This is a genomic window from Caballeronia sordidicola, assembly GCF_002220365.1.
Taxonomy (GTDB): Bacteria; Pseudomonadota; Gammaproteobacteria; order Burkholderiales; family Burkholderiaceae; genus Caballeronia; species Caballeronia sordidicola_C.
The window spans coordinates 1-115,343 of sequence record NZ_MTHB01000109.1 but is presented as its reverse complement, the minus strand read 5'-3'; the positions used below and the strand labels follow the sequence as shown (position 1 = coordinate 115,343).

Sequence of the window (115,343 nt, the reverse complement as noted above, 5' to 3'; positions counted from 1 at the left end):
CGCCGACGCTCGCAAATTTGCCGTTGCCGCCCATCGTCATGGTGCCGAGTGTGATGGTCGACACCTTGAGGCCGGACCGGCCGAGTTGACGATATTCCATGATGAAGCAATGTCCTATGAAGGTTGCACAGGGTTCAGGACCGGCGAGCGGTCATTTGTCATCCGCCTGCGCGGGAAAATCATGCCCAATGCGAATATCTGCTTAGATTAAGCGTTTTTCGTGGTTAACGGTTTTTCAAGGCACGAAAGCGGCGGCGGATGTCTGAGGCAGTTGGAACGCTTTGTAGCGGTCGCACCGGCAAACGCGGTACGGAACGTGTGCTCGACAAGCCCTCGTTTCATTCATGAGTATTCCTCTTGATACTGCAATTGAGTGACTTGATAGCACTCTTTATAAATCGCCATGTGAACGTCCATTTGTTCGGCTTTGTGAATGACTCAAACGGGTCACACAAGGAGTAAACAAGGAGTAAAAAACTCAAGACAGCGCTAGCGCATCGACTGTTGCGCGCCAAGCAGCGCGTGTTGGGTGCAGATCGAGAGCCCGCGGGGTCAAAGCCCCAGACAAACCGCCCCGGCCGCGACGACCACGCACGCGAGCCAGCGCTTTGCACTGACCGCTTCCCGCAGAAACACCCGCCCGATTAGCACCGCGAACACCACGCTGGTCTCGCGCAACGCCGACACCGCGCCCATCGCGCCCGACTGCAACGCCCAGATCACGATCCCATACGCCGCGATGGACACCAGGCCGCCGACGAGCGACGAGCCGAGCGCCATGGGCGCCGTCCGTGCCGGTGTCCACAGCGCCGCAAGCCCCCGCTTCGCGACGAACAGCACCGGCATGAGCCGGTAGAACAGGAACATCCACGCGGTATAGGCGAGCGCCTGGCCGCCGGATAACCGCACGCCGATGCCGTCGATCACGGTATAGAGCGCGATCGTTGCGCCGGTCGTGAGTGCGGCCAGCACACTCGCGCGCGACACGTGACGCCCCTGCAGCGCGATTGCGATGATGCCGCCCGATATCATCGTGATACCAAGAGCGTGCAAGGGCCCGATCGCCTCATGCGCGAAGAACGCCGCGCCAAGCGTGACGAGCAGCGGCGACGAGCCGCGCGCGATTGGATACGCCTGCGCCAGATCGCTGCGGCGATACGACCGCACGAGGGTCACGTTGTAGACAATATGCACGAGGCCCGATGTGACGATGTACGGCCAGGCCTTGCTGACCGGCCACGGTGTGAAGAGAATCACGACCGTGGAGACCGCCGCGATGGCGACGCTCATCCACGTCATCGACAGCAAGCGGTCGTGGTTGCCGTGCAGCATCGCGTTCCAGCTTGCGTGGAGCAGGGCGGCAAAGAGGACGAGACCGCCAGTAAAGCTGATCATGCGTTTCGGGGCCGGAAAGGGTGTGTGAGATTGGACATCGCGCCGAGAAGCGCCATTAATCAGCAGGAGGTGTAAGCAAACATCGAAGATGTCATTGAGTCCGCTAGCCCATTGGATGACTGCCAACGCTGGAATTGGAGCTGCTCCAGGCAGCATATCTACCTTATGATTGGCTAACAAACCATATAAATTAGGTAATCGCGTTAGATAAACTCTCTTGAATGAAACGGGTATTGCAGTCAGCTTCCCGGCCTTGCGCTCGGCCGGTCACCCGTTGCCGCGATGCCGCCATGACCGTTTCCGACCAGGCTCGATTTTCTTGACGTCTCCATGGGCAGTCGCGCCGCATTGAACGCACTAAATCACTTAGGAGGCTCCGCGCCGGGAATTCCCGTTGCGGAGCATCATGACGAATGAAAGGTTGCTATGTTGCATCTATAGGGGGAGACTCAGACCGGGGCCGTTCCTTACAAAAGAGAATAAGAAGCAAGCCCCCATTTCACCGCACCCCGCCATCGCACCGCTACGCAAGTGGCGTTTGCACAACCGCTCCCATCCCATTCCCACGCGAGGCCGCACGGCTCTGCCATGCAATCAACGATTGAAAACTGCGATGCCGAGCCCATTCATGCGCTCGGCCTGATCCAGGCGCATGGCGCATTGGTGGCATTCGATCGAGCGGGACTGACCGTCGCCCGCTCTGCAAACGCAACGTCTTTACTTGGACACGTGCCAGGCCTCGGCATGAAGATGACCGATGCACATTTTGATCAAAGCGCGAGAGATGCAATTGCCCGTGGACTGGAAAATCCCGCGTTACTCGAGGAGGGTGTGCAATGTTTCGGAGCGGGTCACCGTCGTTTCGACCTTGTCATGCATTGGTCCGATGGTGTGCTGCTTGCCGAGTGGGAAGAGAAACCGTTAAACGCCCCGCCGATCACGCATTACGCCAACCTGGTGCAGCAAAGCATCCGGCAACTGCAGCGCAGTGCAAGCTCCTCTTCAGGGCAACTGCTGCAAGTGGCGACTGACGCCATACGGACGCTTACCGGGTTTGATCGTGTCATGGCGTATCAATTCCTGCCCGATGGCAGTGGCAGCGTGAGCGCAGAGTCCAGGCGTGCCCCGTTAGCCCCCTACCTTCATCTGCGTTATCCGGCGGGAGATATTCCTGCACAGGCGCGACGCCTCTACGTCCTCAATGCCATTCGGCACATTGCAAATGTCCAGGAGGCGCCGGTTCCAATCGAACCCGCTATCGTGCCGGCAAACGGTAAGCCGCTCGACCTGACCTATTCGACTTTGCGCAGCGTCTCGCCCATTCACATTGAATACTTGAAGAACATGGGCGTCGCGGCCTCAATGAGCGTTTCCATCGTGGTCGATGGCAACCTGTGGGGCCTGATTGCGTGTCATCACATGGAACCGTTGTCGGTTCCTCATGCGGTTCGCGTGTCCTGTACCGTCCTGGCCCAAGTGCTGTCCATCACCGTCGAGCGCAACGAACTGTCGCAACGAGCAATGGCCGAGCGTCGCATTGAAGATCTGCGTGGTCAGGTTGCCAACGCGCTGGCCGCATCGGAAGACGCAACGGCGGGACTACTGGCCGCGAACGACGCAATGCGTAAGCTGATCGGGTGCGACGCGCTGTCGGTCCTGATGGACCAGCGGGTGGGATCGTTTCCGGCCAACCTCGATCGCGCGGCCGCCATCAAGGTGGCCGACTACATGAGCGATCACCATCAGGACTTGCTGGTGACCGACTCCATTTCGCGAGACGTGCCGGAACTCGACGGGTTACTCACGGAGATCAACCACGCCTCGGGCATTCTCGCGATCCAATTGAGCGGCACGCCCGCGATCACGATCATCTGGTGGCGCGCCGAACTCGTTGAAACGGTCCATTGGGCGGGACAGCCAGACAAGATCACGGCAACCGGCCCGAATGGTCAGCACCTGAGGCCACGAAAATCGTTTGAGGTCTGGAAAGAGACCGTGCGCGGCAGCAGTAGGGCTTGGGACGCGACCGACCGGTTTGCAGCTCGGGAACTGAAAGCGATCTTGCAGGAGGTGGCGCTTGATCACATCCGGGTAGCCGAGCACGAACGAGCTGCTTTACTGGCCATCATGGGGCACGACTTGCGCGATCCCCTTCAGGCCATCGATATGGTTGTCACGCTGATGGGGCGGGGGCTTGTTTCAAACGCGGATGGCGTCAAACGCATTGAATACTCGTCTCAGCGCATGCAGTCATTGATCGCCTACATCCTGGACGTAAGCCGCTTGCGTACGGGTGTGGGCCTGGCCATGGAGATTCGCAGGATATCGCTCGCGCCGCTCTTGTATGCGACATTCGAACGGGCGCAACAAGCCCACCCTGGGGTCGAGATGACCGTGGAGATCGGCGATCTAGGGGAGTGCCTGGTGGATGGAGACCGTCTTGTACAGGCTGTCTCGAACTTGCTGAGCAATGCCCGGCATCACGGCGATATGCGCTTTCCGATCCACGTAAGCGCGAGCCGCCCCGGCGCTCAATGGCGTATCGCGATAACGAATCGAATCCCGGCAGGCGCTTCGTTCACGCCCGGGCCTATGACCAGTCCCTTCAATGTGTCGTCGTCGAGGAACCCTCGGAACAAAACGGGACTTGGTCTCGGGCTATATATCGCAAACGCGATCGCCGTCGGCCTCGGCGGAGCGCTGGAAGTTGATCGCGTCATTGACTATGCCCGCTTCACGATCGTGCTCAACAACAACCCTTCGTCTTACTTGGGAGGGTGCTGAATCTAGTTGCTTTCCCACTGTGTCGCCAAGCGCTCGAGCGTCCACCGCTCTCCTTGGTCGAGCATGCATTACTAGGATGCGCCTCCGCAAAAACATCACACCCGCCGACACTCCTCGAAGGCGATCGTATAAGTCCAAATTTCGATTGAGAAGAACGTTCCAGGTGATCGGTATCGAGTTAGCCGATCACCCGGGAAATCATCTATGGACAACGGTTCGCGCGCGCACCGGGCGTTGCCCGTCGCGCCAGGCACACACGCGCTGTCTGCGAAATGATGATCTTCAATATCGATCGTGATCTTGAAAACTGGTCTTACGTAGCAAAAATTGCGCACTTACGATCCTTCGCAATCCTGCTTATAGGACCTGGTTTTCACGGTGTTTTATCTATTTCACGATATCTTTGGGGTGGGGCGATGAAGAAACAAATCCTGGGAATTGCCGCGTGCATGTCGGTGTACGGCGTTGCACACGCTCAAAGTTCGGTGACTCTCTACGGGCTCCTCGACAATGGCTTCGTGTTCAATTCGAATTCAAAGGGTAGCCGCCAGTACGAATTGGGTTCCGGCAACCTGCAGGGCGATCGTTGGGGCTTGATCGGCTCGGAGGACCTGGGCGGCGGGTTGAAGGCCATCTTCCGCCTGGAAGGCGGCTTCAACATCGACAACGGCACGCTCGGCCAGGGCGGTGCGGAGTTCGGCCGCAAGGCTTACGTGGGGCTGGCGAGTTCCATGGGCACGGTGACGCTCGGGCGCCAATACGACTTGCTCGGCGACTATGTCGGCAGCTTCGAGTCGGGCAACGCCGAAAAGCTGGTGACGCTGAAAGAGTGGGGCAGCATATACGGCTCGCATCCGGGCGACATGGACAACCTCGACAACACCAACCGGATCAACAACTCGATCAAGTACGCCAGCCCCAACTATGGCGGCCTGAGCTTCGGCGGCTTCTACAGCTTCGGCGGCAAGGCGGGTGAATTCACGCAGGACCAGATATATGCCGTTGGCGCGGGCTACGACAATGGTCCGCTGGCGCTCGGCGTGTCATATGAAAACGCGCGCGACCCGAACTTCTCGGTCTTTGGTACGAATCCCAGCGCGAACTCGCCGACGTCGACCTCGGCGCTTAATATGTCCAGCCCGGTGTATAGCGGGTTCGCGTCGGCGCATACATGGCAAGTCGTCTCGGCGGGCGCCGCGTACAAGGTCGGCAATGCGACCATTGGCGGCGTGTACAGCAACGTCCAGTTCAAGGACATCGGCGCTGAAGCAGGCGCGGGCCTCAATCCGCAGAAGCTCACGGGCACCGCGACCTTCAACATCGGTGAAATCAACCTGGCTTATCTGGTGACGCCGGCCTTGCAGGTCGGCACCGCCTACACCTACACACGCGGCAGCTCGATCGGCAGCATTTCCGGTGCCATCTACAGCCAAGTCAATCTCGCGGCAAACTATGCGCTCTCCGTGCGTACGGACCTGTATCTGGTCGGCATCTACCAGCACGCGAGCGGAAAAGATTCGACCGGGAAAACGGCGGTCGCGGCAATCAGCAACCTGAGCAACTCGTCGACCAACGTGCAGACGGCGTTGATCGTCGGTATCCGTCACAAGTTCTGATTGAGCGGCAAATGTGCGCGACACGCCGCGTACCGTCATGCGGTACGCGGCTCAAGGAACCGCACTATCAGTGCACGTAGGAGGCCGCGTTCAGGTCGATGGTCGAGCCGGTGGCGTGGTCGGCAAGACCGCTGAGCAGGAATGCGACGGTCGGCGCAATATCGCCGGGCTCGGTCAGGCGATCAAGAGCGATGTCACTGGTGGCGTAATCTTCGCCATATTGATCGATGAATGCCTGCGCCATCTCGGTGCGCGTGAATCCGGGCGCGAGCGTGAAAGCCTTGATGCCGGCCTTGCCGAAACCGCGCGCAATAGAGCGGGTCAGCGCGACCACGCCGGCTTTGGAGGCTGCGTACGCGAGGTAGTCGGGCTGGTCGCCGCGAAATGCGGCTCTCGAGGCGATGTTGACGATCCGGCCGCCGCCTCGGGTCTGAAAATGTGCGATGGCGGCGCGGCTCAACAGTCCGGTCGCCGTGAGATTGACCGCCATGGTCTGGTTCCAGTGAGCGAGCCAGTCGCCGGTTGCCAAAGCGAGCGGCGATTCGATCGCGATGCCCGCATTGTTCACCAGCGCGTCGAGCTTGCCAAACTCGGCCTGCACGTCTGTCCAGAGGTTTGCGACGGCAGCGGAGGACGTGAGGTCGGCGCCAAACGTCGCCGCGCCGTGGCCGATTTCCGTGGCGAGCGCTTCGGCGGCGTCCCTGTTCCCGCGATAATGCACGGCAACCCGTGCGCCCGACGCGCCGAGCCTACGGGCGATGGCCGCGCCGATACCGCGGCTTGCGCCGGTCACCAGTACGTGCGTTCCTGATAGATCCACTAGCATGGCAAGAATTCCTTTCCGGTCTTGTGTACAGTAACAATGAATGGAGCGGTGCCAATGTCGCCGCGCCCACGCCATGATCGTGTCACGTCTTCGATCATTCGGGCATCCCCCTCGGGAGGGGCTGCCGACAGTCAGTTCAATTTTGCCGCAGCCACAATGGGATTCCCAAATGCAAGCGCAGACCGCTATCCTTGCGCGCGTCATCGGCGCGATCGGCAACCCCGATTTCGCCGCGGTAACGGCACGGTCCGTTCTCGACTGGCTCGGCTTCGAGCTGGCGGCGGTCGTCGTTCACCGGCGGGACGACAACCCAGGCGTCATGTTCGATAACTTCGACGCGGCGCACAGCACACAGGGAATCCGGAACTACGTCGTCGTGACGCATCACCTGAATCCGGTGCTCCAGTCCTTCACCCATTCTGGCGCATTTCGTGCGCGCGACTATGCGATCGGAGCGCAAGGCATCGGTGAAAACGTGCGGCCGTATCTCATCAGGAGCGAGGATGAGGAACTCGGCTACCGCACGGTGGGATGGCCTGCGCGAATGGAGGAAATCGGGCTTTACTTCGGGGCGTATGGCGGCGTGGTCGAGCTCAGTTTCTACCGCGAACGCGGGACGCGCAGGTTGTCCGCCGCCAAGCTGCACGATCTGGCGGCCCTCGGTGCGCCGATGGCGGCGGCGTTCGGCCGGCAGTCCGAGCTGAGCGGGCCGTCGGCGCACGCTGCGACGGCGCTGATGGCGCTGTTATCGCGGCGGGAGGCAGAAATTGCAGGGATGCTGCTGATCGGTTGCAGCTCTGAGGCGATCGCGCTTCGTCTTGGCATCAGTCGTTATACGGTGAAGGATCATCGCAAGCAGATCTTTCGCAAGCTCGGCGTCGGTTCGCTTGCCGAGTTGTTCGCCCTGAACAGGCAGCTCGGCTGAACGGCTCGCACGCGCCAAGCCGATCCCTCCCTGGAGGGATGGCGGCGCGCTTGACCGGCTGTCACGATAAGCCCTTCATTTACGTGGAGAGAGGCTTATGAAATACGTCCGGATGCCCATCGAAGTCGAGTCTCCCGAGGAGTTCGGGTATGGGCGCATTCAATACAACCTGTCGGAGAGCTCGATTGCCGACCAGACTCTTTCTGGCCTGAATCTGCAGGTGCCCGACCTGAAGCTGCTCTACGGTGAGCATCGGGGCAGCCCGGCCTTGCGTTCGCTGATCGCCGGCGAAAGCTCGGGGCTCGGCGTCAACGATGTCCTGATCACAACGGGCGCGGCAGGGGCGCTCTTTATCATCACCACGGCGCTCCTCGGCGCGGGCGACCATCTGGTCGTGGTCCGCCCAAACTATGCGACGAATCTGGAAACGCCGAAGGCGATCGGCTGCGACATCACGCATATCGATCTTCTTTTCGAGGAGTCCTTCGCAATCGATTTCGACAAGCTCGCCGCGGCGATCACGCCCCGCACGAAGGTGATCAGCGTCACCTGCCCGCACAATCCCACGGGCGTCGTGGTTTCCGAGGCCGAGTTGCACGCACTCGTGGACCTTGCGCGGAGAAGCGGCTGCTACCTGCTGGTGGACGAGACCTATCGCGATCTTTCGTACGGCAAATTATTGCCGCTCGCGGCATCGCTGGGTTCGCACGTCATCAGCGTGTCCTCGTTGTCGAAGGCGTATGGAGCCCCGGGCCTGCGGCTTGGATGGATCGTCGCGAAGGATGCGCGGCTGCTGGAGCTCTTTCTTGCGGCGAAGGAGCAGATCAGCATTTGCGGCAGCGTTATCGACGAATGGGTGGGCGAGCAGATTCTGTCGAACAGGCCGGCCATTCTGGTACCGACGCTCACCGAAATGCGCAAGCGTCTCCAAATCGTGAGCGACTGGATCGCAGGCGAGGATCTGCTTGAATGGGTCGAGCCCGCGGGCGGTGTGGTTTGCTTTCCGCGCATGCGATCCGAACCCATAGGCGGGACCGACGCGTTTTATCGCCGGCTGATCGAAGAGCAGGGGACCTACGTGGGTCCGGGTCACTGGTTCGAGATGTCCGACCGGTACTTCAGGCTTGGGTATGGCTGGCCGGCCCGCGCGGAGCTGGAAGCGGGGCTCAAGGGCATCTCCACGGCTTTGCGGGGCTGAGCGGGCGTGAATGTTCACTCGCCTTCAATGTTGATAGTCGTCTTGTCTATTCGACAAATTCTTCCGACCGCACGCTTGCGCGGTCGGAATGCCTTTGCACGGACTGGGAGCCGCTTGATCGTCCAACGTGGACGTAGCTGGCGGCCTATTGAGGAACCTGCTCCCTCCACCGATAGTTCTGCTGCCAGCCGAGCAGCCTCTTCAGTTTCTCGTTGCTCAACAGGGTCTCGAATTCTCCAAGCTGCTTCTTGACGGGCACATTGGGATAAAACTGTTTCAACAGTTCTGCCGTCGGCTGGTCAGAAGATACGTCGTCAGCTGCGACATTCATGACTTCAAAGCCAAGCCCGTCCTTTTCGATGCCGAGCCGGCACGCTGTCGCCAGATCGCGTCCGTCGATATAACTCCACGCAATCCGCTTACGCAGTCCCGGGTCCTTGAACCACGCCGGAAATTTCTGATAGTCGATGGGATCAAGTACGTTACCAATTCGCAAGCAATAAATATCTGCGCCTGTGCGCGCATGAAACGCCTTGGCGGTGACCTCGTTGATCACTTTCGACATGGCATAGCTGTCCATCGGATCGACTGGATATTGCTCGTCCAGCGGAAAGTATTCAGGGTCTCGGTGCCGGTGGGCAAACACAACACCATAGGTTGTCTCGCTCGAAGCAACGATAACCTTCTTGATACCCAGCTTCGATGCGGCGTCGAGCACGTTGTACGTCGCCATCACGTTGATCCGGAACACCTCGTTGTCGGTGGTGATGAGTATCCTTGGGATGGCCGCAAAATGGACGATCGCGTCAATGGGCTTGGGCTCGAGATCGTCGTCGAACTCTTTTAGCACGGTACTCGATGCCAGCGCGTTGAAAACCTGGCCTGCGTCGGTAAGGTCGGTGATCAAGGTACGAGCTATGGGCTTTGCCATGGGTACGCGGTCGAGATTCAACACTTCATAACCATGCGCGACGAGATCTTCGACTACCCACTTTCCAGCAAGCCCGCTGCCGCCGGTCACTATTACTCTCTTCGTCATACGTTGTACTCCTGGTCTGATTGTCGGGGCTCGACTTTAGAACCTGATGTTACCTCCGGGTAGCCGCTGCATCTGTGACGAACTTCATAGTCATGCATCGACACTCGTCAGGGACAACCCCGACACCAATGTATGACGTTCGTCACAGACACGATGGAGGACGACCACCTACGATCTTCCTCAACGAGAAATAAATCAAGGAGACATCGGTGGCTGCAATATCGTCCAAAGAGGATCCGCAACCCATCCAGACGCGTCTTTCCGACACGCTGCGTGGCTGGCTCAAGATCCGCGAGTTGAATATTTTTTCGGTATTGCTGTTGGTCGGAATCCTGATCAGCGTTTTCTCTCCCTATTTCCTGACGACGAACAACCTGATGGGCGTGTTCAGGTCATTTTCGCTGATTGCCATCATGTCCATAGGCATGATGCTCGTCATCATCACGGGCGGTATCGATCTGTCGGTGGGTTCCGTGATGGGCCTGTCATCGCTCGTGACGGCGCTTGCTTTTCAGCACGGGTCAGGCCCTGTCCCGGCGGTGTTTGCGGGACTATTCGTGGGACTCGCAGTCGGCTGTTTCAATGGATTTCTGGTCACCTGGATCCAGCTGCCGCCCTTCATTGCCACGCTGGGCACTTTGAGCATTGGACGGGGCTTGATGTACATGATCACCAAAGGCGTTCCGGTCACGCCCGACGTACCCGATAGCTTCACGTTCATCGGCCAGGGGTATCTCGGGTTCGTGCCTTTTCCAGTGGTCATCATGATTTTTATGACGATATGTTTTTCCGTATTGATGCGTCAGACCCGTTTTGGCCGGCATGTGTATGCAACCGGAGGCAACGAGATGGCAGCGCGTCTGAGTGGCGTGCGCACCTTTCGCGTCAAATTCATTGTCTATGCACTTTCAGGGCTCATTGCTTCTATCGCCGGCATTGTCAGTTTCTCGCGCTTTGTCTCGGCTGAGCCGGCATCAGGTTTCGGGGCTGAACTCGATGTTATCGCGGCGGCGGCAATTGGCGGCGCAAGTCTTTCCGGAGGAGCCGGCAGCGTGGAGGGCGCGATTATTGGCGCAGCGTTGGCGGGGATCATCGCGAACGGCGTCGTGCTGCTGAACATTGATACCTACGCACAGCAAGCCATCACCGGCTGCGTCATTCTGATTGCGGTCAGTATCGACATCTGGCGTGTCCGCCGAAAGGGACGTTAGGACTCTTATCATCCTGATCTTGTAACACCCACTAAAACAAAACTGGAGACAAAAATGGATATGACATTTCGCACTGCAATGAGCGTCGGCTTGGCCGCTACGGCCCTATGTCTGTGTGCGTCGACACAGGCTAAGGACGTGAAAGATATTTCCGTCGCTGTCATTCCGAAGGTGGCTGTGCCGTTCTTCGACGACTGCAACAAGGGCGCCCAGCAGTCCGCCGACAAGACGGGTGTCAAGTATCAATGGGTGGTACCGCAAAACACGCAGGGTTCGACGCAGGTAAAGATCATTGAAGACCTGATATCGAAGCATGTCGACGGCATTGCTATCTCGGTCAACGAGCCGAAGTCAGTTGAGAGCGTGATGAAGCGCGCTGAACAGAGTGGCATAAAGGTACTGACGTTCGACTCGGACTCGCCCAAGAGCGGCCGGTCGATGTACATCGGTACGAACAACGAGTCGGCCGGCGCGACCATGGCCGAGACGATGGGCAAGGCACTGGGCGGATCCGGTGAAGTCGCGATAGTGACCGGGCAGCTCGGTGCGGTGAATCTCAATGAACGTATCGCCGGTATCAAGAAGGGGCTGTCGAAATATCCGGGTATCAAGATTGTGGAAACACAGGGTACGGACGATGACCTCGCCAGAGGCGTTTCGGTAGTCGAGACAACCTTGCGGGCCCATCCGCAGCTGAAGGGTATTTTCGGGGTGAGTCAGGTCGGCGGGCCTGCCGTGTCAAAGGTGCTCAACACGAAGGAGTTCGGCGCGATGAAAGGCAAGCTCGAGGTGCTCGCGTTTGACGATCTCCCCGACACGCTAAAGGCACTTAAGGATGGCTCGATTCAAGGGATCATGGTTCAGCGTCCGGTCACCATGGGTTCGCTTGCGGTGACAAATTTGGTGGCGCAGATCCAGGGGACGGGAGAGCCTCCTAAAGATATCGATACGGGTGTGACGGTTGTGACTAAAGATAATCTTGGAAGCTACACCAAGTAAGCTCGGTTCGAGCAAGGGAGAGCCATGACAGCGCCATTCCTGGAGATGAGGAACATTTCCAAAACGTTCCCCGGCGTCAAGGCGCTCGACGGCGTCAATCTTCAGATCCGGCAAGGTGAGGTGCTGGCGCTCGCCGGGGAGAATGGGGCTGGCAAGAGCACGCTGATGAAGATATTGACGGGTGTCTATAGCCCGGACCCAGGCGGAAGCATCCTCATCGAGGGCAAGGAAATCGCGCTGCGCGATAGTAATCATGCGCGTGCGTTGGGAATTGGCATCATTTACCAGGAGTTGTCGGTAGTCGAAAATCTTAGCGTGGCGGAAAACTTGTTCCTCGCCAGGGAGCCACGCAATCGCCTTGGTTTGCTCGATCGGGCACGGATGAGCCGCGAGGCTACACAGATGCTTGAAACGATCGAACTTGATCTAGACCCATCCGCGCGGGTGAGCGAGTTGAGTGTCGGACAGAAGCAGATGATCGAGATCGCCAAGGCGCTTGCGTACCAGTCAAAAGTCATCATCATGGATGAACCGACTGCTTCGCTCAGCCATCATGAAACGCGCACGCTGCTGCGATTGATCAAGCGCTTGCGCGAGCGCAACATCGCGGTGGTCTACATCTCGCACAGGCTCGAGGAAATTTTCGAGCTTGCCGACCAGGTGAGCGTGCTTCGCGATGGCCGTACCGTCAATACCTCTGCGATTGCACACGTGACCCGCGACTCGCTGGTTCGCATGATGGTCGATCGTGAGTTAAGCGATCTATATCCCGGATCCACTGTGTCGCATGCAAGCAAGGAGCCCGTACTGGAAGTACGCGACTTGTCGTTGCGTGCGGTGAAGGGGGCGCAAGCGAGGATACGGGACATCAACTTCACGTTGCATCGCGGCGAAATCCTGGGCGTTGCGGGACTGGTCGGTTCAGGGCGCACGGAGATCATGGAGATGATTTTCGGCATGCGCCCCTGCACGGGAAGTATCGCCATCGACGGCAAGCCTGTGACGATCCGCAGTCCCTACGATGCGATTGAACAGGGCATTGGGTTCGTGACCGAAGACCGCAAGGCGCAGGGGCTGGTGCTCGGAATGAGCGTGCGGGAAAACTTCAGCCTGACCCACTTGAAGCGCTATTCACCCTTCCAGTTCCTGCAACGCGCCAAAGAAGAGAATAGCTGTAAGCAATTCGTGCGCAGTCTGGGCATCAAGACGCCTGACAATGAACAGAAGGTCGTCAATCTTAGCGGTGGCAATCAGCAGAAGATCGTAATCGCCAAATGGGTTGCGCGGAATCCAAAGGTCCTGATTGTTGACGAGCCAACACGCGGCATTGACATAGGCGCGAAGGCGGAGGTGCACGCACTGCTGGCGCGGCTCGCTTCGCAAGGCATTGGGATCATTGTCATTTCGTCGGATTTGCTGGAAGTGCTGGCCGTCAGCGACAGGATCCTGATTGTTCGTGAAGGACAGTTGAATGGCGAGATGACGCGTGAGCAAGCGACCCAGGAGCGCGTGATGGCCGCAGCGACCGCTTGATTTTTTGATTTTACAAACTGAATGGAAAACCATGACTACGATAGCTGTGATTCATACCGGACCCGTGACGGTTCTGCCAATCAAGGAACAACTCAGCGAGTTGATCGCGCACGCGCGCGTGATCAACATCATGGATGACAGCTTGCTGAACGATGTCCGTGCGGCGGGGCATCTGACGCCGGAAGTCGCTAGCCGCATATATAGCTACATGTCAAATGCGCAAGCAATGGGCGCCGACATCATCCTCAATGCGTGCTCTTCGGTGGGCGAGGCGACCGACTCGTTAAAAGAATTTATCCGCACGCCTATCGTAAAGATCGATGAATCGATGGCGGAAGAGGCCAGCGCGATTGGCCCGCGCATCGGCGTGGTCGCAACCGTGTCCACTACGCTGGACCCGACCGTGCGGCTGATCCGGCGCAAGGCCGCCGAGTTCGGCCGCACGGTCGAGGTGACCGAACGGATCGCTGAGGGGGCGTTCGAAGCGCTGCTACGCGGCGACGGTGTGCTGCACGACGAGATTCTTAAGCAGACAATTGTCGCGCTCGCCGATCAAGTCGACGTAGTCGTGCTCGCACAAGTGTCGATGGCGCGTCTCATCCCCACGCTTGGCAAGCTGCGCGTGCCGGTCCTGTCCAGCCCGCGTAGCGGCGTAGAGGCGGTTAGACGCGCGCTAGCGGCGCTTTGACGGCCTGAACGTTCAAGGGGGGCGCAGTGAACGGTGCCGGCAACATGATCTGTTTTGGCGGCATTTTGTTGCGCAGGAATTTCGCAACAAAGAGGGGTGTCAGCACGATCTTGCGTTCGTGCATGGATGTCAGCCCTTCAGCCTTCAGGTCGTTGAAGTGCCGGTTAACGGATTCGCGCGATGTACCAATGAATTCGGCGAGCTTGTCTTGAGGAATAGGCAGATCGATAAGGACTGCATCTGCTCGACTCAGGCAGTCGAATTCGACACCTATCTGACCGGCGAACATCACGAGGATGTTGGTCAGGCGTTTGCGCACGTCGTGCAGAGACAGGTTTTCGATTAGCTGCTGAGCTTCCTGCCATCGGAGGTAGTGGCTTCTCAGGACGAATTCGTTGATTACGTCGTAGCGTGCGAGCAGTTGTTTGAAATCCGCCTTGCGAATGTAGCAAATCATGCTGGGAGCAAGCGTCTGCGCATGATGCGAATAATTGGCCTCGTTCAATACATCGCCGTCGCCGAACAACATCCCGGCCTTGATAAACGACAGCGTGATCTCTTGTCCGTCTTCGGTCAGCCTGAAGAGCCGAACGCTGCCGCTTTTGAGCAAATAGACATGATTGCTCAGGTCTTCGGGTCGGTAGATTGTTGTATTTTTTCGAACCGTGCGGTGATCGCTGAATGCCGGCATGACCTCATCGAGGCAGTGACGTTCGATTAGCGAGAGAAGCTCGCTTTTTCCGACAAACCACATTGGAAGTCTCCTTGAACTTTGGCCCATGACCCGGGAAGGGCTAAGAGCGGTTTCTGTGCAGGCGTTCGCCATGATTTGCTGTACCCGTGAAGTCGACACATTGCTTACAAAATTGCGTACAACGGGCGAACCTTCTGACGACCCGGGTTCAGGCGACCTGCGGCGCTTGTGCTGAATGCGCCGCAAGAAATGCGCAGACTGCATCGGTCACTTGCCGGGTCGTTGCCGTGCCGCCAAGGTCACCTGTATGCGTTGCGGGATTGCCTGTCACGTGCTCAATGGCCTCCATCACTGCCCGCGCGGCGTCCGTTTCGCCAAGATGCTCGAGCATCATGACGACTGACCAGAACGTACCAATAGGATTCGCGAGTCCCATGCCCATGATGTCGAACGCTGAACCATGGATTGGCTCGAACATGGAAGGATAGCGGCGCTCAGGATCGAGATTGGCAGTCGGCGCAATGCCGAGACTTCCGGCCAGCGCAGCAGCCAGGTCGCTCAGGATATCTGCATGAAGGTTGGTCGCGACAATGGTGTCGAGCGTTGCAGGACGGTTCACCATGCGCGCAGTGGCGGCATCAACAAGTTCCCTGTCCCATCTGACATCTGGAAATTCCTTCGAAATCTCGAGGGCAATTTCGTCCCACATCACCATTGCGTGACGCTGCGCATTGCTCTTGGTGATAACGGTCAGCAGTCTGCGTGGACGCGACGCTGCCAGGCGAAAAGCGAAGCGCAGGATTCGTTCAACGCCTGCTCGCGTCATGATCGAAACGTCGGTCGCGACTTCAATCGGATGGCCTTGATGCGCGCGTCCGCCTACCCCTGAATATTCGCCCTCTGAATTTTCCCGGACAATTACCCAGTCGAGATCAGTCGGACCACAGCGTTTAAGCGGGCCATCGATGCCCGGCAGGATTCTCGTCGGACGCACGTTGGCGTACTGGTCGAAGCCCTGACAGATCTTGAGACGAAGTCCCCAAAGAGTGATGTGATCAGGGATCGCCGGATCACCGGCTGAGCCGAACAGAATGGCGTCCTTGTGCCGAATCGCATCAAGGCCGTCAGCCGGCATCATCACTCCATGCTCACGGTAGTAGTCACCACCCCAGGCGAAATTTTCGAACTCGAACGTAAAGCGACCGGTTTGCGCGGCCAGCGCTTCCAGCACTTCCTGTCCTGCCGGCACCACCTCTTTGCCGATTCCGTCTCCGGGGATGGTCGCGATCCGATAACTCTTCATCTCTCGTCTCTGAAATTGGAAAACATCTGGGCATGCTAAAGCGCAAATGCCCTTCCAAACGCTGCCGGAGTTAAACTGTCTTTAACTTTGAGTTAACAATGAAGCTGCCAACGACCTCTCAATGACCTCTCCAATACAGGCAGAAGACTTGAGTTTTTTCTCCATCCTGGCGGGCAGCGGCAGCCTGACAGCCGCTGCCCGCGAGTTGGGATTGAGCACGGCGGCGGTCAGCAAGCACCTCTCGCAGATGGAGGCGCGCACCGGCGTCGCGCTGGTGAGCCGGACGACCCGCCGGATGAGCCTTACGCCCGAGGGCGAACTCTATGCGACCCGTGCGCGGAGAATCCTGACTGAAATGGACGAGCTCGCGCAGCTTCTTGGCGGAGCGGCGGCAGCGCCGAGCGGGCTGTTGCGCGTCAACGCCACGCTGGGTTTCGGGCGCAGTCACATTGCGCCCGCCATCTCGCGCTTTGTGAAGCTGTATCCTGAGGTCGACGTGCAGTTGCAGCTATCGGTCGATCCTCCACCCCTTAGCGAAAATTCTTTCGATGTATGCGTGCGTTTCGGCGAGGCGCCGGACTCGCGCGTCATTGCCCGGCTGGTAGCGCCGAACCGGCGCCTGCTTTGCGCCGCACCGGCTTACTTCGCTGATCATCCACTTCCCCGGCATCCTCAGGATCTCGTGCAGCACAATTGCATTGGCATACGCCAGGGCGACGATGGCTACGGCATCTGGCGGCTGATAACGGGGCGGGGCGCGGCGGAGAAAGCTGAGGTTATACGGGTTCGAGGCAACCTCACTACGAACGACGGCGAGATCGCAGTCAAATGGGCACTCGACGGTCACGGCATTCTGATGCGTGCAGAGTGGGACATCGCAGAGTACTTGCGCGACGGCCGATTGATACACGTACTACCGGCCTACCGCACACCCGATGCCGATATTTATGCGGTCGTTCCGCAGCATCTGCAAACGACCTCGCGCGTTAAGTCGTTCGTTGATTTCCTCATTCTTGCTTTGCGAACTGAAGCTTAAACAGCGTTAGGTCCGATCAAATCTTATTCGCGTGTCGCCAAGACCAAAATGAATATACATGTGGCCTTCTTTCGTAACTTGAATCTCGGACGGCCGAATTGTCCCACCAAGGTCCAGTTCGAAGAAGCGTTCGGTGCCGCAGCCGCCGTGTCGGCGTCTTCGTTCCTGACAAATGGAACACTGGTTTTCACAACAGGCGCAAGCAGCGAATCGAAAAGGGTGTTCAATGGCGCTTGCGAGATTGTTCGTAGTACGTGCCTAAGCAGTTGCAACGAGCAGTTGCAACGAGCAGTCGTATCGTTGTCGGGCTCATGCTCATGCTGCCCAGAGCAATGGATGCTGGATCCGGGTCTGAACAAGCTCGCCCACGCGGTGCTATGGGCAGTGCATTTTCCAGTGTAAAGTTGGGCACCTTCGACTTGAGTTTCGCCCATGTCCGAACCTACGCCCGATCAAGCCAGCCAGGAGACCGCTCGTCTCGTGCTCAGGATGGATGCAGCCATTTCCGCATTCAGGGCAGGGCTGAGGTCCGGGGTGCAAGCACTCGATGCAGCAAGCCCGATTGTCACCCGTGTCCTGCCTTCTAGCAGCATGCCAGTCAGCGGGACGCGCCCGACGGAGCGCCGTGTGCCTCGTCGACCGAACAAGGTGGAACTCGCCATCCTCACAGCGCTTGCCGATACATATGGCGCCGAAATGCTGACCAATTCCTCTCTTGGCTACGTTTTGCGCCTCTTTGCGAGCGTCGGTGGCGTCGTGCTCGTGCAGCGACTGCTGTTCGGTGAGTCGGCATCAGATCAACAACTTTCGATGATGCTCACGGCAGCCCGCATCGCGCTTACCCAGGTCTCGACAATCTTCCCGGATATGTTCTTCGCGGATGCAAACGCTGTGATTGCGGGCTTTCGACCGCGTCCGCCGGCGGGATTTTCGGCGTAGAGCAGAATTGAAATGAGCGAGCGCATGCCCGTATGGCCCTGGCGTTAGCAACAGGGCCAACCAACTCAAACGTTTGCGCCACTGGCGGGCGCGATCACACAGGCAGTGAAGCCGCGCAGTCGGCGCTAAAATAACCGCCTTCGAAATGCGTAGCCTCTCCAACGCTAAACCATACGATTTGGCCGTGCATATTGCATCGCGGCCAAGGCGTCTCTCATTCTCACGGCGGCCCAAATTAATCTCACTGACGGCGTTCTAGGCGCTAGCCTTCATGCGCTCAATATGCCCGAAATACTCGGGATCGTTGTCGCACTCGTGCTCGGCGGCATGGTCAAAGGGATTGTCAGCATCGGCGTGCCGCTTGTCGCAATGCCAATATTGAGTCAATTCTTGCCGATCAAGCAGGCAGTGCTTCTCCTTTCGATGCCGATCATTCTCGGCAATATCCCGCAAGCGCTGGAGGGCGGCGAGATGCTGCCAACGGTTCGCCGTATTGCGGCTCCGCTCATTGGCACTGTCCTGGGGAATATCGTGGGCGTGACGGTTTTGATCTTACTCGCGCCGCATCGCGCGCAAGCCGCGGCCGGTAGCCTGTTGATGCTTGCTGCGCTTTTGTTGCTCGCGGCGCCGAAGCTCACGCTGTCGCCTCGGTTGGCCAAGCCCGCTGGTTTTGTGTTCGGGTTTGGCGCGGCCGTGATGGAAAGCATTGCGTCGGTTCCCGGCCCTTTGCTTGCAATGTATCTGATCGCGACAGGGGCAACAGGCAAGGCTTTTACGAAACAGATCGCGATCATCCTCGTTGTGTCGATCCTTACCCTGATCCTCACCTTTAGCGGAGGCGCTCATACGAGCCTGAGCGACATCGCTATTTCGACCGCGGCAAGTGTTCCTGTCATTATCGGCATCATGCTTGTGAGACCGCTTCGCGACAAACTGCCGCCTGGTTCATTCCGAATCCTGGTGCTGCTTTTTGTGCTCGCCGCTGCGTTTCAAATGATCTGGAAATCAGGCATCTTGTAAGCATGCATGCGACTGACCACCTTATTTCAGAGCGGCACCCTTTGCCGGCATACGGTGAGCACCCGTTGCCGGAGCCAACGATGAACAGGATCAACCTCTAAACGAGGATGCCACATCTGAGAAACCGTAATTTTTTCGGTCGTAACAGGCAGCTCGAAAGCGTGGGTCGTTCTGGATAGCGCCGATTCCTCATGTTCAGGTTGATTGCCCAGAAAAGACGCAGTCACCAGGGCGATCAAGTCGGAGGCTCGAGCCACGGCGAGTGCGGCGGGGAAGCTCGGAACCATGGCGACGATCGTTCTTTCCAACCCTAAAACAGCCAACGCCTCATCTACCGGTCCGCTCGTGCGCCCGCGGCGCGAAGCAACGACGTGGCCGAAGGAGACGTACCGTTCTGCCGTTACCTCGCCCTCCAATTCGAGCGGATGGCCCTTTCTGACAACACCGAGAAAGCGATCCCGGAACAGGGCTTGCACGCGGACTTCCGGCCCCATTTCGCCCAACACACCGATCTCAAGGTCGGCTGAACCCTCTCGCAAATACGCTGCCGTCTTCTCTGGCTTGGGCGCGAAGCGCAAACGTACGAGCGGCGCGATCGCCGTCACCGCAGCGATAAGCGGAGCAGCAAAGGCCTCCACAAAACCGTCGTTGGCGCGAATGGTAAAAGTCCGCTGCAACGCCGGGAAATCCGGCTCTGTCGTTGAGGGGCGGAGTACGGCACGTGCCTCATGAACCGCATGTTGAGTGCGTTGACGAAGCGCCTCTGCATGGGGCGTCAACACCATGCGGCGCCCCGCGCGAACCAATAATGGGTCGCCGGTCGCCTCGCGAAGCCGAGCCAACGTTCGACTCATTGCTGAGGCACTCAAGCCCAGTCGGCGCGCAGCGCCAACCACGCTGCCGTCGGCAAGCAATTCGTCGAGCGCAATGATCAGGTTCAAATCGGGTTCGGGCATGCCCGATCGTAGCATTAGCAGTCCAGGCATGGCGTTTGATGCATGTCATAAGTGCAATCAGTGCGTCTTTCGCCATGTCTGCCGCATCGATATATTCCCTGCACTGACCCGCGACCAAACGCGTGGTTCGTCAATGCCACGCTCAGTCAGGGTTCACTTACAGGGAGCTATCAATGCAAGATTTATCACCCCGGAAAACCGTCCTCCTCATCGGCGCATCGCGCGGCCTTGGATTCGCCATGGTCGAGGAATACCTCAAGCGCGGCTGGCGAGTGATCGCCAGCGGGCGGGAGGGATCCACGGAAAAGCTTTTTCAACTCGCGAAAGCTTCGCCTGGAGCACTCGAAGTTGAAATGGTCGACATCACGATTGCGGAGCAGGTCGCCGCGCTCAGGGGCCGTCTTCAAGGTCGGCAGGTGGATGTGCTTTTCGTGAATGCCGGTGTCAAAAATGACGATCGTGAAACGATTGCCGATGTCTCGACCGAGGAATTTGTGCGCGTAATGGTGACAAACTCGTTAAGTCCGATGAGAGTGATCGAGGCGTTTCAGGACCTCGTGCAGCCAAGAGGAACGATTGGCGTCATGTCGTCCGGGCAGGGCAGCCTCACAAACAACGAGAACGGAAATTATGAGGTCTACCGGGGCAGCAAGGCCGCACTCAACATGTTCATGCGTAGCTTTGCTGCGCGCCACCGAAACGATGCGAAAACCTTGTTATTGATGGCGCCCGGATGGGTACGGACGGACATGGGCGGTCCCGAAGGGCGTCTTAGTATTGGAGAAAGCATCCCGAACTTGCTGAGCACGATCGAGGCTTACGAAGGGCGTTCTGGATTGCATTACCTGGACTACCTCGGAAGAGTCGTTCCTTGGTGAACGGCGGCGTGATCCTCGAAGTCGCAAACTCCTGTACCAATCTCCTTGAGCCTGGACGCCCGTAGCGACACTTGCAAACTCACTTTTTCACGCCAGTGCACGCCCGTGCATTCGACACTCTTGCTGCGCCGATCCCTATCTTCCAGGGCGGCGCTCAGCGCTGCGTTTGCGTGACGCTCGCAGGCGTCGCCCATTGAGCCCCCGCGCCTTTTTCGGCGCGGCCATGAATGGCGTCCGCAAGCCCACACACGCACATCAACGTCATATCCGGCGCACTGGTGCGAGCCGCTCGTCAAGCTGCTGCGTTGCACAAAAGTTAACTCTTGATGCCCTACGGACTTACCCGAATGCAAATTAGTATCAGTTTTCGGTTTCAATTTCAGTGGTGAAATATGCCCGACAGGGCTAACTTGCATACATGGCGAGGCGCAATGCGGTTTATGCGAGTCGCCCAAAAACAAAAGCGGGTCAGGAGGAAGACAGATGGACACCATGGCGAGCGCGACGGCGTGTCAATGCGGAACGTGCGGTTATTGCCGCGCGGCGCGCACGGACGCGCGGCGCGCCAACATCGTCCAGCCTGACCTGGAACTGGTCGCCGTCCCGCGCGATGAGTCGTTCAAGGTCTGGTCGCACGGCTATCCGTATCGCACGGTGCGCTGGCACTTCCATCCTGAATACGAAATCCAGGTCATCACGTCGACAACGGGCAAATACTTTGTAGGCGATTACATCGGCAACTTCGCGCCGGGCAATCTCGTGATGACGGGAACGAATCTGCCGCATAACTGGGTCAGCAGTGTGTCGCCGGGCGAGCGTGTGGATGAGCGCTGTCTGATCCTGCAATTCGACGCCGAGGTCGTGGCTAACGCCATCAAGGTGTTCCCGGAGCTGAAATGCGTGGAGTCCTTACTCGATGCATCGCGTTGGGGTGTGCTGTTCACGCCGAAGACCGGGGCGGCCGCCGAACCGATCATGCGCGAGATGCTGGGCGCGCAAGGCATGCGGCGCATCACGCTCTTTCTTGAGTTGCTTGACCTGCTCGTGCATAGCGCAGAACAAGTCAAGCTCGCGAGCGCCGCTTATCGCGCGGACCCGACGCGTTATGCCGAGACGCGTATCAATCATTTGCTTTCTTATATTGGCAAGAACCTGTCGCAAGAGTTGCGCGAAACGGAGTTGGCCGAACTCGCGGGACAAAGCGCCAGCGCTTTTTCGCGATATTTCCGCCGGCATACGGGCGTGCCCTTTGTACAGTATGTGAACCGGCTGCGCATTAACCTCGCATGCCAATTGCTGATGTCGGGCGAGCTGACTATCACCGATATCTGCTATCAGGTCGGCTTTAATAATCTCTCGAATTTTAATCGCCAGTTCTTGTTGCTCAAGGAGATGTCGCCGTCGCGATGGCGCGCGTATCAGCAGCTCAACGCTGCCAGCGCGTCGGAATCGTCGGATGCCGCGCCCGCCTTGGAAGCGTTCGGCTAGCGCGTGTTTGCACCGTTACCGCTGAACGCGGGGTTGGCGCTTGACCTCGCGCGACGCGAACTCGTTTTTGCGGTTCAGGAAGGGTTTGCCAGGTTTTCCCACGACGCAGCCAACGTTTCTGCGAGGTCTGAACGAATGTATTGTGTACTACAGAGTATATGGATTACGACGCATCGAGCAGCCCGTATCCGCGCTACCGCAATTGAAGCGCATGCGCACGATTAGCACTTGAAGCTCAAGCAAGGCCCAACCACGGCAGTATCTGCGCCGGTATTTTTCTAAAAAACGGAGACATTCGATGACCAGACTTTCGAACCAACTGATCGGCGCCAGCGTGCTGGGCCTGAGCCTTAGCCTGATAAGCAGCACGGCGGCACTGGCCGCACCCAGCGGCACGGTCGCCTTTCTGATGCCCGACCAGGCATCGACACGCTACGAACAGCATGACTTCCCCGGCTTCAAGGCCGAAATGACGAAGCTCTGCCCCGACTGCAAGGTGCTCTACCAGAACGCCAACGCCGACGTCTCGACGCAGCAGCAGCAGTTCAACTCGGTGATCGCGCAAGGCGCGAAAGTGATCGTCCTCGATCCGGTGGACTCTACTGCTGCCGCGTCTCTGGTCCATATGGCGCAGGGCCAGGGTATCAAGGTTATCGCCTATGACCGGCCCGTGCCTTCGACACCGGCCAACTACTACGTGTCGTTCGACAACGAAGGCATTGGCAAGTCCATCGCGCAGTCGCTCGTCCAGCACCTGAAAGACACGGGCGTGTCGGCGGCCAAGGGCGGCGTGCTCGAGGTCAACGGTTCGCCGACCGACGCGGCAGCGGGACTGATCAAGAAGGGCGTCCATGCCGGCTTGGCGGGCAGTGGCTACAAGACGCTGGCCGAGTACGACACGCCGGACTGGGCGCCCCCGAAGGCCCAGCAGTGGGTCAGCGGGCAGATCACGCGCTTCGGGTCGCAGATTGTCGGTGTCGTGGCCGCCAACGACGGCACGGGCGGCGGGGCCGTCGCGGCCTTCAAGGCAGCCGGTGTCAACCCGGTGCCGCCGGTGACCGGCAATGACGCGACGCTCGCAGGACTCCAGTTGATCATCGCGGGTGACGAGTACAACACGATCCTGAAGCCGAGCGAGATCGTTGCGGCCGCGGCGGCGAAGGTGGCTGTCGGCTTCCTGTCCGGCCAGACCCCGAAGGGCGAAACGACGCTCTTCAACACGCCGTCCCAGCTCTTCAAGCCTGCAGTCATCACGGCGCAGAACATCAAGGCGGAAGTCGTCGACAAGGGCTTCGCGAGCGCCAAGGACCTGTGTACGGATCGCTACGCAGACGGCTGCAAGAAACTGGGCATCACGAACTGAACCGTGACGAACTGATCCAGCAGCGATGCTGGATGGGATCCGGCTCATGCCGGGTCCCTCTACATTCAATGAGGTATCCGTCGCATGACTGACAACTCCACAACCCGGTCCACGCGCGGCGAACTGGTGCTGAGCCTGCGCGGCGTCTCGAAGCACTTCGGAGCGGTCTCTGCCCTGACGGACATCGAGCTCGACGTGCATGCCGGCGAGGTGGTCGCCCTGGTGGGCGACAACGGGGCCGGGAAATCGACGCTGGTGAAGGTTCTAGCCGGCGTCCACCAACCGAGCACCGGCACGATCACCTTCGGCGGCAAGGAAGTCACGCTGTCCAATCCGGGCGCGGCGCTCGATCTCGGCATCGCCACGGTATTCCAGGACCTCGCGCTGTGCGAAAACCTCGATGTCGTCGCGAACATCTACCTTGGGCGCGAGATGAATCCGCTGCGCCTCGACGAGGTCGCAATGGAGGTGAAGGCGTGGACGCTGCTAAACGAGCTGTCGGCCCGCATTCCTAGCGTGCGCGACGTGGTCGCGTCGCTGTCGGGCGGGCAGCGCCAGACCGTGGCGATTGCACGCTCGCTGCTGCTGGATCCGAAGCTGATCATGCTCGACGAGCCGACGGCGGCGCTGGGCGTGGCCCAGACCGCCGAGGTGCTGAACCTGATCGAGCGGGTGCGCGACCGCGGCCACGCGGTCATCATGATCAGCCACAACATGGAGGACGTGCGCGCCGTGGCCGACCGGATCGTGGTGCTGCGGCTCGGCCGCAACAACGGCATTTTCTATCCCGACTCCTCGAATCAAGAGCTGGTCGCCGCGATTACCGGCGCCACCGAGAACGCCGTGTCGCGCCGCGCCGGCCGTCGTCAGGCCGAACAGAGCGTCTAGACAAAGGAACGATCATGAGCAATGAAATGCAAGGTGCTCCCCAGCGTGAAACGCAAGACGCACCGAAGCCGTCCACGCTGCTTGACCGCAGCGATATCCGCGTCAAGCACGCGACAGGGATCAGCGGTGCCGTTGGTGCCTTCGTCGAACGGGTGCGCTCGGGCGATCTGGGGTCTCTCCCGGTCATCGCGGGCCTGGTCATTATCTGGACCGTGTTCACCAGCCTGAACCCGGTATTCCTCTCCGCCAACAACCTGGTGAACTTGCTGTTCGACTGCTCGACGGTCGGCGTGATTTCGCTGGGCATAGTCTGCGTGCTGATGGTGGGCCAGATCGACCTGTCAGTGGGTTCCATGAGCGGCTTTGCTTCGGCCATGGTAGGCATGCTCTGGGTCAATCATGGCTGGCCGGTGCTGCTCGCCATCTTGGCTGCCATCGTGGTTGGCGCGCTGGTCGGCGCCATCTACGCGCTGTTGCTCACCCGGCTCGGCATGCCGAGCTTCGTCGCGACGCTGGCAGGGCTGCTCGCAATCCTCGGGATGCAGTTATACGTCCTGGGCGCTACCGGTTCGATTAACCTGCCCTACGACACGGCGCTGGTGAACCTCGGGCAGCTCATCATCATCCCAGCCGCCGTTTCGTACCTCCTCGCGCTGGCGCCAGGCGCCGTGATGATGCTGCTCGGGATGCGCACCCGTGAGCGCCGCCGCGCGTCCAATCTGTCTGCACCCTCGGTGGGCAGCCTGCTTGTGCGCAGCCTCGCCATTACCGTACTGTTGGAGGTCGTGGTTGCCTACCTGAACCAGGGACGAGGCGTGCCGCTGATGTTCGGCGTCTTCCTCGGCCTCGCGGTTGCGATGGACTACGCGCTCAAGAGGACCCGTTGGGGCCGGTCGATGAATGCGGTCGGCGGGAATCACGAGGCCGCGAGGCGGGCTGGTATCAATGTCAGCGCCATCTACACCAGTGCCTTCGTGCTGTGCGCCAGTTTTGCTGCGCTCGGCGGCGTGCTGACTGCGGCACGGCTCGCGTCTGCCAGCCAGCAGGCCGGCAGCGGCGATGTGAACCTGAACGCCATTGCAGCGGCGGTGATAGGTGGTACGAGCTTGTTCGGCGGCCGTGGCAGCGCGTATTCGGCAGTGCTGGGCATCATCGTGATCCAGTCGATCGCGAGCGGCCTGACCCTGCTGAACCTGTCGTCCTCGCTGCGCTTCATGATCACCGGCGCGGTGCTGGCGATCGCGGTGATTGTTGACTCGCTCGCCCGGCAGTCCCGCGTCTCGCACGGCCGCGCGTAATTTACAGCCACTTAGGATTACACAATGACTGACAAAATGAAAGGAAAGGTTGCCGCCATCACGGGTGCAGCATCGGGTATCGGCCTCGAGTGCGCGCGCACACTGATCGAGGAAGGCGCGAAGGTCGTTCTGGTCGACCGGGCAAAGGACAGGCTCGAAAAACTGTGCGCGGAACTAGGGCCGAACGCGTTTCCGCTGGTCGTGGATCTGCTGCAGCCGGCGGAAGTTTCTGCGCTGCTGCCGAAGATTCTCGACCTCGCTGGCGGCCTCGACATCTTCCATGCGAACGCCGGCGCCTACGTTGGCGGCGACGTGCTGGACGGAAATCCGGATGAGTGGGACCGCATGCTGAACCTCAACATCAACGCCGCGTTTCGATCAGTCCACGCCGTGCTGCCGCACCTCGTCGCGCAGAAATCGGGCGACATCATCTTCACCAGTTCCATCGCGGGCATCGTCCCGGTCGTATGGGAGCCGATCTATACCGCCTCCAAATTCGCGGTGCAGGCGTTCGTTCACACGATCCGGCGCCAGCTCTCCAAACATGGTGTGCGAGTGGGCGCAGTGCTTCCGGGCCCGGTCGTCACGGCGTTGCTCGATGACTGGCCAAAGGCGAAGATGGACGAAGCGCTGGCCTCGGGCAGCCTGATGCAGCCCAAGGAGGTTGCCGACGCGGTACTCTTCATGTTGACGCGGCCGCGCAACGTGACCATCCGCGATCTCGTGATCCTTCCAAACAGCGTCGATCTCTGAAACGCGTCCTATAACAAGCATTGAGCAGGCATTGAGCAGGCAGTGAGCTATGACCTCAGAAAACCCGACCTCCGGGATGACAGGCAGCACGCGCGATGGGCGCTATGTCGTCGGCGTGGACGTGGGCACGGGCAGCGCCCGAGCCGGAATCTTCGACCTTGCCGGCCAGATGATGGCCTCGGCCAAGCGTGACATCACCCTGTTCCATGCGAGCGGTTCCATCGTCGAGCAGTCGAGCAGCGAGATCTGGAACGCCGTCTGCCAATCCGTGAAGGACGTGCTGGCGCAGGCCGCGGTGTCCCCCGATCAGGTCGCGGGCATCGGGTTCGACGCCACCTGTTCGCTCGTCGTGCTGGGCGAGGGTGGGCAGAGCTTGCCGGTGGGGCCCTCGGAGCAAGCCGAACGCGACATCATTGTCTGGATGGACCACCGCGCCGTGGGGCAGGCGGAGCGCATCAACGCTACCGGCCACGAGGTGCTGAAATTTGTCGGCGGCAAGATCTCGCCGGAGATGGAGACACCCAAGCTGCTGTGGCTCCTCGAGAACAGGCCGAGCGTCTTCGCGTCGGCATGGCAGTTCTTTGATCTGACCGACTTCCTGACCTGGCGCGCGACCGGGGATCTGTCCCGCTCCACCTGCACGCTCACCTGCAAATGGACGTATCTGGCGCACGAACGGCGCTGGGACGAGAGTTACTTTCGCAGCGTCGGTCTCGGCGTGCTGGCGGACGAGGCGTTTGCGCGCATCGGCCAGACCGTCGTCGACCCGGGCACGCCGTTGGGGAACGGGCTAACAGCGAATGCGGCTGCGGAACTCGGCTTGCGAGCCGGAACGCCGGTTGCGACGGGTGTGATCGATGCCCATGCCGGTGGAATCGGCACGGTTGGCGCCGATGGTGAAGCCGAGTCCAACCTCGCTTACGTCTTCGGCACTTCATCGTGCACGATGACCACGACCCGCAGCCCGGTCTTCGTACCCGGCGTGTGGGGGCCTTATTTTTCGGCGATGGTGCCCGATGCATGGCTCAACGAGGGCGGGCAATCGGTGGCCGGCGCCGCGATCGAACAATTGCTTTCGATGCACCCCGCGACGCCCGATGCTCGACAGCAAGCGGAGCAATCGGGGCAGTCCTTGCCCGTGCTGCTGGCTGGTCTCGCGGCGCAGGCGGCGGACAGTTTGTCGGAGACCGTGTTGCTGGCCAAGGGCTTGCATGTCGTTCCGGAGTTCCTCGGAAACCGTGCGCCGCTGGCCGATCCCCACGCACGAGCCGTGATAGCAGGCCTTGGAATGGAGAATGACCTGGACAGTCTGGTCGCCCTTTATATTGCCGGGATTTGCAGTATCGGTTACGGTCTTCGCCAGATCATCGAAGCGCAGACAATAGCCGGCGCCCCGATCGAGCGAGTGGTCATCAGCGGCGGCGCGGGGCGACTTGATCTCGTTCGGCAACTGCTCGCCGATGCGACGGGCAAGCCCGTGCTTGCCACGCAGGCGGAAGAGCCGGTGCTGCTGGGTGCCGCGATGCTGGGAGCCGTGGCAGGCGGCCTGTTTGAGGATGTGCGCTCGGCGATGACCAGCATGTCGCACATCAGCAAGGCCTACGAGCCGGATGCAGGCGACATCTCGGCACTGCACGAGGCGCGGTTTCGCGCGTTCAAGCAGTTGCAGAGCGTGGCGAGGGAAATTCGCTAGACCCACGCGTTAGACCCACGCGTTAGACCCACGCGTTAGACCCACGACGGGCCGGGAAAGAGCGCGGATGCAAACGAATGAACCATCTCCGGCAACGCGCGAAGTGGAAGCTCTAGTTCGGGGAAGTCGGGCCTCAGACCGGATTCAAGGCGGCCCGCTCATTCAGCACGGCGGCTACATTGTCTAGCGCCGTCAACCCCATCTGGTCGCGGGTCTCGATCGTGGCGCTGGCCATATGGGGCGTCAGGAACACGTTGTCGAGTTCCGCGAAGCGCTTGTCGACATGGGGCTCGTTCCGGTACACGTCCAGGCCAGCGCTGAACAGATGTCCCGAAGTCAGGGCTTCGTAGAGCGCGTCTTCGTCCACCAGGCCGCCACGCGCCGCGTTGACAAAAACTGCGCCCGTGGGCAGGAGTCCGAACTCATTTTTTGCCATCAGCGGAACGCTCCCTCCCGGCACGTGCAGCGTGAGCACCTGGCAGTGCGGCAGCATTTCGTCGAGGCTGGCATGAAATGTCGCGCCATTCTCAAGCGACGGCGCCGCACGGCGGATGTCCGTGTAGATCACGCGCATGCCGAAAGCCTGCGCACGCTTCGCGACCGCCCGGCCGATACGCCCGAATCCGACGATGCCGATCGTCTTGCCATTCACTCGCGTGCCCAGCATGTCGGTCATGCCGAACGATTTACCCCATCCGTGGCGCATGATTCGTTCGTACTCCGACGCGCGGCGGCAGGCCGCCAGCACGAGCAGCATGGAGAAATCGGCGGTGCATTCGGTCAACGCATCGGGTGCGTTCGTGACGACGATTCCCTTCTCGCGGGCGGCAGTCACGTCCATGTGATCGAAGCCCGCACTCGCGTTCGCAATGATCTTGACCGTCGAGGGCAGCGCGGCAATGTGCTCCGCTTGCAAACCGGACTTCTTTCCGATCAATATGGCCGGCACGTCGTGCTTCTTGCAGAACTCGACGACAGACCACGAGTCCATGTCGGACTCGGTCACGAAGGCACGGAATTCGGCCTCGGCGCGATTCGCCACGGCTCCTGGAACCTTTCGCGCGATCAACAGCCTGGTGCGTTTATTTTCCGACATGGTTTCCCCCTGATAGGTAGACGTTGAGAGACTACGAAACCGCAGATCGGACCGTCAATATTGATTAAGTAAATCAACTCATTAAAAAATGATTCGCCCCTTATTCGTCACGGCATACCTTGCGCGTTGTGATTCATTCTTTTCCATGCCCCGTGTCCATCTTGCCGCCTGGAACACGGGCATCAGGAAAACCCTTGGTTGCCCCTTATCGGCGGGGCTTCCGGATATTGATTCAATGAATCAATCTTGCTCAACGCATCGCGTGAATGCAACTCTCGTCCCGTGTTCAATTAAATGTCGAGAGGAATTGAAATGCCAGCATCGAAGAAGTTCGCAGCCGTCACGGGCGCCGGCTCCGGCATCGGCCGCAGCGCCGCCGTAGCCCTCGCCAACGCTGGATTCGCGCTCGCGCTGATCGGGCGTAGAGCCGAGCCGCTCCTGGAAACGAAAGAAGCAATAGGCCTTGCGGGCGGAGACGCGCATGTATTCCAGGCCGACGTTGCTGACGCCGCATCGGTCGAGCACGCGTTTTCGCAGATCGCCAAGGCATTCGGCCGGCTCGACGTGCTCTTTAACAACGCGGGCCGCAACGCGGGGGCCGTCCGCCTGGAAGACTATGAGGTCGACTTCTGGAACGATGTCGTGGCAACGAATCTGACTGGCGTCTTCCTGTGCGCCCGTGCCGCTTATCGCTTGATGAAAGCACAGTCCCCTCAAGGCGGACGAATCATCAACAACGGATCGATCTCGGCCCACTCGCCCAGGCCGCATACCATCGCCTATACGGCAACGAAACATGCCGTCACCGGCATCACCAAATCGATCGCGCTGGACGGACGCGCATTCAACATCGCTTGCAGCCAGATCGATATCGGCAACGCGGCCACATCGCTCACGGAACGCATGAACCGCGGCGTGCTGCAAGCAGATGGAAGCATGGCGCCCGAAGCAAGAATGGATGTGACGCACGTGGCGAATGCGGTTGTGCACATGGCCATGCTTCCGCTCGAGGCCAATATTCTCAACATGACCATCATGGCGAGCGCCATGCCGTTTGTCGGCCGCGGATAAATCGCCCTTTTGCCAAATACAAAAATAACAGGCCAATGTTCAGGAGACACCGATGAAAGTCGTAGAGGAACAAACATTGCCGGTGCTAAACCCGGCTTACGTGGATACCACGAAACGCTCCAGGGTCCGGTACGCCGTGCTCTCGATGTTGCTCGTGGCAACCATCCTCAACTATGTGGACCGCTCGGCGCTGGGCATCGTTGCGCCTGGCCTATCGAAGAGCCTGGCGCTCGACAGGATGCAGATGGGCGAGCTGTTCGCGGCATTCGGCCTTGCCTATTCCATTGCCCTGGTGCCCGGGGGCGTGCTGACCGACATTCTTGGATCGCGTCTTGCCTATGCCCTGTCCCTCGTCGGATGGTCATTCGCCACGCTGACGCAGGGTCTCGCCAGCGGCTATCACATGCTGCTCGGATCGCGGCTCGCAATCGGCGCAATGGAGGCGCCAGCCTTCCCTTCCAACGCGCGCGCAGTGACGTTGTGGTTTCCCGCCGGGGAACGCGGCTTTGCGACCAGCGTCTATGTGATGGGGCAATACATCGGGACACCCTTGTTCACCGGCTTGTTGCTGTGGATCTCCGCCGCGTATGGTTGGCGCACGGTCTTTTTCGTGACGGGCGGCTTCGGCATTCTGTTCAGTCTTCTCTGGTACCGGGTTTATCGCGATCCGCATCAGCACGCGGGCGTGAATGCTGCCGAGCTGCAATACATCAATGAAGGCGCTACGGACGCACGCAAACCCCGCGAGAAGTTCGATTGGCGCATGGCGCTCAAGCTGCTCAGCTACCGGCAGATTCTTGCCATCTGCCTCGGCAAGTTCTGCAACAACACACTACTGGTCTTCTTCACCACGTGGTTCATGACCTATCTGATCGAAGCGCGTCATATGTCGATGATCAAGGTCGGGATCTTCCAGGCACTCCCTTTTATGGGTGCGACGATCGGCATTCTCGTGGCCGGCTACCTCTCGGACTTTTTCATCCGGCGCGGCGTGTCGATTTCCACTGCGCGCAAAGCACCGCTTATCATCGGCACGTTGCTCGGCGCGTCTATCGTACTCGTCAATTTCGTCGCGTCGAATGAGGGGGTAATCGCCATCCTGACTATCGCGTTCTTCGCGCAGGGCGTCGGGTCGATGTCATGGGCCGCCGTCTCTGAAATCGCCCCTCGACAGTATGTGGGACTGACCAGCAGCATCACGAGCCTCGCGGCCAACATCGCGGCGGTCACGACGCCACTCATGATCGGCTATATCACCCACCACACCGGCCACTTCTACTGGGCTCTCAACCTGATGGGCGCGATATGCCTGCTCGGGACGCTCTCTTACTCCGTGCTGCTGGGGAAGCTTTCCCGCATCGAACTGTGACGCTTTCGACTATCTGGTGAAAAACGAATGATTGAATTCAAGTGGGATCATCTGCAACTGTGCTCGGCGGACGCCGAAGCCACCGCTGCATGGTTTGCGCGCTGCCTGAACGCCGAGATCGTGCGTCGCCCGGGGCGAGTGGATTTGCGCATTGGCAGCATCAACCTTTTCATCACATCGCTGGCGAGCGCCCAAACCGTCCGCCCTCATGAAGAGCAAAGGCAGGGCATCGATCATTTCGGCGTGGTCGTGGACGATCTCGACGCCGCGTTCGAGCATCTGTTGCGCTGTGATGCGGAGATCGTCGAGCCGGTCAAGCGGGTTCGCCCCGGCGTCAGAGCCTGCTTCGTGCGATCGCCGGGTGACATTCTCGTCGAGATCCTGGAGCGGCGCCCCGCCGAGATGACTTTTACCTGAAAAAACGTCACTATTGACGCTGGATCGGTCGCGCTCGTATGCAATGCGATTCACATCGTAACTTCCTGCTCCCCGTTGCGCTGCATCACCTTACCTGCCATCCCATGCGAAACTGGATCACTCTGACTGAAGCGGCTCGACAACTCGGAGTGCAAGCGCAGACTGTCTATGCGTACGTCAGTCGAGGCAACATCGCTGTCATGGCGGATCCGCATGACCCCCGCAAGAGCCTCTATCGTGCGGAGGACGTTGCCGGTCTGTGCCGCAAAAAACAGATGGGACGCAAGCGCGAGGCACTCGCCGCCGGAACTATATTCGGTGCGGAGCCCTGCATTTACAGCAGCATTACCACGTTCTCAAAAGGTCGGCCGTATTACCGGGGACTCGATAGCATCCGGCTTTCGGACACGGCGACGCTCGAGGACGTGGCGGCCATTCTCTGGAATGCGCCTGCATCTGTTTCATTCGAAACCGGTGACGTGCCACTACTGGGCAACGAGCGAGGCAGGCAATGCGCGTTCACATCACTGGCGGCCCTCGCGGCCTGCGGACACTCGACCCTCGGACGCACGGACAGCGCACTGCATGTCGAGGCTGGCCGGCTCGTGGCGCTCATCGCGCAAGCGTTCGGTGCGCGATGTGACGCGAATGCACCAAGGACGCATGAACGGCTCGCGCTGGGTTGGGGCCAGGACCGCAATGGCGCCGAACTCATCCGCCGTGCCATGGTCCTCGTGGCCGACCACGAGATTACGAGTTCGGCGTTCGCCGCCAGAATTACCGCCTCCACCGGCGCATCGCTTCCGGGATGCCTGCTCACGGGGCTCACGACTCTCTCCGGCCCGCTGCATGGCGATGCGTCGGGCCGCGTACGGGCCGTGTTCGACGACGTCCGAAGACTCGGTGCGGAGGATGTCGTTGCCCATCACTTGCAGTCGGCCATTCCGATCCCGGGGTTCGGACATCATCTGTATCCGGACGGCGATGCGCGGGCGGGCGCATTGCTAGACGTGCTGAATCTGCCTCAAGAGCTCGTGTCGTTCATCAACAAGGTAGTTGAGCTGACCGGACTCAAGCCGAATATCGACGTTGCGCTTGCTGCCTTGGCAGCGCAGCTGGCGTTGCCGCGCGATGCGTCGTTCGCGTTGTTTGCAACAGCCCGAAGCGTGGGGCTGCTCGCGCATTGTATCGAGCAGCTCCGGGTGGGCAAGGTCATACGGCCAAGAGGCCGCTATACCGGGCGCGCGTTGGAGGACGCCAGCCCCGCGCTGCCCGTGGAAGGCGGCGAGATGACGCTCGATGCGGCCACGCTCGACAAGAATCGAGTGTTCAAGCCCGTTGAGGGTTGAGAAGGCGTAAAACCGGATTTCCGCTGAAACAAAAAACCTTTGAAGCCAATCGACTTTCGCCGAAAGGACCAACCTGTGCCTTCGGACGTACAGACGGTTTGAGCGAAGTGGCGTCAGTACATCGAGCTAACGCCGTCCGTGAGAACCTCAGTCGAGGAGAGGCTAGACAATCCGCGCAGTGCGTATGTCTCATTGCGCGACACGTACGGTAGCCGTCGTTCGATCAAGCGTCCGATTCTGCGACAGTGGGTCGAATTCCCAACCTCGCCGGGTTGCTTACCACTCCAGTCAATTCCTTTTGTCTGTCAGGCACTCAGGCCCTGTTGGGCGAAACCCAGGAACCTGGCACCCCGGCATTGACCCCGCCCACTACCTCCAACAACCGAGCATCGCGCCTCGACCATATCGATCATCTTCTTGACAGATTGTATGACAGACATATAATAAGTTAAAAACCCGTACCCAAAAAAGCGGACTGCTCAGCTGCGCATAAGCAGCTAACCCAGGAGACAGATGTCGATGCTAGCCGAAGCAAGTATTGGATATCGTCTCGACCGGTTGCCGCTCTCGCGCTTTCACTGGCGGCTGCTCGGCCTGGTTGCTGCGGGCATGTTCTTCGATTCGTTCGACATTTATATTGCCGGTGCCGTACTCGCCGCAATGATCCACAGCGGCGAATCAACACTACGACTCAACGCGGGTTTTGTCTCCGCGACCTTCATTGGCATGATGGCCGGCGCATGGCTGTCGGGCTTGCTCGGCGACCGTTTCGGGCGGCGCTTCTCGTACCAGTTCAACCTCGGCGTGTATGGATTTGCATCGCTTGCCGCTGCTTTGTCGCCCAATGTCTACTGGCTGATCTTCTTCAGGCTGGTAATGGGCCTTGGCATGGGCGCGGAGATCGTGGTCGGCTATGGCACGCTCAGCGAATTCATCCCAGCGACATGGCGTGGACGCTTCGGCACGATCCTGAACCTGATCATCAACACGTCGCTGTTCTTCTCCACGTTTATCGGCTGGCTGATCATTCCCCATTACGGCTGGCGGTGCATGTTCGCTATTGCAGGCGTGGGCGCACTGATCGTCTGGTTCCTGCGCAAGTCGATGATGGAGTCGCCGCGCTGGCTGGCATCGCGTGGGCGTACCACTGAAGCCGAGGAGATCGTGACTCGGATCGAGACGGCTTGCGGGGTGAGCGCCGGCTCTCCCGACTATCCGCACGTGTCCGTGGACCGTCTTTCGCGTGACACTGCGCCCGAGACACCTGCGCGCCTGGCCGACCTCTTTTCGCCCCGGCTCATCAAACGCACCATCACCGGCATCACCGTGCTGATCGGGCTGTTCACGGTTAATTACGCATTCGTCAGCTGGATTCCGACCTTCCTGGTGAAACAGGGACATAGCGTCTCCAACTCGTTGGGCCTCACTACATTGATGTTCGCAGGTGGCCCGCTGGGCTCGCTGATTGCCTTCGGACTCGCCGAACGTCTGGGCAGGAAGTGGGGCATTGTCGCGTTCTCCCTCGTCGGCATTGCGTTTGCGGTTGCGTATCCATTCGCGCAATCGCAGGTCATGATTACGGCATGCGGTTTTGCGATAACCGCGTGCATCTACGTGCTCTCTTCATTCAGTGTGGCCAGCTATGTTCCAGAACTCTTCCCCACGGAAGTTCGCTTGCGCGGCTCGGGTCTGTGCAACACGGTCGGCCGCGGCTTCAACATCCTGGTTCCGTATCTCGTCGCCATGGCGTTTGCATCGTTCGGCATAGTCGGCGTGGTGTCCTTGATTGCCGGCACCTTGCTGCTGCAAGCGCTGATCGTGGCGGCCATTGGTCCGGAAACCAAGAATCGTTCGCTCGAGGAGATTGCTGGGGCAGCGACAGCCGAAACCCCACCCGAAGCGGACACGAGCCCGGCGAGCGCACTCAAATAGACTCCGTTCCAAAGCAACCCGCAACGAAAGGAATCCCTGGTCATGCCAACGCCTGAAAACTATCGCATCTTCGCAGTGAAGTACGCGCATCACGCGCGCCGTTCGACCGAGAACTTCATTGGCGGCGATCCGCACGACGTCCCCATGCCACTCGATTATTTCGTGTGGGCGGTCGTTGGCGAGTCCCGCGCATTCATCGTGGATACGGGGTTCGACAACAGCATGGCGCAACAGCGCGGACGCACCATTACCAACCCCGTTGAAGCCGGCCTGAAGCGGATCGGCATCCGGCCGGAGTCAGTGGACGACGTCATCCTCACGCACATGCATTACGACCATGCGGGTAACCGCGCGCTTTTTCCGAAGGCGCGTTATCACGTGCAGGACAAGGAGATGGCCTATTGCACGGGTCGCTGCATGTGTCATCACGCATTGAGTCATCCATTCGAGCCGGAAGACGTCAAGGCGATGGTCGGCCGGGTGTTCGAGGGTCGCGTGGCGTTTCACGACGGTGATTCGCAGCTCACACCCGGCTTGAGCGTGCACTGGGTCGGTGGCCATTCGAATGGCCTGCAGGTCGTGCGGGTTCACACGGAGCGCGGCTGGGTCGTGCTCGCTTCCGACGCCTCTCATTTCTACGCGAACATACGCGAGAACCGGCCGTACCCGATCGTCTACAACGTCGGCGACATGCTGGAGGGCTTCAAGACTGTCATGCACCTGGCTGACTCGCCCGATCATGTCGTGCCCGGTCACGATCCCGAAGTACTCAAGGTCTACGCGCCGCATGACCGCGAAACCGAAGGCTGGATTGCGCGCCTGGACATGGCGCCGCGTTGAACCGTCCTCATTCTGATTCTTCCCTTACGGAGAGCAAGGCCATGATTGTAGAAATGCGCGTTTATCACTGCCTGCCGGGCCGCCTGCAGGCGCTTCAGGAACGATTCAGCGCCACGACGCTGGTTTTTTTTGAAAAATATGGCATCGAACAGATCGGCTTCTGGACCACGCTGATCGGGCCCAGCAATCACGCGCTTACCTACCTGCTGAAGTGGCAAAGCCTCGCAGAACGCGAGACCAAGTGGAACGCGTTCCAGGCCGATGCCGAGTGGATCGCCAAGCGCGCGGCGAGTGAGGCCGAGAAGATGATCGTCGAGCGGATCGAGAACGTGTTTCTCACGCCGACCGCTTTTTCGCTGCTGAAGTAAGGCAGGGGAAACCCGTAGTAATTGTCTATCGACTGATTGTCATACAATCGTATAGACTTATCGAATGGATGCGGCGAGTGATTGCCGCCAGTCAATTTTGGGTTCTATCACGAAGGCTGGACAGATGACGCGACCGCAACGAATTGGCTTTATCGGGCTGGGAATGATGGGCACGCCCATGGCGCAGTGCCTGGCGAAGGCGGGCTTTGAACTCTTTCTCGCCGATGCCGATACATCCCGAGTCGATGCGCTGGCGAAGGAAATTGGCGCAGCGCGACTGGATGCCGACAACGCCGCATCGCTCGATGCACTGATCACCATGCTGCCGAATTCGGCGATCGTGGAGAGTGTGCTGCTTGATGGCGACGAGAAGGCGTGGGCGCGTCTCCTGCCCAAGGGAGCGGTTGTGATCGACATGAGTTCATCGGAGCCGGAGCGCTCGCGCAATCTCGGTGCGACGCTCGCGAAGATGGAACTCGACTATCTTGACGCGCCCGTTTCCGGCGGCGTGAAGAAGGCGAAGGAAGGCACGCTCGCCATCCTCGCCGGTGGCGACGCAGCCGTGCTGAACACCTGCAAGCCAGTGCTGGAAGCCATGGGAAAGAGCGTCCTGCATATCGGCGCGGCGGGGTCGGGACACGCAGCGAAGGCGCTGAACAATTATGTCTCGGCTGCCGGGTTGATGGCAACGGTTGAGGCGCTGCATATTGCGGAGCGTTTCGGGATTGACCCGGCTTCAATGACGGATGTGCTCAATGCATCGACAGGACGCAGCAATACCTCGGAGAACAAGGTCAAGCAGTTCATGTTGTCGGGCTCCTATGCATCCGGCTTCGCATTGCAGTTGATGAACAAGGACCTGAAGATCGCACGCGCATTGTCCGAATCAGTGGGCTATCCGATGAAACTCGGCATGACATGCACATCGGTCTGGGACGAGGTGTCGCAACGCTCGACGCCCTCCACAGATCACACCGAGATGTACCGGCTGCTTATCAGCGACGAATAAACCCGCAAACGAAAAGGACGAACATGTCTCGTGCGGCTCAGTTTTACATCGATGGACAATGGACTGATCCGGTCTCGCCGGCCTGGTTCGACCTGATCGACCCGGCAACTGAAAGCAAGATCGATCGGCTGGCGTTGGGCAATGCGACCGATGTGGATCGCGCGGTGGCCGCCGCTCGCAAGGCATTTGCCGCTTACTCGGCGACATCGGTGCAAGAGCGCATCGACTTGCTGCGGCGAATCGTTCAGGTCTATGAGCGGCGATACGATGAATTCGCCGAAGCGATGCGCATCGAGATGGGCGCGCCGATCGCGTTTGCGCGCAAGGGGCAGGCAGCCCGCGGTCCGGCCCACCTGAATGCGTTGATCGGCGTGCTCGAGAATTTCGAGTTTGAGGAACAGCGCGGCACCACATGCGTGCGTTTGGAGCCCGTAGGGGTGTGCGGACTCATCACGCCCTGGAACTGGCCGATCAACCAGATCGTGGTGAAGATCGCGCCCGCACTGGCCGCGGGTTGCACGATGGTGCTCAAGCCGAGCGAGTACTCGGCGCTGAGCGCGCTGTTGTTTGCCGAGGTAGCGCACGAAGCCGGCGTTCCTCCGGGCGTGCTGAACGTGGTGAATGGCGACGGACCGGGCGTGGGCGCGGCGATTGCGTCGCATCCGGATATCGACATGGTGTCGTTCACCGGCTCGACGCGCGCGGGCATTCTGGTCGCGAAGATGGCGGCGGAAACAGTCAAGCGTGTCGCACAGGAGCTTGGCGGCAAGTCCGCGAACATCCTGCTCGACGATGTGAACCTCGACGACGCCGTCACGCGCGGCGTGGCCGCATGCTTCACCAATTCCGGGCAATCCTGTTCGATCCCCACTCGCATGCTCGTGCCGCGTCACTTGATGAACGATGCAGCGCAGATCGCGAAGGCGGCGGCATCGAGCTATAGCGTGGGTGCAACGGACAGCGAGACTACGCAGCTAGGGCCGCTTGTCAACAGCAACCAGTTCGAGCGCGTGCAGATGCTGATCCAGAAGGGGATTGACGAAGGCGCACGGCTCGTTACCGGAGGAACGGGGCGGCCTGAGGGGCTATCGAAGGGGTACTACGTCAAACCGACGGTCTTCGCGGATGTCACGCGCGACATGACCATCGCCCGCGAAGAGATCTTTGGGCCGGTGCTGTCCATCATGGGTTATCAAAGCGAGGACGAATCTATCAGTATTGCTAATGGAACCGAATATGGTTTGGCGGCATACGTACAGTCCGGCGATATAGAGCGTGCCCGAAAAATCGGCCGCCAGCTTCGCGCGGGCGGCGTCCACCTGAACTATCCCGCGCCCGATTTCAACGCGCCCTTTGGTGGCTACAAGCGCTCGGGAAACGGCCGCGAATGGGGCGAAGCGGGCCTGCGCGAATACCTCGAGATCAAGGCGATGGTCGGCTACGGCCACGCCTGATGCTCACCCGAAATAACGTAACACAAGAGAGAGGGCCACAAGCAATGGAAGATAACTCACGTTTTGACAAGGGCTTCGAGAACCGCAAGGAAGTGCTCGGCGCGTCGCATGTCGAGAAGTCCTGGGCGAACGCGGACGACTTCAACCGGCCGATACAGAAGCTCATCACTGAATATGCATGGGGCGAGATCTGGGGCGATCCGACCTTGACGTTCAAGACCCGGAGCATGCTCAACATCGGCATGCTGACCGCCATGAGCCAGCATCACGAACTGTCCGTGCATGTCAAAGGCGCGCTCAAGAACGGCGTCACGAAGGAGGAGATTCGCGCGGTGCTGATGCAGGCCGCCGTGTACTGCGGTGCACCACTCGCGCTGGCGGCCTTCCGGGTCGCGACCGACGCGATCAAGGCCTATGAAGCCGACGCCGCCAAGGGCTGAGGTCCGACATTCCCTGGGGCCATCAATCAATAAGCATCCGCAAGCGATGTAGGACGACATCAATGGAGACGAGCATGGAAGCAGTCACGACACACGGCGCCGCAAGAGCGGCCACCGAGCAGTCCGTCGATGAGAAACGCCGCAACGCGATCAAGGGCGCGTTCTTCTCCGAATTCATCGACATGTTCGATATTTACCTGCCGGTCGTCGTGCTTGCTCCGGTGCTGTTCTTCTTTCAGCCCCCGCATCTCGCGCCCGGCATGGAAGCGATCCTCGCTTCCCTCGTTTTCATCACCACCTTGTTAGGCCGCCCGATCGGCGCGCTGCTGTTCGGCATGGTCGCGGACCGGGTGGGGCGTCGCCGGGCGTCAATTCTTTCGGTATCCGGATTTGGCGTTGTCACCCTGTTGATCGCGCTGCTGCCCGGCTACGAAACGCTGGGAATCGGTTCCTACTGGCTGCTCGTGATCCTGCGGTTTATCGATGGTATTTTCCTCGGCGGTGGCTACACGGGCGCGATGCCGCTTGCCATCGAATATTCGAAGAAGGAGCAACGCGGCTTCGTCGGCGGACTGATCATTGCCGGTTTCCCGGCGGCCTACGTGACGATCAACCTGGTTGCCATGCTGATGTTCGCCGTGTTTCCCCTCAACGGCCTGCACTCGCCGTATGTGCAGTGGGGCTGGCGCATTCCGTTCGTGATTGGCTCGCTACTGGCGGGCGTTCTCGCGCTGTACTACGTTCACAAAGTTTCCGAATCGGAGATCTGGGAGAGCGAGACCGGTGAAAAGAAGCCGGAGAAACTGCCGCTTTCCGATCTGCTTCGCGGCAAGAGCGGACGCAACCTGCTGCAGGTCCTGCTGATGATGTCGGGCTTCTGGCTCACGCAGAACATCATCACGATCTTCATGCCGACGGGCCTGCTTGTGCACACTTTGCACCTGTCCGGTTTCCAGATGTCGCTTACTCTGCTGCTCTCCTATTTCGTGCTTTTTTTCAGCTATATCGGCTCGGGCATGCTCGGCCAGAAAATCGGGCGGCGCACGTTTTTCGTGGTCGTGGGGCCACTGATTGCAACGGTGGGCGCCATCATTCTCTATGTGCTTTCCAACGTGGACGACCTGTCCTTGCCGGTCATCATGCTGCTGGTCATGCTGCTCTCAGTGCTGGTGACATCACCGTGGGGCGTGATCGTGACTTACATCAACGAGCGCTTCGTGACGGATGTTCGCGCCACCGGTTTTGGCGTGGGCTTCAGCCTCTCGGTGATCATCCCGTCGTTTTATGCGTTTTATATGAACTGGCTAGGGGCCTTCATGCCGTTGCGGCTCACGCCGGTGGTCCTGCTGTGCATCGGTGGCGTGATTGGTACGGTCGGCGCGCTGATGGGACCGGAAACGAAGCACGTCGACTTTTGAACTTACGGTAGACACTCATGAACACGCAACGCATTGGCTTCATCGGTTTGGGCAACATGGGCGGTCGCATGACTCGCCGTCTGGTCGGGGCGGGCATTGAAGTGCTGGGCTTCGATGCCGCGCCCGAACGGGCGTTGGCAGCTGGCGCACGGGCGGCGATATCGATCTCGGAAGTGATCCAGTTTGCAGACGTGGTGCTGCTGTCGCTGCCGGACAGCAAGGTGGTTGAAGCAGTAGTGGAGGGGGCGGACGGCATTCTCGCCTCGTGCCGTAAAGGACAGACCGTGATCGACTTGAGCACGGCCGCAGCGAGTTCCACTATCAGGCTCAACGCGCTGTTCAAGCAACGCGGCGTGCAGTACATCGATGCCGGCATCTCGGGGGGCGCCGCAGCAGCGGAAAAGGGCACGCTCACGCTGATGGTGGGCGGCGACGCCGCCGCGATTCAAGCAATCCAGTGGGTCTTCAAGCCGATCGCCACGAAGGCGATCACCATGGGCGAGAGCGGCGCGGGTCATACGACCAAGCTGCTCAACAACTTCCTGAACGCAGTGAGCCTGTCGGCGACCGCCGAGGTGATGGTCGCGGGCAAGAAGGCCGGGCTCGATCTCCACAGGCTGCTCGACGTCCTCAATAGCAGCAGCGGCGTGAATTTCGCCACGCAGAACCGTTTTCCGAAGATTGTCGATGGCGACTACCTGGAGGGCGGCCTGACCGGCAAGCTGATGACGAAGGACGTCGTGCTTTATATCGACCGCGTGCGCGAGCTGGGCGTGTCCTCGCTAAATTCATCGGGCCCTCTTGCGAGCTTCGGACTGGCTACCGCGCTGGGTTACGGCGACCAGATCAGCAACCGCGTGGTGGACGCGATAGGTGATGTGTCGGGTGGCGTGCGTCTCAAGGATGCCAAACATTCTTCAACGGGAGAGCAGCAATGAAAGTGTTTCGCGGCAGGGCCGAAGGTGCGGTATCAGAGCAGCGTTCGGCTACGTTCAGCGGTGTCGTGTGGGCAGACTCGATCATGCCGACAACCGACAAAGTCACCATCGCGAACGTGTTCTTCTCGCCGGGCGCGCGTACCTTCTGGCATACCCATGAGCAGGGGCAGATCCTGCAGGTGACATCGGGCAGCGGTTTCGTGTGCGTAGATGGCGGCGAGCCGCAGGCGATTCGCACAGGCGATGTGGTGTGGATACCCGCTAATGAGCGGCATTGGCACGGCGCAGGACGTAACAGCTACATGGTCCATACGGCCACGTCGCTCGGAAAGACCATGTGGGAAGAAGAGGTCGCCGAAGCGGTGTACCAGAACGCGGTGGGCTGAAGTCATGACTGTTCCCCTGACGCAGCGGCAGCAGCAGGCGAAGGACGAATTCACGCGTGTGCACGGCACATGGAGCGATGGTTGGGACAGCCTGTTACGCCTGGACGCCAGCTTCTTCGAGGCGTACGTGGCGTTTTCGGCGGTGCCGTCGAAGAAGAATCATCTCGATGACAAGGTAAAGGCGTTCGTCGCGATCACCGCCTGCGCGGCCGCAACTCATCTTTACGCGCCGGGCGTGGCGCAGCACATTCGCGCCGCGCTTCGCGCGGGTGCGACGCGTGCGGAAGTGGTCGAAGTGATCCAACTCGTGAGTACCGTGGGCATTCATGCTGCGAACGTTGGCGTGCCTGTATTGATCGAAGTGCTTGAAGAAGAGGGCAAGCGCCCGCGTCCAATACCGCTCGATGCCCGCCGTGCCGCGCTGAAGGAAAGCTTTATCGAGAATCGCGGGTATTGGCATTCGTCATGGGAAGGTTTCCTCGAACTCGATCCTGATCTGTTTGAAACCTACGTGGCGTTTTCTTCCGTGCCGTGGCGCGAGGGCGTCCTGGAACCCAAGGTCAAGGAGTTCATGTACTGCGCGTTCGATGCGGCCGCAACACACCTCTACGTGCCGGGCCTGAAACTGCACATGCGCAATGCACTTCGTTATGGTGCGACGGCCGAGGAAATCATGGAAGTGCTGGAAATTGTAAGCACTATCGGCATACACGGCGCCGTACTCGCCGCGCCGATTCTTGAAGCTGCCCTGGATGAGTTCGAAATCAACAACGCCTAGGTAGCGTCCGGCCGTGCAAAGGCTTGCGCAATGGCGGTTTCAGCGGGAACTTCGAGTATCATGGCTCACTGATAAATCGTCCGACGGGAATACAATCATGGCAGCCGAAATGGATTTGATACGACCGGAAACATTGCGGCATCAGGTCGAGACCGTCCTTCGCCAGGCCATCATGTCCGGGCGGTTTGCACCGGGCGCGCGCCTGGTGGAACGCGAGTTGTGCGAGACACTCGGGGTGAGCCGAACATCGATCAGGGAAGCCTTGCGCCGGCTCGAAGCTGAGAAGCTGGTCTGCAGTGTGCCGCACAAAGGACCTATGGTCGCGGTCATTTCGAAGAGCGAAGCGTCGGAGTTGTATGCGATACGCGGTTTGCTCGAGGGCTTTGCAGCGGGCGAGTTTGCGCGGATAGCGAGCGACGCTGCCGTCGTGCAGTTTGGTGAAGCCGTGAAGGCGCTGAAGGCGAAAGCCATGACGGGTGACCAGGCCGGCGTGCTGGCGGCGAAGACCGATCTGTATGACGTGTTGCTCGACAACTGCGGAAACGGGTTGGTGAAAGAAATCCTGACCAGTCTTTATTCCCGGGTGAATTTGCTCCGCGCGACATCTCTGATGCACCCAGACCGGTTGCCGTCGAGTCTCAAGGAAATCGACAAACTGTTCAAGGCTCTGAAGGCACGAGATGCGCAGACGGCCGAGGCTGCCGCGCGCTTGCATGTGGCGAATGCGGAGAAGGCGGCCATGCGGATGCTGGACGAAACCGCCAGCGAATAGGCGTTCACCCCGGGCGTTCACCCCGGGCGTTCACCCCGGGCGTTCACCCCGGGCGTTCGCGCCCGGGTTGCCGTGGCAAAGTTCAAGCGGAAAGCTTGTCATTTGATTAGGATTACTTTTCATGAAAGGAAAGTCTGCACTGGTCACCGGCTCGTCGAATGGCCTCGGGTTTGCGATGGCTGAAGGCCTCGCCCGTTCGGGATGTAACGTCGTGTTCCATGGACTCGAAGCGGCAGAGAGCATGAGCGATTCCTTGGCCCGCATCGAGCAGGATTACGGCGTCAAGGCCGCCTATGTTGAAGCGGACCTGACCGACCCTGGCGCGGTGTCGACGCTGATGAACACGGCGCGCGAACGCATGGGGGGTATCGATATCTTGATCAACAACGCGGTCGTGAGGCACTTTGCGTCAATTGAGGATTTTCCCGCCGACCGATGGAACCAGGCGCTGGCAGTCAACCTGACGGCTGCGTTTCACGCCATCCAGTGGGTCCTGCCCGACATGCGCGCGCGTGGCTGGGGTCGCATTTTCAACATGACGTCGGTGTATGGTTCACGCGCCACGCCGAACCGCGTGGACTATGTGACGACCAAGACGGCGCTGCTCGGGCTGACGCGCGCGGTTGCAGTCGAGACGGTTCATCAAGGTATTACGTGCAATGCGATCTGCCCGGGGACGGTGAAGACGCCGAATATTGAAAGGCGGATCGAGAAGTTGATGGAGGAGAAAGGCCTGGGTCACAGTGACGCCGTCAGGCACTTCCTCACCGGCAAGCAACCTACCGGCGAATTCATCAGTGCATCACATGTTGCGGATCTTGTCGTGTTCCTTTGCTCGGACGCGGGCAGCCAGATAACCGGGGCCATGATGCCAATGGAAGGCGGCTGGCTCGCTGGTTGAACGCATCGTCGTTGTACCGGAGGGAGGACATTCATGAAAGACATCACGCGTAGGCTGGCCTCGTTCGTCGCGCAGACGCAGTGGGAAGACATTCCGCAGAAGGTGCGTCACGAGGCGAAGCGCGCGCTGGTGAATTACTTCGCAGTGGCGCTCGCGGGTTGCTCTGATCCGGGCATCAGTAAAGCCGTAAGCGTGTACGGCCGCTTCAGTTCAGGGCATGAAGCGGGGCTCATTGGACGTGGCGAGAAGACCGACATCCTGAATGCGGCCGCGCTGAACGCGATGAGCGCGAACGTCTTCGATTTCGACGATACCCACCTGCCAACCATCATTCACCCTACCGCATCGGTGGCCGCGCCCTTGTTCGCGCTCGCCCAGACGTTGCCGTTGGACGGCAAGCAGTGGCTGCTGGCGTTTGTACTCGGCGTAGAAATGGAGTGCCGGCTGGGCAATGCGGTGTCGCCGGGGCACTATCAACGAGGCTGGCATATCACCTCTACCTGTGGCGTGTTCGGCGCGGCGGCGGCTAGTGCGAAGGCCCTGGATCTGGACACCGCCAACATTGGCTGGGCATTTGGAAATGCATCGGCGCAATCGTCCGGGCTGGTTGAAACGCTGGGCAGCATGTCGAAGAGCATCAGCGTAGGCAACGCGGCCCGTAATGGCCTGCTTTCCGCGTTGCTGGCGCAAGACGGTTTCGCTGGACCCGAGCGGCCCATCGAAGGCGAGCGCGGCTTCCTGCGCGTGATGAGCGAGGCCACCGACGCCGATGTCGACGCTGCATTCACCACGCTCGGCAGCGAATGGGCGTTGTTGTCGAATACGTACAAACCTTACCCGTGCGGCGTCGTGCTCAATCCTGTTATCGAGGCGTGCCTTGGACTATCCGCGACACCGGGCTTTTCTTTCGCGGATGTCGAGCGGGTCACGCTCCGGGGTCACCCGCTGCTGCGCGCACGAACCGACCGGCCGAACATCACGCTTGGCCGCGAAGCGCAGGTCAGCGCGCAACATAGCGTCGCTGTCGCGCTGGCCAGAGGCCGAGCGGGCCTCGCTGAATTCACCGATGCAGAGGTGGCTGATCCTTTATTGCGGGCCTTTGCAAGCCGTCTGGATTTCGTCGATGACTCCGCGTATTCAGTCGAAGCCGCACAGGTGACGATCACGTTGCGCTCGGGCGAAACGATGTCACGTCGTATCGATGCAGCGCGCGGCAGCCTGCAAGCGCCGCTAGCGGACTCTGACCTCGAAAACAAGCTCAGGGAATTGGCCGAATACGGCGGATCCTCTCGCAAACCCGCCCCATTGATCGACGCGCTATGGGCGCTGGAAAGCGCGCCTGATGCGTCCCTGCCCATGCAACTCGCCTGTCTGTAAGTCCATAAGCGCACGCATGGACGGTGGCCGCTTGGCACGCATACCATTCATTACTGTCGAGGAAGCATCATGCCGGAAAAAATGAAGTTGGGCTTTGTGGGTGTCGGCGTCATGGGGCGTCCCATGGCGCGTCGCCTGATCGAGCATGGTCATTGCCTGGTGATCTACGATCGCGACGAGCATGCCCTGGCGGAGCTATCGGCAATTGGCGCGCAGGTGGCGAGCAGTGCGCGCGAAGTCGCCGATAGCGCGCAGGTCGTCTTCACGAGCTTGCCCACACCCGCGATCTTCAAGGAAGTCGCCTTGGGTGCGCACGGATTGGTATACGGCAAGGCGATCAAGATCCTGGTCGACCTCTCCACCGTCGGCTCGCGCACGGAACAGGAAGTGGCGGCGGGACTGCTTGAAAAAGGCATCGAAACCGTCGACGCCCCCATCAGCGGCGGGGCGGCCGGCGCGCAAAAAGGCGCGCTCGCGGTCATGGCCGCGGGCAAGCCGGAAGCCATTGCTCAGGTAAGCGAACTATTCGATATCTTCGGGAAGGTATTTATCGTAGGGGAGAAGCCAGGTCAGGCGCAATTGCTCAAGCTGCTGAACAACATGCTTTCGTCGACGGCGTTTGCGATTACGTCGGAAGCTTTCGTGGCCGGGGTGAAGGGCGGGCTCGACCCGGAAGTGATGATGTCGGTGTTCAACGCGGGCAGCGGCAAGAACGGCGCGACGCTCGATAAATTCCCGAAGCAGGTGTTGCCGCGCACGTTCGATTTCGGCTTCCCGATCGGCAGTGTCTGCAAGGACATCGGACTCGCGGTGGAAGAGTGCCAGGCGCTTGGCGTGCCGATGTGGTTAGGCAGCACTGCACGTCAGGTATGGAACTACGCGGCAATGCAGGACGGCAAGTCTCGCGACATGACTGAACTCGTCAAGTATGTCGAGAGTTGGTCGGACGGCAAGGGTATCGCTGGTTAGAAGGTTCCGTGGATCCCGTGGCGTGCATTCAGTATTGAGTGAGCCGTCTGCGCCTTCGCGACGCAGGGTCGTTGCTTGGTCAGGGACTGTGGGGAAGCTCGGTATGCCGGCCAATGGGCCGACCGGGTTAAATGGATACTCAGGTCACAGAAGTCATATGCGGCACGATGACAGCGCCCTGCGGACCACCACCGCCTGGCCCGCCACCTGGGCCGCCGTGTCCGGGGCCGCCCCAACCGCCACCGCCCGGTGGCGGTCCCCACCAGCATCCTCCAAGTAACGATGTTGCGGCTGCGAGGGCCGCCATAGCTGCTATCTTTTTCATATTTCTCCTTCGTTTTCCGGTGAGCTTCAATCGTTCACGCGCTCGTTCATGCGCTGGACATTTCGCATGAGTTGCATGACCGGTCCGAACTTAACAGCTTCTACTGAAGCCATCTGCTACGGCGAGTAACCAAACGATAACGACAGCTTTCTCAGCAAGACCGCTCCGGGCCCTTGCCACAGACGTGGGGTCAACGCGCCACGGATGCTTGCGCCACGCATCGTGCCGCCAGCGCGCTAACCGGACGATACAAAATGCAATATGGGGTAAGCCGTTGGCGATGGTTCGTAAGCAGTTCGGCCGTTGAGGCGGCAGGGTGAATCGAACGCGCCGGGATCGAGAGGCAGCGCCATTTTGTTGTCGCCGGTGCCGCACACGCTGCGGGGCTTCATGCCGGGTCGAAGCGAATCCGATCTGTTTACGCCCTTTGACATCGTAGTAAAACTATCAATTGTAATCAGGCCAAGAATTTCTAAATATTCGTGTATTAAATTAAAAGTATCATTTAAATATATGACGTAATTGCGTATTAATGGATTGCAGGGTCACACGGAGTACAAACCCTAAGTTGTCGGCAGCCGGGAAGAGTCCTACATTGGCGTTGTAATACTACGAATAAAAACAAGTTTACTACCGGCTTGGATCTACCAACCCATCCAGCGTCGGTCCTCTTTATTGGTGATTGAGGAGACAACATGGAAGACGCTTCAAAAGGTGTATCGCGCAGAAAATTCCTGGCGAACCTGGCTGCCACCGCTGGCGCGCTGTCCTTGCCAACACTGGGAGCCGCGCAGCAAAAACCGTTTGTGCCGTACAGCAACAAGAGCCTCGACTACTACTTCTTCGCCACCCAGCAGGAAGCCGTCAAGCGCGCTGTCGAGGCAAAGGGCTGGACGTTCCAGGCCGTCAACGCCAACTTCAGCACCACCACGCAACTCGAACAATGGCAGAGCCTTCTGCTCAAGAACCCATCCGCCATCATCTCCGACCCGATCGATAGCCAAGCCATCGTCAGCGCCATCAAGAAGTACAACTTCAAGAAAATTCCAGTCGGCATCATCGATACCCCCGCGCTCGGTGGCGACGTTGCCGTGACCGTCGACTTTGATAATTATGCGGGCGGCGTCATGGCGGCCGAAGCCATTGCCGATGCGTTGAAGAAGAAGCATGGGTCGCCCAAAGGAACGGTGCTTAACTGCTACGGCGCGTTGCAATCGGTCGCCTGGCGCCTGCGCAAGGAGGGCATGGAAGCGACCTTCAAGAAGTATCCGGATATCAAGCTGATCAGCCGGCCGACGGAAGGGCTGCTGAAAAACATGCTGTCGGTGACGCTCGCGACGCTGTCCGAATACCCCGACCTCGATGCCGTGCATGCCCCCAGCGATTCACCGGCGCGCGGCATTGTCACGGCGTTGCAGCAAAAGGGAAAATGGAAGAAAGTGGGCGAACAGGGCCACGTGATCTTCGTGAATATCGACGGCGAGCCGGCCGCGCTGCAATGGATCGCCGATGGTTACATGGACGCCGTGGTGTCGCAGGACCCCATAGCGTACGCGCAGATCACGGTCGAGATGCTCGACAAATATTCGCTCAAAGGCCAGCCTGTGCCGCTGGGCCCTTACCAAAACAGCCAGTATTTCTGGGAAAAAGCGCCGATCAACAAATCCGATACAGGTCCGAGTCTCGTGATCCAGCCGTTTGTCGTCGATGCCAGTTCGGTCAAGGACAAGCGTCAGTGGGGCAATATCGCGTACAACGAATGGGGCCTGCGGTATAGCTGAAGCGAGGCTAAAGAAAGGCTGACGCGAGGTTATCCAAGCACCCGCACTCGCAGCAGTTCCATGTGAACGGCGCCGCGGCGTTCGCGCGGCGCCGATCCTCCAAACAGGGCTTCCGATCATGGCAGACAGCAGCACCGAGTACATATTGAGGACGCACAACCTCGTCAAGCGCTACAAGAACGTGGCGGCGCTCGATCATGTCTCGATCAACATCCGGCGCAGCACGATCCATGGACTGCTCGGCGAAAACGGCGCGGGCAAGTCGACGCTCGTCAGCCTGATCTCGGGACTCACCGCGCCGACCGAGGGCACCATCACGTTCGCCGGCGAGCAAGTGCAGGGTTTCGACGTCAAGCAGATGGAAGCATTGGGCGTATTCCTGGTGACACAGGAGCCGATGATTGTCGAATCGATGTCGGTGGCGGACAACCTCATGCTCGGGCGCTGGCCGGTCAAGCGCGGGCGCGGGTTAATGAAGACAGTCGACCAGCGTGCACTGTTGGCGAACGCTGTCGCCGCGCTCGAAGGCACAGGGCTCGACCCGCGCATGCCGGCGCGCACGCTGTCAGCGGTCGCCAAGCGCAAGCTGAACATACTGCGCGCGCTGCATAGCGGGGGAAAGCTCCTGATCCTCGACGAACCCACCGCCGCGCTGACGCTGGCCGACCGCGATCATCTGTTCGGCTTCATGCGCAGCCTGAAGGCGCAGGGTGTGAGTTTCGTGTTCATCTCGCACTACAACGAAGAGATCCTTGGCATCTGCGACGCGGTTTCCGTGTTGCGCAACGGGCGTCTTGCCGGCGAGATGGACGATATTTCATCGATCACTTCGGACAATCTGTCAGAGCTCGTGATCGGTCGCGATGTCCCGCTGTTTTATCGTGACCGGGCAACGCGGCATGCCCATGCAACGAGCGAAGGATGGCGTGTCGAAGGACTGGTCGCGCCGAACATAGCAGTCGGCAATTTCACGATCGCGCCGGGCGAGATCGTTGGCTTCGCGGGTTTGCCGGGTTCCGGCGCAAAGGAATTCGGGCTGTCGTTGTTCGGATTGAACCACGCCAAGCAAGGGCACATTACGCATGGCGCCCAGCGCTATGGTTTCGCGCAACATCCTGAAGATGCGTTCGCACGTGGTATTGCTTACCTGTCCGATGACCGGCATCGCGACGGACTCGTCGGACTCCAAAGCATTGCGCAAAACATCACGCTGTCGAGTCTCGGCAAGGTCTCGCGCGCCGGCGTGATCGACGCGTTCGCCGAAAAGCAGGTCGTCAAACGCTACTTCGATCATCTTCGCGTGAAGGCCGTGGCGCCCAGCGTGCTGCTCGGCGCGCTAAGCGGCGGCAACCAGCAGAAGGTCTGTCTCGGCCGCGTGCTCGCCACCGATCCCAAACTCCTGATCCTCGATGAACCCACACGCGGCATCGACGTGGGCGTGAAGGAGGAGGTGCACCGGATCATCGACGCACTGACGCGCGAAGGCCTGAGCGTCATCGTCATCACGAGCGACCTGGACGAGATGGTGAGGATGGTCGACCGCGTCTGCATCTTCGTGGGAGGTCAGATCGAGCAGGAATTTACCGGTGCCGACATCGACAAGGACGCCATTCTGCAGGCGGCGTTCGGCACCGCGCTTGCAAATTGAGCAATCAGGAACAGTCAGGAACAGTCAGGAACATTCAGGAGTCAGGTCATGCAACCCAGGAGCGAGTTTCCCGCCCACCCCTCACCTTCCAACGCTGCAACCATGTCGCCACAACCCGCTGCACCCGTCGCCGCAACGCCCCGCTCGAAGACTGGCGTGCAATGGCTATTCCAGAACGTCGTATGGCTGTGGCTAGCCGCGCTGATCGTCATATTCGGGGTGCTGAATCCGTTCTTCTTCACGCTGTCCAACCTGCAAAACGTGCTCGTTCAGGCGACCGTGCTCGGCCTGCTGGCCCTCGCTGTGTCGCTGCCGCTGATGGTCGCGGAAATCGATCTGTCGATAGCGAGCAACATGGGCTTTTCGGCGGCCATTGGCGCGATCGTGACTACCAGGCTCGGTCTGTCGCCGGCGATCGGCGTACCGGTGGGAATCGCGGCTGCGACGGCCATCGGCTTCTTCAACGGGCTGTGCGTCACGCGCCTGCGGATGGTGTCGCTCATCCAGACGTTGGCGGTCATGATCGTGCTGCAGGGGTCTCTGCTTGCGGTCACGCAAGGCAACACGATCTCGGATATGCCGAACCTGTACATCTGGATCGGGCAGACCACCCTCGGCAACTGGCCAGTGATGCCGGTCGTGTTCCTGATTGCGCTGCTGGGCATGGGTTTCCTGCTGCGAAAGACTGTCCTTGGCCGAAGCCTCTATGCCACCGGCGGTAACGCGCTGGCGGCCAACTCGGCGGGTATCCGCGTCAATCGCGTGAAGATCATTGCCTTCACGCTCTCGGGATTGTTGTCGGGCGTGGCGGGCTACCTGCTTGCCGCATGGCAAATGGCGATTACGTCGGATCAGGGCGAAGGTTTCCTGCTGTATGCAATTGCAGCGCCGATCATTGGCGGCGTGAGCGTGTTCGGCGGACGCGGTGGCGCGGCCGGCATCCTCGGCGGCGTGTTGTTGTTGACGGTGATTCACGTCGGCCTGGCGATCACCGAGGTGCCGTCGTTCTATGTGCAGATGATCGGCGGCATCCTGATTTTTATCGCGGTGGCGGTCGACGCCATCCGGGTCAACTTCGTCTCGCAGTGATAGCCGCTGCCGACGTTTTACCAACACGACGTAACTGACATGACAGAACCCAGAAAGTGCGAGATGTACATAGACGCTCACTTCGGTAGCGCTGGCGTGACGCAGTGGCTCGACGTCGTCAACCCGAGCACGGAGCAGATTGTCGCGCACGCGCCGGACGCGGATCAGCAGGTGGTGGATAGCGCTGTCGCCGCCGCAACGCACGCCTTTGCATCGTGGCGATGGGTCAATGCATTCGAACGCTCCCGCGTGCTGCACAAGATCGGCGATGAAATCTCCCATGCCGAGCGCCGCATCGCGACCGCGATCACGGTCGAAATGGGCAAGCCGCTCGGGGAGGCGCTGGGCGAAGCACGCAAGCTTGCGAAGGCGTTCCATTACTACGCCGGAGAAGCCGTGCGGATTTTTGGCGAAACCATACCGAATGAAGAGGATGGTTTCATCAGCTTCGTGGAGAAGGAACCGGTCGGCGTGGTCGGCGCCATCGCTCCGTGGAATTATCCGGTGGAGTTGATCGGCTGGAAACTCGCGGCATCGCTCGCGGCGGGTTGCACGATCGTGGTCAAGCCCTCGGAATACACGCCGTCAAGTGCCGAAGAACTGTTTCGCTGCCTCGATGCCGCCGGTCTTCCGGCAGGCGTTGCCAACCTGATCATGGGCGGCCGCTCGACGGGCAAGCTGCTCGTGGGTCACCCGGGTATCGACAAGGTCGCCTTCACCGGCTCGCAGGCCGCCGGCGAGGATATATACCGGACGGTGAGCGGCATCACGTCGCTGTCGCTGGAACTGGGCGGCAGTTGCCCGCTGATCGTCACGGCCAATGCTGATCTGGAGCGCGCAGTCGCGGGCACATTGCGGCGCGCGTTTCGCAATGCGGGCCAGATCTGCATCTCGATCAATCGCGCTTATGTGCACGAGGATGCCTATTGGCACTTCATCGAAGCGCTTTCGGCAGGCGCGCGCAGACTGGTCGTAGCCGATGGCATCGCGCAGGAAAATGCTGACGTGGGACCCATGACCACGCGTGCGGGACTCGATAAAGTCATGCGCCACGTCGACGATGCAAAAGCGCGCGGCGCACGCATCCTGTGCGGCGGCAGCCGCCCGCAAGCGCACGACAAGGGGCTCTTTTATGCACCCACCGTCATTGCCGATTGCTCGCCCGACATGCTTGTCATGCATGAGGAAACCTTCGGGCCGGTGATAGGCGTGTCGCCGTATTCATCGCTCGATGACGCTATCACGCAAGCGAACGGCACGCCGTCAGGACTCGCGGCGTACGCATACACGGAGCACGTGAAGGAAAGCTTCACGCTGAGCCGTCGCCTCGACTTTGGCAACGTGTCGATCAATCACGTCGATGCCGGCATCATGAATGCGCCGTACGGCGGCCGCAAGCAAAGCGGCACGGGCTACGAACATGGCCGCGAAGGCATGGAAGGCTACCTGCATTTGAAACACGTCCGCTTGCGGCACGGCGCTTAAACGGTAACAGTCACGGAGACCGGCGATGGAACGCTATCTTTTGGGCATCGATATAGGCACGTCGGCGTGCAAGGTGATTGCCGTGGATAGTCACGGACACGTCGTCGCCAAAGCCCTGGCAGGTTATCCGATTGTGTCGCTGCAACCGGGCTGGGCGGAGCAGGACCCGGAGGACTGGTGGCAGGCTACGGTCAAGGCCGTGCGGGAGGTGCTTGCGGCGTTGCCGGACCGGCGCGCGGTAGGTGGCATTGGCCTGAGCGGACAGATGCACGGACTGAGCGTACTTGATCACAACGACCGAGTGATCCGGCCGGCGATCCTCTGGTGCGACCAGCGCGCCGCGCCCCAGTGCGCTGAAATCACAGCCCGCGCGGGTGGCCTGAAGGGGCTGCTCGAACTGATCCAGAATCGCATGCTGCCCGGCTTCACGGCCGGCAAGCTGCTGTGGATGCGCGAACACGAGCCGGACCTGTTCGCACGCATTCGCAGGATGCTGAACCCGAAGGATTATCTTCGGCATCGCCTCACCGGCGAACACATCACCGATGTCTCCGACGCGTCCGGCACGGGCCTGTTCAACGTCCGCGAACGCACGTGGTCGCAACCGCTGCTTTCACTGCTCGACTTGTCGCCGTCGTGGCTACCGTCGGTCGTGGAGTCGACCGAACGAACGGGGTTCGTGCGCGCCGAGCTGGCTGAAGCGTGGGGCCTGCCTGCGGCCACGCCCGTGTTCGGCGGCGGCGGGGATTCGGTGATCCAGACGACCTCGATGGGCGTCATCGACAGCGGCCCGCTCGGCGTCACGATCGGCACCGCGGGGATCGTGGCCGGCGGCATGCGCGCGTGCCCTGTGCCCACGGGCGCGTTGCAGATCTCGTGCGGCAACGCACCTGGACGATGGCACGTCATGGGCGTGACGCTTTCCGCCGGCGGCGCGTTCGAGTGGCTGCGCGGCGCGTTGCGTGAGATAGGCTCGCTCGAATTTTCGAAGATGATCGAACTCGCCCGCAGCGCGGCGCCGGGCGCGAACGGCTTGCTGTTCCTGCCCTACCTGCTCGGCGAGCGCTGCCCGCACGTTGCCGCTGATGGGCGTGCAGCGTGGATCGGCCTGACAACCCTGCACGGCACGACGCATCTCGTTCGCAGCGTCATGGAAGGCGTGTTGCTGAATGTGCGGACCATCGCGGCGCTCTGCGAGGCGTCGGGACTTGCATGCGACGAAGTCCGTGCATCGGGCGGCGCAACGGCCGAACCGTTCTGGCTGAGCCTGCTCGCGGACGTGCTTCAACGCGAAGTGACCACCGTGACCGGCGCGGCTGAGGGCGGCGCCTATGGCGCGGTGCTCGCGGCGGGCGTGGGGAGTCAATGGTGGTCTTCGCTCGATGAAGCCGTCGGCACCCTGCGTATCACTGAACGTGTGAGCCCCGACACCACACTGGGCCCCTTGTATCAGGCGCGCTTCAATACGTTCCGCACGCTGTACGACACGCTGGGTCCGGTCTTTGCGCAGATTGCCGCCGAGGCCGCAGCTGTCGCCCGCCAACCGATTATCTGAGAGCGAGCCCCCATGACATTACCTGACCCCGGTCTCCATCCCGGCCTGCCCATAGAAGGGATCGTCTTCGACCTCGACGGAACGCTTGTCGATACCGCGCCGGACATCACGAGCGCAGTCAATCGTCTGCTGGACACCCACGGATTGCCGCCGCAAGCAGTGCGTTTCGTGGAAAAGTACATTGGTGAAGGGTCATTCGGTTTGATCGACAAGCTCTACAAAGGGCTAGGTCTCGCGCTCGAGCCGGCGCGCGTGACGGCGGATGTGGACACCTATCTGGCGCTCTACAAACGCCATCCGGTCGAGCATTCCACCGTCTACGCCGACGCGTTGGGTGCGCTCCCCGCGCTGCACGCAGCAGGGATCAAGCTCGGCGTCTGCACGAACAAGGCGCAGGAACTTGCAGAGGCCGTACTGAAACACTTCGGTTTGCTGCATTACTTCAGCGCGATCGTGGGCGGCGATGTCCTCCCGCAGAGAAAGCCCGATCCGCAGCATTTATTAACGACGCTCGAACGCATGAACGTGATGCCCCAGCACGCGCTATACGTTGGCGATACGCAGATCGACGCCGACTGTGCACAAGGCGCGCAGGTGCGTTGCCGCATCGTCAACTGGGGAACGGGCCCAGGCGTGGCCGTGGGGAAAGCGAAGCGGCTGGACTCCTTCGACGAACTCGTTGTCACCTGCGCCGCTGTGAATGCGTCGCGCTTGCCCGGAATTTGATGAGAATTTGATGAGAATTTGATGAGAAATGACCTGTTGCGCCGAATTGCAGTTGTACGCCCGGAGTTGACCGGCGCGGCCCTTCGTATTGCCGACGTGTTGCTGAGCACGCCCGAAGCCGTGCTCAAGATGAGCATGGCCGAATTGTCGGAGGCGGCCGGAACAAGCGATCCCACCGTCGTGCGCTTCTTCCGGCGCTTCGACTGCGCGGACTATCAGGACTTCAAGGTCCGGCTCGCGCAAGGGCTGATCCCGCAGGCGCCCTTCGACTACGAAGCGATCACACTCGCCGATGCGCCGGACAGCATCTGCAGCAAGATCATCAACAACTCGCTGCACGCGATCCAGCGCTTTGCATCGGATGTCGATTCTGCTTCCATCGAGCAGGCCGCCACGCGCCTGATCGAGGCCAAGGGCATCTTCCTGTTCGGGCTCGGCATCTCCGAGACGATCGCTTTCGACGCCGAACACAAGTTCTTTCGCCTGGGGCTGCATTGCCGCGTGGTGCTCGATTCGCAGAAGCAATTGCTGCTTGCGCCCACGCTACGCGACGATGAAGTCGCCGTGTTTTTCTCGCACTCCGGCTCGACCAAGTCGCTCGTTATGGCCGCGGCGATGGCGAAAGCGAAGGGCGCCGTGACGATCGCCATCTGCGCGCCAGGCTCGCGTCTTGCGCAGACATGCGACCTGACCATTGGCGTGCCGGCGTATGAAAACACCGAGCTTTACACGCCGCTGACCGCGCGTATCAACCATCTTCTCGTGGTGAACATGCTGGTGGCCATGCTTGGATTGCGGCAAGGGCGCGAATTGCCGGACAACCTGGCCGCGCTCGACCCCTGGTTCACCGACAAATTCATGGATTAGCCGACGGCTCGGCAGATGCCTGACATTCATTCATATTGCTTCAAGGAGACATCAGTGAGCACGCATATCGAACCGGGCTATGCCCATCTGAAACCGGCGTCGTTGCAAGACGAAGCCAAGCTTGCGTCCGGCATCAAGGCAGTCGAACACTATCTGCGCCCGGGAATGAAGGTCGGTCTTGGCTCCGGCACGACCTCGCACTGGTTCGTGCGCGCGCTGGCGCCGCGTGTGGCGAGAGGCCTCGACATCGTAGGCGTGCCGACCTCCAATGCCACCCGCGAACTCGCGCTTGAGCTCGGTGTCCCGCTTACCGATCTGGGCCAGATCGACCAGCTCGACGTGACCATCGACGGCGCCGATGAAATCGATCATCAGGGCAGCATGATCAAGGGCGGCGGCGCGTGCCTGCTTTGGGAAAAGATCGTGGCGGCGGCATCGAAAAAAATGGTTGCCGTCGTCGACGATAAAAAAATCGTCGAACGTCTCGGCCGCTTTCCGCTGCCTATAGAGGTGATTCCGTTCGGCTGGCAGAGCACGGAACGCTTGTTGCGCGAGCTTTTCGTTTCTGCGGGTTTCGATAAAAACGTGCGTATCGTGACGCGCATGAAGGGCACGGAGCCGTTGCTGACGGATAGCGGGAACTGGATTCTCGACTGTCATCTCGAAGCCATTCCCGATCCGCTCGGGTTGGCGCCGCGCTTCAATGCGATTCCCGGCGTGGTGGAAAACGGTCTCTTTACGGGCATTGCCAGCGAGATGATCGTCGGTCATGCCGACGGCAGCGCGGACATCGTCGTGGTCGGAGCACCGCGATCATGACCGGCGCCCGCGGCACGACCCTGGACGCGTTCAAGCTGGACGGGCAAATCTGTCTGGTCACGGGCGGGGCGCAAGGCATTGGGCTCGCGATCGCTCACGGTCTGCGCGATGCCGGCGGCCACGTGATCATCGCGGATCGGGACACGGAGCGCGGACAGCGTGCGGCGGACGAGATCGGTGGCGATTTCGTCGAGATGGATGTAACGGATTCAGTATCCGTCGAGGCCGCGTTCGAGGGCGTGGTAGGGCGGCACGGCAGGCTTGACGTGCTCGTGAACAACGCGGGCATTGTGAAGAATACGGCTGCGCTCGACACCGACGACGCAAGCTGGCGCGCGTTGATGGCAGTCAACCTCGACGGCGTGTTCTATTGTTGCCGAAGCGCGGCGCGCTTCATGATCCGACAGCACGGGGGGAGTATCGTGAACATTGCGAGCATGAGCGGGTCGATTGCCAACCGGCCGCAACCCCAGGCTTCCTATAATGCATCGAAAGCAGCGGTGATTCATCTGACACGATCGCTCGCGGCGGAATGGGCATCCGACGGCATCCGGGTCAATTCGCTGTCGCCGGGTTACGTGGGCACCGAACTCACGAAGCGCGGATTCGAAAACGCGAAATGGCGTGAGGCGTGGATCAACGGAACGCCTCTCGCGCGACTCGCTAAGCCCGAGGAAATCGCGCCCGGCGTGGTGTTCCTGGCGTCGCGAGCCAGCGCATTCATGACCGGCTCGGACCTCGTCATGGATGGCGGCTATACCATTTGGTGACCAGCATACATAGTGTGACGGCGCGATTGAAGCCGTGCATCGAGGGAGACGGCACATGGCGGTAAACGCAGTACCAAGCGCAGTACCAAGCGCAGTACCAAGCGCAGTACCAAGCGCAGCACCAAGCGCAGTACCAAGCACAGTACCAAGCGCAGCACCAAGCGCAGCAGTCAACGCGCTACGGGAAGCGCTCGGCGCTCAGGTAGTGGCTCTGCCGGATGAGTTTGTCGATCGCCGTGTCGAGGACTGGAGCGGCCTGCCGAGCGCGGTGCCGCTGGCGCTCATCAGGCCGCACGACACCCGGGAGGTGGCGGTGGCGCTCGAGATTTGCGCTCGTTACGCACAGCCGGTCGTCACGCAAGGCGGGCTGACAGGGCTCGTAGGCGGCGCCAATCTGCGTGGCGACGAGGTGGCGCTAAGCCTTGATCGCATGAACCAGATTGTGGAGATCGACGCTGTGTCGGGCACCATGACGGTTCAGGCCGGAACGCCCCTTCAGGTGGTACAGGAAGCGGCCAGCGCGGCCGGCTTCTATTTTCCGCTTGACCTGGGGGCGCGCGGCAGTTGTTCCATCGGCGGCAATCTCGCCACCAACGCGGGCGGCAATCGGGTCATCAAGTACGGCATGATGCGCGACCAGGTTCTCGGCATCGAGGCCGTGCTGGCGAGCGGCGCGATAGTGGGCGGTCTCAACAAGATGATCAAGGACAACAGCGGCTACGATCTGCGCAACTTGCTGATTGGCAGCGAAGGGACGCTCGCGGTCATCACCCGCGCGGTGCTGCGTCTGCGCCCCAAACCCACCGCAACGGCCACAGCCTGGTGTGGATTGCCCAGCTTCGACGCCGTCACCACGCTGCTGCGGCGCGCTCAGGCAGGGCTGGCTCCAGGCGTGTCGGCATTCGAGGTCATGTGGGCGGGTTATCACGATACCGTGCTTGCCAACCTGAATACTCTGCGTGCTCCGCTTGCCTCACCGCATCCGTTCTATGTGTTGCTGGAAAGTGTTGGAACGGATCCCGTCCGACATGGCGGCGCGTTCGAAGAGTTTCTGGGCGCGATGCTGGAGGAGGGCGTGGTGACCGACGCCGCGCTGGCATCGAACGAGGCGCATGCGCAGGCGTTCTGGGCAATCCGCGATGCGCCCGGTGAATATCAACGCTTCATCCCGAATCATGCGGCTTACGATGTGAGCTTTTCCATTGCGCAAGTGGGCGACGCCGCGTCACGTTGCGAGGCGCAACTGCATGCCCGATGGCCCGAGGCCACGATCATGATCTACGGCCATCTTGGTGATGGAAATATCCATATCGTAGTGGACGTGCCAGGCCTCCCGAAGCACGATCACGACGCAATCGATCAGGTCATCTACGACGTAACGCGGGACTTCCGGGGATCCATCTCCGCGGAGCATGGGATCGGCATCAAGAAGAAACACTTCCTGCACCTGACGCGTTCGGAGGCGGATGTAGCGTCGATGCGCGCGATCAAGCAAGCACTGGACCCCGCGCGCATCCTGAATCCCGGCAAGATTTTTTAGCGTGTGATTCCGCTCAGAGCGTAAAACCATCTAGCGGTACCGCCGGGCGGCGCTTTGCGATCAGATCGGCAATTGAGCGCCCGCTTGCAAGCGCGAGTGTAAAACCAAGTGCGCCTTGTCCGAGGTTGAGCCAGAGGTTCTCGTATTGCGTCGAATCGATGATCGGGGTGCTGTGCGGCGTGGCCGGACGCAGGCCGCACCAGATTGTCGCTTCATCGAAATTGCCGGCGTCCGGAAACGCCGCAGCCGATTCAGCGCGCAGCGTGGCGACGCGAGCCGGATCGACATCCGCACGACGACCGGTGATGTCTGCCATGCCGGCGATCCTCAGCCGGTCGCCGAGCCGCGCATAGACGATCTTGCGTTCGAAGTCCGTGATGCTGATGTGCGGCGCGTGGCCGCCGGGGTCGACCTGGGTGGTCAGGCTATAGCCTTTCAACGGATAAAGCGGAACCCTCACCGCTAGTGGCTTGAGCAGCGACGCACTGGCGGCACCGGCTGCCAGCACGATCTGATCGGCATCGATTACCCGGTCGTTAGCCACCGCTTCGACCCGGCGTGCTCCGCCGTGCGCTCTACGCAAGGCAGTGACCTTCGTGCCGAGCCGGAATTCCACGCCGCGTGCTCGCAGCAGGCGGCTCATTTCGACACAAAACTGGTAGCAGTCGCCACTGTCTTCGCCAGGCGTGAAGATGCCTCCTTGCAACTGCCCGGCGAGATGCGCCAGTGCCGGTTCTTTCTGCACGCACTCGCGAGTATCGAGGGCTTGCTGTTCGCAGCCGAGCGAGCGTTGGTAATCGAGCAGGCGCAACGCGGCGTCGAACGAGGCGCGCTTGCGGTGCACGACCAGCTTGCCGGCATTCGAGTGGCTGAAGTGCAAGGCTGGCTCACTGGCCTGCAGTTGCTGCATCAAGTCACGGCTCAAGAACGAGAGCGCTAACAAGCGCCGGGTAGACAACTCGCTTTTGCGCTGCGTGCACGCACAGACAAACTGTGCGAGCCAACGCCACTGGTCTGGGTCGAGGCGCGGTCGAAAGCGGATCGGCGAGTCACCGCGCAACAGCCAGGACGGCAGCTTTGACAGTACCCCTGGACCAGCGAGCGGGGCGACATAGCTATACGAAAGCTGTCCGCCGTTGGCGAAGCTGGACTCGAGTGCAACGTCTTCATTGCGTTCGACGACGGTGACGGTGTGACCGTCCTCCTGCAGATACCAGGCCGTGGCCAGACCGGTGACACCGGCGCCGAGTACGAGCACATGCATGGGATGGGTCGGTGGTTGGTTGAGCTGGAGGACATTGTTCTGCAGCTCGCGAACGGCGTCCAATATCGACCAGCGCTCGCGCTATAGCCGTCGGTTATAGCAGGTGAGGCGAGCGCATCTAACCCCGCGACGACTCGCCGGCCGAGGACCCGGGCGCATCGTCACGCAGGAACTGGATGAGCCGTTCCGCCGATTGCGGCGGCGGTCGCGAGTGTTCCGTCACCGCATAAACCTGCAGGGTCTCGTCGATCGCGAGTGGCCGGATCTGGATATCTGGATGATGCTCGGGATAATTCGCCGTGAACGAATCGACTATCGCGATGCCGATGCGCTGCTGCACCAGCGACTTCCCGAGCGGATAAGTCTGCACCGACAGATTGCTGACAGGGGGCTCAGCAGCGTCGGCGAGCCACGCGGAGAGAATTGATCCAAGGTAGTCGTCCGGATCGATGGTGATCAATGGTTGCCCCGCCAGGTCGTCTGCAGTCAGCGGCTGGTCGAGCAAATCGTCCGTCCACCAGCCAGCCGGCGCAATGGCGCACAGCGTGCTTTCGCATACCGGCGTGGCAACCAGGTTGGGATGGGAGACGGGCCGCATGGTCAGCCCGAGTTCAATCTCGTCGAACAGCAGCGCGTGTTCGATCTCGCGGGTGTGCGCGACGCTCAGTTCACACTTCGACTGCGGGAACGCGCGGCACCAGCGTGCCATGACCTGCGGCAATGCGTGGTGTGCAAGCGCCGGCGTAGCGGCGACCCTTAACGGGCGGTCGGCGCCGTGCGCAAGGCTCGTGACGAGGCGCCGGATCCGCTTGAGTTGTTCGTCGAACGGGCCGAGTTCTTCGCGCAACCGCAATGCCTCGGGGGTGGGTAACAGCTTGCCCTTGCTACGCAGGAACAGCGCGAAACCGGCGGACTGCTCGGCATGCTGCAGCATCTTGCTGACGGCCGGCTGCGAGATGTGCAGGAGCTTGGCCGCACCGTTGGCCGAGCCGGTGAGCATGATTGCGCTGAAGATTTCGATATGTCGCAAACGCACCTGAGTCTCCCTGGATTGACTTCGCCATGCAGCTTACGACACGCCTCGATCGTTTGGAACAAGGCTCTCAGCCTGCGCTCTTACAACTTCTATAAGCCTCCTATAACACAGGGTTATATTTTGGGATTTTATTTTCATTAGACGCGCTCCGCCCGCACCCTCATATTCGGTCTGCTGGCCGGTCCCGCGCTCCGGACAACCATAGGGGTTATCGAGTGGGGTTATCAAGTACGTAGCGCTAACGTGGTGTGGAGGGCTTATGCAGTCTGCGGGGACGGGTGGGTCGGCAGGGTATGTGTTTTCCCGGACGCAAAAAATGGTGTGTCTGTCGGGTCTGTTCCTCGCGTGGGCCGTCGGCTACGCGGACCGGATCCTGATGAGCACCGCGATCATTCCGATCAGCCATGAATTCGCCCTCGATACCCGGCAAGCTGGCATGTTGCTGAGCGCGTTCTATGTGAGTTACGCATTCATGCAACTCGCCGGCGGCTGGCTGTCGGATCGCTTCGGCTCGCGGATTATCGTAGTGCTGTGTATTGTCATGTGGTCGGTGTTCACTGGCGCGACGAGTCTTGCGTGGTCGTTCGGTTCGCTCCTTGCCATCCGCTTCATGTTCGGGATGGGCGAAGGCAGCTTTTCGCCGGCCAGTTCGGTAACAGTCGCCGAGGTATTCCCAAAGCCCGAGCGGGCGCGCGCCAAATCATTCCTGATCTCAACCACGTTCCTTGGCAATGCCGCCGGGTCCGGCTTGATCGCGCTCACCGTCGTGCATCTCGGCTGGCGTGGGGCATTTCATATTCTTGCCGGTGCGGGCGTGTTCGTCGCGATGATCCTGTGGCTCTCGTTGCGCGGCGGCGTCGCTCTGCAAAGGGCGCGCGTCGCGAACCGGCCGCGGCATTTGTGGCGTTCGCTGCTGCGCATCCGGATGGCGTGGAAGCTGACCGCGATCTGGTTCTTCACGAGCTTGTTGTATGTTGGCGTACAGTCGTGGATGCCGTCGTACCTGATGAAGACCTACCGGATCGATCTGCTTCACATCAGTCTGGCTGTGACGGTGCCGAACCTGATCGCATTCGCGGGCACGAACGTGGTCGGCTTGCTGCTCGACAAATACGGCAAAAGCAAGGAACGCATGTTCCTGATGATGGGCGCATTGATGAGCGTGGTGTTTCTTGCGTTGATGATCACGACCACCACGATCTTTCTATTGTTGATCTACTGGACGCTCTTTTCGCTATCGTTCAACTTCGTCTACGCAACGGTTTTTTCGGCCCCGCTACGACATTTCCCGGAGCATCTGATCGGCAGCGCCACGGGCTTGATGAACTTCGGTGGACAGATTGCGGGCTCGATCGCTCCCGTGGCAATGGGCGTGTTGATCGCTGCATTCGACGGCTCGTTTTTTGCTGCGTTCTGGCTGCTGCTAATTTCCGGGATTCTGGCGGTGCTGGTGGCAACGACGTGGAGCCCCGCAAACGAGCCGCCTCTGCCGAGCCTTCAAACCTGATCAATTGGTTTTCGTTCGCACTCGGGGTTTGGGGTTTGGGGTTGCTGGTGTGGGTGTGGCTTGGTCGTCGGGGTTAGCGGTGGTGTCGGTGGTGGTTTGCCAGGTTTTGGGGTTGGTGTTCGGGGTCGGTGCCGGGGTGCCAGGGTCCTGCGTTAGCGGTCTGAGTCGTTGCCGGGTTGCTGCTTTCGGTGTTAGTGGTCTGCCTGAGTTGGCTTATTTCTTTAGCACTATTAGCCACTGCGCGTGGCGGCGCGTCATTTCTTGGTCCTTAGCGACAAAGAAACGAAGTAAAGAAAACGCTTTCAAACCACGCTACCCTAAGTGTCCACAGCGTGCAGTTTCTGTTCATGGGTGCCCCAAAAGCACGGTGCTCGCCAGAGCGACGGATGTTTGAACCCCTCCTTCTCGCGAATCCTGACATAGACACGCTTCGCCATCAGTGCTATCGGGCAAGCACGATTCACCCCGCAACCAGTGCGGCCTCACGAGTATGCTCTGCTGCGTTTCTTGGTGGGTCAGCTGCTTGGTTGGCGCGGTTATTTTCGGGGGTAGGGCCTTACTCGTTTGCACGGCATGGTTTATTGGTGGGTTTGCGACGTGGTTGCGCCGAGCGTACTAATTTGGTGGTTGGTTGTTCGCGGATAGCGCGGGGTGAACCTTGGGCAGGTTCAGTCACTGGTGGCGAAGCGTGTCAGAACCCGTGTTCGGAGAAAGAGGGGTTCACACATCCGTGGCTCTGGCGAGCACCGTGCTTTTGGGGCACCCATGAATAGAAACTGCACGCTGTGGGCACTTAGGGTAGCGTGGTTTGAAAGCGTTTTCTTTGCTTCGTTTCTTTGTCGCTTTGGACAAAGAAATGACGTGCCGCCACGCACAGTGGCTAATAGTGCTAAAGAAATGAGCCAACTCATGCAGACCGCTAACGCTGAAAGCAGCAACCCGGCATTGACCCAGACCGCTAACCCAGGACCCTGGCACCCTGGCACCCTGGCACCCCGGCACCCCGGCACCCCGGCACCCTGGCACCCCGGCACCCCGGCACCCCGGCACCCCGGCACCAACCCCGACCACTAACCCCGGAACCTAGCACACCCGCCCAACCCCAAGTGCGAACGAAAAACCAAGGAGACCTCAATGCGTGTGTTTACCGGCAGCCTTGCCACGGAAACGAACACCTTCGCGCCCATCCCGACAGGCATCGGCGCGTTCCACGATCGTGGCTATTTCCGGGCTGGGCAGCATCCCGGCGAAATGACTTTCTTCGGCGGCCCCCTATGGGCGGCACGTCAACGCGCCGCTACCTATGGTTGGACAGTAGTCGAAGGACTTGTTGCATCGGCGAATCCCGGCGGCGTGGTGACGCGTCTGGCGTATGAGACCTTGCGCGACGAGCTGCTGGCCGATCTGCGCGCGGCACTGCCCGTCGATATCGTGTTGCTCGGCCTGCATGGCGCAATGGTGGCCGACGGTTACGACGATTGTGAAGGCGATCTGTTGCGCGAGGTCCGGCAGATAGTCGGCCCCGACGCCGTGATCGGTGCGGAGCTGGACCCGCACGCGCACCTAAGCGAAGCGATGGTTGGCCATGCCGACGTGCTCATCATGTTCAAGGAGTACCCGCATACCGACGTGCTCGAGCGTGCGCTGGAACTGGCCGATCTCTGTCAGCGCACTGCAGTGGGCGAAATCAATCCGGTTGCAGCGGTAGTTGACTGCGGAATGGTCGTGCCGATTCACACCACGCGCGAACCCGGCCGCTCGCTGACGGATCGCGCCCAGGCGCTGGAGGGGCACGACGGCGTGTTATCGATTTCGATCGTGCAGGGCTTCGCGACGGGGGATGTCAAGGACATGGGCACCAAGGTCCTGGTCTATGCCGATGAGGATGCGCCCATGGCGCAAGCCATCGCGAGGCGGTTCGCCGATGAGGTCATCACGCTGCGCGACGCGTTGCTTGTGCGTTACCTCGATATCGACACGGCGCTGGACCGCGCGCTGGCATCCGCCGGCGCGCCGGTCGTGCTGGCGGATCGCTCCGACAATCCGGGCAGCGGCGCAGCGGGCGACTCGACCTTCATCCTGCAGCGCATGCTGGCGCGCGGCATGGGTGATGCGGCGCTCGGGCCCTTGTGGGATCCGGTTGCGGTCAGCATCGCTTTCGATGCCGGCGTCGGCGCCACGCTTGATCTGCGGATCGGCGGCAAGATCGGGCCGCAGTCGGGTACGCCAGTCGATGGGCGGTGTCGGGTGCGCGCCGTGTGCCCGGACATGACGATGACCGGTCAGGCAGGCACGCCGTCCCCGCTCGGCGACTGCGCGCTGATCGAAATGCAGGGCATTGAGATTGTGCTTTCCACACGCCGCGCGCAAGCGCTCAACATTGACCTGTTCACGCAACTCGGGTGCGACCCGGCCCAAAAGAAGATTGTGGTGGTCAAGTCGGCGCAGCACTTTCACGCGTCGTTCTCCACCATTGCTCACGAGATCCTCTACGTTGGCGCACCCGGTTCCGCGAGTCCCGACTGGTCGGCGTTGCCGTATAAAAAGATCAAGCTGCCAAAATGGCCCATTCATAACCGGCTGCTCACCAAATAACCACGCCATGGATCATCTCTCATGACTAGTCAGGAATACGATATATTTGACCTTATCATTCGCGGCGGAACGGTGATCGACGGCACGCGTCGGCCGCGCTTTGACGCCGACGTGGGAATTCGTCACGGACGTATCGCGGAGATCGGTGACCTGCGTGCGCGTACAGCGGCGAAGACTATCGATGCGACTGGCAAGATCGTCGCGCCGGGCTTCATCGATTCGCATACTCACGATGATGCCGCTGTTCTCTCCGATCCGCAGATGATCTGCAAGATCTCGCAAGGCGTCACCACGGTCGTGACCGGCAACTGCGGCATCAGCCTCGCACCGTTGAGCCCGGATGCGCCACGCCCGATGCCGTTGACCTTGTTGACTGGCGACGAACATGCGCCACGCGCTACCTTCTCGCGTTTTGCCGACTATCTCGACGCGGTTCGCCGTTCGCCATCGTCCGTCAACGTGGCCGCGATGGTGGGCCATAGCACCCTGCGTGTGATGACAATGGATTCGCTCGACCGGGCCGCCAACGACGAGGAGATCGAAGCGATGCAGGGCTTGCTGAACGAGGCGCTTGAGGCCGGTGCGATCGGTATCTCGACGGGCACGTACTATCCGCCTGCCTCTGCCGCACCAATGGAAGAGGTGATCAGCGTATGCCGCCCGCTGACGGGCACCGGTGCGGTCTATGTGACGCATATGCGCAACGAAGCCGACGGCTGTATCGACTCGCTCAACGAGACGTTCGAGATTGGCCGAGCGCTTGACGTGCCGGTCGTGATTTCACATCACAAGCTGATGCGCGAGGCAAACTTCGGCAAGTCGACGATCACGTTGCCGCTGATCCGCGCGGCGATGCAGTGCCAGTGCGTCGCACTCGATTGCTACCCCTACGACGCCAGCTCGACCATGCTCCACACTGATGAAACGAAACTTCAGGGACGAGTGATGATTTCGACAAGTGAAGCGCATCCTGAACTGGCGGGACGCGATCTGGGTGAAATTGCTGAAGAGTGGGGCGTAAGCCGCTCCGACGCATCCAGACGCCTGCAACCGGCGAGCGCGATCTACTTCAGCATGGACGAGAACGACGTCCGGCGCATCCTCGCATTCGAAGACACCATGATCGGTTCGGACGGGTTGCCGTTGGGCGAGAAGCCGCATCCGCGCTTGTGGGGAACGTTTCCGCGGGTGCTCGGGCACTACAGCCGCGACATCGGACTGTTCCCGCTCGAAACCGCGGTGTGGAAGATGAGCGGCCTGACGGCAAAGAACTTTGGCTTGACGGGGCGCGGCACGCTTGAGGCGGGTAATCACGCCGATGTCGTCATATTCGACGCCGCTACCATCAAGGACCGAGCGACCTACGATACGCCGACCGAAGCCGCCGACGGCGTGGAAGCTGTCGTGGTGAACGGGGAGTTGACGTGGTGGCAAGGCAAACACTGCGGTGCGCGTGCGGGAGAAGTGATTGTACGATCCCGGTTGAATTGAGGTTATGGGTCGAGCGCTTTGCCGTGCCCGGCACAACCCCTGTTCAACCTGAACGAAACGCACCGGCCAACGTTTACGCCGACTTCGATCCTCGCAGCCGGCGGAACGCTTGGACCGGTAGTCCGCCCCAGCCCCAATTCTCAGTGTCCACCTCTTCTATCACAACAAAGGTCGCATCAAGTGGCTTGTTCAGTACGTCGAGTAAAACCTGGCTCACGCCCTTGATAAGCTGAGCCTTCTCTTCCGCCGTAACCGAGTCCTGTCCAGGCTTGGACCCTTCGCGGGTAACTTGAATGGTGACAATAGGCATGTCGCTCGCTCCTATGGTGCGCAACTAAAGGGGCGCCGGCTGCCGGCGCCCGGAAATGCTTAGTGACCAGCGCTCTGCCCGCCGTCGACATGCAGGATCTCGCCTGTCACAAAAGGTGCCGCATCCAGATACAGGACAGCGTTCACGATATCGCGCATCTCGCCCATATGCCCCATAGGATGAAGCGCCCCGAGCGCCGCATGCGTTTCAGGCGCATGCATCGGCGATTTGATGATGCCCGGCGAGACGGCGTTCGCGCGAATCCCGCTCTTTGCGTACTCGATCGCGAGGGATTTCGTGGCCGAGTTCAAACCGCCCTTTGTCAACGATGCCAGTACCGATGGCACACCGCTGATGGCATGGTTGGCCAGGGTGGTCGTGATGCTGACGACGTGGCCGCTCGAATTCTTCTCCATTTCAGCAATCGCGAGCTGCGTGATATAGAAGAATCCAGAGAGGTTCACGGCCGTGATGGCTGCGTAGTCTTCGGCCGTGTACTGGGTAAACGGTTTCGCGATAAAAATGCCGGCGTTGTTGACCAGCGTGTCGATGCGGCCGAAGCGTGCCACGCCTTCGGTAATCACGCGACGGGCCGTATCAGGGTCGCCGATATCACCCGCCACCGTCAGAACGTTGGTGTCGTCCGACGGCTTGATGCTTCGTGCTGTTGCGACAACGCGGTAGTCGCGTTCCCGGAAAGCCTTGACCAGTTCTGCGCCAATGCCTTGGGACGCGCCAGTGATGACCACAACCTTGTGTGACGTGCTCATGGTAAGCCTCTAAATAAGTAGATTCAGCTGTCTTGACCGTCAGGACCGACGGCATCTGGAAGTGCTGAACGCAGTCTAGGCGTGTGGACGTCGAGTTCGAATACCCGCCATGGACAAACAGTCTTGCGTGGTGAGAACAAATCAGACGCGCGGCTGGCGACGTGAAATGTCGCGTCGGGACCGTGATGGTCACGAAGGGGCAGGCACGAATACTCAGATTAGGGCACCATTTCACGGTCGATTGGCCATGTCTTTGTAATCGCTAACCATCGTCGCGGTTTATCCGTCACGCCGGCATCCCGACGCTAAGATAAAGACGTGGACCGAGTTTTTGAGCGAGCCAATAGCTATTGAAAGTCGCGCCGGAAAGAGCAGGTTTTTATGTCATCGAGAGACTATGCAGCGTCAATTTGAAGGGCTCCTTCTGGGCAGTATCGAACTGTTCTGTCTGGCTGCTGAATTGGAAAGTTTCACGGCCGCTGCCGCGGCTGCGAGCGTGAATCCTGCTGCGGTCAGCCGTTCGGTAGCGGCGCTTGAGAAACGCCTCGGCGTACAGTTGTTCGTCCGGACAACGCGACAGATTCGACTGACGGACGCGGGAAAACGGTACTTTGAGCAATGCCGGCTGGCGCTTGGACATCTCGCGGATGCGGAGCGGGAGGCGACGGGGCAACAGACAACCCCGGCTGGCGTCCTGCGCATCAGCATGCCTACGCCGTACGCCCACTATCGCGTCCTTCCCCTGCTGGCGGAATTTCGTGAGCAGTATCCGGGCGTCACAGTCGAAACGCACCTCAGTAACCGCAACATCGATTTTGCGGACGAAGGTTTTGACCTGGCGATCCGGGGGCGCGCTCCTCCGGATTCAAGCCTGATCGCGCGAAAGCTGGAGGATTCGGAACTGGTGGTCGTAGCATCCCCTGCGTATTTGCGCGGCGCCCACGAACTGAAAACCCCGGACGATCTGATTAACCACGAGTGCATTCAGTTTGAGTTGCCAAGTAGCGGCCGCAACATACCGTGGCAGTTCAATCAAGACGGCAGTTGCGTGGAAATCGCGACCCGCGGAGGATATGGATCGTCGGGCGATGTGCTTGCCGGGGTGACCTTGGCGCGTCATGGCGCGGGAGTATTCCAGACCTATCGGTTCGTTGTGGAGAAGGACCTCGCGGACGGAACACTCAATGAATTGCTCCCTCGTTATGGCGGATGTTCGAGACCGTTCATCCTGCTCTATCCGCATGGCCGGCATCTGTCGTCGCGGGTGCGCAGTTTTGTGGACTTCCTGATGGAAAGACTAGGCGCATAAAAGACACCTTCCTCGATACCTCACCTTGCAGGCCGGCCGCCGTCATATAGACCTGCGAACCCGCTCAAATCCTCATATAAAACCTTGCCCGCCGTTTCTCGGTAGATACCCTTGATTGACCCGCAAATACTTTGGGAAGATACTTTGTCCGTACAAACAAACAATTGAGACAGGAGCCCGAACATGCAAGCCGAAGAAGTGGGGAAGCAACGGTATCGCGCGAGTTATGGCCGTTACTTCGAGGAGTTTACGGTCGGGGACATTTACGAACATCGCCCGGGACGGACGATCACCGAGGCCGACAATATCCACTTCTCGTTGCTGACAATGAACTTCCATCCCATGCACTGCGATGCCGCGTTTGCCGCAAAGAGCGAGTTCGGGCAACTGCTGGTCAATAGCGGCCTGACGGTCGCTATCGTGCTCGGCATGTCGGTGAATGACGTCAGCGGCAAGGCCATTGCGAATCTCGGCTGGAAGGAGATCAAGCTGACAGGTCCCGTATTTTGCGGCGATACGTTGTACGCCGAATCGGAAGTGCTTGAAAAACGCGAATCGAAGTCACGTCCCACGCAAGGCATCGTCACTGTCCATACGCGTGCATTCAAGCAGGACGGCACGCCTGTCATGGATTTCGTGCGCACCGCGTTGATCGCCAAGAAGGGCCACGGCACAGGGGACTAGACCACCGCCGCAGGCCGCCAAGGAATGTCGATCCGGCTCAAGAACGAACGACGTTCCACCTCTTGCGCAGTAAGGAGACAATTGTGAATCAACTCGTAAGCTCAGGTGCACGGCTGGACAGATTGCCGATGGCTGCTTTCCACTGGAAGATCCTCGGCCTGATCAGCGCGGGCGCGTGCCTCGATGCGTTCGACGTGTATCTCGCCGGCGGTGTTGCGGCCGCGATGATGAAGCAAGGCTTCTCGACGCTACAGCTCAACGCGCTGTTCGTATCGGCGGGATTCTGCGGGATGGTGATCGGCGCGGGCTTGTCGGGCTATCTCGGTGACCGCTTCGGACGCCGCTCTTCGTATCAGTTCAACCTTGCACTGTTCGGCGTGATGTCGATCGCAGCCGCCTTTGTGCCGAACATCTACTGGTTGATTGGCTGTCGTTTCCTGATGGGCATCGGGCTGGGCGCAGAGCTGGTTGTCGCGGCCGGAACGCTGTGCGAATTCATCCCGCCGGCGTATCGCGGACGATGGATATCGCTACTCGGATTGATCGTCAACTCGGGGCTCGTGATCGCAACGAGCGTGGGTTATGTCGTGATCCCGACGCTGGGATGGCGCTGGATGTTCGGCATCGCCGGCGTTGGCGCAATGATTGTGTGGGCGCTGCGTCACAGCATGCCCGAGTCGCCGCGCTGGCTGGAATCGGTCGGCCGGCTTGACGAGGCCGAGCGCACCGTGAGCGCGATCGAAGCCGAGGTGGCAAAGCAGCGCGGGCCGTTGCCCGAATGCGCGCGCACGCAGAATCTCGAGGTTCCGCAATTGCCGTTCAGCGCGCTGTTCCGGCGCGGCATGATCGGCCGGACGCTGACGGCTGCCCTGACCGCGATCGCGGTGAATGTTGCGGTGTACGGCTTCGTGGCGTGGCTGCCGACCTTCTTTGTGAAGGAAGGGCGTGACGTGGTGACATCGCTTGGCTTTACCACGCTGATGTCGTTCGGCGCTCCGTTTGGCGCGATACTGGGCTTCCTCAGTGCGGACCGTCTGGGGCGAGCGAAGGGTCTGGTGTTTTTCTCGGTCATGACAATCGTGCTTGGCTTCATCTATCCGCAGATGGTCGCCAACGCCGCGATTGCCTGTGTCGGTTTCGTGCTCGTGAGCTGCATCTTCGCGATTGTCACTCTGGGTCTGTTTGGCTACGTGCCTGAGTTGTTTCCCACGGCGTTGCGCTTGCGGGGAACGGGCGCGGCAGGCGTGTGCGGCCGGCTTGCATCAATGACCACGTCCTATATCGCTGTCCTGCTTTATGCCCAGTTTGGATTGTTCGGCGTGCTTGGCATGGTGTCAGGAGTGCTGATCCTGTTAATCGTGGCTATCGTCTCTCTTGGTGTGGATGCGAATCAGTATTCGCTCGAAGCGGCGTCGCCGGATGAAGACGCACTCGACTCCACCCTCGATTTCAAGCAAGGAGGAATTGCACGGTGAACTCAACTTCCATCTCCGCCGCGCTTGCCCGCTTCACGACGAACCTGCAATTGTCGGATGTACCGCAAGCGGTACGCGAGCGCGCCAAGCATCTGATGCTGGATAGCATCGGTCTTGCATTCGCGACGACTACCTTCAACTATTCACGCATCACCCTTGCCGCCATGCAGGAACTCGGCAGCGGCCACGCGTCGGTCTTCGCGCATTCGGAACGTCTCGCCATGCGCGACGCGATGCTCCTGAACGGCGTATTGATCCACGGTCTCGATTTCGACGACACCCACGCACGCGGCGTGATTCATTCGACCGCTAGCGCCTTGCCCTGCGTGTTTGGTCTCGGCGAGCGCGAGAATGCGAGCGGCGCCGATCTTCTCACCGCCTATCTTTGCGCGATGGAAGTATCCACGAGAGTAGGTGCGGTCGCGCAAGGCGGTTTCCACAAGGCCGGCTTTCATCCCACGGGACTTGCCGGCGCATTCGGCTGCACGCTGGCCGCCGCGCGCCTGCTGGGGCTCGACGAAGCAAGCGCGACCCATGCGCAGGGGATTGCGCTGTCCATGGCGTCAGGCAGTCTTGAATTTCTCCAGGACGGCGCGTGGACCAAGCGCCTGCATCCGGGGTGGGCCGCCGTCAGCGGAACCGTGGCGGCCTCGCTGGCCAAACACGGCTTCGTAGGGCCGGGGGCGCCGTATGAAGGCCGCTACGGCCTCTATGCGCTGCATCTGAACGACGCAGCCTTGCCGGATCTTTCCATTGCGACAACCGGGCTTGGCGACCAATGGGAAATTGATCACGTCGCGCTCAAGCCGATTCCCGCTTGCCATTTCACGCATGCTTCGTCCGACGCCGCCGTCGAACTGCACAAGCAGCATGGACTTAGCGGCGATGAAATCGAGAACGTGATCGTGCGCGTGCCGGGTCCGACCGTGGACGTGGTCTGCGAGCCGGTATCGAACAAGAAGCGGCCGGCGAACAGCTACGACGCGCAGTTCAGCATTCCGTACATCGTGGCGGCCGGATTGCTCAAAGGACGCTTCACGCTCGACGATCTCGACGACGCTTCGCTCGCCGATCCGGCGGTGTTGTCGCTCGCGCAACGCGTCAATTACGAGGTCGATCACGAATCCACATTCCCGCGCCACTACACCGGCGAGGTGATCGTCTTCACGCGCGACGGGCGTCGTCTGGTCCAGCGTGAAGCAATCAATCGCGGCTCGTCTGACCGGCCGCTCAGCAACGACGATATTGTCGCCAAGTTCTTCGACAACGCCCAGCGCGCGGTCTCGCACGAACGTGCCGCTCAAGTCCGCGATGCGGTTCTCGATCTCGATCGTATGCCGGTGTCCACGCTCGCAGGTGTGCTGCGTCGTCCCGATTGAACCTTCCTCGTTAATCAATGCTTCACGCCTTCAAGGCAGGAGATTTCATGGCTACCATTGATGTAGAAAAGACCGAAACAGCGGAAGAGGCGAAGGCTAACGAAGTGTTGATTCTCGACATGCTCGACCGTTTTCTCAGGACCGAAGTCAAGCCGTACGTCCACGCGCTCGAAGCCGCCGACGAATACCCGCACGAGATCGTCGAGAAAATGAAGGACATGGGGTTGTTCGGTTGCCTGATCGCTCAGGAATATGGGGGGTTGGGTCTGTCGACATCGACGTACGCGAAGATAGTCGACCGGATCTCGGCAGTGTGGATGTCGGTGAGCGGCATCATCAATTCGCATTTGATCATGGCGATGACCGTGCAGCGCAACGGCACCGCAGAGCAAAAGAGCACCTATCTTCCGCGCATGGCAACGGGTGAATTGCGCGGCGGCATAGGCTTGACGGAACCGGATTGCGGCACGGATCTGCAGGCGATCCGTACGGTCGCACGTCGCGAAGGCGATGAGTACGTGGTCAATGGCAGCAAGACCTGGATCACGAACAGTCTGCATGGCAACGTGCTTGCGCTGCTGGTGAAAACCGACCCCAAGGCGGAGCCGCGCCACAAGGGCATGACACTGCTGCTCGTCGAAAAAGGCCCTGGCTTCGAAGTCAGCCGCAAGCTCGAAAAGCTCGGCTATAAGGGGATTGATACGTGCGAGCTGACCTTCACGGATTTTCGCGTGCCGGTTTCGCAAGTGATCGGCGGCGAGGAAGGGCGCGGCCTGAAGCAAATATTAGGCGGTCTTGAACTGGGTCGTATCAATGTGGCGGCGCGCGGCGTGGGTCTGGCGCAAGCCGCGCTCGACGAATCCGTGTCCTATTCGCAGCAACGCAAGACCTTCGGCAAGCCGATCTGCGAGCATCAGGCGATAGCGTTGAAGCTGGGCGAAATGGCGACCCGCGTGCAGGCGGCGCGTTTGCTGACTGAAGCGGCTGCGGTTGCGTATGACCGCGGGGAACGGTGCGACATGGAAGCCGGCATGGCGAAGTATTTCGCAACCGAGGCCGCACTCGAAAACAGTATTGAGGCAATGCGGATTCACGGCGCGTACGGCTACTCGAAAGAATTCAATGTCGAGCGTTTGTATCGCGATGCGCCGTTGTTATGCATTGGAGAGGGCACCAACGAGATGCAGAGAATCATTATCGCCAAGAATTTGATTGCGAGGAATCCGGTATGACTTTGCCGCTCTCTGGCGTACGTATTGTCGCGGTCGAACAATACGGCGCGGGTCCGTTCGCGACCCAGCATCTGGCCGATCTCGGTGCGGAAATCATCAAGGTCGAGAATTTCCGCGAAGGCGGCGACGTTGGCCGCGCGGTCGGTCCGTATTTTTTCGGCGAGGGCGACAGCCATTTTTTCGAGGCGTTCAACCGCAACAAGTGCAGCTTGACGCTTGATCTGAAGAAGGCGGAAGCACGCCAGGTGCTGCTCGACCTGGTCAAGAAAAGCGACGCCGTTTTCAATAACCTCCGAGGCGACCTGCCGGCCAAACTCGGGCTGACCTATGACCAGTTGAAGGAATCCAATCCGGCTATTGTCTGCGGTCATCTGTCGGCTTATGGACGCACGGGAAGCCGCGCGGCGTGGCCCGGTTATGACTATCTGATGCAGGCGGAGGCCGGATACCTGTCGGTGACGGGCGAGCCGGATAGTCCGCCCGCGCGTTTCGGTCTGTCGATCATCGACTTGATGACGGGCACGACTGCCGCCATGGCGTTGCTCGCGGGGATCGTGCAGGCGCGTGCCTCGGGCATTGGCCGCGACATGGACGTCAGTCTCTTCGATGTCGCCATGCACAATCTCGCCTATGTCGCCACGTGGTATTTGAACGGCGACGTCGTGACCGGTCGCGATCGCCGGTCATCGCACCCGTCGCTTACGCCGAGCCAGTTGTACAAGACGCAGGACGGCTGGATCTTCCTGATGTGCAACAAGGAAAAATTCTGGGGCGTGCTGGCCGAAGTCCTCGACAAACCGTCGTGGGTCACGGACGAGCGCTTTAACAACTTCAAGGCGCGGCTGGCCAATCGCGACCTGCTGGAAAAGGAACTCGATGCGGCGCTGTCCACCGCGACCACGCAGGAGTGGCTTAGGCGTTTTGGCGGCCGCGTGCCCGCTGCGCCGGTCTACGACGTCAAACAGGCGCTCGACAATCCGTTCGTGGCCGAGCGCGAGGGCGTGGTCAATGCCGAGCATCCACGCTTCGGCAAGATTCGCGGTGTGGCGGCGCCGGTACGCGTTGACGAGCCGTTGCCGTTGCGCGCGGCGCCCGATTTAGGGCAGGACACGGACAGGCTGCTCACGGAACTCGGTTACGATGCTGATCGGATCGCCTCGCTCCGCGAGAAGGCCGTCGTGCAATGAGCGCCCAAGCGTTGCGCGACGGGTCTGGACGGGCGAATGTGGGCGGTCCGCCCCGTTCACCTTTCCTCACGCAAGAGCCGATGGTCACAGTCCTGGGTCAGCAACCGCGTTACATGCAATTGGCGCAGACGCTCATCAATGAAATTCAGAGTGGCCGCTTTCCGGTCGGCTCCACCATTCCAACCGAGTTCGAGCTGTGCGAGCAGTTCGGCGCCAGCCGTTCGACCGTGCGTGAAGCGGTGAAGCAACTCGTGCAGTTGGGCATGGTCGTGCGACAGGCGGGGGTCGGCACGACAGTGAAAGCCGTGCGATCCGAGGGAGGGTATCGGCAAGTCATGCAGCAACTGAGCGATTTGCATCGCTATACGGCCGATACCGTCCTGCAGATTTTATCGAAGGAGACATCGGAGGTTCGCGACCCCGAGATCTGCGCAATGCTGACGGCCAAGCCCGGCGAAACGTGGCTGCGGATCGCGGGATTGCGGCGTTCGGGCGACGGCCCCGATCCAATTTGTCATACCGAAGTTTTTATCCAGCCGGCATTTCGTTCACTGGTGGTGAGCGAAAACGAATCGCATGTGCCGATCTATACGCTGATCGAAAAGCAGTTCGGCGAGCGCATTGCCCAAGTGCAGCAGGAGATCCGGGCTATCGCCATGCCGTCGGCTATCGCCGCGCTGGTCAACGTCAAGCCGAGAACGCCCGCACTCTGGCTTTGCCGCCGATATCTCAATCAGCGCGGCGAAGTGGTCGAAGCGGCAATCAGCATTCATCCGGCTGACCGATTCAGTTACTCCGAGACTTTCCAGCGCGACTGGAATGCCGGATGACACCTTAACGGATGAAGCCTCAAGTCAGGAGACAGGCATGTCCCTACGCAGTTATCTTTTCGTGCCCGGAGATCGGCCGGAACGTTTTTCAAAGGCGCTTGCGACGGCCGCGCATCAGGTCGTGATCGACCTGGAAGACGCAGTCGCACCCGATGCAAAAATCCAGGCGCGCGAGGGTCTCGCCAAGTGGCTTGAAACCGGTCTTGCGGACGTGGACAAGCCGCGTGTAATGATTCGCGTGAATGCGTTCGGCACGCCGTGGCATGAAGACGACGTGAAGATGGTGCGCGCGTCGCCGGTCATGCGCGTGATGGTGCCCAAGGCCGAAGTGGCGAGTGAGCTGGCCGATGTTGCAATGCGTTGCGGCGATGGAGTGTCGCTGATTGCATTGATCGAGAGCGTGGTCGGCGTCGTGCAGATGCGCAGTATCGCGCATGAAAAATCGGTCTCGCGGCTTGCATTCGGCTCGTTCGATTATTGCGTCGATGCCGGCGTGGAAGGCAGTGGCCACGAACTCGATTACGTGCGCTCGCAATTCGTGATCGAGTCGCGCTTTGCCGGACTCGTGGCGCCCGTTGACGGCGTGACCCTATCCATTGATGACGCTGATCTGATTGCCGCCGATGTCGCTGCCGGCCGGCGGTTTGGTTTCGGCGGCAAACTCTGTATTCATCCGCGACAGGTCGAAGCCGTGAACCGGGGTTTCGCTCCCAGCGACGCGGATTTTGCGTGGGCCGAGCGCGTGCTGGCCAAGCTCGCGGAGAATCCGAAGGGCGCCATTGCAGTCGATGGAAAACTTGTCGACAAACCCATTGTCGATCGCGCAAAACGCATTGTCGCAAGCCGAATTGTCGCGAACTGATTGTATTGAGCTTATGGAACGTCAACTTCTCCACGTGCGCCGAATCGAATTGAGTGGCTTCCGGCGCGCGGATGGTCTGTACGACATTGAAGGCGTGCTCAAGGATACAAAGACCTACGACCGCTATTCGAGCGGTGTCGTGCGCCTCGCCGGCGAAGCGATTCATCAGATGCGCCTGCGGATCACGGTCAACACGGATTTTCTGATCGTCGATGCCCATGCGGAGTCGGAGGTCGTCCCTTATCCCGGTTTCTGCGATGTGATCGGTCCGGAATATAAGAAGCTGATCGGCTTGACACTGAAGGCCGGCTTCATGCGCGAGACGCGCGCGTTATTCGGCGGCACGAAGGGCTGCACACATTTGACCGAGTTGATCGGCGGGGTGGCGACAGCCGCGTTCCAGACCATGAGCGAGGAGATCAACGCGTCGAACGACCGGCAGCCGTTTCAACTCGATGGCTGCCACGCGCTGCGAGTCGAGGGGGACGCCGTGAAGACGTTCTACCCGAAGTGGTACCGGAGCCAAGCAAAATGAAGCGCGCTGATGTTGGCGATGGCGATACGACCAAATAATTCAATCGATATCAAACCGGAAACGCGGGTCACACGATGACCCGCGCAGCGAACCGGCAGTGAATCCAGGCGCGCGCTATCCGGGGATGATTCGCTCGGCCTTCAGCCGTTCAAACAGGTCAATGAACGCATCCAGCGTGCTTTGGTACGCCAAAAAGCCTGCCTTCCTGCTCTTCGACATATCGGTCACCACCTCCATGGGTCGTCCAAGGTCGGCGTCCGTATGCCACCAGGATACGAGGTTTTCAATCGCAGGCTCCTTGAGCTCAAATTGCGTAGCGATCGCCTGCCACTGCCGGGCGCTGTCCTGCATCCTATGTTCCAACGGACGCAATACGCCGTCGAAAGGTGCCGCTTCAATGCCAAAGTAGTTCGCAATCTGCGACCACATCCATTGCCATCGAAATACATCGCCGTTTGCGACGTTGAAATCTTCGTTCCTTGACTTATCACTGGTCGCCGCCCATTCCAGATGTCGTGCCAGGAGGCGGGCGTCGGTCATATCCGTCAGTCCGTTCCACTGCGTGGCAGAGCCGGGAAATACAAACGGCTGGCCGCTCTGCTTGCACAACGTGGCATACACGGCGAGCGTCACACCCATGTTCATCGCGTTGCCCAGTGCATAGCCAATAATGGTGTGCGGGCGGTGCACGCTCCATGTGAAGCCGAAGCGTGAGGCCGCCTCGAACAATCTGTCCTCTTGCTCGTAGTAGAAGTTCTCTACCGGTTGACGGCCTTGCTCCTCGCGGAACGGCGTCTTGGGAACAGCGCCCGTCCCGTATGCCTCGAAAGGGCCAAGATAGTGCTTCAGGCCCGTGACCAATGCTGCATGACCGTTTTGAAGCGACGGGCCCATGACGTTCAACACGTTGCTTACCATCGCGCCATTGACGCGGATGTTTTCCTTCTCGGTCGCCTGCCGCGCCCAAGCGGCGAAAAACACGGCGTCTACGTCCACATCGTTCAGGGCAGACGCGACTTCATCCCGCGAAGTGAGGTCAGCTGTGCGCATATGCACGCCGGCGGTCGGCGTCCCGCGTCCACGCGACAGGCCGGTTACCTTCCAGTCATCGGATAACAGGTGTTCGGACAGCGCGGTCCCGATCACACCGCTGGCACCGACGATCAAGGCGCGTTTTTGCATGGCGAATAACCAGAAAGTTGAAAAATAGAGCTTATTCGATAGTTGAGTTGTGATTCGCGATAGTATTTCAGTGTATTCACGAAATATTTTCCTTGGTGATATGTCTTCCTCTGAAAGCCTGAAGGGCATCACTCCGTTTGTATATGCAGCCGACTCAGGCAGTTTCGCGTCCGCCGCCGAGCGCCTTAATCTGACAAGTTCGGCGGTCAGCAAAAGCGTCGCCCGGCTGGAGGAGCGGCTCGGCGTGCGGTTGTTCGAGCGAACGACACGCGCCCTCGCATTGACCGATGCAGGCTCGGCGTTCTATGAAACGTGCGTGCGCATACTGCGCGAGCTTGCCGAAGCAGAAGCAATTCTGGCTGCTCAAAAGCTCGAACCCATGGGGCGTATTCGCCTAGACTTGCCGGCGACGTTTGGTCGTCTTGCCGTGCTGCCGATCGTGACAAGGCTCTGCGAGCAATACCCCAATCTGCTGCCGCATGTCACGTTCACGGACCGGTTTGTGGACATTGTCGAAGAAGGGGTCGACGTGGCGGTGCGCATTGGCGCAATGAGTGAGTGGCCCGCATCGATTGCGCACCACTATGTCGGCAACGAGCGTCTCATCTTCTGCGCCTCGCCAGGCTATCTCGAGCGCCGGGGTTTGCCAATGACTACTGAGGCGCTTGTCGAACACGATTGCATTTGTTACGGAAGACCCGATGGAACGGTCAGTTCGTGGACCTTTGCTTCCGAAGGTGGCGCAGTCGTGAAACGCGCGGTGCCTTATCGCCTCGTGTTCGGTGATGCAGAGGCTCAGCTCGCAGCCGTGGAGGCCGGATTGGGGATTGCACAACTCGCGACGTGGCTCGCCAACGACAAGTTGCGTACCGGCCAGCTTATCGAAGTTCTCGCCGACTTCGCGACCGACGGCCTGCCGCTGTTCGTGATCTGGCAGAGAGCGCGCCAACTAACGCCGAAAGTGGCTGGCGTGTTGGACATGCTAAGGGCGTCGCTCGCGGTGCGGTGAAGCGGTCGCGAAAGGTCTTCGTGAAATTGCGAAGGCGACGAACATCGAGGTGTTTAGAGGAGAAGACGAAGGACGCAACTTCACCTTGGTCAAGAATTGGGCTCTGGATAGCGGTCTTCGTCACAAGCTTCTGGTCGATAACGCAACGAAGCTTTTTGGTTTTACAGCGGTATAACGCCTGATCCGCAGTGGTTTGACATTCCTTTAGCTATACGAAATGTGTATGTACGGTGTGACTTTAGGCGAAGTCTCTCGGCGCGTTTAGTTGGGTTTAGTCGCGTTTGGTCGCGTTTGGTAGCGTTTGGAAAAGAGGTGGCCCCGTTCGTTCGGACAGTTTTTTCGATTTTTAAGTGGAACGCTGGGCGGTCACGCTGCCGTTTTCATCGCGGGCAGCATCGCGAAGTAAGCTTCATCCGGGGTCTTGTCCGAAAGACTTGAATGAGGCCTTTGTTGGTTGTACCACGTCAGATAGTTAGCGATCGACTGCCGTGCCTGGCCGACGGACTCATAGGCCTTCAAATATATCTCTTCGTACTTCACGCTGCGCCACAGCCGTTCGATAAAAACGTTGTCTCGCCAGCTTCCCTTGCCATCCATCGACAGAGCGATCCCACGCGACAGGACTGCGTCGGTGAAGACCGTACTGGTAAATTGGCTGCCTTGATCGGTGTTGACGATCTCAGGCACTCCATATTTCGCGAATGCTTCTTCAAGTGCTGCCACCGCATGCTCGGCTTCCATCGTGATCGCAACCCGGTGCGCTAAAACACGACGGCTAGCCCAATCGATCACAGCAGTCAGATATACGAAGCCCTGTGCCATAGGCACGTAGGTCGTGTCCAGTGCGAACACCTGATTGCTGCGCTCGATCTTCCGATCGCGCAGCAGGTACGGCCAGATCTTGTGCGCCAGATGTTTGCGGCTCAGGTTCGGCTTGCGATACAGCGCCTCAATGCCCATTTTGCGCATCAACGTGCCGACGTGCTTGCGTCCGACCACTATGCCCTCTCGCTTGAGCAGGCGCATCAGCATGCGCGCGCCGGCAAACGGATGCTCCAGGTGCAACTCGTCGATGCGGCGCATGAGCGCCAGATCCGCGCCACTGACTGGGCTCGGCGCGTAGTACGCACTGGATCGGCTGATGCCGACTAGCTTGACTTGCCGGGAAACCGGCAAGGGGTGGGCACGATCAATCATTTCTTTCCGCTCAGCAGGCCTGCCTTGCCGAGCGCGCCGGATAAAAAATCGTTCTCCAGCGCCAATTGGCCGATCTTTGCGTGCAGCGTCTTCAGATCCACCGGCGGCTCACTGACGGGCGCGCCCGCCGCGCCGAACACATCGGCCGCTCGCTCTTGCAACTGCCGCTTCCATTCCGTGATCTGGTTCGGATGAACCTCAAACTGCTGCGCCAATTCTGCCAGTGTGCGCTCGCCACGTACTGCTGCCAGTGCCACCTTCGCCTTGAACGCCGCTGAGTGCGTGCGCCGGGTTCTCTTCGTCATCGTCTGGTTTCCTTTGTAGCCATTATGCCAATCTCAGAACCCAGCGATTCCACCTAACCGACTGTCCAGATTCCCGGAGCCACCTCTAAATGACCACGCCGAGAGCCTCGCGCCGGCTTACTGCGCTTCGCGTGCCGCAGCGATGATCGCCGCGGCGACTTCTGCCGGCTTTGACAGCATCGCCACGTGGCTCGCGTCCACCTTTACGACTGTCGCACCGATTTGCTGCGCCATTGCGGCCTGCAGAGCCGGGGGAATCATGCGGTCCTTTTCCGTCAATACCCACCACGACGGCTTGTTATGCCACGCGGCTTCGGACACCTTGTCGTCGGTACAACCGGCGAACCAGGGACCTTGAGTCGCCGCTACGAGGCGGGCTTGTGCAACGGGCAGGTCCTGGGCAAAGTCGTGAATGATTGCATCGGTCGAAAGTGTCAGGTATCCGGCGGAATCTTTCTGCAGCGCCGACGCCCACGGCGGTGCCGGCTTCCCCTTCAAAACGTCGTTGATCGACTGGTCCTTGTCGAGCGCAAAGGCGGCAACGTATACCAGCGCTTTCACCTTGTCGTCATTGCCGGCTTGCGTAATGACTGCGCCGGCCCAGGAATGGCCGACCAGTATGACGGGACCGTTCTGTTGCTCGATCACTCGTTTCGTCGCCGCTGCATCGTCATCGAGCGACCTGAGCGAATTTTGCACCGCCACCACGTGCAAGCCTTTCGCTTGCAGAATGGGGATAACCTTGTCCCAACTCGATCCATCCGCGAACGCGCCGTGCACCAGCACCACGTTTTTGCCCTTCAGGTCGTCAGGCGAAGACGCGGCGCTGGCTGGCGTGAATGCGGCGAGCGACATCAGGCCACCGAGCAGCAGCGTAGCGGCCAGGCATTTTTTGAGCAGGGTGTTCATAATATGAGTCCTCTTGAAGAAATCGGGTTGGCAAGGAAATCAGTGTGCGGATTGGAGAATGCGCTGATTGGGCGAGCTCTTGTATCGGTCAAATGACCGAGCCTGATCTGACGGAGGCTAGACGCGAAAGCTAAAAATGAGGCGAAACTGATGCAAGGCGACTCTGATATCCGGGTGCTGGACGCCGTCAAGGCGCTTGCATTTGTCGGCGACCTCAGCATGGGGCAGCCAACCGATCATTCCCTGCGTACCGGTTGGCTTGCCGGGCGACTCGCCGCCGAAGCCGGCCACGACGACGCTCAGTGCGGCGTTGTCAAGGAAGTGTCGCTGCTGCGCTGGTCGGGCTGCACGGCGAACGCAGCGGGTTTCGCGGAGTGGCTGGGAGACGACATCGGCAGCAGGGCGGACATGCTGGCGATGCGGCCTGGATGGGCCGGCGCCGACGAATCCCCGGGACGGTTCGGTGCGGCAATCACGCCGCTGGCTCAGATTCACTGCGAGGTATCGGGCGAGGTCGCGCGCATGCTCGGACTGGCAGGCGCAACCCAGGTGGCGTTGCGGCACATTTTCGAAAGTTGGGATGGCGCCGGTTTCCCGCATCAGATGCAGGGCGGCAATGTGCCCGATGCCGTGTTTCTCGTTGCGTTGGCCGGTGATATAGAGATTTTCAGCCGGATCTATGGGGTGGAGCAGGCGAAGGTGTTGATCACCCAGAAGGCCGGCCGTCAATATCCGCAAGCGCTTGCGCAACTTGCATTGTCCCGCGCGGCAAAGTGGCTGGACGAGCTTGAACAGTGGAGTACGTCGGCCCATGACGAACCCCTGAATACGCAACCGATGCTGCAAACAAGCGCGCCGGAAATCATCGCTGACGTGATCGACCTGAAGCTGCCCTGGATGGCCGGCTATTCACGGCGCGTAGCCGAAGCGTCGGCAGCGTGCTGCGCGCGCTTGGGCCTTGGTGAGGAGACAGCGCGCCGCGTGTATCTCGCCGGTTTGATCCACGGTATGGGACGCGCGGCAGTGCCGAATGCAATATGGAATACGCCGGGTCGATTGCCCACGGCAGCCTGGGAGAAAGTGCGACTGGTCCCTTACTGGACCGCGCGGGCGGGCAAGCAGATCGGCGCCCTCGCGCGCGAGTCGGAGATTGCCTCGCTTGCCTATGAGCGGCTGGACGGTTCGGGCTATTTCCGGGGCGCAGCGGGCGATGGCATTGCTCGTGAAGGCCAGGTGCTCGCTGCGGCCGCTGCCTGGGTCGCGCTGCGCTCGAAGCGTCCCTGGCGTGAGGCGCTTTCCCCCGAAGATGCCGCAACGCTGCTCCGCGAGCAGGCGTTGGCAGGGCGATTCAATGCCGATGCTGTCAGTGCGCTAATCTCGAACGAATGTGACGAGTATGACGGGAGCGTAATTGCCCAAAAACCCCGCTGCGCCCAAGCAACGCTGCTGTCGCCTCGCGAGTCGGAGGTGCTTCGTCACATTAGCCTGGGCGCCAGCAACAAAGAGGTCGCAAAGGCGCTGGAGCTGAGTCCCAGCACGGTGCGCACGCATGTCGAAAGCGTGTTCCGCAAGCTCGCTTGCTCGACGCGTGCGGCGGCCACTTTGAAGGCGTCGATGCTTGGATTGATTTGATGTCCTGGCGGTTCATCGGACAGCGCTGACATCGATGCCGGTCAATGGGTACTAGCGTGTCAGAAATGCGCCAGGGTGTGCACTGCTCGCTCCAGTTCAACGCCGTGTCCTCGCACACCCGGCGCGCTTGACGCCCGGGACGCTTCCGTACGGAACACGGCCACCGCCGCCGTGAGCCGACGCGCCTGATCTTCCAGCGAGCCGGCTGCTGCGGCTGCCTGCTCGACGAGCGCGGCGTTCTGTTGCGTCACCTCGTCCATCTGCGCGACCGCTACGTTGACCTGATCGATGCCTGAGCTTTGTTCAATTGCCGCTGAAGCAATCTCGCTCATGATCGCGCTGACGCGGGCGATCGCCTTGACGATCTCCGTCATGGTCGATCCGGAGCGTTCAACCAGTTGCGCACCGGACTGCACCCGTGCCGTCGATTCTCCGATCATGCCCTTGATCTCCTTGGCGGCCGCGGCACTGCGCTGCGCGAGCGAACGCACTTCGCTCGCCACCACGGCAAAACCACGCCCTTGCTCGCCCGCGCGTGCCGCTTCGACCGCCGCGTTGAGCGCGAGGATATTGGTCTGAAACGCAATCCCTTCGATGACGCCAACGATATCCGCCATGCGGTGCGAGTCGTCGACGATCTGATGGATCGTGCCAACCACCTGCTGGGTCAGCTCTCCGCCTTCGGCGGCGAGGCTCGACGCGCCTTGTGCAAGCGAGTTGGCCTGCTTGGCGTTCTCGGCGGTCTGCTTGACCGTGGAGTTCAGTTCCTCGATGCTCGCGGCGGTTTCTTCCAGCGACGCCGCCTGTTCCTCGGTGCGTTGTGACAGGTCCGTGTTACCCGATGCAATTTCACGCACACCGGTGTCGATCGACTCCGTTCCCGCACGGACCGTGTTCACCGTCGCGATCAGCGAGTCCTGCATCTTGCGCAGCGCGGTCGCCAGCTTGCCCATTTCGTTGTCGCTCGTCACGTCGATGCGGCCGGTGAGGTCACCACTCGCGATGCGCTCGAATTGCGCGATGGTGGCATCGACCGGGTGAACGATCGCCCGCACCAGCACGACGCGGCCCAGCCACGAGAACAGCAGCGCCAACACCATGCCCACGGCGACGGCAATACTGATGGCATAGAAGCGATCGTGCGCGTCCTGATAGCGTTGTGCGCCGTGATCGATTTGCAATTGCTCAAGCGTGAGCATCGCCTTTTCGTACGCGTTATAGAGTGAAGGAAGCTGGTGAGCCTGCAACTGCTGGAACGCGGTTTTGTCACCGGCCTTGAGCGCGGCCATCGCCGGCTCGATCCCGTTATGCAGGAACGTGGCACGCTTGTCCTGCATGTCTTTGATGAGACGTTGCTCGTCGTCGTCCGTCCCCGCGTGCCTCAAATAGTGCCCTAGGCGGTCGTTCGATACCTTCAGATATTGATCGAAGCGCTTGAGCACCGCTGCGGCACCGTCCTGATCGTTGAGATCGACGAGCGACGCGTAGGTCGCAAGCGCCAGGCGCAGACGCAGCAATTGTCCGGCGCTGCCTTCCAGGTCGGCGACGGCGGGTGTATCGACCGTGTACATCTGCTGTAGCGACGCATTGCTCGCGCGTAGCGACAGCAATCCGGCCGCGGCGCCAAGCAGCAGCACCACGCCGAAGAAGGCAATCATCGCGCTCAAACAAGCGCGAATCGACAGGTTTCTCAGCATTTCTTCTTCCTTGTTTACCGCGCTGATCGGCAAGGCTTTTGCCGTGGCACACGCAGATTTGTTGTGTTGTTCGAGGCCAGTTGCATCAGGCGTAGCCGGCCGAGGGCTCGCCACTATTTGCTTCACCCGGTAACTGCCGGTCCGGCCGCATCACGAAGGCGAGCAGCGTACCGCTCAGCATCAATGCCATCGAGACAATGAACGGGAGATTCCAGTTGCCGGTGTGATCGATGATCCAGCCTCCGACCACCGGGCTGACAATCGCCGCGGCAGCGGACCCCATGTTCATGATGCCGCTCGCAGTGCCCGCGTATTGGGGGGCAATGTCCATCGGCACGGCCCACATCGGCCCGATCGTCATCTCGTTGAAGAAGAAGCCTACTGACAGCGCGAGCGCAGCAAGGGGAATCGACAGCGAATGGACCAGCATGATCGGCGCAAGCGCCAGCAGCGCGAGGAACATGCACGTCGAGACCATGACGTTGCGCGCGAGCCGCAGGTTGCCCGTTCGACGCATGATGAAGTCGGTCAGCTCGCCGCCAAGCCAGTCGCCTAACACGCCGGTCAGGAATACGCCCGACGCGAACAGCGCTGATTTACCCAGTTGCATGTGCTGATGCTGGAAATACTGCGGCACCCAGCCGAGAAAGAGCCACAGGACCCAGCCGTAGCAGAAGTACACCGCGGTCACCGGCAGCATGCGTCGAAGCAGGGCGCGCCAGGGCACGCGGCCGCTTATCCTCGCCACGTTGTAGGCAGGCAGCCGGTCCGCTTCAACGGAACTCATCGAGCGATGCTCGCGCGGGTTGTCGCGGAAATACCAGACCCAGATGAGCGCCCACAGCACGCTGACAATGCCGGTAATGACAAATGCCCCGCGCCAGTTCGTCGTCAGCATGAGCCACGTCACCAGCGGCGGCGCGGCCGCGTTGCCAATGCGCGAGGCAGCATGGGTGATGCCTTGTGCGAAGCCGCGGCGCTCGGGCGTCGTCCAGTTTGACATTGCACGGGTGGCCGCCGGGAAGGTAGCACCCTCGCCGAGACCCAGCAGCAGGCGGGCAAACACCAGCGACATGAGACCACCGGCTAGCCCCGTTAGCACGGTCGCACCGGCCCAGATGAACGCACAGATGGTAAGCGTTCGGCGCGGACCAAAACGATCCGCAAGCCAGCCGCCGAAGATCTGGATGATGAGATACGGATACGCAAAGGCTGAAAAAACAAAGCCTGTTTGAGTATGCGAGAGGTCGAATTCCTTACCGAACTGCGCGGCCGCGGTGCTGACGTTGACGCGGTCTATGTACGTAATGCAGTACATGACGCACAGGAGGATGAGCACCTTCGTGGTGACGCGGCGAAACATGGTGGAAGTCCCCAACGTGTAGTCACATGATTCGCTGCATCTGCCGGTGGCGTGACTGATGCCTGATTCCGGGCGGCAGATCGCCTGATGCCGTCGCGCTCACGCCTTATCCTGCAGGTGCGCCGATCCGTGAATGTTGGGATGAGGGTGGCCGCGACGATGTCTTAAGTACTGTATTCCTCATACAATATCGACAACCATCGGTAAAACTTGAGCAAAAAATTTCGCTCAATGAGGAGACGGTCGGAAATCAGGCGGGGACGCGCGTTGCCTCACCGCGCAATGAAGAGAATCAATTGCTTGATACGGGCCGGCAGGGACCGGCGCCGCGCGGTTGAGATGTGAAGGGACTAACTGGGTACATTGAGCCGTAATGGGCTCTTGCCGCTACCGCGGCAAGAAAATTTCAAGTCAGGTGCACCTGGAAGCGGCTAACCTGCAACCCGGGGGCCGCAGACATCAAGGGCGCGCTTCATCCGAAGTCAAATCGCTGGTCAAGTCGCTGTTGCTTGCCACTTGCCGGACGCGCTCTTTAGACGGGGCGGCAACGGCGGCTTGCGGGATATCGAAGAGCGGCTTCTCAGGGTGCACAAACAACCAGAGCACCGTGCCTACCGCGGCCGCCAGTGCGATGACGACCAGGGCGCTCCCCCAGTTACCGGTGAGTTTCACCATGAAAGCGACGGCAACGGGTCCCGCGACGTTCGATGCGGCTCCCCACAGGTTAGTCCAGCCAGACATCACGCCGGTAAAATCTCGCGCCAGGTCTTGGGCTGCCGACCAGACGACGACTTGCACAAAACCTACCGCAGCGAAAGACAGGCACAAGAAACCAATGACGGCCGCAATATTGACGGCCCATGAAGCCAGACAGAGGGCGATAGCGCTAACAAGAAATCCCACCATGGCGACCGGAGCGCGAGCGGCCCAGACCGATTGAGTGCGCTTCAATATCTTGTCGCATACGATCCCCGCCACAAATACCGCCACGAATACGGCGATCCATGGAAGCGATGCCGCGAATCCCATGGACTTGAGCGAAAGCCCACGTGCGCGCATAAGATAAGTTGGCAGCCAGGTCGTATAGAAACTCTGGATCAGGACCAACAGAAAGTACTGGATACCGAAAAGCCAGAACCGCGGATGCCGGAGACACCTCAGGAATACCCCTTTGGCTACCGCCTCTGGTTCCGACTGTCCCGCAGCGATATACGTTGCCTCCTCGGGGGTAATCAGAGGGTGCCGCGCGGGCACATCGCGATAACCGAACCACCAGGCAATTCCCAATACAAGGCCGATTGCACCGAACACATAGAAGACGGAGTGCCAGCCGAACTGCAAGATCATCCAGGCAGTAAGAGGCGCGGAAATGATAGGTCCGAGATAGAGACCACCCAGGAGAAAGGAGTTCCCCTTCGCGCGTTCATTCTTGGGAAACCAGCGTTTCACTGCGAGCACGCCGCTTGACCAGTCAGCAGATTGTGCGCCTCCGAGCAGGGCGCGGCAGCCAACGAGCCAGTTAAAACCCACGCCGAACGGCGTCACTATCATCATCAAAGACCAAAGAGCGCTTGTTCCAAACAGCACCTTCCTCGACCCATGACGCTCGGCCAGTCTTCCGGCAGGGATTTGTCCCAATGCGTACGTCCAGAAATAGATGGTCAGGATCACTGACATCTCGACAAGCGAAAGACCAAGCTCCTTCTGGATCGTGGGCGCAGCGATCGTCATTGCAGCGCGATCCAGCGTCATGACGAAGGTGATGGGAGCGACCAGTAGCGAAACAATCCCCCACCGTAAATTGCCGATTCTTTTTGGCATTCTCACTGCTCCAAAGATAATTAACGACGCGCTGTTATGGAATCACTGCTACCGCTGTGGTCTTGCCAATTGCTTCCGGATCGTCACGCTCCGCCAGCTGCTCATGCTGCTCATGCCTTAAGCGGAGGGGAAGGGCGCGCTATTCATACGTTCAACGCAGATCTCATGCGTGCGCGTTGTTCGTGCCAACAAAGCCGCTGCCGAGACAAGCCCTTCGTCAGCGCCGTAGATATGAAATAGTCCGTCGCCGGGCTCGACGTACTGGCCCACCGTGGCGAGAAGATCTACGCCGGCACCCAGGTCCGTCGGAGCGCCGGCTTTTCGCGCAATTCCCGCGATGGCCCAGCCATCAATGCTTGAGACGATGCCACCCTGTTGTGCCACAACCGTTTGTACAAAGTTGCCGACTGAAACCGGCGGAACCCGCCGGCCCTGGCTATCGACAATGCTTTCGAATGCAATTCGGGCTCGGCCCGAAGAAAGCAGCGATTCCGCGATCTGCCGACCCTTGGAAACAGTGCCTACGGCCGGCGCCCAAGCAAGAATCTCCGCCGCAAAACGGAGCGCTTTTTCGCGCAGGTCGGCGGGTGCAGACGGGTCGTTATCCAGCACCTGCTTGACGTCCCGTACCTCGAGTGCCGGTCCGATGCCCCGCCCGATCGGGCTGCTGCCATCGGTGACCATGGCCTTTACGTGCAAGCCCAGGCCTGCTGCGACATACTCGAAAAGATTACCTAATGTGCGCGCTTCGAGTTCGTCCTTCAACTTGGCGTGCGGGCCGTAAGGAAGATCGATGATGACGTGGGTGGATCCTGCCGACCACTTCTTGGATAAAATCGATGCAACGGACCAGCGGTTTGAATCGAGGCCAAGCGGCCTGGTAAATGCATTGATCCGATCGTCGATCAACGAGTGATTCAACCGTCCGTTCCACGCAATACAAGCGCGCGCTTCACTGACGCAACGACGTACCTCTGCGCTGGTGAGATCGACACGTGCAACCGTCTCCATTGCATCGGCAGTCCCCGCGGCAGAGGTGATTGCCCTCGATGACGTCTTTGGCATTGCAAGCCCGAACGCCGCCACAACAGGTACTACGATCAAGGTGATCCGGCTACCCGGGACGCCTCCCATTGAATGCTTGTCAACGAGTATTGGCTCGTCCCATTCGATGCGTGGCGTCAGCTTGCAACGCACCTTTGCCAACGCGAGCACTTCGGCGTCGGACAGGTTTTGCGACGCGTGCAACAGGAACGCGTTGATATCCCGGTCCGAATAACGCAGTGCAAGAATGTCGTCGAACACACCGCTATATTGAGCTTCGTTCAGTGCTTCCCCGGCAATCTTTGCCTTCAAGGCGCGCATGCTGGGCGGAGCAGGCTGTGTGGCGCGGCGAAGCGCTGCGACGAAACGTGCTATCCCCTGCTCAAGCGTTGTGTCGTTCATGACCTTCAGGACCTCAACGTCGGCAGAGGTCGGCTCGACCTGACGCGCCACGCGTTTTACAACCTCGTCGTGGGTTTCCCTGCCTCGTGCGAGAATTCTTGCAGCGAGCACGGAAGCGGGTGCGTTCACGTCGACTACCACCAGCCGCGGTACGCGAGTTGAAAGCACGTCGATCATTGCCCGCGACCCGTTAGCGATGACGTGATGCCCCCGCGAAAGGGCGTCGAGAAGATCATGACGCAAACCGTATCTTAGTCCGTGGGCCGACCAGGTAATAAGGAATTCTCCTTGACTGTCCAGGCGCGCGAACTCGGTTTCATTAAGCGCTTCGTGATCTTCGCCCGGCGAGCCGTGAGGCCGGGTGACTACCCGACGCGCGAAGACGAAATCGCTGAGAACTTCACGCGCTCCGTCAATAAGCGAGTCTTTGCCGGCGCCGCTCGGGCCGACCACAAAAAAGAAGATTCCGTCGGACATGAGGGTATTACTCCGCCTCGTCCAGACCGATGTCAATGCACACCGAAGCCTGGTTTATCTTGCTCGTGGAGATATAGTCGACGCCCGTTCTTGATATTTCCCCGATTGTCGCGAGGCTGATACCGCCAGACGCTTCAAGCTTCGTACGGCCATTGACCAACTTCACGGCCTTGGTCATTTCCTCGACCGACATGTTGTCGAGCATGATGACGTCAACGCCGGCTTCCAGCGCCTCCTCCACCTGCTCGATGCGATCGCATTCGACTTCAAGCTTCGTCAACACTGGCAATTGGCGACGCGCACGTTGCACAGCCTTCATGATTCCGCCGCAAACCGCAATGTGGTTGTCTTTAATCATCACGCCGTTATCAAGTCCAAGGCGGTGGTTCAAGCCGCCGCCGCAGGTCACCGCATGCTTCTCCAGCATGCGCAAACCGGGTGTGGTCTTGCGCGTGTCAATCAATCGTGCGCGCGTTCCCGCGACTGCCTTGACGTACTCTGCTGTGAGGTTGGCAATGCCCGACATGCGCTGCAGGATGTTAAGCGCCGTTCGCTCGGCGGTCAGCACGCTTCGCGCATTTCCCCGTACGTCGAGAAGCACAGCCCCCTTCTTGACGTGGTCACCGTCCTTGACACGTACGACCACTTCAAGCGTTGGATCGTAGCGCTTGAACACCCGCGCTGCGACGTCGATACCCGCCACGATCAGATTCTCGCGCGCATTCATGAAGAATGCTCCCGTTTCGTTCGCTTCAATCATGACCTGTGCGGTTAGGTCACAATACCCAATGTCCTCGGTCAGCCACGTGTCGATCAGGCGATCCGTTTGAAATACGTCGTACATGTCAATCTCCTAGTGTATAAAAAAACAATTGTTTGTTGGTCGACAGGGGCACCAAAAGAAGTGCCTCCAAGATCGAAAGAAAATATCGGACTACGAAGTAGATAAGATTTGAAATGTAATATTGAAAGTGCGATAAGGCGTCTTACTTGAATTGGTGTACGTGTCGTGTCGGCCTGCGATTGCAGCGTCCACGCTCAAAATCTAAGCCGACCCCCAACACTGAGCAGGTTGAAACGACTGCGGCGGTCATGACGAACTCGATGCTCGACTGATCCGGTGCCGCGCGTGCACCGATATCCGCCAGTGACCACCGGAGAGCAACACCCGCGGCGCCAAGCGTTCGAGATCCCGTTCGCGCAGCATGGGTAGGCTGTAGCAACGGCGGAAGGAACTGCCCGATACGCAATGTCTTTGTCATCTGGTCGACTTCTCCGAAGCGTGCATCAGGATGTGTTCGATTTCTCAAAGTCTAGTGTTCACATTATAATTTGGCAAGATATCTAAGTATATTTTTGTTGGTGCATGTGTGCTTTAGTTTGGTGAAAACCCTTATTTAATGCATCATTTAAGGGAATACCCCATCTGAAGCCACCTATGTGGAAATTATGTTTTTAAGGAAAAATACAATGTGTACGCTCGATAAGACTTCATTCAAGCACTTTGGAAAACGCGCTGTTGGCGAGTGCAGGAGATGGAGGGAGTGAAGGGCGCCCAGCAGCAGGGCGGGGATCATCAAAACATCAAGGAACTCGAAAAGAAGTATCAAGTATCCGGGTTTCGTGCCGTACACCGATTAGTACACAACTATCTAAAAGACCTCATGAAGCGCCTTACATTTCAGCAACAGTTGTGGATCCCTTTGGCACTCTCCCTGATTTGCCTGATCTCTGTGGCGGGCTTCGGGGCTTACCAGACTCGTGAGGTCCGTCTGGAAGAAAGGCAGCATTCGTTAAAAGATGCTGGCGATATCGCGATGAGCATCACGCGCCGTTACGCAGCGCTGGCTGCTGACGGAACGTTATCGACGCCTGAAGCGAAGAAGCAGGCACTCGCGCAATTGCGAGCGATCCGTTATGGCGCTGACGGGTACGTATCCATCGTAGATTCAGACTGCCACGCCGTCATGAATCCTTCCAAGCCGGAAACCGAGGGCAAGTACTTTGGCGACTATCAGGATTCCAACGGGAAGTACGTGTACCGCTCGATGGCTGCGATCGCGAAGGGTTCTGGGGATGGGTTCGTTGACTATGCCACGCCGCGGCTGGGTTCGAAAGAACCCGTGCGAAAGCGCAGCCACATTGCCACCTTTAAACCCTGGGATTGGTCGTTCGTGACAGGGGCCTACCTGGACGACATTGACGAGGCGTTCAATGCATCGCTGCGCCAGTTGGTTGTGCTCGTCGCCATCATCGCTGCCATGCTGTCCGGTGCCGTGTACCTGGTGAACCGTAGGCTGAATCGGTCGCTAGGCGGTTCACCGGAATATGCAGCCCAGGTCGTGAGCGCTACAGCGGGTGGCAACCTCGCGCAACACATAGACCTGCAAGCCGGCGATCGAGGCAGCCTTCTGTTCAAGCTTCAGGAGATGCAGGCGCAACTGCGTCAGGCGGTGGTCGCGATCATCGGCGCGGCGAAGTCCATTGGAACGTCCACAGATGAAATATCGTCAGGTAACGCGGACCTCTCGAGAAGAACCGAGGAGCAGGCTGCGTCGTTGGAAGAAACTGCCGCAAGCATGGAGCAACTTACCTCAGCCGTGAGACAGAACGCCGACAACGCGCGACAAGCTTCGGTGCTTGCCGGCGATGCCTTCTCCATTGCCAATCGCGGCAATGAGGTCGTCTCGGAAGTCGTCGCTACCATGGATGAGATCACCGACAGTACGAAGCAGATTGGAGAGATCCTTGGGATGATCGAAGGAATCGCTTTTCAAACCAATATCCTCGCACTTAATGCGGCTGTCGAGGCGGCGCGGGCAGGCGAACACGGCAGAGGATTCGCCGTCGTTGCCTCTGAAGTCCGGAATCTGGCACAGCGTTCGTCCACCGCCTCAAAAGACATCAAGAGACTGATCGAGCATTCGAATGGTCGCGTTCAGAGCGGCGCCACGCTCGTCGACAACGCTGGCCAGTGCATGAAAGAGATACTGGTATCAGTTCAACGAGTGACTGCGATCATGAAGGAGATCGCATCGGCCTCCGAAGAGCAAAGCGACGGGATCGAACAAGTGAACAAGGCCGTCACCCAGATGGACGAAGTAACGCAACGAAACGCAGCGCTTGTGGAGCAGGCGGCAGCAGCCGCAGTGTCCATGCGCGAGCAAGCGCATGGACTTGTAGAGAGTGTTGCTGCGTTTCAGGTCGCTTGAGCTCACGCTTCTGACTTCAGTTTTGCCGCAACTCCTGAAGGTCGGGCTCCATCTCGGCAACCAGCCACGCCTTGATCCGTTCCACCTGGCCTCGCGCGGGCCGTTGCCCGCTGATTCGAGCCACGCGAATTCCGCGGCACGCTTCGACGCCATCGGCGGGTCTCTAAAAGCTGATCGTGGCCGTGACGGTGTCCGTGTAGGTACCCGGCGCCGGTGTGTTCTGCGCCGGCACCCGGCCGTAGACACTGATCACTTGTGCGTCGCCGGTGCCCGTGTTTGTCGCCGGGGACGTGCCCAGCGTGCCGTCGCCCCATGGCGTCGTGAATTGCGTATCCGTGTACAGCTCATAGCCGAGCGTCGCGCCACCGCCCGATCGCATCATCTTGCGGGCGTTGAGCGTGCCGTTCGCGCCACCGTTCAATGTGATCTTGTAGGCATTGCCATTCGTGCACTGCGCGGTGATCGCTCCATTTGCTGTCAATGCGGTGTCCAGCAAGCCAACCGCGTTGAAGGCGATGTTGGTCGCGCTGAGGTTGCAGTTGTTCACGACCGTCGCGCTCGCGTTGAAGCCGAACGTGCTTGTTGCTGCCAGAGCCGAACACGGCCACCCGCCACCCTGCAGGTAGAACAATACGTTGAACGATGTGTGTGCGCCGTGAAAATTCTGCGTGTAGAGCGTGTTAGCGTTATTGACGGTGCGGACTGCCGGCTGGTTTGCCAAAATCCGGCCATACACCGTCACTACCTGCTTGGTGGATGTGCCGGTCGAGGGCTTGATCATCGTGAATGAAATTGGCACAGTGCCGTGGGATGTCGAACCCCACGCCACAGAATGCCCCGGGTCGCTGTAAAGATCGTATTGCAACTGGTTCGTGCCGTTCGAAAGATGGCGGGGACTCGTGCCGCCGAGGTTCAAACAGATTTGCACATTCGGCAACTGCGTGGTGGCAGGCCACGTGCAGGTCACACTGACGGTACTGGTTGCATCGAACGCCTCGCGGCTGATCGGACTGACCGAGCCAAAATTCAGGTCCGTCGCCACCGCCGTGCAGGATTCTGCGCTTGCCTCGGTGGGCATCGAAAATAACACGACCGCCAGCACGAAGAGCGAGAGCGAGCGTTTCATCGCGTGTCTCCTGCTTGGCGAAGGCACGTCAACGGTCCGATGGTCGGCAGCGTGCCATCGCCGGGACGTATATAAGGAAAGCTCACGCGGCAATGCAGCGCACCGCTGTCGATCACCAGGTGATTATCTTTTTGCAGGCCTTCGATAAAACTCAGCCCGTCATAGCCGACGATGGTCTTTTGGCCGCTCTCCTCGTGCCGCACGCTCGCGCCCGGCGGCAGCAGCTTGCCGTCCGGCCCCTGCAGGATCACCGACGCCGCGCTATAACGCGTCACCCCGAAATGCGCGAGTACGCCCGATTGCGCCTGCGGCACGAGGGTCATCGTCGTGGTGGCGATGCGGGCATCGGCGGGAAGCTTCATGCCGTCGATACCCACCCGGTTGTCCTGATACGAATTCAGGTCGGGCACCAGCAGATGCCCCGCACGATCCGTCGTGCCGATCAGGCGGTTCTCGTGCAGCACGGGAATCCCGGCGACACCGTCCGTGGAGATCAACGCGAAGCCATCGTAGATACGGCGCGATGGCTGCACGCTGCCGTCCATCAGCACCACGGTGCCCGATAGATCCAGCGACGCCGTCGTGCGACTGGAGATCTGCTGCGCCATTGCCGTTACCTCACCGCCCTTGCCGAGATACTGCACCTGCGCCTGCCGGTACGGCGCCGGGCCCGCGTCGCCTGCTTGCACGCCCCAGCCCCAGCCGCCGTCGTAATCGGGCGGACGGCTTGCATTGACGTTGTAGTTCGGCTGCCCGTTCTGGCGCCCGACTGTCGTGTTGGCCGATGTATTGTTGCCAAGGCCAAAGCTCACGCTGATAAACGCGCCACGCGAATCGCGCTGCCTGAAGTCCTGATAGGCGCTGACATTCACGGACGCCAGGTTGCCCACATTGAGCGTGTAAGACACCGAGCCGATCTGCGAGGTCCGCGCCTGCGGATACTTGAAGCCGATATAGCTCAACGACAACGTTTGCGCGTTGAAAAAAGGGATCGCCAGCGTCACGCGATCCGTGGCGGTGGGCACAGGCGTGCCATCGCTCGCCGCAAGGTCGCCGTAGTTGCCGAACGCGCGGATGGTCTGGGCATCGATAGAGAAATACGGTTCGATCAGGTCATAGCCCAGGCTTGCCTGCGTGCCGGCGAGGCGCCCCGTGCTTACCGCGAGCGAACCGTTGAGCACGCCCGCCATGCCAAGCCGCACGAGCGCTCCGGCACCGGCGTTATACACGTCACGGATGGCTTCCGCATGCGCTTCGAGCGTCAGGTAGTCGTTGACGCCATGGCGTGCCGATGCGCTCAGCGCGGGATTCGGATCGTACCGGAACGAATCCAGTCCGTAGGCGCGGCGCAGGAACCCGGCTTCGAACGAATAACTCGTCAGGCCCGCGGCAAGCAACTGCGTATCCACATAGAGCGGCACGGATGTCTCGACCGTGCGTCCCAGCGCGTCGCGCGTGATCACGGTCGCTTGGCCGCCGCCAGTGATGCCCGGCACATTGTTCAAAATGAACGGACCGCTTGGCACATTGCCGCTGAACTGGCGCACGCTGTTCACATAGAGATCCACCGCCGACGGCACAACCGCCGAGCCGCTGAAAGCCTGCACGGGAAACGTCACGAGATCGGGGCGCAACGCGAAGTTGCTGCGCCACTGGAAGCCGCCCATGCGCACCGAACGCGACCAGGCGAGCGACGACGAGATGGTGTCGCCCATCTGTTTCGTATCGAGCGAGACGGGATCGGACGTGCTCCACGATGTATCGAACCGCGTATAGCGATGATCGCTGCCGTACAGGTATGCGACCCCCGTGTTGCTGAATACGCCTGCGGGATCGAAGTAACGTTCCTCGCTCCAGATTGCGAGCGGTGCTTCGGTATCGGATTGCGCGTAGGCGTCGTAGTTGATCAGGAAGCCGCGAGACGACGTGGCGGGTGGCGGGGCTAAATGCGCGCGGGTATCGAAGGTATAGGGTTTGCGGATGTCGTCGGGCACCTGCAGCGTGACGCGTTGACGCGCTGCGTCGTAGGTGTAGTGAAGACCACGAATGGAATCCAGCGGCACCTCCGCGGTGTCCGCAATGCCGAGCCGGTCGATCGCAATGCCGATGTTGCCGAGGTCTTTACCGGCTGCGGACAGACGGCCGCCCGACTCGCGAAATTGCGCGATCAAAATGGAACGCTCGCCATTGAGCGACACGTCGAGATACAGGTCATGCGACGGGTTTGCACTGGCGTCAGGGCGTTGCGCACCAAGCCGGCCGAGGGGCTGGCCGTGCTGCTGTGCTTGTGGCTGCTGTGCTTGTGGCTGCTGCGCTTGTGGCTGCTGCGCTTGTGCGACAGCGCGCGTGCACTCCAGAGTAGCAACCAGTTCCGTTGCGGCAAGCGCGATCTGGAAGCTTCGGGAGTGACGTCTGAGGCGTCGTCGGATTTTCATCGATTCAAATTGGGATGCATCATGGCAACGAGGCAACGAGGCAACAATCACTCCGCGCCGCCGTTCAACCCGGCGGCGCGACCGTCGCCACGGCCTCCAGGGGCATTGAATTGACCGCGGCGCGGACCTTCACCTCGCCGCGCAGAATGGCGTCGGCCGGCAGTGACACCTGCCACTGCCTGGCGCGGCCGGCTAATGCATAGCCAAGCAGACCCTTGCTGATCTCGTGGATCTTGCCGGCGCTGTCCACCACTTGCACCGACGCGATCTGCGCGCGCCTCGTGCCCGCGTTGTCCACCCGAAGCACCCAGCCCTTGATGTCACGACCGAGATGCCATGACAGCACCGGCGCGGCCACCTTGCCCGCCGGCTCGACAAACACCGGCACCGAATAGCGCAGCCGGATGGTCACGCCGTTGGCGGAGTCGGTCCTGGGCGACGGCAACTCGTCGATGACGATCCGGTAGCTTTGCTCCGTGCCTGTGGACGCGGGCGAAGTTCGCACGAGCCGCACGAGCTGGTTTCCCCCGGCGCCGATCTGTATCAGCGGCGGGCTGGCGACGAGTTCCTTCGTGGGCGTCAGTGTGTCGTCGAAGTGAACCTGATCCCACCGGAATACGCGGACCTGACCGTACAGCGGCAGCTCACCGGGATTGCGCAGCGTGACGCCGGTTGCACGCTCGTTCGACCGCAGGTCAACCATCACAGGCGATATCTGTAACGTAGCTGCCAATGTCGTGTGGCTGACAACGCCGCAAACGCACGGCAAGACCGCAAGGGCCCGACCGGCATTTGCCTTGAGGGTGGCGCGGACTATCAAAAATAGACCGTTGCGGTAACTGTAGTCTGGTAGCGATCAGGCGCGGGTGAGGCCTGCACCGGAACGCGCCCGTAGACGGTGATGGACTGGGCCGATCCATTGCCTGTGCCTTCCACCGTGTTGATGCCTTGGGTGTTGCCCCATGCAACCGTGCGCCCCGCGTCCTGATATAGCTGGAAGTTGACCGTCTTATCCGTGTTTCCGTCCCCTGTGCCAGCCAGCAAACGCGCTCCGACGGTTGATCCGGCCGCCGTTCCTCCGTCGAGGCCCACGTTGTAGGGCGTAGTGTCCGTACATGTGACCGCAAGGGTGGTTTGCTGGTCGATTGCGCTTTCTGCGACTCCGCCGGTCCCGAAATCCAAAGGCGTTGCATTGATCTGGCAATGTGCAAGCAGTGTCAGGGAAACGGTGAAGTTGGCGCTCGACGTGCCATTTGAATAGATGGCCGCATTCGCGACGGGCAGGACCGGCGCGAAAAGCAGTGCACCGGCGAGCATTGACAATACGATCTTTCGCTTCATTGCAGGATTCGCTCCGATTCAGGTTCCGTTTCAGTATTTCTTCTCAGGTTTGCCGACGCCGGTTTATGTCTAAACTCGCAGCGGCATGAAATCCATAATACCTTTCAGTTTGTAATTTCTCAAGAAAATTGATTGGACTTTCACACCGGCCTTATAGGGCATGCGGATTATTTACTAGTATGTTCACCTAGTAGCGGGACTATACAAATCCTGTGAACCAAGACATGAACGAGCCCACCGTTTCATGCAAGCGCCTGCGTGCTGGATGAAACCTGTGTCGGGAGGCGCGAAGGAGCGTCATCCGATGAACGTTAGAGCGACCGCTTTCACGTCGTGTTTTTAGAGTCAACGCAGTTTTGTCACAACAAAAGCCACTGATTATTAATCACTGATGTAAGGCAGTTAATTTAAAATTGCGAGCACAGCTTTCAGCGGCTGTAACTCTAATTTTATTTCGGCATTCCAGTCGATTCGGCCTATCGGCCTTGCGATAATAACCATATTGCTAGTCAATGAATCACCGAGCGCGTCTCAGGAAATTACCATTTGATCCAATAGGACCGGAAAAAAGCGTCTATTGAGAACGCCTTCGCCGTATGCATATAAATACCCTTTTTGACTAAATGTACTTGTGCAATTGAGGACTGGATTTGTCCCAGCCTCATTCAGTTGTCTCTTCGGCGCATTGCGCTGCGTCAAGGCCGTGACCCAGATGGACGAAGTAATGCAACGAAACGCAGCGCTTGTGGAGCAGGCGGCAGCAGCCGCAGTGTCCATGCGCGAGCAAGCTCATGGTCTTGTAGAGAGTGCTGCTGCGTTTCAGGTCGCTTGAGCTCACGTTCCTGACTTCAGTTTTTGCCGCAACAAGCGTTGCGGTAATTTAGCGATCGAAGATCTCTCCACCTAGGTCGAAACCGGTTGATCAAGCCCTCGCGGCGGCTCAGGCTTTGCCAACACCGGATACATTCGCGCGACCTCCTGAAGGTCAGCCTCCATCTCGGCGACCAGCCACTCCTTAACCCGTTCCACCTCTGGTCGTGCGGGCCGTTGCCCGCTGATCAGCTCATACTGTCGGCCCGTGGTGACAACGTGCCGGGAAGCCGGAACCAGTTGACCGGTTCGCAATGCATAGGACACGCCGGATACCCAGCCCAGCGCTATGCCACGGCCAATCATTGCGGTCTGAAGCACCAGCGCATAGTCGGAGAAGATGAGCGGGTCGCCGGACACCGTGCCGACCATGCCGACACGTTCTTGGAAACTCTCCCAATTGATCGTCGTCGGCACTAACTCGATAAGTGTGTGCTTTGGCAGATCACGCGCGTCGTCGAGCGGCCCATGACTCTCAAGATAGGAAGGACTACAGACCGGAACGATTACTTCCGGTGTGAAGGTCCAGCTTTGCTGGGATTTACGCCGCTGGTCCGCTGGGCGCAAGGCAAGGTCGGCTTCATCCGCACTTCCCTGTAGCACGCCGCTGATGACATGAAAACGCAAGCTGATCTCAGGAAAGGCGCTTTGAAAGCGTTGGTATCTGGGCATCAACCAGTAAGCAATGAAAGCACTGGAGAGTGAAAGGGTGACTGTCTGGGTACGCTGCTGCCGCTGCTTGATATCGGATACGGCGCGCTTGATAAACCCGAAGCCCTCAGTCACGCCGCGTTCGAGCAATAGTCCGTCGTCAGTCAGCACCAGCCCAGCCCGCGAGCGCACGAACAACTGAGTGCCCAGCGCTTTCTCCAGTCTCACGATCATGCGGCTGACCGCGACCTGCGTCACGTTCAGTTCATTCGCCGCGCGAGTAATGCTCTTCTCCCTGGCGACTACCTCAAACACCACCAGCGAATTCATCGACGAGCCGAAGTTGCGTAGGGTATCCATAACATTATGTTGGGTTCGAAAGAGCAAATGTCATTTGACGGGGATTAATGCGCTGCTTATGTTCGAGCTATCAATGCACGGGTAGCAGCGGCCGTCGAGAACCATAACATTCTGTCTGAATTTGCGCAGTGTGGGTCTCGCGAACGGAAGCCACTGAAAACGGTTTTGCTCAGTGGCGTTGCGCTCTGCGCAGGTGGCGTGGCCCATCGCTGCGGGCCTGCCGACGTATGAATTTCCCAACCTAAAGGTAAGTTCAATGAACCGTCCTCCACGGAGCCACGACCCGCTGCTGCAGCCACTGCGGATCCGACACCTGGTGTTGAAGAACCGGATCATGAGCACGAGCCACGCGAGCGGTTTGACAGAAGACGGCTTGCCGCTTGAACGCTATCAGCGCTATCACGAAGAAAAGGCCATTGGTGGCATTGGGCTGAGCATGTTCGGAGGCTCGTCGGTTGTGAGCCGAGACAGTTCCAACGTATTCGCGCAGATTGATCTTACTGATGATCGGATCATTCCATGCTTTCAAGCGTTCTCCGAGCGAATGCATGGACATGGCGCAGCATTGATGTGCCAGCTTACCCACATGGGCCGGCGGGGAAGTCCGTACGCTTCAGACTGGTTGTCGACGATCGCGCCGTCGCGGGTACGCGAGACGCTGCATCGAAGCATTCCGCGCGAGATGGACCGCAGCGATATCACCCGGACCATTCGGGACTTCGCTCAGGCGGCTCGACGTTGCAAGGAAGGTGGGCTCGACGGTATTGAAACCCTGGCCGGAGGGCATTTGATCGGGCAGTTCCTGAGTCCGACGACCAATCGGCGAACCGATGAATATGGCGGTTCCATCGAGAATCGATGTCGCTTTGCGCTCGAGGTTCATGAGGAGATCCGCCAGCAGGTCGGGAGCGACTTCATTGTAGGGATTCGCTACGTCATCAACGAGGCGCTGGACGGAGGCCTGACTTTCGCTGACGCGCTGACGGCGGCCAACATACTGGAAATGTCGGGCTCAATCGACTTCTTTAACGTGGTCTACGGGCGCATGGACACGGCGGCAGCGCTCGCTGATGACAACATGCCGACCATGTACGCTAAATCAGCGCCGTGGTTGTCGGCGGTCGCTTCGTTCAAGCGCGAAGTGTCGTTGCCGGTGTTCCACGCAGCGAAGATCGCGGACCTTGCCAGTGCTCGTTACGCGATATCGGAAAACATGCTCGACCTGGTCGGCATGACGCGTGCGCATATCGCGGATCCGCATATCGTGAAAAAGCTGATCCAGGGTGGAGAGGATCGCATTCGGCCCTGTGTCGGCGCATCTTTTTGCCGGGCTCACCAATCCGCGTGTATTCACAACCCGTCGACTGGACGCGAGACCTGGATTGCACATGAGGTTGATCCGGCTCACCGGGCTGGCCGCAAGGTGGTGGTGATAGGCGCAGGGGTGGGCGGGCTCGAAGCCGCGCGCGTCGCGGCGCTGCGAGGGCATGAGGTCGTGTTGTTCGAGGCGTCGCCCAGACTGGGCGGTCAGGTACTGCTTGCGCACATGGGTAGCTGGCGCCGCGACTTGATCGGGATTGTTGATTGGCGCGCGAACGAGCTGGGTCGTCTCGGAGTAGATGTCAGGACCAGCAACTATGCCGACGCTTGCGCAGTGCTGGCCGAGCATCCCGACGTTGTGATCGTCGCGACTGGCGGGATGCCCGATCTTGAGGATTTGCCGGGAAATGAACACTGCGTTACAGCGTTCGATGCCCTGACGATGTCTGTCCCCACGTCGGGAAGCGCGCTGGTGTACGACGGTACCGGCCGGCATGTGGCAGCAACATGCGCTGAGCGATATGCACAAGCTGGCATAGAAGTCGAGCTGGTCACATTGGATCGATGCTTCGGCGAGGAACTCGAGGGACGGGGAGATGACATCGGTTGGCAGCGTCGTTTCAACGAGTTAAAAATTTCCCTGCGGCACGATTTGCGGCTCCAGCGCGTCGAGCGCCTGCCGGGCAACAAACGCCGCGCCTGGTTCACGCATGAACTGAGCTCAGAGAGGGTTTGTCTGGATGCGGATCATGTTGTAGTCGAGCGCGGCATGATGCCAGTCGACGATCTGTTCCATGAGATGCGCAGCGAGTCAGTGAACGATGGAAAAGCGGATCTGGATTGCCTCTTGCTCGGCAAGGCGCAACCGTGGACGACCACGGAGCCGGCTGGCTATGAACTCTACCGGATCGGCGACGCGGAATCGTCGCGGAACATTCATGCGGCAATCTTCGATGCTTTCCGGCTGGCACGAACCATGTAGTGCACCGCAATGATCGTTCAATTTAATCAAGCAGAAAATGATTTGGATATCGAACTATGTTTAGACAACATGCGATATCGATTTCCAGAAAGTTGATCGTTCATTTGCGGAAGACATCGTGCTTCGCTTTTCCAATCATTTTTGGAGACGTTTTGATGAGTACAAACTGCAAGTTGGACCGGATCGACCTGAGAATTCTTTCTCGCTTACAGGCACACGGTCGAATCACCAATGTCGAGCTTGCCGACGCTGTCGGCCTGTCCCCCAGTCCTTGCCTGATTCGCGTGAAGCGCCTTGAGAGTGCCGGTTATATTGCGGGCTATGCCGCGCAGATATTGCTGGAAAAAATGGGTGACGTCCAGAGTGTGTTCACTCAGGTCACGCTCGCCGACCACCGTCGTGAGGATTCCGCCCGGTTCGTTGCGGCTATTCGCGAAGTGGACGAGATTGTCGAGTGTCATCTCGCGAGCGGCGGCTACGACTACCTGCTCAAATTTGTCACACGCAGCGTTGGTCACTATCAGAGCCTGATTGAAGACTTGCTGGCGCGCAACATCGGTATTGAAAAATACTCCAGCTACGTCATGATCAAGTCGCCGATCGTGAAGAATGCCTATCCGCTCGAGACTTTGTTTTCCCACAACTATTCCTGATTCCTTTCGCGCATGGGCTGCTCGAACACCGGCGAGCCACTTTGCGCGAACAGTACTGATTGCCTCTCCCAGGGGCGCCGCAATCGCGGGTGACTTAAGTCCGAGGCGAGTCGCGACCGTCCGCCTCGGAAAGTCCCACATAGCCTTGCCACCCCGCAATTCGCCGCAGTCCCGAGCATCCATTGCAGGCATGCAGGCATGCAGGCATGCAGGCGCGGATTTGCGCTCGATTCGCCTCCCCGTACATCTGTCATTCACCGATATGTGTTTTTATGCGTTTAATTACGTATCACACTTTATAAAAGCAATATATAGCCTGATATTGGGGCGCCGGTATTCGATACAGGAGTGTTCGGTTGCCAGCAAGTTCGGCTCGAATGGCTTGAAAATAAAGAAGATAAGCGATTCGTGAAGTTCAACCGCAAACAATTTTCAATGTGTTTTAACACCTGTATTTGAGCACATAGGCGTTTACACGCACTTTAAGTCCTAATAGTGATGCTATAAAGTGCACTTGCTGTTGACATTCCCTGGACGTCGCTTGTGCACCAGCCAAACAGACGGCTAACGCGGGCACGACCTCGATCAATAGAACCACAAAGACAAGATTTGGAGATGGCAATGAAATGGACGCATTTCGCAGCAGCGAGCTGTTGCGCGCTGAGCGCGTCGGCATACGCGCAAAGCAGCGTGACTTTGTACGGAATCCTTGATACCGGCGTTGAATATGTTTCGCACGCGGATGCGGCGGGCGACCATGTCGTGCGCATGCCGGGGATTACCGGCGAAATTCCTTCGCGCTGGGGCCTGCGTGGTGCCGAAGATCTGGGCGGCGGGTATAGGGCGGTATTCGCTCTCGAAAGCGGTTTCAACACACGTGGCGGCGACTCGGGGCAGGGCGGGCGGTTGTTCGGGCGTCAAGCATGGGTGGGTATCTCGAGCCCATATGGTCAACTGCAACTCGGTCGTCAATACACGATGACCTACTGGGCCATGGCGGATTCCGACATCCTGGGCCCGGACATCTACGGCAGCGGCTCGCTCGACTCGTATCTGCCGAACGCTCGCAGCGACAACACCATCGGCTACAAGGGCACCTTCCATGGCTTGACGGTAGGGGCGACCTACTCGTTCGGGCGCGATGGCGCGGGCACCGGCAACTCGCCGGGCCAGGGCACGTGCGCGGGTCAGGTGCCCGGCGCGCCGACCGACTGCCGTCAATGGTCCGCCATGGTGAAGTACGACGCGTCGGTCTTCGGCGTCGCCGCCGCGTACGATGAACAACGTGGAGGCGCGGCTGCCGCTGCGAATTTCTTCGATGGCGCCGCACCATTCCCGTTGACCAGTGGTACGGATAAGGACACGCGCATGCAGTTGAACGGATGGGCGAATGTGTTCGGGGTGAAGATCGGAGGGGGTTGGGTGGGTCGCCATGTCGATACGCAGACGCCAGCCACACCCAATGTGCATTCGAACCTGTTCTACCTTGGCGCGGCTTATTCGATCACGCCGGCGTTCACGCTTGACGGCGAGGCCTACCGGATCACCAACGGCGAACAGGACGCACGCGCCACCATGGGCACGCTACGCGGGACGTATTCGCTGTCCAAGGCAACGGCGGTTTATCTGCAGAGCTCGTACCTGAGCAACAGTTCGCATGGGCAATATTCGCTCAGCTCAGGCGGCGGTGGCACCACACCGGCCGCCGGAGCGAACCAGACCGGTGTGATGGCGGGCATTCGCCACGCGTTCTGAGGCCTCGCCTAGCGGTGACTCAACAATGAAAAATGGGGCGGCAAGTCCGGTACTGTGCCGCCCTGCATAAATTGGTATGGTCTGGAGACCTGTCATTGTCGGGCATGCCACCGTTGTCGGCGCTGTCTGCCATGACGTTGTTTTCGTACCGTTTTGGAATGGCGTCATCCTGGCCTGCAATGTCTGTATCGCGTTGCGCGAGAGGTTGTTCTTGTAGGGATCATGGCAACGAACTGGGAGCTGTCCTATGACTGCATCAGGTATTACGCTCGTCGAAAACGGGACGTCCATTGGTCTTGATGGGGCACTTGTCGCAAGCAGCGGCGCGCGAGACTGGCACGGGTTTCCCATGGAGATCCGTACGCTGTCTTCCGGGAGTTGCGATGAACACCGCTACAACCCCAATCCGATTATCTTTTTCAATGCGACACCCGCGGGCCACGCGGAGATTGTCTCGGGCACGCGGTCTTACCGCTTTGACATACACCCCGGCAGCATGAGCGTTTTCCAGGCAGGCTTTGAGATAGACCGCAGCAGTTGGGCGTGTTCGGCAGGTGAGGTGATTGCACTTGACCTTGCGGCGCACACGATGGACCGTTTGTTGCCGGATCAGCCTCGCTTACTACAGCTGAGAACAGAACTGTTCGCTACCGACCCTGTTCTTGCCCGTCTCATCGAGGCCATGCGGGTGGAAATTGACAGCGGCTGCCCGTCAGGACGGCTCTATGCGGAAGGGCTTTGCATCGCAATGTTCGGCTACCTTGGTACCCGCTTTTCGACACCCCCGCAGTCGTCGAATTTGACGAAGGCGTCGCGAACCTCGCAACGGCTGACGCCGGGCAGTATTGCCAGGATCCGGGACTATGTTCAGGCGCATCTGAGCGCGGATCTCAGCATTGCCGAGCTGGGAAAGATCCTTAACCTCAGTGCGTTCCATTTTGCGCGGATGTTCAAGGCAAGCGTTGGCGTGTCTCCGCATCGCTTTATTCTGGAGCAGCGGGTGGAGCGTGCGGCGATGCTGTTGAGCGCTGACCTGTCACTTGCGGAAATCGCGCTAATAGTTGGTTTTTCGAGCCAGGCTCATTTCACCCAGGTCTTCCGCAAACTGACCGGTACCACTCCCGCGCGGTCGCGTGCAAGCTAACTGTTGCGCAAGAAGCTGACAACATTCAGCAAGAATTCGATATACCCGTTGAAGGCTCGCCCAGTACGCTACAGGCATAAAGACATTGCGCGGCGAGCACGGCGTGATTGTTGTGTGTAGAGGAAGGTCAACAATGCATCTTCCGCGCGTTCCTCTTACGGTGTAAATAGCTAAATAATTATTTAGTCGGTGTACTAAATAAATAGAAAAAAACAATCACGGTTATCGCCCACTCCAGACAAGTGCTTTTCGCAAAGCGCTTTAAACACGGAAGGATGGCAACCTAAAGTTTTACGACAAGAGCCAGATACTGGCAAGGAGACAATGAAATGAAACAAGTCCGAAATCCGCTCGTACCGGGCCGCATGGTTCGGCAAACAATGCCTGTTCTGGCGGCCGCATGCGCGGGCGCAGTGATGCTTGCCGCATGCGGGGGAGGCAATTCGAGTTCCAGTGCATCGAGCGCCGCGTCAACAAAACCACTGACCTGCGACGACTCCATGAAGGCCGCATTCAAGCCCGATGCGAATACGACGGTGACGCTGGTGCAGGCCTTCAAGAAGGGCCAGGATATGAATTTAACCGGCATCCCGTCGGGCGTGCTGGCGCCCAATGACGAGTGCCTGGTCAAGCTGAACGTTGGACCCGGTAATCCGGGGCCCGCCAGTGCGCCTTCAACATCGCCGGGGATCGGTATAGAAGTATGGTTGCCGACACCCGCGAACTGGGATAGCCGAATTCACGTGCTCGGCGGGGGTGGTTTTGCCGGTGATCCAAACATCAGTTCCTTGACCGCGATCTCAGGAATCGTGGCACCGGGCAATGATGGTTCTCCGGCCAGTGTCGCTGGCGTGGAAGGCGCCGTCAGCGCGATCACTGACACCGGTCACGCCTCGACAGATACAGCGGGCACGGGCGCTAGCGGCGACGGCGCATTTGCAATGAACCCCGACGGCAGTATCAACACGACGCTGTGGACCGACTTTGCGAGCCGGGGCATCCACGAAATGGCCGTTGAGACCAAGGCGTTGACTGCGGCCTATTACACAACACCGGTCAAGTATTCGTATTGGGACGGATGTTCCACGGGCGGCCGCCAAGGAAACGAGGAGGCGCAAACGAACCCGAATGATTTCGACGGAATTCTGGCCGGCGATGCGGCCATGAACTGGACCAGCTTCATCACCGGCGAGCTGTACCCGCAGACCGTCATGCAACAGGATCTGGGCGGCGTACCGCTTACCACCTCTCAACTTGACGCGGTATCGGCAGCGGCTGTCAGCGCATGCGACAGCTCGCTCACCGGCAAGCACGACGGCTTCATCAGCAATCCGGATGCGTGCACGTACGACCCGACGCTGGACAAGACCGTGTTGTGCCCATCCAGTGGCGGCACGAACGCAACGGCCACCTGCGTGAGTACCGTGCAGGCGCAGGCGATCAACAAGATGTGGTACGGCCAGACAGTCGATGGCAGTGCTCCGGCACCAGCGGTTGCGAACGGATTTAGCCAGCAACTTCAGCCCGACCAGCTTTGGTTCGGAATGGAACGAGGAACGCAACTGGGTACGTTGACGGCCTTTGGGATACCGGGCCTCGCGGGTTCTGTCAATGGCGTTCCCGCGCCATTCAGCATTGCCACGAGTCAGGTTGCGCTCGAGCTTCAGCAATCGACTCTTGCGACGCCGGACTTCATCAACGCGACGGGCAACGGGGTGAATGGCTGGAAGTCCCTTTCTTATGCGCAGATGGCGAACGCGTCGGCGCAGGGCCTGGCCTTACAGCCGCAGTTCGGCAACATCAACGCGAATAATCCGGATCTCACCAACTTCAAAGCCCGGAATGGCAAGTTGATCGCGTACCACGGCACGGCGGACCAGTTGATCACGATCCAGGGAACGACCAACTACTACGTCAACGCCGCTGCGAAGATGGGGGGCATTCCAGCGACCCAGGCGTTTTATCGATACTTCCAGATTCCTGGGATGGGTCACTGCCAAGGGGTTGGCACGGTCAACGGAGTGGCCGGTGTAAGCCCGGTGGCCAACCCGCCATTGCCGGCGCCGAATCAGTTGTATAACGCGCTGACAAACTGGGTAGAGAACGGTGTTGCGCCGAATAGCATCCCCTTGCAGAATTCCGACGCGTCAATCACTCGTCCGATTTGCATGTATCCGTCGACGCCGAAATACGTTGGCGGCAATGTAGGGGCCGCGGCGAGTTTTACGTGTAGCTAAAAGCAACCTCACGACGTGAACCGGACCAGTGGCAACTGGTCTGGTCCGATCCGCGGCGTCACGTTCGCAGAAAGCGACAGGAGGAAATAACCAAGACTACGACAAATAGATAGTTATCCGAATTTACCGTGATCGCATCACCATCAGCGCCGCCTCAGCAGGATTCGCGCTCGATCTGCCTGAAACCCACGTCGACCACGCGCCGATCAACTTCACCATCCCGGATCCGTTCGACCAGCAGGGAGGCAGCCGGTTTCCCAATACGCGTTCCGTCAATGCGGATCGGAGTCAACGGCGGGTCTGTGTCTTTCGCGAGATTCATGTCGGGCGGACGGTAAAGGCAAGCTGTCTGGTTCGCCGCGGAGTGCATTACCCCACGCGAGCATAAAAACAGCGCCACAAACACTGTATTCAACCAACTGGTGCATAATCGGGGTACGGTCAGCCTGTCTTTGCTTTGGCGCGGTTCGCTCTATGTGAATCGTCGAATGAGCTTCTTTGCTGTCAAATAATTACGTTTGATTGCCAACTTCGTTTTTCGCTCCATGTCGCCCGACAAGAGCCGGCGAATGTAAGACGACCGCACTTCGTCACAGGAGCAGCAGTGACAACCAGTGCCATAGCAGACGACGAATCCACACAATCGTTCACGGTTGTGGGAATTGGCGCCTCCGCAGGCGGACTCGAGGCTATCTCGGAGTTGCTCGACGGAATCGCACCCTCCTGCGGAATGGCCTTCCTGATCGTTCAGCATCTTGCACCGTTTCGGCCCAGCCTGCTTCCGGAAATCTTGTCGAAACATACTTCGATGGTAGTCGTCGAAGCGACTGACGGCATGGCCATGGAAGTTGACCATGTCTACGTCATTCCTCCCAACACGAGCATGTCGATCGCCCAGCGCTTGATCAGGCTGCAGCCGCGGGGGGAGACCCTGGGCCCGCCGATGCCGATCGACGACCTGTTCGATTCGCTCGCCAGCGATTTAGGCGTGAACGCGATCGGCGTGATTCTTTCGGGCAACGGCTCGGACGGCGCCCTCGGCCTCCAGGCCATTCAAGGGGGCGGTGGCATCACATTCGCGCAGGACACGGTGACGGCTCGCCACAGCAGCATGCCGCGCGCCGCAATGGGACTTGGTTGCGTCGACAGCATACTGGCGCCGCGCGAGATCGCCCGCGAAATCGCTCGCATCGGGCGCTATCCCAGGCGCGCACTGGAAAAGCTCGAATCCATGGGATCGGTAACGGACCCCGGAGACCAGAGCCTGCGCCCTCTGTTTCGCTTGTTGCGCAACGCCTGCAACATCGACTTTACCTATTACAAGCGCGGTACGGTCCAACGCAGATTGTCGCGCCGCATGGCCTTGCGTGAAATGACCTCGCTCGCGGACTATGTCGACCTGCTCGGTTCCGATGCCGCTGAAACGCTGGCACTGGGCCGTGACCTGTTGATTCGTGTGACCGAGTTTTTCCGGGATCCGGACACGTTCGACGAACTGGTCCGAACTGTGTTTCCGCGTCTGATCAGCGACCAGCATGCCCCGCCAAGCATCCGGATCTGGGTACCCGGTTGCGCGAGCGGAGAGGAAGCTTACTCGATCGCCATATGCCTCGTGGAGTATCTGGGCGAGCGTTTCGCCAGTACCAAGATTCAGGTCTTCGGTTCCGATGTCAGCGTCGACGCGCTGGAAACCGCACGCGCCGGCCGGTATATCGAGAACATAGCCCGCAATGTCTCTCCCGAGCGGCTTGAGCGGTTCTTTGTGCGCGACGGTGACTACTACTGTGTCAAAAAATCGGTCAGGAGCCTCTGCACGTTCGCCCGTCACAACGTGGCGACCGATCCGCCATTCTCGCGGATCGACTTGGTCAGCTGCCGTAATCTGCTGATCTACCTGGATCCATTGCTGCAGCGAACGGTCATGCCGCTGTTTCATTACGCGCTGGCGCCCGATGGCGTACTTATGCTGGGACCGTCGGAATCGGTGGGGGCGTCGTCCGAGTTGTTCAGCCTGATTCCCAGCGTGTCAAGCAAGCTCTATAGCAAGAACCCCAGCCCCGGACGTCCGAGGATGGGCTTGCCTGCGTCAACGGTGATGCCGCAAGCGTTTGTCTCCGCCAGACCCTCGGCTGGCGGTCGCGAGCTCCCGACGCGTGCTGAGTTGCTGCGTGATGAAGTCAATCGCATGACCTTGGAGCGGTACACACCGCCGAGCGTACTGTGCGACGAGGAACTGAACATTCTCGAGTTTCGCGGCGATACCTCAGCGTATCTGGCCAATCCCAACGGACCGCCCAGCAGCAGTCTCAAGCGACTCGCACGGCCGGACATTTTCCTCGCGATCGACGAAGCAGTCAGACGGGCGCGCCGCGAATCCATCGTCATCCGCAAGGCGAGTCTGCGTTTGAACACCGCCGGCGGCGCTGCCAGCGTGACACTCGAGGTGCATCCAGTAGAGATCGCTGGCGTGCCGGGAAGGTGGTATCTGATCTTTTTCGAAGCGCCTGCCGAAGGCGTAAGTACATCGCCCAAGCCAAGGCGCGTACCGCTGACAAACTTCGTCGCGCAGGCTTGGCGGCAAGTCAAGGGGCAGCCCGAGCGAGGCGCCCTCGGCGAGAAGGACCTTGAAATCGCGAGGCTGGACGCCGAACTCGAGGGCAGCCAGCGGCATTTGCTGGCGATGCTCGAGGAACACGAGCGAGCACGGGAAGACCTGCGGGCAAGCGAGGAGGAACTGCTGTCGAGCAATGAGGAATTCCAGAGCACCAACGAGGAACTCGAGACCGCCAAGGAAGAACTGCAGTCCGTCAACGAAGAGTTGACGACGACCAATGACGAGCTGCGGTATCGCAACCATGAACTCAAGACCGCTAACGACGAGGTTGCCCGCGCGCGCGACTTCTCACAGGCGATTGTCGAGACCATGTCGGAACCTTTGCTCGTGCTCGAGGCGGACCTCAAGATCACCTTGGCCAACCGCGCGTTCTACCAGACCTTCCAGACATCGCCCGACGAGACCATCGGCACGAAGCTGTATGACCTGGGCAACGAGCAGTGGAATATTCCGGCGCTGCGTGAACTGCTCGAGGAGCTCGTGCCGCAAAGGACCAGCGTTCGCGACTATCAGCTCACCCACGAATTCCCGGGCATCGGGCTACGAACCATGCAACTCAGCGCCATGCGCATTGCGTGGCCCGCACAAGCGTTGATCCTGCTGACCATCGCCGATGTAACCCAGCAGCATCAGGCCTTCGGCCGCTTGCAATCCGCCGATCAACAAAAAGACGAGTTTCTTGCGATGCTCGCGCATGAGTTGCGCAATCCGCTTGCGGCCATTCGCAACGGCCTGCAGGTCTGGGAGCGGGACAGCGCGGACAAGGAAACGCAGAGGGTTGCACGCTTGGGCGCACAGCGGCAACTCGACCACGAGATCCGTCTGGTCGAGGATCTGCTGGATGTGTCGCGAATCACGCGGGGCATTATCGTTCTGAAAACCGAGTCGATTGATCTCGTCGAGACGGTGCGTCGGGCGATCGAGGCCATGCGTCCGGAATTCGAGGCTTATGCGCATGAAATCACGCTCGCTTTTCCAACCGGCGTGCTGCCCATCAACGGCGACGCGATGCGGATCGAACAGGTCGTGACCAATCTGTTGGGCAACGCGATCAAATACACGCCGCACGGCGGTCATATCCGGGTTTCGGTTGAGCGCTATCTCGACGACGCGATCCTGACCGTGGTCGACAGCGGCATTGGCATGACGGCCGAACTCATTCCGACGATCTTCGATATCTTTGTGCAGGCGGAACGCTCGCTGGATCGCAAGGCTGCGGGTCTAGGCCTTGGTCTCGCGCTGGTGCATCGCCTGGTCGTATTGCATGGCGGCGACGTGCGCGCGTACAGCGAAGGCCCCAACCGGGGCAGCAAGTTCGTCGTGCGCTTGCCCGCGATGCCGCACGGCACGGTGGCGGAAGCGCCGGTGCATGTCGCGCTTCATTGCGCACCGCCGCTCGGCGCCATGCGCATTCTTGTGGTTGACGACAACCTTGATGCGCTGGAGAGCAGCGCTGCTTTGTTAAGGATCGACGGACACGAGGTGGAGACCGCGCGCGACGGTCCGTCCGCGCTTGTTTGTGTCGAACAATTCAAACCTGAGGTGGTGTTGCTCGACATCGGCTTGCCTGAGATGGATGGTTACGAGGTCGCTCGCCGCATACGTTCAATGCCGGGTCAACACGACACCATGCTGATTGCGCATAGCGGGTACGGCGAGGAGGAGCATCTTCAGCGAGCCACGCAAGCGGGTTTCGACCACCACCTGATCAAGCCGGCCGACCTTAGTCAGCTGAGTGCCTTGGTTGCGTTGTGTCGCGAAAGACGCGTTCGCTGATTAGCCGCAAGGCAATGAACGAGATGATGGACCTGTCCCTGTTCAAGTAACAGCGAGGCGGCGAAAGAGCAGGAGCTTTGCGCTATCGAGCACGACGGCCAGCACGACAGCGGCGCACAAAATGCCTGCTATGAGCTGCAGCGGCAGCGCTGTCATCAGCAGTCCACTGGACGCAAGCACCGTAATGATCGCCACGTCCGCGACCGAGGACGCGATCAGCCATCGTCCGGGAACGGAACTCCACATACGCTGCCGTTCCCGTGCGACGTAAAAGACAGCCTGTCCACTGAACACCAGCGTGATGACGGCAACGGTCCGCAGGGCGTCTGTATCGAGACCAAGTACGAACTTGCCAGTCGCGAGGGTTCCTATGCAGAAGAGCAAATCGATCATGCCCATTGCAATACCCGCCAGCGTCAGGTTGCGTATGTGCCAGATGTTCGGGCGCGGCGAGGGACGCACGTTATCGGTGGATGAGGACATGGCGAGAAAGTCGCCCGTCACCATCATGAGCACCATGAGTGCGGGCGTCAGTATCGCGTGCCCGGTCATGAGCAGGCCGGCCGCGAGAAACAGAACTTGCACGATCTTGTGGATGATCGAGCGCAACGTATAGGTCAGGATGCGCTGAAAGGTGATGCGGCCTTCCTCGACCAGAGCGACGATGCCGCCCAGACCCGCTTCGGTCAGCACGACGCCTGCAGCCGATTTCGCCACGTCGGTGGCGCTCAGCACCGCGATGCCCATTTGCGCCTGGCGCAGCGCCGGTGCGTCGTTCGCTCCGTCGCCGCACATGCCGACAATATGACCATGCTTCTGCAGCACCTTGACGAGCTGGTATTTGTCCTCGGGCAGGACGCCTGCGTAGATCGAATACGACTCTGCGTCGATGTCTCCGGGCAAAGGCGTGGTGGCCCAGGTTTTTCCGGTAATGCCGACCAGGGCCGCGACGGTTTCGGCAGTCTTGCGAGCGTCGCCCGTCACCATGACTGTTCTCACACCGAGCCCGCCGAGCTGAGTGATCAGCGCAGCGGAGTCATCGCGCGGCGGGTCGCTGAGCCCGATCACGCCGGCCATAACGAGGGCGCCGGGTGGCCCCGAGGCCACGGCTAGGACCCTCAATCCCTTAGCCTCAAGTTTCTCCTCTTCAGTTGCCGCCGCCGCACAAGATGGTGTCAACGAAGAGATTGTCGCAAAGGCTCCCTTTACAACGTGCAGCAGCGCACCGTTCGGCGCGCGCAGCGTGGCCTCGGAGCGCTTCAAGGCCGGATCGAACGGCACGAACGTGACCAACTCCGGTGCGTCCGGGATCGGCTTGGCTGAGGACGCGCCGCGAATGGCGGCGTCGACC

95 protein-coding genes (1 of these 95 running past the window's edge) are annotated in these 115,343 nt (G+C 59.9%); 67 read left to right on the top strand and 28 right to left on the bottom strand.

Going from position 1 to position 115,343, the window contains the following annotated elements:
* Positions 1 to 100: the start of an aldo/keto reductase gene (locus tag BSU04_RS16565; protein ID WP_089161607.1), read on the bottom strand. The gene continues 956 nt to the left of window position 1, outside the view; only the first 100 of its 1,056 coding nucleotides appear in the window; the start codon lies at positions 98 to 100; its stop codon lies beyond the left edge, outside the window.
* A 452-nt stretch (positions 101 to 552) separates the two neighbouring features.
* Positions 553 to 1,395: a DMT family transporter gene (locus tag BSU04_RS16560; protein WP_089161606.1), complete on the bottom strand. Its 843-nt coding sequence runs from the start codon at positions 1,393 to 1,395 to the stop codon at positions 553 to 555.
* 588 nt (positions 1,396 to 1,983) lie between these two features.
* Between BSU04_RS16560 and BSU04_RS16555 the strand changes: the two genes are divergently transcribed.
* Together BSU04_RS16555 and BSU04_RS16550 are read left to right on the top strand one after the other, a co-directional pair.
* Positions 1,984 to 4,179, top strand: a complete 2,196-nt coding sequence (locus BSU04_RS16555; RefSeq protein ID WP_089161605.1) for a GAF domain-containing protein — start codon at positions 1,984 to 1,986, stop codon at positions 4,177 to 4,179.
* A gap of 416 nt (positions 4,180 to 4,595) precedes the next feature.
* Positions 4,596 to 5,795: a porin gene (locus tag BSU04_RS16550; protein ID WP_089161604.1), complete on the top strand. Its 1,200-nt coding sequence runs from the start codon at positions 4,596 to 4,598 to the stop codon at positions 5,793 to 5,795.
* Positions 5,796 to 5,862: 67 nt separating this feature from the next.
* Here the strand turns inward: BSU04_RS16550 and BSU04_RS16545 are convergent, their stop codons facing one another.
* Positions 5,863 to 6,588 carry an SDR family NAD(P)-dependent oxidoreductase gene (locus BSU04_RS16545; protein ID WP_218827298.1) on the bottom strand — a complete coding sequence of 242 codons (726 nt, stop codon included), beginning with the start codon at positions 6,586 to 6,588 and terminating at the stop codon, positions 5,863 to 5,865.
* Between the two features lie 202 nt (positions 6,589 to 6,790).
* Here BSU04_RS16545 and BSU04_RS16540 point away from each other — a divergent pair, with 202 nt between their 5' ends.
* Positions 6,791 to 7,546, top strand: coding sequence for a helix-turn-helix transcriptional regulator (locus tag BSU04_RS16540; protein ID WP_179258343.1), 756 nt, complete (start codon positions 6,791 to 6,793; stop codon positions 7,544 to 7,546).
* A gap of 97 nt (positions 7,547 to 7,643) precedes the next feature.
* Positions 7,644 to 8,744: an aminotransferase class I/II-fold pyridoxal phosphate-dependent enzyme gene (locus tag BSU04_RS16535; RefSeq protein ID WP_089161601.1), complete on the top strand. Its 1,101-nt coding sequence runs from the start codon at positions 7,644 to 7,646 to the stop codon at positions 8,742 to 8,744.
* 145 nt (positions 8,745 to 8,889) lie between these two features.
* Here BSU04_RS16535 and BSU04_RS16530 read toward each other — a convergent pair whose 3' ends face one another.
* Complete coding sequence (locus BSU04_RS16530; RefSeq protein ID WP_089161600.1) at positions 8,890 to 9,783, bottom strand: NAD-dependent epimerase/dehydratase family protein; 894 nt, start codon at positions 9,781 to 9,783, stop codon at positions 8,890 to 8,892.
* A 209-nt stretch (positions 9,784 to 9,992) separates the two neighbouring features.
* Between BSU04_RS16530 and BSU04_RS16525 the strand changes: the two genes are divergently transcribed.
* Genes BSU04_RS16525 through BSU04_RS16510 form a run of 4 tightly spaced genes read left to right on the top strand, consistent with a single transcriptional unit; the run spans position 9,993 to position 14,214 of the window.
* On the top strand, positions 9,993 to 10,994 hold the full coding sequence (locus BSU04_RS16525; RefSeq protein ID WP_179258342.1) for an ABC transporter permease: 1,002 nt from the start codon (positions 9,993 to 9,995) through the stop codon (positions 10,992 to 10,994).
* 54 nt (positions 10,995 to 11,048) lie between these two features.
* Entirely contained in the window at positions 11,049 to 11,993 is a 945-nt protein-coding gene (locus BSU04_RS16520) for a sugar-binding protein (RefSeq protein WP_089161599.1), read from the top strand.
* Between the two features lie 24 nt (positions 11,994 to 12,017).
* Entirely contained in the window at positions 12,018 to 13,526 is a 1,509-nt protein-coding gene (locus BSU04_RS16515) for a sugar ABC transporter ATP-binding protein (RefSeq protein WP_089161598.1), read from the top strand.
* 31 nt (positions 13,527 to 13,557) lie between these two features.
* On the top strand, positions 13,558 to 14,214 hold the full coding sequence (locus tag BSU04_RS16510) for an aspartate/glutamate racemase family protein (RefSeq protein WP_089161597.1): 657 nt from the start codon (positions 13,558 to 13,560) through the stop codon (positions 14,212 to 14,214).
* Here BSU04_RS16510 and BSU04_RS16505 read toward each other — a convergent pair.
* Entirely contained in the window at positions 14,189 to 14,968 is a 780-nt protein-coding gene (locus BSU04_RS16505) for a Crp/Fnr family transcriptional regulator (RefSeq protein ID WP_089161596.1), read from the bottom strand. The genes BSU04_RS16510 and BSU04_RS16505 overlap by 26 nt on opposite strands.
* 148 nt (positions 14,969 to 15,116) lie before the next feature.
* Entirely contained in the window at positions 15,117 to 16,211 is a 1,095-nt protein-coding gene (locus BSU04_RS16500) for a tartrate dehydrogenase (protein WP_089161595.1), read from the bottom strand.
* 121 nt (positions 16,212 to 16,332) lie between these two features.
* Here BSU04_RS16500 and BSU04_RS16495 point away from each other — a divergent pair, with 121 nt between their 5' ends.
* The 3 genes from BSU04_RS16495 to BSU04_RS16480 all read left to right on the top strand — a co-directional run bounded on the left by BSU04_RS16495 (position 16,333) and on the right by BSU04_RS16480 (position 19,206).
* Complete coding sequence (locus BSU04_RS16495; RefSeq protein WP_089161594.1) at positions 16,333 to 17,247, top strand: LysR family transcriptional regulator; 915 nt, start codon at positions 16,333 to 16,335, stop codon at positions 17,245 to 17,247.
* A 432-nt stretch (positions 17,248 to 17,679) separates the two neighbouring features.
* The gene (locus BSU04_RS16485) at positions 17,680 to 18,186 is read left to right on the top strand and encodes a hypothetical protein (protein WP_089161592.1); all 507 of its coding nucleotides are present in this window, start codon (positions 17,680 to 17,682) and stop codon (positions 18,184 to 18,186) included.
* 282 nt (positions 18,187 to 18,468) lie between these two features.
* A complete protein-coding gene (locus BSU04_RS16480) occupies positions 18,469 to 19,206 on the top strand; it encodes a TSUP family transporter (protein WP_089161591.1) in 738 nt (245 codons plus the stop codon).
* Positions 19,207 to 19,232: 26 nt separating this feature from the next.
* On the opposite strand, the gene BSU04_RS16475 is transcribed toward BSU04_RS16480, so the two are convergent.
* Positions 19,233 to 20,162 carry a LysR family transcriptional regulator gene (locus tag BSU04_RS16475; RefSeq protein ID WP_089161590.1) on the bottom strand — a complete coding sequence of 310 codons (930 nt, stop codon included), beginning with the start codon at positions 20,160 to 20,162 and terminating at the stop codon, positions 19,233 to 19,235.
* Positions 20,163 to 20,335: 173 nt separating this feature from the next.
* Between BSU04_RS16475 and BSU04_RS16470 the strand changes: the two genes are divergently transcribed.
* From BSU04_RS16470 to BSU04_RS16440, 7 genes are all read left to right on the top strand, one after another.
* Complete coding sequence (locus BSU04_RS16470; protein ID WP_089161589.1) at positions 20,336 to 21,040, top strand: SDR family NAD(P)-dependent oxidoreductase; 705 nt, start codon at positions 20,336 to 20,338, stop codon at positions 21,038 to 21,040.
* A gap of 483 nt (positions 21,041 to 21,523) precedes the next feature.
* A complete protein-coding gene (locus BSU04_RS16465) occupies positions 21,524 to 22,528 on the top strand; it encodes an AraC family transcriptional regulator (RefSeq protein WP_373452837.1) in 1,005 nt (334 codons plus the stop codon).
* 298 nt (positions 22,529 to 22,826) lie between these two features.
* On the top strand, positions 22,827 to 23,891 hold the full coding sequence (locus BSU04_RS16460) for an ABC transporter substrate-binding protein (protein ID WP_089161588.1): 1,065 nt from the start codon (positions 22,827 to 22,829) through the stop codon (positions 23,889 to 23,891).
* Positions 23,892 to 23,975: 84 nt separating this feature from the next.
* On the top strand, positions 23,976 to 24,779 hold the full coding sequence (locus tag BSU04_RS16455; protein WP_089161587.1) for an ATP-binding cassette domain-containing protein: 804 nt from the start codon (positions 23,976 to 23,978) through the stop codon (positions 24,777 to 24,779).
* Positions 24,780 to 24,793: 14 nt separating this feature from the next.
* Entirely contained in the window at positions 24,794 to 26,077 is a 1,284-nt protein-coding gene (locus tag BSU04_RS16450; RefSeq protein WP_218827297.1) for a sugar ABC transporter permease, read from the top strand.
* A 24-nt stretch (positions 26,078 to 26,101) separates the two neighbouring features.
* Positions 26,102 to 26,830 (top strand): SDR family oxidoreductase, encoded by a 729-nt coding sequence (locus BSU04_RS16445; RefSeq protein ID WP_089161586.1) that lies wholly within the window; start codon positions 26,102 to 26,104, stop codon positions 26,828 to 26,830.
* Between the two features lie 49 nt (positions 26,831 to 26,879).
* Positions 26,880 to 28,523 (top strand): FGGY-family carbohydrate kinase, encoded by a 1,644-nt coding sequence (locus BSU04_RS16440; protein WP_089161585.1) that lies wholly within the window; start codon positions 26,880 to 26,882, stop codon positions 28,521 to 28,523.
* Positions 28,524 to 28,656: 133 nt separating this feature from the next.
* Here the strand turns inward: BSU04_RS16440 and BSU04_RS16435 are convergent, their stop codons facing one another.
* A complete protein-coding gene (locus BSU04_RS16435; RefSeq protein ID WP_089161584.1) occupies positions 28,657 to 29,619 on the bottom strand; it encodes a 2-hydroxyacid dehydrogenase in 963 nt (320 codons plus the stop codon).
* Positions 29,620 to 29,931: 312 nt separating this feature from the next.
* On the opposite strand from BSU04_RS16435, the gene BSU04_RS16430 reads away from it, so the two are divergent.
* The 18 genes from BSU04_RS16430 (at position 29,932) to BSU04_RS16345 (ending at position 47,407) form a co-directional block, all read left to right on the top strand.
* Positions 29,932 to 30,690, top strand: coding sequence for an SDR family oxidoreductase (locus BSU04_RS16430; protein ID WP_089161583.1), 759 nt, complete (start codon positions 29,932 to 29,934; stop codon positions 30,688 to 30,690).
* Between the two features lie 52 nt (positions 30,691 to 30,742).
* The gene (locus BSU04_RS16425) at positions 30,743 to 32,059 is read left to right on the top strand and encodes an MFS transporter (protein ID WP_089161582.1); all 1,317 of its coding nucleotides are present in this window, start codon (positions 30,743 to 30,745) and stop codon (positions 32,057 to 32,059) included.
* Positions 32,060 to 32,086: 27 nt separating this feature from the next.
* Complete coding sequence (locus BSU04_RS16420) at positions 32,087 to 32,476, top strand: VOC family protein (protein ID WP_089161581.1); 390 nt, start codon at positions 32,087 to 32,089, stop codon at positions 32,474 to 32,476.
* Positions 32,477 to 32,580: 104 nt separating this feature from the next.
* On the top strand, positions 32,581 to 33,825 hold the full coding sequence (locus tag BSU04_RS16415; protein WP_089161713.1) for a citrate synthase: 1,245 nt from the start codon (positions 32,581 to 32,583) through the stop codon (positions 33,823 to 33,825).
* A gap of 519 nt (positions 33,826 to 34,344) precedes the next feature.
* Positions 34,345 to 35,757 carry an MFS transporter gene (locus tag BSU04_RS16410; protein WP_089161712.1) on the top strand — a complete coding sequence of 471 codons (1,413 nt, stop codon included), beginning with the start codon at positions 34,345 to 34,347 and terminating at the stop codon, positions 35,755 to 35,757.
* A 42-nt stretch (positions 35,758 to 35,799) separates the two neighbouring features.
* A complete protein-coding gene (locus tag BSU04_RS16405) occupies positions 35,800 to 36,597 on the top strand; it encodes an N-acyl homoserine lactonase family protein (RefSeq protein ID WP_089161580.1) in 798 nt (265 codons plus the stop codon).
* 41 nt (positions 36,598 to 36,638) lie between these two features.
* Positions 36,639 to 36,965 (top strand): NIPSNAP family protein, encoded by a 327-nt coding sequence (locus BSU04_RS16400; protein WP_089161579.1) that lies wholly within the window; start codon positions 36,639 to 36,641, stop codon positions 36,963 to 36,965.
* A 124-nt stretch (positions 36,966 to 37,089) separates the two neighbouring features.
* Positions 37,090 to 37,974 carry an NAD(P)-dependent oxidoreductase gene (locus tag BSU04_RS16395; RefSeq protein WP_089161578.1) on the top strand — a complete coding sequence of 295 codons (885 nt, stop codon included), beginning with the start codon at positions 37,090 to 37,092 and terminating at the stop codon, positions 37,972 to 37,974.
* Positions 37,975 to 37,997: 23 nt separating this feature from the next.
* Complete coding sequence (locus BSU04_RS16390; protein ID WP_089161577.1) at positions 37,998 to 39,428, top strand: aldehyde dehydrogenase family protein; 1,431 nt, start codon at positions 37,998 to 38,000, stop codon at positions 39,426 to 39,428.
* Positions 39,429 to 39,472: 44 nt separating this feature from the next.
* Positions 39,473 to 39,868: a carboxymuconolactone decarboxylase family protein gene (locus BSU04_RS16385; RefSeq protein ID WP_089161576.1), complete on the top strand. Its 396-nt coding sequence runs from the start codon at positions 39,473 to 39,475 to the stop codon at positions 39,866 to 39,868.
* A gap of 74 nt (positions 39,869 to 39,942) precedes the next feature.
* The gene (locus tag BSU04_RS16380; RefSeq protein ID WP_089161575.1) at positions 39,943 to 41,286 is read left to right on the top strand and encodes an MFS transporter; all 1,344 of its coding nucleotides are present in this window, start codon (positions 39,943 to 39,945) and stop codon (positions 41,284 to 41,286) included.
* Between the two features lie 17 nt (positions 41,287 to 41,303).
* On the top strand, positions 41,304 to 42,224 hold the full coding sequence (locus BSU04_RS16375) for an NAD(P)-dependent oxidoreductase (protein WP_089161574.1): 921 nt from the start codon (positions 41,304 to 41,306) through the stop codon (positions 42,222 to 42,224).
* Positions 42,221 to 42,610: a cupin domain-containing protein gene (locus tag BSU04_RS16370; RefSeq protein ID WP_089161573.1), complete on the top strand. Its 390-nt coding sequence runs from the start codon at positions 42,221 to 42,223 to the stop codon at positions 42,608 to 42,610. The genes BSU04_RS16375 and BSU04_RS16370 overlap by 4 nt, the downstream gene beginning before the upstream one ends.
* A gap of 4 nt (positions 42,611 to 42,614) precedes the next feature.
* Positions 42,615 to 43,388, top strand: a complete 774-nt coding sequence (locus BSU04_RS16365; RefSeq protein ID WP_089161572.1) for a carboxymuconolactone decarboxylase family protein — start codon at positions 42,615 to 42,617, stop codon at positions 43,386 to 43,388.
* A 97-nt stretch (positions 43,389 to 43,485) separates the two neighbouring features.
* On the top strand, positions 43,486 to 44,160 hold the full coding sequence (locus BSU04_RS16360) for a GntR family transcriptional regulator (RefSeq protein WP_089161571.1): 675 nt from the start codon (positions 43,486 to 43,488) through the stop codon (positions 44,158 to 44,160).
* 121 nt (positions 44,161 to 44,281) lie between these two features.
* A complete protein-coding gene (locus tag BSU04_RS16355) occupies positions 44,282 to 45,061 on the top strand; it encodes a 3-hydroxybutyrate dehydrogenase (RefSeq protein ID WP_089161570.1) in 780 nt (259 codons plus the stop codon).
* A 33-nt stretch (positions 45,062 to 45,094) separates the two neighbouring features.
* The gene (locus tag BSU04_RS16350; RefSeq protein ID WP_089161569.1) at positions 45,095 to 46,438 is read left to right on the top strand and encodes an MmgE/PrpD family protein; all 1,344 of its coding nucleotides are present in this window, start codon (positions 45,095 to 45,097) and stop codon (positions 46,436 to 46,438) included.
* 69 nt (positions 46,439 to 46,507) lie between these two features.
* Complete coding sequence (locus BSU04_RS16345) at positions 46,508 to 47,407, top strand: NAD(P)-dependent oxidoreductase (protein WP_089161568.1); 900 nt, start codon at positions 46,508 to 46,510, stop codon at positions 47,405 to 47,407.
* Positions 47,408 to 47,546: 139 nt separating this feature from the next.
* On the opposite strand, the gene BSU04_RS16340 is transcribed toward BSU04_RS16345, so the two are convergent.
* Positions 47,547 to 47,732, bottom strand: a complete 186-nt coding sequence (locus BSU04_RS16340; RefSeq protein ID WP_089161567.1) for a hypothetical protein — start codon at positions 47,730 to 47,732, stop codon at positions 47,547 to 47,549.
* A 695-nt stretch (positions 47,733 to 48,427) separates the two neighbouring features.
* On the opposite strand from BSU04_RS16340, the gene BSU04_RS16335 reads away from it, so the two are divergent.
* The 10 genes from BSU04_RS16335 (at position 48,428) to BSU04_RS16290 (ending at position 60,012) form a co-directional block, all read left to right on the top strand.
* Entirely contained in the window at positions 48,428 to 49,513 is a 1,086-nt protein-coding gene (locus BSU04_RS16335; protein ID WP_089161566.1) for a sugar ABC transporter substrate-binding protein, read from the top strand.
* 118 nt (positions 49,514 to 49,631) lie between these two features.
* Positions 49,632 to 51,161: a sugar ABC transporter ATP-binding protein gene (locus BSU04_RS16330; RefSeq protein ID WP_089161565.1), complete on the top strand. Its 1,530-nt coding sequence runs from the start codon at positions 49,632 to 49,634 to the stop codon at positions 51,159 to 51,161.
* Between the two features lie 48 nt (positions 51,162 to 51,209).
* On the top strand, positions 51,210 to 52,250 hold the full coding sequence (locus BSU04_RS16325) for an ABC transporter permease (RefSeq protein WP_179258341.1): 1,041 nt from the start codon (positions 51,210 to 51,212) through the stop codon (positions 52,248 to 52,250).
* A gap of 39 nt (positions 52,251 to 52,289) precedes the next feature.
* Positions 52,290 to 53,735: an aldehyde dehydrogenase family protein gene (locus tag BSU04_RS16320; protein WP_089161563.1), complete on the top strand. Its 1,446-nt coding sequence runs from the start codon at positions 52,290 to 52,292 to the stop codon at positions 53,733 to 53,735.
* Between the two features lie 25 nt (positions 53,736 to 53,760).
* Positions 53,761 to 55,290: a xylulokinase gene (gene xylB, locus BSU04_RS16315; RefSeq protein WP_089161562.1), complete on the top strand. Its 1,530-nt coding sequence runs from the start codon at positions 53,761 to 53,763 to the stop codon at positions 55,288 to 55,290.
* Positions 55,291 to 55,302: 12 nt separating this feature from the next.
* On the top strand, positions 55,303 to 56,016 hold the full coding sequence (locus BSU04_RS16310; protein ID WP_089161561.1) for an HAD-IA family hydrolase: 714 nt from the start codon (positions 55,303 to 55,305) through the stop codon (positions 56,014 to 56,016).
* 21 nt (positions 56,017 to 56,037) lie between these two features.
* Positions 56,038 to 56,883, top strand: a complete 846-nt coding sequence (locus BSU04_RS16305) for a MurR/RpiR family transcriptional regulator (protein WP_089161560.1) — start codon at positions 56,038 to 56,040, stop codon at positions 56,881 to 56,883.
* A gap of 54 nt (positions 56,884 to 56,937) precedes the next feature.
* Positions 56,938 to 57,702 (top strand): ribose-5-phosphate isomerase RpiA, encoded by a 765-nt coding sequence (gene rpiA / locus BSU04_RS16300; RefSeq protein ID WP_256982852.1) that lies wholly within the window; start codon positions 56,938 to 56,940, stop codon positions 57,700 to 57,702.
* Positions 57,699 to 58,472 (top strand): glucose 1-dehydrogenase, encoded by a 774-nt coding sequence (locus BSU04_RS16295; RefSeq protein WP_089161558.1) that lies wholly within the window; start codon positions 57,699 to 57,701, stop codon positions 58,470 to 58,472. The genes rpiA and BSU04_RS16295 overlap by 4 nt, the downstream gene beginning before the upstream one ends.
* 205 nt (positions 58,473 to 58,677) lie before the next feature.
* Complete coding sequence (locus BSU04_RS16290) at positions 58,678 to 60,012, top strand: FAD-binding oxidoreductase (protein ID WP_256982847.1); 1,335 nt, start codon at positions 58,678 to 58,680, stop codon at positions 60,010 to 60,012.
* 13 nt (positions 60,013 to 60,025) lie between these two features.
* Here BSU04_RS16290 and BSU04_RS16285 read toward each other — a convergent pair whose 3' ends face one another.
* Together BSU04_RS16285 and BSU04_RS16280 are read right to left on the bottom strand one after the other, a co-directional pair.
* A complete protein-coding gene (locus tag BSU04_RS16285; RefSeq protein ID WP_089161556.1) occupies positions 60,026 to 61,276 on the bottom strand; it encodes a D-amino acid dehydrogenase in 1,251 nt (416 codons plus the stop codon).
* 118 nt (positions 61,277 to 61,394) lie between these two features.
* Entirely contained in the window at positions 61,395 to 62,312 is a 918-nt protein-coding gene (locus tag BSU04_RS16280; RefSeq protein ID WP_089161555.1) for a LysR family transcriptional regulator, read from the bottom strand.
* Positions 62,313 to 62,571: 259 nt separating this feature from the next.
* Here BSU04_RS16280 and BSU04_RS16275 point away from each other — a divergent pair, with 259 nt between their 5' ends.
* The 3 genes from BSU04_RS16275 to BSU04_RS16265 all read left to right on the top strand — a co-directional run bounded on the left by BSU04_RS16275 (position 62,572) and on the right by BSU04_RS16265 (position 67,905).
* Positions 62,572 to 63,819, top strand: a complete 1,248-nt coding sequence (locus BSU04_RS16275) for an MFS transporter (protein WP_089161554.1) — start codon at positions 62,572 to 62,574, stop codon at positions 63,817 to 63,819.
* Between the two features lie 1,134 nt (positions 63,820 to 64,953).
* On the top strand, positions 64,954 to 66,414 hold the full coding sequence (locus BSU04_RS16270; RefSeq protein ID WP_089161553.1) for a M81 family metallopeptidase: 1,461 nt from the start codon (positions 64,954 to 64,956) through the stop codon (positions 66,412 to 66,414).
* A 21-nt stretch (positions 66,415 to 66,435) separates the two neighbouring features.
* Entirely contained in the window at positions 66,436 to 67,905 is a 1,470-nt protein-coding gene (locus BSU04_RS16265) for an N-acyl-D-amino-acid deacylase family protein (protein WP_089161552.1), read from the top strand.
* A gap of 73 nt (positions 67,906 to 67,978) precedes the next feature.
* Here BSU04_RS16265 and BSU04_RS16260 read toward each other — a convergent pair whose 3' ends face one another.
* Together BSU04_RS16260 and BSU04_RS16255 are read right to left on the bottom strand one after the other, a co-directional pair.
* Positions 67,979 to 68,215 (bottom strand): tautomerase family protein, encoded by a 237-nt coding sequence (locus tag BSU04_RS16260; RefSeq protein WP_089161551.1) that lies wholly within the window; start codon positions 68,213 to 68,215, stop codon positions 67,979 to 67,981.
* A gap of 59 nt (positions 68,216 to 68,274) precedes the next feature.
* Complete coding sequence (locus BSU04_RS16255) at positions 68,275 to 68,985, bottom strand: SDR family NAD(P)-dependent oxidoreductase (protein ID WP_089161550.1); 711 nt, start codon at positions 68,983 to 68,985, stop codon at positions 68,275 to 68,277.
* A gap of 397 nt (positions 68,986 to 69,382) precedes the next feature.
* Between BSU04_RS16255 and BSU04_RS16250 the strand changes: the two genes are divergently transcribed.
* From BSU04_RS16250 to BSU04_RS16210, 9 genes are all read left to right on the top strand, one after another.
* Positions 69,383 to 70,294, top strand: coding sequence for a LysR family transcriptional regulator (locus tag BSU04_RS16250; protein WP_089161549.1), 912 nt, complete (start codon positions 69,383 to 69,385; stop codon positions 70,292 to 70,294).
* A 183-nt stretch (positions 70,295 to 70,477) separates the two neighbouring features.
* Entirely contained in the window at positions 70,478 to 70,978 is a 501-nt protein-coding gene (locus BSU04_RS16245; protein ID WP_089161548.1) for a MaoC family dehydratase, read from the top strand.
* A 128-nt stretch (positions 70,979 to 71,106) separates the two neighbouring features.
* A complete protein-coding gene (locus BSU04_RS16240) occupies positions 71,107 to 72,453 on the top strand; it encodes an MFS transporter (RefSeq protein ID WP_179258346.1) in 1,347 nt (448 codons plus the stop codon).
* A complete protein-coding gene (locus BSU04_RS16235) occupies positions 72,450 to 73,832 on the top strand; it encodes an MmgE/PrpD family protein (RefSeq protein WP_089161546.1) in 1,383 nt (460 codons plus the stop codon). The genes BSU04_RS16240 and BSU04_RS16235 overlap by 4 nt, the downstream gene beginning before the upstream one ends.
* A gap of 47 nt (positions 73,833 to 73,879) precedes the next feature.
* Positions 73,880 to 75,064, top strand: a complete 1,185-nt coding sequence (locus tag BSU04_RS16230; protein WP_089161545.1) for an acyl-CoA dehydrogenase family protein — start codon at positions 73,880 to 73,882, stop codon at positions 75,062 to 75,064.
* Positions 75,061 to 76,251 carry a CaiB/BaiF CoA transferase family protein gene (locus tag BSU04_RS16225; protein WP_089161544.1) on the top strand — a complete coding sequence of 397 codons (1,191 nt, stop codon included), beginning with the start codon at positions 75,061 to 75,063 and terminating at the stop codon, positions 76,249 to 76,251. The genes BSU04_RS16230 and BSU04_RS16225 overlap by 4 nt, the downstream gene beginning before the upstream one ends.
* A gap of 80 nt (positions 76,252 to 76,331) precedes the next feature.
* Positions 76,332 to 77,081, top strand: coding sequence for a GntR family transcriptional regulator (locus BSU04_RS16220; protein WP_089161711.1), 750 nt, complete (start codon positions 76,332 to 76,334; stop codon positions 77,079 to 77,081).
* A gap of 37 nt (positions 77,082 to 77,118) precedes the next feature.
* Positions 77,119 to 77,943, top strand: a complete 825-nt coding sequence (locus BSU04_RS16215) for an HpcH/HpaI aldolase/citrate lyase family protein (RefSeq protein WP_089161543.1) — start codon at positions 77,119 to 77,121, stop codon at positions 77,941 to 77,943.
* Positions 77,944 to 77,956: 13 nt separating this feature from the next.
* Complete coding sequence (locus BSU04_RS16210) at positions 77,957 to 78,478, top strand: DUF2889 domain-containing protein (RefSeq protein WP_089161542.1); 522 nt, start codon at positions 77,957 to 77,959, stop codon at positions 78,476 to 78,478.
* 114 nt (positions 78,479 to 78,592) lie between these two features.
* Here the strand turns inward: BSU04_RS16210 and BSU04_RS16205 are convergent, their stop codons facing one another.
* Positions 78,593 to 79,660, bottom strand: a complete 1,068-nt coding sequence (locus BSU04_RS16205; protein WP_089161541.1) for an SDR family oxidoreductase — start codon at positions 79,658 to 79,660, stop codon at positions 78,593 to 78,595.
* Between the two features lie 100 nt (positions 79,661 to 79,760).
* Here BSU04_RS16205 and BSU04_RS16200 point away from each other — a divergent pair, with 100 nt between their 5' ends.
* Positions 79,761 to 80,669 carry a LysR family transcriptional regulator gene (locus BSU04_RS16200; protein WP_089161540.1) on the top strand — a complete coding sequence of 303 codons (909 nt, stop codon included), beginning with the start codon at positions 79,761 to 79,763 and terminating at the stop codon, positions 80,667 to 80,669.
* A 366-nt stretch (positions 80,670 to 81,035) separates the two neighbouring features.
* Here the strand turns inward: BSU04_RS16200 and BSU04_RS16195 are convergent.
* A protein-coding gene (locus BSU04_RS16195; protein ID WP_373452836.1) for an IS3 family transposase occupies positions 81,036 to 82,171 on the bottom strand; the annotation gives its coding sequence in 2 pieces (ribosomal slippage) (positions 81,036 to 81,907 and positions 81,907 to 82,171; 1,137 coding nt in all).
* A 117-nt stretch (positions 82,172 to 82,288) separates the two neighbouring features.
* Positions 82,289 to 83,080: an alpha/beta fold hydrolase gene (locus BSU04_RS16190; protein ID WP_089161538.1), complete on the bottom strand. Its 792-nt coding sequence runs from the start codon at positions 83,078 to 83,080 to the stop codon at positions 82,289 to 82,291.
* A gap of 150 nt (positions 83,081 to 83,230) precedes the next feature.
* On the opposite strand from BSU04_RS16190, the gene BSU04_RS16185 reads away from it, so the two are divergent.
* Entirely contained in the window at positions 83,231 to 84,712 is a 1,482-nt protein-coding gene (locus BSU04_RS16185; protein ID WP_089161537.1) for an HD domain-containing phosphohydrolase, read from the top strand.
* Positions 84,713 to 84,771: 59 nt separating this feature from the next.
* Here the strand turns inward: BSU04_RS16185 and BSU04_RS16180 are convergent, their stop codons facing one another.
* The 5 genes from BSU04_RS16180 to nadC all read right to left on the bottom strand — a co-directional run bounded on the left by BSU04_RS16180 (position 84,772) and on the right by nadC (position 92,360).
* On the bottom strand, positions 84,772 to 86,409 hold the full coding sequence (locus tag BSU04_RS16180; RefSeq protein WP_089161536.1) for a methyl-accepting chemotaxis protein: 1,638 nt from the start codon (positions 86,407 to 86,409) through the stop codon (positions 84,772 to 84,774).
* A gap of 85 nt (positions 86,410 to 86,494) precedes the next feature.
* A complete protein-coding gene (locus BSU04_RS16175; RefSeq protein WP_089161535.1) occupies positions 86,495 to 87,772 on the bottom strand; it encodes an MFS transporter in 1,278 nt (425 codons plus the stop codon).
* Positions 87,773 to 88,231: 459 nt separating this feature from the next.
* Positions 88,232 to 89,593: an MFS transporter gene (locus tag BSU04_RS16170; protein ID WP_089161534.1), complete on the bottom strand. Its 1,362-nt coding sequence runs from the start codon at positions 89,591 to 89,593 to the stop codon at positions 88,232 to 88,234.
* A gap of 117 nt (positions 89,594 to 89,710) precedes the next feature.
* A complete protein-coding gene (phnN, locus tag BSU04_RS16165; protein ID WP_089161533.1) occupies positions 89,711 to 91,516 on the bottom strand; it encodes a phosphonate metabolism protein/1,5-bisphosphokinase (PRPP-forming) PhnN in 1,806 nt (601 codons plus the stop codon).
* A 7-nt stretch (positions 91,517 to 91,523) separates the two neighbouring features.
* A complete protein-coding gene (gene nadC, locus BSU04_RS16160) occupies positions 91,524 to 92,360 on the bottom strand; it encodes a carboxylating nicotinate-nucleotide diphosphorylase (RefSeq protein WP_089161532.1) in 837 nt (278 codons plus the stop codon).
* An 820-nt stretch (positions 92,361 to 93,180) separates the two neighbouring features.
* Between nadC and BSU04_RS16155 the strand changes: the two genes are divergently transcribed.
* Positions 93,181 to 94,728 (top strand): methyl-accepting chemotaxis protein, encoded by a 1,548-nt coding sequence (locus tag BSU04_RS16155; protein WP_089161710.1) that lies wholly within the window; start codon positions 93,181 to 93,183, stop codon positions 94,726 to 94,728.
* Positions 94,729 to 94,891: 163 nt separating this feature from the next.
* Here the strand turns inward: BSU04_RS16155 and BSU04_RS16150 are convergent, their stop codons facing one another.
* The 5 genes from BSU04_RS16150 to BSU04_RS16130 all read right to left on the bottom strand — a co-directional run bounded on the left by BSU04_RS16150 (position 94,892) and on the right by BSU04_RS16130 (position 101,538).
* Positions 94,892 to 95,854 carry a Csu type fimbrial protein gene (locus tag BSU04_RS16150; RefSeq protein WP_089161531.1) on the bottom strand — a complete coding sequence of 321 codons (963 nt, stop codon included), beginning with the start codon at positions 95,852 to 95,854 and terminating at the stop codon, positions 94,892 to 94,894.
* Positions 95,851 to 98,289: a fimbria/pilus outer membrane usher protein gene (locus tag BSU04_RS16145; RefSeq protein WP_089161530.1), complete on the bottom strand. Its 2,439-nt coding sequence runs from the start codon at positions 98,287 to 98,289 to the stop codon at positions 95,851 to 95,853. The genes BSU04_RS16150 and BSU04_RS16145 overlap by 4 nt, the downstream gene beginning before the upstream one ends.
* 64 nt (positions 98,290 to 98,353) lie before the next feature.
* Positions 98,354 to 99,022, bottom strand: coding sequence for a fimbrial biogenesis chaperone (locus BSU04_RS16140; RefSeq protein ID WP_306427198.1), 669 nt, complete (start codon positions 99,020 to 99,022; stop codon positions 98,354 to 98,356).
* A gap of 83 nt (positions 99,023 to 99,105) precedes the next feature.
* Positions 99,106 to 99,630: a Csu type fimbrial protein gene (locus tag BSU04_RS16135; protein WP_089161528.1), complete on the bottom strand. Its 525-nt coding sequence runs from the start codon at positions 99,628 to 99,630 to the stop codon at positions 99,106 to 99,108.
* 903 nt (positions 99,631 to 100,533) lie between these two features.
* On the bottom strand, positions 100,534 to 101,538 hold the full coding sequence (locus tag BSU04_RS16130) for a LysR family transcriptional regulator (protein ID WP_179258340.1): 1,005 nt from the start codon (positions 101,536 to 101,538) through the stop codon (positions 100,534 to 100,536).
* 229 nt (positions 101,539 to 101,767) lie between these two features.
* Between BSU04_RS16130 and BSU04_RS16125 the strand changes: the two genes are divergently transcribed.
* The 5 genes from BSU04_RS16125 to BSU04_RS16105 all read left to right on the top strand — a co-directional run bounded on the left by BSU04_RS16125 (position 101,768) and on the right by BSU04_RS16105 (position 109,602).
* Complete coding sequence (locus BSU04_RS16125; RefSeq protein WP_089161709.1) at positions 101,768 to 103,813, top strand: NADH:flavin oxidoreductase; 2,046 nt, start codon at positions 101,768 to 101,770, stop codon at positions 103,811 to 103,813.
* Positions 103,814 to 103,968: 155 nt separating this feature from the next.
* Positions 103,969 to 104,466, top strand: a complete 498-nt coding sequence (locus BSU04_RS16120) for an Lrp/AsnC family transcriptional regulator (RefSeq protein ID WP_089161526.1) — start codon at positions 103,969 to 103,971, stop codon at positions 104,464 to 104,466.
* A gap of 621 nt (positions 104,467 to 105,087) precedes the next feature.
* A complete protein-coding gene (locus BSU04_RS16115) occupies positions 105,088 to 106,221 on the top strand; it encodes a porin (protein ID WP_089161525.1) in 1,134 nt (377 codons plus the stop codon).
* 247 nt (positions 106,222 to 106,468) lie between these two features.
* Complete coding sequence (locus BSU04_RS16110; protein ID WP_089161524.1) at positions 106,469 to 107,365, top strand: AraC family transcriptional regulator; 897 nt, start codon at positions 106,469 to 106,471, stop codon at positions 107,363 to 107,365.
* A 329-nt stretch (positions 107,366 to 107,694) separates the two neighbouring features.
* Positions 107,695 to 109,602 carry a tannase/feruloyl esterase family alpha/beta hydrolase gene (locus BSU04_RS16105; protein WP_256982836.1) on the top strand — a complete coding sequence of 636 codons (1,908 nt, stop codon included), beginning with the start codon at positions 107,695 to 107,697 and terminating at the stop codon, positions 109,600 to 109,602.
* Positions 109,603 to 109,756: 154 nt separating this feature from the next.
* Here BSU04_RS16105 and BSU04_RS46440 read toward each other — a convergent pair whose 3' ends face one another.
* Positions 109,757 to 109,924 carry a substrate-binding domain-containing protein gene (locus BSU04_RS46440; protein WP_179258339.1) on the bottom strand — a complete coding sequence of 56 codons (168 nt, stop codon included), beginning with the start codon at positions 109,922 to 109,924 and terminating at the stop codon, positions 109,757 to 109,759.
* A gap of 282 nt (positions 109,925 to 110,206) precedes the next feature.
* On the opposite strand from BSU04_RS46440, the gene BSU04_RS16095 reads away from it, so the two are divergent.
* A complete protein-coding gene (locus tag BSU04_RS16095) occupies positions 110,207 to 113,992 on the top strand; it encodes a chemotaxis protein CheB (protein WP_179258338.1) in 3,786 nt (1,261 codons plus the stop codon).
* A 42-nt stretch (positions 113,993 to 114,034) separates the two neighbouring features.
* Here BSU04_RS16095 and BSU04_RS16090 read toward each other — a convergent pair.
* Positions 114,035 to 115,343 (bottom strand): HAD-IC family P-type ATPase (locus BSU04_RS16090; RefSeq protein WP_144021256.1); only part of this gene is annotated, 1,309 nt, incomplete at its 5' end.

What these genes read in the sequence shown, in the direction of transcription:
- BSU04_RS16560 (WP_089161606.1), bottom strand. Translation starts at nt 1,395, where the DNA reads ATGATCAGCTTTACTGGCGGTCTCGTCCTCTTTGCCGCCCTGCTCCAC.
- BSU04_RS16555 (WP_089161605.1), top strand. Translation starts at nt 1,984, where the DNA reads ATGCAATCAACGATTGAAAACTGCGATGCCGAGCCCATTCATGCGCTC.
- BSU04_RS16550 (WP_089161604.1), top strand. Translation starts at nt 4,596, where the DNA reads ATGAAGAAACAAATCCTGGGAATTGCCGCGTGCATGTCGGTGTACGGC.
- BSU04_RS16540 (WP_179258343.1), top strand. Translation starts at nt 6,791, where the DNA reads ATGCAAGCGCAGACCGCTATCCTTGCGCGCGTCATCGGCGCGATCGGC.
- BSU04_RS16535 (WP_089161601.1), top strand. Translation starts at nt 7,644, where the DNA reads ATGAAATACGTCCGGATGCCCATCGAAGTCGAGTCTCCCGAGGAGTTC.
- BSU04_RS16530 (WP_089161600.1), bottom strand. Translation starts at nt 9,783, where the DNA reads ATGACGAAGAGAGTAATAGTGACCGGCGGCAGCGGGCTTGCTGGAAAG.
- BSU04_RS16520 (WP_089161599.1), top strand. Translation starts at nt 11,049, where the DNA reads ATGGATATGACATTTCGCACTGCAATGAGCGTCGGCTTGGCCGCTACG.
- BSU04_RS16515 (WP_089161598.1), top strand. Translation starts at nt 12,018, where the DNA reads ATGACAGCGCCATTCCTGGAGATGAGGAACATTTCCAAAACGTTCCCC.
- BSU04_RS16510 (WP_089161597.1), top strand. Translation starts at nt 13,558, where the DNA reads ATGACTACGATAGCTGTGATTCATACCGGACCCGTGACGGTTCTGCCA.
- BSU04_RS16505 (WP_089161596.1), bottom strand. Translation starts at nt 14,968, where the DNA reads ATGTGGTTTGTCGGAAAAAGCGAGCTTCTCTCGCTAATCGAACGTCAC.
- BSU04_RS16500 (WP_089161595.1), bottom strand. Translation starts at nt 16,211, where the DNA reads ATGAAGAGTTATCGGATCGCGACCATCCCCGGAGACGGAATCGGCAAA.
- BSU04_RS16495 (WP_089161594.1), top strand. Translation starts at nt 16,333, where the DNA reads ATGACCTCTCCAATACAGGCAGAAGACTTGAGTTTTTTCTCCATCCTG.
- BSU04_RS16485 (WP_089161592.1), top strand. Translation starts at nt 17,680, where the DNA reads ATGTCCGAACCTACGCCCGATCAAGCCAGCCAGGAGACCGCTCGTCTC.
- BSU04_RS16480 (WP_089161591.1), top strand. Translation starts at nt 18,469, where the DNA reads ATGCCCGAAATACTCGGGATCGTTGTCGCACTCGTGCTCGGCGGCATG.
- BSU04_RS16475 (WP_089161590.1), bottom strand. Translation starts at nt 20,162, where the DNA reads ATGCCCGAACCCGATTTGAACCTGATCATTGCGCTCGACGAATTGCTT.
- BSU04_RS16470 (WP_089161589.1), top strand. Translation starts at nt 20,336, where the DNA reads ATGCAAGATTTATCACCCCGGAAAACCGTCCTCCTCATCGGCGCATCG.
- BSU04_RS16465 (WP_373452837.1), top strand. Translation starts at nt 21,524, where the DNA reads ATGGACACCATGGCGAGCGCGACGGCGTGTCAATGCGGAACGTGCGGT.
- BSU04_RS16460 (WP_089161588.1), top strand. Translation starts at nt 22,827, where the DNA reads ATGACCAGACTTTCGAACCAACTGATCGGCGCCAGCGTGCTGGGCCTG.
- BSU04_RS16455 (WP_089161587.1), top strand. Translation starts at nt 23,976, where the DNA reads ATGACTGACAACTCCACAACCCGGTCCACGCGCGGCGAACTGGTGCTG.
- BSU04_RS16450 (WP_218827297.1), top strand. Translation starts at nt 24,794, where the DNA reads ATGAGCAATGAAATGCAAGGTGCTCCCCAGCGTGAAACGCAAGACGCA.
- BSU04_RS16445 (WP_089161586.1), top strand. Translation starts at nt 26,102, where the DNA reads ATGACTGACAAAATGAAAGGAAAGGTTGCCGCCATCACGGGTGCAGCA.
- BSU04_RS16440 (WP_089161585.1), top strand. Translation starts at nt 26,880, where the DNA reads ATGACCTCAGAAAACCCGACCTCCGGGATGACAGGCAGCACGCGCGAT.
- BSU04_RS16435 (WP_089161584.1), bottom strand. Translation starts at nt 29,619, where the DNA reads ATGTCGGAAAATAAACGCACCAGGCTGTTGATCGCGCGAAAGGTTCCA.
- BSU04_RS16430 (WP_089161583.1), top strand. Translation starts at nt 29,932, where the DNA reads ATGCCAGCATCGAAGAAGTTCGCAGCCGTCACGGGCGCCGGCTCCGGC.
- BSU04_RS16425 (WP_089161582.1), top strand. Translation starts at nt 30,743, where the DNA reads ATGAAAGTCGTAGAGGAACAAACATTGCCGGTGCTAAACCCGGCTTAC.
- BSU04_RS16420 (WP_089161581.1), top strand. Translation starts at nt 32,087, where the DNA reads ATGATTGAATTCAAGTGGGATCATCTGCAACTGTGCTCGGCGGACGCC.
- BSU04_RS16415 (WP_089161713.1), top strand. Translation starts at nt 32,581, where the DNA reads ATGCGAAACTGGATCACTCTGACTGAAGCGGCTCGACAACTCGGAGTG.
- BSU04_RS16410 (WP_089161712.1), top strand. Translation starts at nt 34,345, where the DNA reads ATGCTAGCCGAAGCAAGTATTGGATATCGTCTCGACCGGTTGCCGCTC.
- BSU04_RS16405 (WP_089161580.1), top strand. Translation starts at nt 35,800, where the DNA reads ATGCCAACGCCTGAAAACTATCGCATCTTCGCAGTGAAGTACGCGCAT.
- BSU04_RS16400 (WP_089161579.1), top strand. Translation starts at nt 36,639, where the DNA reads ATGATTGTAGAAATGCGCGTTTATCACTGCCTGCCGGGCCGCCTGCAG.
- BSU04_RS16395 (WP_089161578.1), top strand. Translation starts at nt 37,090, where the DNA reads ATGACGCGACCGCAACGAATTGGCTTTATCGGGCTGGGAATGATGGGC.
- BSU04_RS16390 (WP_089161577.1), top strand. Translation starts at nt 37,998, where the DNA reads ATGTCTCGTGCGGCTCAGTTTTACATCGATGGACAATGGACTGATCCG.
- BSU04_RS16385 (WP_089161576.1), top strand. Translation starts at nt 39,473, where the DNA reads ATGGAAGATAACTCACGTTTTGACAAGGGCTTCGAGAACCGCAAGGAA.
- BSU04_RS16380 (WP_089161575.1), top strand. Translation starts at nt 39,943, where the DNA reads ATGGAAGCAGTCACGACACACGGCGCCGCAAGAGCGGCCACCGAGCAG.
- BSU04_RS16375 (WP_089161574.1), top strand. Translation starts at nt 41,304, where the DNA reads ATGAACACGCAACGCATTGGCTTCATCGGTTTGGGCAACATGGGCGGT.
- BSU04_RS16370 (WP_089161573.1), top strand. Translation starts at nt 42,221, where the DNA reads ATGAAAGTGTTTCGCGGCAGGGCCGAAGGTGCGGTATCAGAGCAGCGT.
- BSU04_RS16365 (WP_089161572.1), top strand. Translation starts at nt 42,615, where the DNA reads ATGACTGTTCCCCTGACGCAGCGGCAGCAGCAGGCGAAGGACGAATTC.
- BSU04_RS16360 (WP_089161571.1), top strand. Translation starts at nt 43,486, where the DNA reads ATGGCAGCCGAAATGGATTTGATACGACCGGAAACATTGCGGCATCAG.
- BSU04_RS16355 (WP_089161570.1), top strand. Translation starts at nt 44,282, where the DNA reads ATGAAAGGAAAGTCTGCACTGGTCACCGGCTCGTCGAATGGCCTCGGG.
- BSU04_RS16350 (WP_089161569.1), top strand. Translation starts at nt 45,095, where the DNA reads ATGAAAGACATCACGCGTAGGCTGGCCTCGTTCGTCGCGCAGACGCAG.
- BSU04_RS16345 (WP_089161568.1), top strand. Translation starts at nt 46,508, where the DNA reads ATGCCGGAAAAAATGAAGTTGGGCTTTGTGGGTGTCGGCGTCATGGGG.
- BSU04_RS16340 (WP_089161567.1), bottom strand. Translation starts at nt 47,732, where the DNA reads ATGAAAAAGATAGCAGCTATGGCGGCCCTCGCAGCCGCAACATCGTTA.
- BSU04_RS16335 (WP_089161566.1), top strand. Translation starts at nt 48,428, where the DNA reads ATGGAAGACGCTTCAAAAGGTGTATCGCGCAGAAAATTCCTGGCGAAC.
- BSU04_RS16330 (WP_089161565.1), top strand. Translation starts at nt 49,632, where the DNA reads ATGGCAGACAGCAGCACCGAGTACATATTGAGGACGCACAACCTCGTC.
- BSU04_RS16325 (WP_179258341.1), top strand. Translation starts at nt 51,210, where the DNA reads ATGCAACCCAGGAGCGAGTTTCCCGCCCACCCCTCACCTTCCAACGCT.
- BSU04_RS16320 (WP_089161563.1), top strand. Translation starts at nt 52,290, where the DNA reads ATGACAGAACCCAGAAAGTGCGAGATGTACATAGACGCTCACTTCGGT.
- xylB (WP_089161562.1), top strand. Translation starts at nt 53,761, where the DNA reads ATGGAACGCTATCTTTTGGGCATCGATATAGGCACGTCGGCGTGCAAG.
- BSU04_RS16310 (WP_089161561.1), top strand. Translation starts at nt 55,303, where the DNA reads ATGACATTACCTGACCCCGGTCTCCATCCCGGCCTGCCCATAGAAGGG.
- BSU04_RS16305 (WP_089161560.1), top strand. Translation starts at nt 56,038, where the DNA reads ATGAGAAATGACCTGTTGCGCCGAATTGCAGTTGTACGCCCGGAGTTG.
- BSU04_RS16295 (WP_089161558.1), top strand. Translation starts at nt 57,699, where the DNA reads ATGACCGGCGCCCGCGGCACGACCCTGGACGCGTTCAAGCTGGACGGG.
- BSU04_RS16285 (WP_089161556.1), bottom strand. Translation starts at nt 61,276, where the DNA reads ATGCATGTGCTCGTACTCGGCGCCGGTGTCACCGGTCTGGCCACGGCC.
- BSU04_RS16275 (WP_089161554.1), top strand. Translation starts at nt 62,572, where the DNA reads ATGCAGTCTGCGGGGACGGGTGGGTCGGCAGGGTATGTGTTTTCCCGG.
- BSU04_RS16270 (WP_089161553.1), top strand. Translation starts at nt 64,954, where the DNA reads ATGCGTGTGTTTACCGGCAGCCTTGCCACGGAAACGAACACCTTCGCG.
- BSU04_RS16265 (WP_089161552.1), top strand. Translation starts at nt 66,436, where the DNA reads ATGACTAGTCAGGAATACGATATATTTGACCTTATCATTCGCGGCGGA.
- BSU04_RS16260 (WP_089161551.1), bottom strand. Translation starts at nt 68,215, where the DNA reads ATGCCTATTGTCACCATTCAAGTTACCCGCGAAGGGTCCAAGCCTGGA.
- BSU04_RS16255 (WP_089161550.1), bottom strand. Translation starts at nt 68,985, where the DNA reads ATGAGCACGTCACACAAGGTTGTGGTCATCACTGGCGCGTCCCAAGGC.
- BSU04_RS16250 (WP_089161549.1), top strand. Translation starts at nt 69,383, where the DNA reads ATGCAGCGTCAATTTGAAGGGCTCCTTCTGGGCAGTATCGAACTGTTC.
- BSU04_RS16245 (WP_089161548.1), top strand. Translation starts at nt 70,478, where the DNA reads ATGCAAGCCGAAGAAGTGGGGAAGCAACGGTATCGCGCGAGTTATGGC.
- BSU04_RS16240 (WP_179258346.1), top strand. Translation starts at nt 71,107, where the DNA reads ATGGCTGCTTTCCACTGGAAGATCCTCGGCCTGATCAGCGCGGGCGCG.
- BSU04_RS16230 (WP_089161545.1), top strand. Translation starts at nt 73,880, where the DNA reads ATGGCTACCATTGATGTAGAAAAGACCGAAACAGCGGAAGAGGCGAAG.
- BSU04_RS16225 (WP_089161544.1), top strand. Translation starts at nt 75,061, where the DNA reads ATGACTTTGCCGCTCTCTGGCGTACGTATTGTCGCGGTCGAACAATAC.
- BSU04_RS16220 (WP_089161711.1), top strand. Translation starts at nt 76,332, where the DNA reads ATGGTCACAGTCCTGGGTCAGCAACCGCGTTACATGCAATTGGCGCAG.
- BSU04_RS16215 (WP_089161543.1), top strand. Translation starts at nt 77,119, where the DNA reads ATGTCCCTACGCAGTTATCTTTTCGTGCCCGGAGATCGGCCGGAACGT.
- BSU04_RS16210 (WP_089161542.1), top strand. Translation starts at nt 77,957, where the DNA reads ATGGAACGTCAACTTCTCCACGTGCGCCGAATCGAATTGAGTGGCTTC.
- BSU04_RS16205 (WP_089161541.1), bottom strand. Translation starts at nt 79,660, where the DNA reads ATGCAAAAACGCGCCTTGATCGTCGGTGCCAGCGGTGTGATCGGGACC.
- BSU04_RS16200 (WP_089161540.1), top strand. Translation starts at nt 79,761, where the DNA reads ATGTCTTCCTCTGAAAGCCTGAAGGGCATCACTCCGTTTGTATATGCA.
- BSU04_RS16190 (WP_089161538.1), bottom strand. Translation starts at nt 83,080, where the DNA reads ATGAACACCCTGCTCAAAAAATGCCTGGCCGCTACGCTGCTGCTCGGT.
- BSU04_RS16185 (WP_089161537.1), top strand. Translation starts at nt 83,231, where the DNA reads ATGCAAGGCGACTCTGATATCCGGGTGCTGGACGCCGTCAAGGCGCTT.
- BSU04_RS16180 (WP_089161536.1), bottom strand. Translation starts at nt 86,409, where the DNA reads ATGCTGAGAAACCTGTCGATTCGCGCTTGTTTGAGCGCGATGATTGCC.
- BSU04_RS16175 (WP_089161535.1), bottom strand. Translation starts at nt 87,772, where the DNA reads ATGTTTCGCCGCGTCACCACGAAGGTGCTCATCCTCCTGTGCGTCATG.
- BSU04_RS16170 (WP_089161534.1), bottom strand. Translation starts at nt 89,593, where the DNA reads ATGCCAAAAAGAATCGGCAATTTACGGTGGGGGATTGTTTCGCTACTG.
- phnN (WP_089161533.1), bottom strand. Translation starts at nt 91,516, where the DNA reads ATGTCCGACGGAATCTTCTTTTTTGTGGTCGGCCCGAGCGGCGCCGGC.
- nadC (WP_089161532.1), bottom strand. Translation starts at nt 92,360, where the DNA reads ATGTACGACGTATTTCAAACGGATCGCCTGATCGACACGTGGCTGACC.
- BSU04_RS16155 (WP_089161710.1), top strand. Translation starts at nt 93,181, where the DNA reads ATGAAGCGCCTTACATTTCAGCAACAGTTGTGGATCCCTTTGGCACTC.
- BSU04_RS16150 (WP_089161531.1), bottom strand. Translation starts at nt 95,854, where the DNA reads ATGAAACGCTCGCTCTCGCTCTTCGTGCTGGCGGTCGTGTTATTTTCG.
- BSU04_RS16145 (WP_089161530.1), bottom strand. Translation starts at nt 98,289, where the DNA reads ATGAAAATCCGACGACGCCTCAGACGTCACTCCCGAAGCTTCCAGATC.
- BSU04_RS16135 (WP_089161528.1), bottom strand. Translation starts at nt 99,630, where the DNA reads ATGAAGCGAAAGATCGTATTGTCAATGCTCGCCGGTGCACTGCTTTTC.
- BSU04_RS16125 (WP_089161709.1), top strand. Translation starts at nt 101,768, where the DNA reads ATGAACCGTCCTCCACGGAGCCACGACCCGCTGCTGCAGCCACTGCGG.
- BSU04_RS16120 (WP_089161526.1), top strand. Translation starts at nt 103,969, where the DNA reads ATGAGTACAAACTGCAAGTTGGACCGGATCGACCTGAGAATTCTTTCT.
- BSU04_RS16115 (WP_089161525.1), top strand. Translation starts at nt 105,088, where the DNA reads ATGAAATGGACGCATTTCGCAGCAGCGAGCTGTTGCGCGCTGAGCGCG.
- BSU04_RS16110 (WP_089161524.1), top strand. Translation starts at nt 106,469, where the DNA reads ATGACTGCATCAGGTATTACGCTCGTCGAAAACGGGACGTCCATTGGT.
- BSU04_RS16105 (WP_256982836.1), top strand. Translation starts at nt 107,695, where the DNA reads ATGAAACAAGTCCGAAATCCGCTCGTACCGGGCCGCATGGTTCGGCAA.
- BSU04_RS46440 (WP_179258339.1), bottom strand. Translation starts at nt 109,924, where the DNA reads ATGAATCTCGCGAAAGACACAGACCCGCCGTTGACTCCGATCCGCATT.